Annotated in this window: 79 protein-coding genes and 26 pseudogenes (2 of these 105 running past the window's edge); 64 read left to right on the forward strand and 41 right to left on the reverse strand. The window is 60.1% G+C overall.

All coding sequences use genetic code 11. The annotated features are described in order from the left end of the window. The 10 genes and pseudogenes from LJU32_25855 to LJU32_25900 all read left to right on the forward strand — a co-directional run. A pseudogene (locus LJU32_25855) lies at positions 1-3,304 on the forward strand (toxin) (it extends 1,166 nt beyond the left edge of the window). Beyond that, positions 3,301-4,269, forward strand: a complete 969-nt coding sequence (locus LJU32_25860) for a hypothetical protein (GenBank protein WKV88730.1) — start codon at positions 3,301-3,303, stop codon at positions 4,267-4,269. Before LJU32_25855 ends, LJU32_25860 begins: the two are co-directional and overlap by 4 nt. A gap of 47 nt (positions 4,270-4,316) precedes the next feature. Then, on the forward strand, positions 4,317-4,871 hold the full coding sequence (locus LJU32_25865; protein WKV88731.1) for a hypothetical protein: 555 nt from the start codon (positions 4,317-4,319) through the stop codon (positions 4,869-4,871). Between the two features lie 17 nt (positions 4,872-4,888). Further along, positions 4,889-5,188, forward strand: a complete 300-nt coding sequence (locus LJU32_25870; GenBank protein WKV88732.1) for an RHS repeat-associated core domain-containing protein — start codon at positions 4,889-4,891, stop codon at positions 5,186-5,188. Continuing rightward, positions 5,185-6,024 carry a hypothetical protein gene (locus tag LJU32_25875; protein ID WKV88733.1) on the forward strand — a complete coding sequence of 280 codons (840 nt, stop codon included), beginning with the start codon at positions 5,185-5,187 and terminating at the stop codon, positions 6,022-6,024. Before LJU32_25870 ends, LJU32_25875 begins: the two co-directional genes overlap by 4 nt. 69 nt (positions 6,025-6,093) lie before the next feature. Next, on the forward strand, positions 6,094-8,124 hold the full coding sequence (locus tag LJU32_25880; protein ID WKV88734.1) for an RHS repeat-associated core domain-containing protein: 2,031 nt from the start codon (positions 6,094-6,096) through the stop codon (positions 8,122-8,124). Between the two features lie 130 nt (positions 8,125-8,254). After that, complete coding sequence (locus LJU32_25885; GenBank protein WKV88735.1) at positions 8,255-8,788, forward strand: hypothetical protein; 534 nt, start codon at positions 8,255-8,257, stop codon at positions 8,786-8,788. Between the two features lie 84 nt (positions 8,789-8,872). Continuing rightward, a complete protein-coding gene (locus LJU32_25890) occupies positions 8,873-10,633 on the forward strand; it encodes a sensor histidine kinase (GenBank protein ID WKV88736.1) in 1,761 nt (586 codons plus the stop codon). Continuing rightward, a complete protein-coding gene (locus tag LJU32_25895; protein WKV88737.1) occupies positions 10,633-11,964 on the forward strand; it encodes a sigma-54 dependent transcriptional regulator in 1,332 nt (443 codons plus the stop codon). Before LJU32_25890 ends, LJU32_25895 begins: the two co-directional genes overlap by 1 nt. Before the next feature lie 319 nt (positions 11,965-12,283). Then, positions 12,284-13,602: pseudogene (locus tag LJU32_25900) on the forward strand (MFS transporter). A gap of 146 nt (positions 13,603-13,748) precedes the next feature. Here the strand turns inward: LJU32_25900 and LJU32_25905 are convergent. Beyond that, complete coding sequence (locus tag LJU32_25905) at positions 13,749-14,504, reverse strand: hypothetical protein (GenBank protein WKV88738.1); 756 nt, start codon at positions 14,502-14,504, stop codon at positions 13,749-13,751. A 274-nt stretch (positions 14,505-14,778) separates the two neighbouring features. On the opposite strand from LJU32_25905, the pseudogene LJU32_25910 reads away from it, so the two are divergent. Continuing rightward, a pseudogene (locus LJU32_25910) lies at positions 14,779-15,408 on the forward strand (flavin reductase family protein). On the opposite strand, the gene LJU32_25915 reads toward LJU32_25910, so the two are convergent. Together LJU32_25915 and LJU32_25920 are read right to left on the reverse strand one after the other, a co-directional pair. Then, positions 15,409-15,651: a hypothetical protein gene (locus tag LJU32_25915; GenBank protein WKV88739.1), complete on the reverse strand. Its 243-nt coding sequence runs from the start codon at positions 15,649-15,651 to the stop codon at positions 15,409-15,411. It lies immediately after the preceding pseudogene. 43 nt (positions 15,652-15,694) lie between these two features. After that, positions 15,695-16,048: an antibiotic biosynthesis monooxygenase gene (locus LJU32_25920; protein WKV88740.1), complete on the reverse strand. Its 354-nt coding sequence runs from the start codon at positions 16,046-16,048 to the stop codon at positions 15,695-15,697. A 367-nt stretch (positions 16,049-16,415) separates the two neighbouring features. On the opposite strand from LJU32_25920, the gene LJU32_25925 reads away from it, so the two are divergent. Then, positions 16,416-17,345: an AraC family transcriptional regulator gene (locus LJU32_25925; protein ID WKV88741.1), complete on the forward strand. Its 930-nt coding sequence runs from the start codon at positions 16,416-16,418 to the stop codon at positions 17,343-17,345. 123 nt (positions 17,346-17,468) lie between these two features. On the opposite strand, the pseudogene LJU32_25930 reads toward LJU32_25925, so the two are convergent. Next, positions 17,469-18,916 (reverse strand): annotated as a pseudogene (locus LJU32_25930) (aldehyde dehydrogenase family protein). Next, positions 18,916-20,552, reverse strand: a pseudogene (locus tag LJU32_25935) (5-guanidino-2-oxopentanoate decarboxylase). The pseudogenes LJU32_25930 and LJU32_25935 overlap by 1 nt, the downstream one beginning before the upstream one ends. Before the next feature lie 224 nt (positions 20,553-20,776). Here LJU32_25935 and LJU32_25940 point away from each other — a divergent pair. Further along, positions 20,777-21,657: pseudogene (locus LJU32_25940) on the forward strand (LysR family transcriptional regulator). Between the two features lie 165 nt (positions 21,658-21,822). On the opposite strand, the gene LJU32_25945 reads toward LJU32_25940, so the two are convergent. After that, positions 21,823-22,437, reverse strand: coding sequence for an NAD(P)-dependent oxidoreductase (locus LJU32_25945; protein WKV88742.1), 615 nt, complete (start codon positions 22,435-22,437; stop codon positions 21,823-21,825). A 45-nt stretch (positions 22,438-22,482) separates the two neighbouring features. Further along, on the reverse strand, positions 22,483-23,331 hold the full coding sequence (locus tag LJU32_25950; GenBank protein ID WKV91203.1) for an MBL fold metallo-hydrolase: 849 nt from the start codon (positions 23,329-23,331) through the stop codon (positions 22,483-22,485). A gap of 142 nt (positions 23,332-23,473) precedes the next feature. On the opposite strand from LJU32_25950, the gene LJU32_25955 reads away from it, so the two are divergent. The 3 genes and pseudogenes from LJU32_25955 (at position 23,474) to LJU32_25965 (ending at position 24,809) form a co-directional block, all read left to right on the forward strand. After that, the gene (locus tag LJU32_25955) at positions 23,474-24,403 is read left to right on the forward strand and encodes a LysR family transcriptional regulator (protein WKV88743.1); all 930 of its coding nucleotides are present in this window, start codon (positions 23,474-23,476) and stop codon (positions 24,401-24,403) included. Positions 24,404-24,508: 105 nt separating this feature from the next. Beyond that, positions 24,509-24,685, forward strand: coding sequence for a hypothetical protein (locus LJU32_25960; protein ID WKV88744.1), 177 nt, complete (start codon positions 24,509-24,511; stop codon positions 24,683-24,685). Between the two features lie 10 nt (positions 24,686-24,695). After that, positions 24,696-24,809: pseudogene (locus tag LJU32_25965) on the forward strand (metal ABC transporter ATP-binding protein). A 12-nt stretch (positions 24,810-24,821) separates the two neighbouring features. On the opposite strand, the gene LJU32_25970 reads toward LJU32_25965, so the two are convergent. Beyond that, positions 24,822-25,706 (reverse strand): helix-turn-helix domain-containing protein, encoded by an 885-nt coding sequence (locus tag LJU32_25970; GenBank protein ID WKV88745.1) that lies wholly within the window; start codon positions 25,704-25,706, stop codon positions 24,822-24,824. A gap of 174 nt (positions 25,707-25,880) precedes the next feature. Between LJU32_25970 and pobA the strand changes: the two are divergent. Together pobA and LJU32_25980 are read left to right on the forward strand one after the other, a co-directional pair. After that, a pseudogene (pobA, locus tag LJU32_25975) lies at positions 25,881-27,073 on the forward strand (4-hydroxybenzoate 3-monooxygenase). Between the two features lie 77 nt (positions 27,074-27,150). Beyond that, on the forward strand, positions 27,151-28,668 hold the full coding sequence (locus LJU32_25980; GenBank protein ID WKV88746.1) for an MFS transporter: 1,518 nt from the start codon (positions 27,151-27,153) through the stop codon (positions 28,666-28,668). Between the two features lie 132 nt (positions 28,669-28,800). Here the strand turns inward: LJU32_25980 and LJU32_25985 are convergent, their stop codons facing one another. The 4 genes and pseudogenes from LJU32_25985 to LJU32_26000 form a co-directional block, all read right to left on the reverse strand. Continuing rightward, positions 28,801-29,649, reverse strand: coding sequence for a cache domain-containing protein (locus LJU32_25985; GenBank protein WKV88747.1), 849 nt, complete (start codon positions 29,647-29,649; stop codon positions 28,801-28,803). A gap of 129 nt (positions 29,650-29,778) precedes the next feature. Then, on the reverse strand, positions 29,779-30,636 hold the full coding sequence (locus LJU32_25990; GenBank protein ID WKV88748.1) for an ATPase: 858 nt from the start codon (positions 30,634-30,636) through the stop codon (positions 29,779-29,781). A gap of 116 nt (positions 30,637-30,752) precedes the next feature. After that, positions 30,753-31,743, reverse strand: a pseudogene (locus LJU32_25995) (NAD-dependent epimerase/dehydratase family protein). Positions 31,744-31,849: 106 nt separating this feature from the next. Then, positions 31,850-32,737: a LysR family transcriptional regulator ArgP gene (locus LJU32_26000; protein WKV88749.1), complete on the reverse strand. Its 888-nt coding sequence runs from the start codon at positions 32,735-32,737 to the stop codon at positions 31,850-31,852. Between the two features lie 96 nt (positions 32,738-32,833). On the opposite strand from LJU32_26000, the gene LJU32_26005 reads away from it, so the two are divergent. The 9 genes and pseudogenes from LJU32_26005 to LJU32_26045 all read left to right on the forward strand — a co-directional run bounded on the left by LJU32_26005 (position 32,834) and on the right by LJU32_26045 (position 46,504). Next, positions 32,834-33,436 carry a LysE/ArgO family amino acid transporter gene (locus LJU32_26005; GenBank protein ID WKV88750.1) on the forward strand — a complete coding sequence of 201 codons (603 nt, stop codon included), beginning with the start codon at positions 32,834-32,836 and terminating at the stop codon, positions 33,434-33,436. Positions 33,437-33,612: 176 nt separating this feature from the next. Next, positions 33,613-34,209: a superoxide dismutase [Fe] gene (locus LJU32_26010; GenBank protein WKV88751.1), complete on the forward strand. Its 597-nt coding sequence runs from the start codon at positions 33,613-33,615 to the stop codon at positions 34,207-34,209. A gap of 327 nt (positions 34,210-34,536) precedes the next feature. After that, a pseudogene (locus tag LJU32_26015) lies at positions 34,537-36,587 on the forward strand (EAL domain-containing protein). Between the two features lie 195 nt (positions 36,588-36,782). Continuing rightward, a pseudogene (locus tag LJU32_26020) lies at positions 36,783-38,140 on the forward strand (peptidase). Between the two features lie 276 nt (positions 38,141-38,416). Beyond that, the gene (locus tag LJU32_26025; protein WKV88752.1) at positions 38,417-39,844 is read left to right on the forward strand and encodes a c-type cytochrome; all 1,428 of its coding nucleotides are present in this window, start codon (positions 38,417-38,419) and stop codon (positions 39,842-39,844) included. Between the two features lie 27 nt (positions 39,845-39,871). Beyond that, a complete protein-coding gene (locus tag LJU32_26030; protein ID WKV88753.1) occupies positions 39,872-40,936 on the forward strand; it encodes an imelysin in 1,065 nt (354 codons plus the stop codon). 14 nt (positions 40,937-40,950) lie between these two features. Continuing rightward, entirely contained in the window at positions 40,951-42,051 is a 1,101-nt protein-coding gene (locus LJU32_26035; GenBank protein ID WKV88754.1) for a DUF1513 domain-containing protein, read from the forward strand. A 265-nt stretch (positions 42,052-42,316) separates the two neighbouring features. Then, positions 42,317-43,465, forward strand: coding sequence for an efflux RND transporter periplasmic adaptor subunit (locus tag LJU32_26040; GenBank protein WKV88755.1), 1,149 nt, complete (start codon positions 42,317-42,319; stop codon positions 43,463-43,465). 13 nt (positions 43,466-43,478) lie between these two features. Then, positions 43,479-46,504: pseudogene (locus LJU32_26045) on the forward strand (multidrug efflux RND transporter permease subunit). 195 nt (positions 46,505-46,699) lie between these two features. Here LJU32_26045 and LJU32_26050 read toward each other — a convergent pair. The 5 genes and pseudogenes from LJU32_26050 to colR form a co-directional block, all read right to left on the reverse strand. Continuing rightward, entirely contained in the window at positions 46,700-46,912 is a 213-nt protein-coding gene (locus LJU32_26050; protein WKV88756.1) for a hypothetical protein, read from the reverse strand. 2 nt (positions 46,913-46,914) lie between these two features. Continuing rightward, a pseudogene (locus LJU32_26055) lies at positions 46,915-47,630 on the reverse strand (InaA protein). Positions 47,631-47,633: 3 nt separating this feature from the next. After that, positions 47,634-48,302, reverse strand: coding sequence for a class I SAM-dependent methyltransferase (locus tag LJU32_26060; GenBank protein WKV91204.1), 669 nt, complete (start codon positions 48,300-48,302; stop codon positions 47,634-47,636). Between the two features lie 151 nt (positions 48,303-48,453). Beyond that, a pseudogene (locus tag LJU32_26065) lies at positions 48,454-49,736 on the reverse strand (HAMP domain-containing histidine kinase). Further along, complete coding sequence (gene colR, locus LJU32_26070; GenBank protein WKV88757.1) at positions 49,726-50,409, reverse strand: two-component system response regulator ColR; 684 nt, start codon at positions 50,407-50,409, stop codon at positions 49,726-49,728. Before colR ends, LJU32_26065 begins: the two are co-directional and overlap by 11 nt. Positions 50,410-50,620: 211 nt before the next feature. Here colR and LJU32_26075 point away from each other — a divergent pair, with 211 nt between their 5' ends. Beyond that, positions 50,621-51,364, forward strand: coding sequence for a phosphatase PAP2 family protein (locus tag LJU32_26075; protein ID WKV88758.1), 744 nt, complete (start codon positions 50,621-50,623; stop codon positions 51,362-51,364). Between the two features lie 199 nt (positions 51,365-51,563). Here the strand turns inward: LJU32_26075 and groL are convergent, their stop codons facing one another. The 4 genes from groL to LJU32_26095 form a co-directional block, all read right to left on the reverse strand. Next, the gene (gene groL, locus LJU32_26080) at positions 51,564-53,210 is read right to left on the reverse strand and encodes a chaperonin GroEL (GenBank protein ID WKV88759.1); all 1,647 of its coding nucleotides are present in this window, start codon (positions 53,208-53,210) and stop codon (positions 51,564-51,566) included. Between the two features lie 50 nt (positions 53,211-53,260). Beyond that, on the reverse strand, positions 53,261-53,554 hold the full coding sequence (locus LJU32_26085; protein WKV88760.1) for a co-chaperone GroES: 294 nt from the start codon (positions 53,552-53,554) through the stop codon (positions 53,261-53,263). 257 nt (positions 53,555-53,811) lie between these two features. Continuing rightward, complete coding sequence (gene fxsA, locus LJU32_26090; GenBank protein ID WKV88761.1) at positions 53,812-54,288, reverse strand: membrane protein FxsA; 477 nt, start codon at positions 54,286-54,288, stop codon at positions 53,812-53,814. 10 nt (positions 54,289-54,298) lie between these two features. Continuing rightward, on the reverse strand, positions 54,299-55,084 hold the full coding sequence (locus tag LJU32_26095) for a DUF2470 domain-containing protein (protein WKV88762.1): 786 nt from the start codon (positions 55,082-55,084) through the stop codon (positions 54,299-54,301). A 162-nt stretch (positions 55,085-55,246) separates the two neighbouring features. Between LJU32_26095 and LJU32_26100 the strand changes: the two genes are divergently transcribed. Further along, positions 55,247-56,005 (forward strand): SDR family oxidoreductase, encoded by a 759-nt coding sequence (locus LJU32_26100; protein ID WKV88763.1) that lies wholly within the window; start codon positions 55,247-55,249, stop codon positions 56,003-56,005. A gap of 129 nt (positions 56,006-56,134) precedes the next feature. On the opposite strand, the pseudogene apbC reads toward LJU32_26100, so the two are convergent. After that, positions 56,135-57,228: pseudogene (apbC, locus tag LJU32_26105) on the reverse strand (iron-sulfur cluster carrier protein ApbC). A 151-nt stretch (positions 57,229-57,379) separates the two neighbouring features. Between apbC and metG the strand changes: the two are divergent. The 8 genes and pseudogenes from metG (at position 57,380) to LJU32_26145 (ending at position 64,173) form a co-directional block, all read left to right on the forward strand. Next, positions 57,380-59,430, forward strand: a pseudogene (gene metG / locus LJU32_26110) (methionine--tRNA ligase). A 114-nt stretch (positions 59,431-59,544) separates the two neighbouring features. Beyond that, on the forward strand, positions 59,545-60,114 hold the full coding sequence (locus LJU32_26115; GenBank protein WKV88764.1) for an NADH:quinone oxidoreductase: 570 nt from the start codon (positions 59,545-59,547) through the stop codon (positions 60,112-60,114). Further along, a pseudogene (gene rsxB / locus LJU32_26120) lies at positions 60,111-61,114 on the forward strand (electron transport complex subunit RsxB). The gene LJU32_26115 and the pseudogene rsxB overlap by 4 nt, the downstream one beginning before the upstream one ends. Then, positions 61,101-62,082, forward strand: a pseudogene (locus LJU32_26125) (RnfABCDGE type electron transport complex subunit D). The pseudogenes rsxB and LJU32_26125 overlap by 14 nt, the downstream one beginning before the upstream one ends. After that, entirely contained in the window at positions 62,079-62,684 is a 606-nt protein-coding gene (locus LJU32_26130) for an RnfABCDGE type electron transport complex subunit G (GenBank protein ID WKV88765.1), read from the forward strand. Before LJU32_26125 ends, LJU32_26130 begins: the two are co-directional and overlap by 4 nt. Further along, positions 62,681-63,253: an NADH:quinone oxidoreductase gene (locus LJU32_26135; GenBank protein WKV88766.1), complete on the forward strand. Its 573-nt coding sequence runs from the start codon at positions 62,681-62,683 to the stop codon at positions 63,251-63,253. The genes LJU32_26130 and LJU32_26135 overlap by 4 nt, the downstream gene beginning before the upstream one ends. Next, a pseudogene (nth, locus tag LJU32_26140) lies at positions 63,250-63,887 on the forward strand (endonuclease III). Before LJU32_26135 ends, nth begins: the two are co-directional and overlap by 4 nt. Positions 63,888-63,993: 106 nt before the next feature. Further along, the gene (locus LJU32_26145; GenBank protein ID WKV88767.1) at positions 63,994-64,173 is read left to right on the forward strand and encodes a hypothetical protein; all 180 of its coding nucleotides are present in this window, start codon (positions 63,994-63,996) and stop codon (positions 64,171-64,173) included. A gap of 88 nt (positions 64,174-64,261) precedes the next feature. On the opposite strand, the gene LJU32_26150 is transcribed toward LJU32_26145, so the two are convergent. Next, positions 64,262-64,888 (reverse strand): response regulator transcription factor, encoded by a 627-nt coding sequence (locus tag LJU32_26150; GenBank protein ID WKV88768.1) that lies wholly within the window; start codon positions 64,886-64,888, stop codon positions 64,262-64,264. A gap of 429 nt (positions 64,889-65,317) precedes the next feature. Between LJU32_26150 and LJU32_26155 the strand changes: the two are divergent. Further along, positions 65,318-65,559: pseudogene (locus tag LJU32_26155) on the forward strand (hypothetical protein). A 584-nt stretch (positions 65,560-66,143) separates the two neighbouring features. On the opposite strand, the gene LJU32_26160 reads toward LJU32_26155, so the two are convergent. Next, on the reverse strand, positions 66,144-67,361 hold the full coding sequence (locus tag LJU32_26160) for an argininosuccinate synthase (GenBank protein WKV88769.1): 1,218 nt from the start codon (positions 67,359-67,361) through the stop codon (positions 66,144-66,146). A gap of 129 nt (positions 67,362-67,490) precedes the next feature. Further along, positions 67,491-68,405, reverse strand: a complete 915-nt coding sequence (locus LJU32_26165) for an OmpA family protein (GenBank protein ID WKV88770.1) — start codon at positions 68,403-68,405, stop codon at positions 67,491-67,493. A 159-nt stretch (positions 68,406-68,564) separates the two neighbouring features. Here LJU32_26165 and pyrC point away from each other — a divergent pair, with 159 nt between their 5' ends. Together pyrC and rnt are read left to right on the forward strand one after the other, a co-directional pair. Then, positions 68,565-69,611, forward strand: coding sequence for a dihydroorotase (gene pyrC, locus LJU32_26170; GenBank protein ID WKV88771.1), 1,047 nt, complete (start codon positions 68,565-68,567; stop codon positions 69,609-69,611). After that, complete coding sequence (gene rnt / locus LJU32_26175) at positions 69,608-70,285, forward strand: ribonuclease T (GenBank protein WKV88772.1); 678 nt, start codon at positions 69,608-69,610, stop codon at positions 70,283-70,285. The genes pyrC and rnt overlap by 4 nt, the downstream gene beginning before the upstream one ends. Before the next feature lie 72 nt (positions 70,286-70,357). Here the strand turns inward: rnt and LJU32_26180 are convergent, their stop codons facing one another. Further along, the gene (locus LJU32_26180; GenBank protein WKV88773.1) at positions 70,358-70,960 is read right to left on the reverse strand and encodes a peroxiredoxin; all 603 of its coding nucleotides are present in this window, start codon (positions 70,958-70,960) and stop codon (positions 70,358-70,360) included. Between the two features lie 312 nt (positions 70,961-71,272). Here LJU32_26180 and LJU32_26185 point away from each other — a divergent pair, with 312 nt between their 5' ends. Continuing rightward, positions 71,273-71,491, forward strand: a complete 219-nt coding sequence (locus tag LJU32_26185) for a bacterioferritin-associated ferredoxin (GenBank protein WKV88774.1) — start codon at positions 71,273-71,275, stop codon at positions 71,489-71,491. A 200-nt stretch (positions 71,492-71,691) separates the two neighbouring features. Continuing rightward, complete coding sequence (gene bfr, locus LJU32_26190; protein WKV88775.1) at positions 71,692-72,165, forward strand: bacterioferritin; 474 nt, start codon at positions 71,692-71,694, stop codon at positions 72,163-72,165. A 254-nt stretch (positions 72,166-72,419) separates the two neighbouring features. Here the strand turns inward: bfr and grxD are convergent, their stop codons facing one another. From grxD to LJU32_26205, 3 genes are all read right to left on the reverse strand, one after another. Continuing rightward, the gene (gene grxD / locus LJU32_26195) at positions 72,420-72,761 is read right to left on the reverse strand and encodes a Grx4 family monothiol glutaredoxin (protein ID WKV88776.1); all 342 of its coding nucleotides are present in this window, start codon (positions 72,759-72,761) and stop codon (positions 72,420-72,422) included. Between the two features lie 97 nt (positions 72,762-72,858). Beyond that, complete coding sequence (locus LJU32_26200) at positions 72,859-74,964, reverse strand: molybdopterin oxidoreductase family protein (protein ID WKV88777.1); 2,106 nt, start codon at positions 74,962-74,964, stop codon at positions 72,859-72,861. 135 nt (positions 74,965-75,099) lie between these two features. Then, positions 75,100-75,390, reverse strand: a complete 291-nt coding sequence (locus tag LJU32_26205; GenBank protein ID WKV88778.1) for a hypothetical protein — start codon at positions 75,388-75,390, stop codon at positions 75,100-75,102. 402 nt (positions 75,391-75,792) lie between these two features. Here LJU32_26205 and argF point away from each other — a divergent pair, with 402 nt between their 5' ends. Next, positions 75,793-76,713, forward strand: coding sequence for an ornithine carbamoyltransferase (gene argF, locus LJU32_26210; GenBank protein ID WKV88779.1), 921 nt, complete (start codon positions 75,793-75,795; stop codon positions 76,711-76,713). After that, positions 76,710-77,818 (forward strand): annotated as a pseudogene (locus LJU32_26215) (ABC transporter ATP-binding protein). The gene argF and the pseudogene LJU32_26215 overlap by 4 nt, the downstream one beginning before the upstream one ends. Positions 77,819-77,937: 119 nt before the next feature. Here LJU32_26215 and LJU32_26220 read toward each other — a convergent pair. Together LJU32_26220 and ybaK are read right to left on the reverse strand one after the other, a co-directional pair. Further along, positions 77,938-78,720: a PhzF family phenazine biosynthesis protein gene (locus tag LJU32_26220; protein WKV88780.1), complete on the reverse strand. Its 783-nt coding sequence runs from the start codon at positions 78,718-78,720 to the stop codon at positions 77,938-77,940. Positions 78,721-78,818: 98 nt separating this feature from the next. Continuing rightward, complete coding sequence (gene ybaK / locus LJU32_26225; GenBank protein WKV91205.1) at positions 78,819-79,289, reverse strand: Cys-tRNA(Pro) deacylase; 471 nt, start codon at positions 79,287-79,289, stop codon at positions 78,819-78,821. Between the two features lie 350 nt (positions 79,290-79,639). Between ybaK and LJU32_26230 the strand changes: the two genes are divergently transcribed. From LJU32_26230 to glpD, 4 genes and pseudogenes are all read left to right on the forward strand, one after another. Continuing rightward, entirely contained in the window at positions 79,640-80,491 is an 852-nt protein-coding gene (locus tag LJU32_26230; GenBank protein ID WKV88781.1) for an aquaporin, read from the forward strand. A gap of 77 nt (positions 80,492-80,568) precedes the next feature. Next, positions 80,569-82,070 (forward strand): annotated as a pseudogene (gene glpK, locus LJU32_26235) (glycerol kinase GlpK). 95 nt (positions 82,071-82,165) lie between these two features. Further along, on the forward strand, positions 82,166-82,921 hold the full coding sequence (locus tag LJU32_26240; GenBank protein WKV88782.1) for a DeoR/GlpR family transcriptional regulator: 756 nt from the start codon (positions 82,166-82,168) through the stop codon (positions 82,919-82,921). 246 nt (positions 82,922-83,167) lie between these two features. Continuing rightward, a complete protein-coding gene (gene glpD, locus LJU32_26245; protein ID WKV88783.1) occupies positions 83,168-84,748 on the forward strand; it encodes a glycerol-3-phosphate dehydrogenase in 1,581 nt (526 codons plus the stop codon). Between the two features lie 77 nt (positions 84,749-84,825). Here the strand turns inward: glpD and LJU32_26250 are convergent, their stop codons facing one another. Beyond that, positions 84,826-85,713: a LysR family transcriptional regulator gene (locus LJU32_26250; GenBank protein ID WKV91206.1), complete on the reverse strand. Its 888-nt coding sequence runs from the start codon at positions 85,711-85,713 to the stop codon at positions 84,826-84,828. A gap of 105 nt (positions 85,714-85,818) precedes the next feature. On the opposite strand from LJU32_26250, the gene LJU32_26255 reads away from it, so the two are divergent. The 9 genes and pseudogenes from LJU32_26255 (at position 85,819) to LJU32_26295 (ending at position 94,837) form a co-directional block, all read left to right on the forward strand. Then, positions 85,819-87,171, forward strand: a complete 1,353-nt coding sequence (locus LJU32_26255) for an MFS transporter (GenBank protein WKV88784.1) — start codon at positions 85,819-85,821, stop codon at positions 87,169-87,171. Further along, positions 87,168-87,578, forward strand: a complete 411-nt coding sequence (locus LJU32_26260; GenBank protein WKV88785.1) for a DUF4440 domain-containing protein — start codon at positions 87,168-87,170, stop codon at positions 87,576-87,578. Before LJU32_26255 ends, LJU32_26260 begins: the two co-directional genes overlap by 4 nt. Before the next feature lie 272 nt (positions 87,579-87,850). After that, positions 87,851-88,777, forward strand: a complete 927-nt coding sequence (locus LJU32_26265; protein ID WKV88786.1) for a glutamate/aspartate ABC transporter substrate-binding protein — start codon at positions 87,851-87,853, stop codon at positions 88,775-88,777. Positions 88,778-88,969: 192 nt separating this feature from the next. Beyond that, positions 88,970-89,707, forward strand: a pseudogene (locus LJU32_26270) (amino acid ABC transporter permease). 7 nt (positions 89,708-89,714) lie between these two features. Continuing rightward, entirely contained in the window at positions 89,715-90,437 is a 723-nt protein-coding gene (locus LJU32_26275; protein WKV88787.1) for an ABC transporter permease subunit, read from the forward strand. After that, positions 90,382-91,116, forward strand: a complete 735-nt coding sequence (locus tag LJU32_26280; protein ID WKV88788.1) for an amino acid ABC transporter ATP-binding protein — start codon at positions 90,382-90,384, stop codon at positions 91,114-91,116. Before LJU32_26275 ends, LJU32_26280 begins: the two co-directional genes overlap by 56 nt. Before the next feature lie 159 nt (positions 91,117-91,275). Further along, positions 91,276-93,177 (forward strand): sensor histidine kinase, encoded by a 1,902-nt coding sequence (locus LJU32_26285; GenBank protein WKV88789.1) that lies wholly within the window; start codon positions 91,276-91,278, stop codon positions 93,175-93,177. After that, complete coding sequence (locus tag LJU32_26290) at positions 93,174-94,499, forward strand: sigma-54 dependent transcriptional regulator (GenBank protein ID WKV88790.1); 1,326 nt, start codon at positions 93,174-93,176, stop codon at positions 94,497-94,499. Before LJU32_26285 ends, LJU32_26290 begins: the two co-directional genes overlap by 4 nt. Before the next feature lie 8 nt (positions 94,500-94,507). Next, a complete protein-coding gene (locus LJU32_26295) occupies positions 94,508-94,837 on the forward strand; it encodes a GlpM family protein (GenBank protein WKV91207.1) in 330 nt (109 codons plus the stop codon). An 18-nt stretch (positions 94,838-94,855) separates the two neighbouring features. Here the strand turns inward: LJU32_26295 and LJU32_26300 are convergent, their stop codons facing one another. The 3 genes from LJU32_26300 to LJU32_26310 all read right to left on the reverse strand — a co-directional run bounded on the left by LJU32_26300 (position 94,856) and on the right by LJU32_26310 (position 97,595). After that, positions 94,856-95,764 carry a hypothetical protein gene (locus LJU32_26300; GenBank protein WKV88791.1) on the reverse strand — a complete coding sequence of 303 codons (909 nt, stop codon included), beginning with the start codon at positions 95,762-95,764 and terminating at the stop codon, positions 94,856-94,858. Then, complete coding sequence (locus tag LJU32_26305) at positions 95,761-96,456, reverse strand: hypothetical protein (protein ID WKV88792.1); 696 nt, start codon at positions 96,454-96,456, stop codon at positions 95,761-95,763. Before LJU32_26305 ends, LJU32_26300 begins: the two co-directional genes overlap by 4 nt. Before the next feature lie 104 nt (positions 96,457-96,560). Beyond that, positions 96,561-97,595 carry an alpha/beta fold hydrolase gene (locus LJU32_26310; GenBank protein WKV88793.1) on the reverse strand — a complete coding sequence of 345 codons (1,035 nt, stop codon included), beginning with the start codon at positions 97,593-97,595 and terminating at the stop codon, positions 96,561-96,563. A 215-nt stretch (positions 97,596-97,810) separates the two neighbouring features. On the opposite strand from LJU32_26310, the gene metR reads away from it, so the two are divergent. Continuing rightward, a complete protein-coding gene (gene metR, locus LJU32_26315; GenBank protein ID WKV88794.1) occupies positions 97,811-98,728 on the forward strand; it encodes a transcriptional regulator MetR in 918 nt (305 codons plus the stop codon). Positions 98,729-98,879: 151 nt separating this feature from the next. Here metR and LJU32_26320 read toward each other — a convergent pair whose 3' ends face one another. The 5 genes and pseudogenes from LJU32_26320 to LJU32_26340 form a co-directional block, all read right to left on the reverse strand. Further along, positions 98,880-99,377 carry a GNAT family N-acetyltransferase gene (locus LJU32_26320; protein ID WKV88795.1) on the reverse strand — a complete coding sequence of 166 codons (498 nt, stop codon included), beginning with the start codon at positions 99,375-99,377 and terminating at the stop codon, positions 98,880-98,882. Between the two features lies 1 nt (position 99,378). Then, positions 99,379-100,017, reverse strand: coding sequence for a LysE family translocator (locus LJU32_26325; GenBank protein WKV88796.1), 639 nt, complete (start codon positions 100,015-100,017; stop codon positions 99,379-99,381). A 23-nt stretch (positions 100,018-100,040) separates the two neighbouring features. Next, positions 100,041-100,451, reverse strand: a complete 411-nt coding sequence (locus LJU32_26330) for an NUDIX domain-containing protein (GenBank protein WKV88797.1) — start codon at positions 100,449-100,451, stop codon at positions 100,041-100,043. A 68-nt stretch (positions 100,452-100,519) separates the two neighbouring features. Further along, positions 100,520-101,844: pseudogene (locus LJU32_26335) on the reverse strand (APC family permease). Between the two features lie 219 nt (positions 101,845-102,063). Next, a pseudogene (locus tag LJU32_26340) lies at positions 102,064-102,887 on the reverse strand (carbon-nitrogen hydrolase family protein). A 125-nt stretch (positions 102,888-103,012) separates the two neighbouring features. Between LJU32_26340 and LJU32_26345 the strand changes: the two are divergent. Continuing rightward, complete coding sequence (locus LJU32_26345; GenBank protein ID WKV88798.1) at positions 103,013-103,813, forward strand: LuxR C-terminal-related transcriptional regulator; 801 nt, start codon at positions 103,013-103,015, stop codon at positions 103,811-103,813. 157 nt (positions 103,814-103,970) lie between these two features. Beyond that, entirely contained in the window at positions 103,971-105,590 is a 1,620-nt protein-coding gene (locus LJU32_26350; protein ID WKV88799.1) for an FMN-binding glutamate synthase family protein, read from the forward strand. A gap of 76 nt (positions 105,591-105,666) precedes the next feature. Here the strand turns inward: LJU32_26350 and LJU32_26355 are convergent, their stop codons facing one another. After that, a complete protein-coding gene (locus tag LJU32_26355; protein WKV88800.1) occupies positions 105,667-107,088 on the reverse strand; it encodes an amino acid permease in 1,422 nt (473 codons plus the stop codon). A gap of 471 nt (positions 107,089-107,559) precedes the next feature. Here LJU32_26355 and LJU32_26360 point away from each other — a divergent pair, with 471 nt between their 5' ends. The 4 genes and pseudogenes from LJU32_26360 to LJU32_26375 form a co-directional block, all read left to right on the forward strand. Next, complete coding sequence (locus LJU32_26360; GenBank protein ID WKV91208.1) at positions 107,560-108,018, forward strand: transposase; 459 nt, start codon at positions 107,560-107,562, stop codon at positions 108,016-108,018. Positions 108,019-109,011: 993 nt separating this feature from the next. Beyond that, positions 109,012-112,148 (forward strand): annotated as a pseudogene (locus LJU32_26365) (penicillin-binding protein). Positions 112,149-112,353: 205 nt separating this feature from the next. Continuing rightward, on the forward strand, positions 112,354-113,163 hold the full coding sequence (locus tag LJU32_26370) for a hypothetical protein (GenBank protein WKV88801.1): 810 nt from the start codon (positions 112,354-112,356) through the stop codon (positions 113,161-113,163). Continuing rightward, positions 113,073-115,343, forward strand: partial view of a hypothetical protein gene (locus LJU32_26375; GenBank protein WKV88802.1) — the 5' portion only. 1,197 nt of this gene lie beyond the right edge of the window; only the first 2,271 of its 3,468 coding nucleotides appear in the window; the start codon lies at positions 113,073-113,075; its stop codon lies beyond the right edge, outside the window. Before LJU32_26370 ends, LJU32_26375 begins: the two co-directional genes overlap by 91 nt.

Genomic DNA, 115,343 nt, shown 5'->3' on the forward strand with positions numbered 1-115,343 from the left:
GAAGACGGCGGGTTTTACCAATGCGTCGATCTGTATGGCGAAGGGGTGCCGGGGTTTCTCTGCCGCTACGACAACGCCTGGTATTACCGTGAACCGCTGCGCGCGGCGCCCGGTACCGAGCTGATCGGATACGGCCCGTGGACCTTGCTGGACAGAATTCCGCTCGCGAATCGAAACCGCGCCGTGGCGCAACTGCTCGACCTGACCGGTGACGGCCGTCTGGACCTGATCATCGCACGGTTGGGTTACTGCGGGTTTCATGCGCTGAATGCGCAGCGGCAATTCGAACTGTTCAGCGCGTTCGACAAGTTTCCCAGAGAGCACCAGGATCTGTCTTTGACCATGGGGATTTCAGCGGGGACGGGCTGATGTCAGCGGCGAGCATCAGCCCCGACCGCGTGCGCCTCTATGCCAGCCTGCGGGAAAAAGGCTTCGCCGCCGCACAGGAAATACCCCATGAATATGATGACGACCGTTTGCCGGTCTTCAGCAACTCGCCCACAGAGCTGGTGTTGCTGGGCAACCTGCTCGGCAGCGATATGCCGGAACTGTGCCGTATCCGCCATGACGAGGTCCGCTGCTGGTCGAATTTCGGCCACGGCAAATTCGGCAAAGGACGCAAGATCAGCGCCCTGCCCTTCACCTACGAAGAATTCGACGCTTCGCGAGTGCGCCTCGCCGACCTCGACGGTTCTGGCGCGCCGGCGCTGATCTATCTGAAATCCGACACATTCGAGATCTATCTCAACCGTGGCGGCAACGGTCTGGAGCAAATTCCTGTCAGCGTGCCGTGGCCGGAAGGGGTGCGTTACGACCGTTTGTGCCAGGTCAGCTTTGCCGATCTGCAGGGGCTGGGTTGCGCCAGCCTGATTCTGACGGTACCGCATATGAAGCCGAGGCACTGGCGCTACGATTTCGTTGCGAACAAACCTTATCTGTTGGCCAGCAGCAATAACAATATGGGCTGTTGCTCCAGCGTGACTTATCGCAGCTCGGCACAGGAGTGGCTGGATGAAAAGGCCCGTCTCCTGACACTGGGGCGCGCCCCGGTGTGTCATTTGCCGTTTCCGCTGGCCGTGGTGAAAAAGCAGGAGCAGCACGATGAGATCACCAACGTCCGGTTGACCCAGTTATTTGAATGGCGAGAGGGATTTTACGACGGCAGGGAACGCGAATTTCGCGGTTTCGGCTACTTGCAACAACTCGATTGCGAAAGGGCCACGGGGCCTTCAGAGCCTGGCTTCAGCGAGCCGGCGCAGACCCGCATCTGGTTTCACAACGGGCAAGACATGAATCGCCCACGCGACGATTACTTCAGCGCGGATGTGGACGCTTACCCATTGGGCGAAACCCTGTTCAGTCGTTACCACCCCAAAGGTGAAATCGATGAACCCATTACCCCGGAGGATGCCTATAGTCGCTATCGCATCGCCCAGGCACTGGTCGGCTCGGTGGCCCGTACGGAAACCTATGCCTACCAGGCCGATGCCCGGCCACCCGACGAACCCCAACTGTACTCGGTTCAAGAGACACGCTATCTGGTGCGCGAAGTGCAGCCGCAGGGGCAATATGCCGCGGCCGTTCTGCTGCCGCTGCAGGTGGAAACCATCAGTTATCAGTACGATGGTTTTATCAATGACCCGCTATGCCGCCACGATGTGACTCTGCGCTGGGACGCTTTTGCTGCCGTGACCCATGCACTCTCGGTGAGCTACGCGCGACGGCTGACGGCCGACAGTCCGCCCCCTTCACCGAGGACCACCTGAATCAATGGTGGTGCGACGCCCATGACGACGCGCAGCAATGGTTTTACATCAGTGAAACCCGTGCGCGCCTGATCAACCTGACCGGGCCGCAGCAGTGGCGATTGGGCCTGCCTTATCAGGAACGGAGCAATGCGCTGAAATTGCGCAAAGGTACCTTGCCCACAGGGCTGAACCCCGCTCAGGTGTCTTTCGAAACGCTGCGAGCGCATCAGGATTCAACACAGTGGAATAACGAACGGGTCCTGACGTCGCAATCTGTCCAGCGCTATGTGGATATAGAAGGCCTGGAGCTGGAGGACGGCGTCGCCGGTTTCGAAGCCTTGCGATTTTCTTTGGAGCTGGCGCTGCTGGACAAGACCGCGCTGGACGCTTACAGCATGGTGCCGGAGTTCGATATCACTAAAGCCCTGGAGGACATTGGCTACAAAGACATGCAGCCGATGTTCGAGGCAATGCCCAACGCAGACAAAAACCTCTGGTCGGCGCGGTTCAACTTCGCGCGATACGGCAACCTTCAGGCGTTCTACAAAGTCCTTGAGTTCAACGAAACGCAAAGCCATGGCGTGACCAAAGCCGAATACGATCAACACTACCTGACGGTCGTTCGCATGGAGCTGCCTGACGGTTGTATTACTCGCGTGGCGGAGTTCGATTACCACGCACTCAAACCCAAGCGACTCATCGACGCCAATGAAAATATCGAAGAAGTCATCTACGAGCCGTCAGGTCAGCCGTTGGTCACCAGCTTCTACGGTACGGAAAACGGTAAAGACGCCGGATTCCATGAGCTGACCGGCTGGACAAAACCGGACACCAGTGCGGAATACGCCATCGAGAATCCATATTTAACCGTACAAAAAGCAGCGAGTACCCTGCACAAGAACCTGTTCAGCTGGATGGGCCGGATCCCCGCCTCCACCCTGCAAACCCGATCGATCAGGCAAGGCGACCTGTTGCCCGGCGGACACATACGCGCCAGCGCACGGCAGCGCCTGGCCGAAGGCAAAGACCTGACACCCGACGATCAACTGTTGCTCAACGCTATCGATGCTGCTTATCGCGAGCCCGTGCACACCGTGATGCTCAGCGCTGACCGCTACCCCGACGACCCCGACGTGCAGATCCAGATTGTCAAAACCTGCGTCGACGGCTTCGGTCGTATTCTGCAAACCCTGCAAGAGGTCGACCCGGGGCTGGCCTACACCGTAGACGAAAACGGTGAGTTGCTTATCGAGGAGGGCGAGCAACTGGCGCAAAGGCGCTGGCGCATCAGCGAACGCGTCGAGTACAACAACAAGGGTTTGCCGATACGCCAGTACCGGCCGTTCTTCGCCAATACGCACCGGTACGTCAATCAATCAGTGCGCAAACTCGGACTGTTCGACCAACTGTTTTATGACGCGCTGGGGCGTCTGATCAAACTGATCAACGCCAAAGAAGACTTCGCCAGAACGACTTGCCATCCCTGGTTCACCATCAGCGAGGACTTCAACGACACTGCCGAAGAGGTGGTGCATTCGAGAGAGTCAGGCGCATGACCGCCTCGTTGCATTGGCGCACGCCGGCCCTGGCGGTGATTGACGGCCGAGGCTTGCCGATCCGTCAGGTCGCTTATTTGCGCTCGGCCGCAAATGGCGCAGCCAGCGCTATCGTGACCGCTCAGGAGCACGATGTGGCCGGGCGTCTGGTGGCGCAGCACGATCCGCGCTTGCCGGTTGCCAACGCCACCACCGTCTACACGCTTAACGGCGATGCGCTATTCACCGACAGCGTTGATGGCGGATGGCGCCTGATATTGCCGGGGCTGGCCAGTGAACCACGACAGCGTTGGGACGCACGCGGCCATCACTGGCAATCGACCTTCGACAATCAAATGCGCGTGGTCAGATTGCAGGTCACTGGAAACGGTGAGGACCAGACCGACACCTTCACCTATGCCGGTGGTGAGGTCAGCGCCAGCCACAACCTGCGCGGCCAGTTGATCGAGCAAACCGACAGTTCAGGGTCGCTGGGAATATCCAGCCATGCCCTCGTCGGCCCGTCATTGATCGAAACCCGCACATTTCATGACGACGCAGCATTCACCAGCCGGCAGGTATTCAGCCCGCTGGGCGCCCTGCTGGAGCAGATCGATGCCGGCGGACATCGCCGACATTTTTGCTATGGCCTTGCGGGACAGCTGCGGCGGGTGGATCTGTGGATCGATGGCCAAGTGCGCAAACCGGTATTGCTGGACACACACTACAACGCCAGTGACCAGATCATCGAGCAAGTGGCCGGCAACGGGGTACGCAGCCATTGGACCTACGACCGCGCCGATGGACGCTTGCGTACCCTGACCAGTCAGCCCCGGAGAAGTCCCGCCTGCAGGAGCTGGAATATTTCTACGACCGTGTCGGCAATGTCACCCGCATCGAGGATCACGCCTTCACGCCGTCGTGGTTCGCCAACCAGCGGGTCGACGGCCATCGCGAATTCGGCTACGACACGCTGTACCGCCTGATTCGCGCCACCGGCTACGACGATGCGCCGCCTTCGCAAATTCCTGGCTTGCCGGCTCCGAGCGATCCGAAAAACCGCCTCAATTACAGCCAGACCTACAGCTACGACAACGGCGGTAACCTGCTCAAGTTGACCCATGTACGTGAGGGCAACACCTATACGCGGCAAATGTTCGTCGATTCCCACAGCAATCGTGCTGCGCGCTGGAAACCGGGTGATGCGGATCCGGACTTCGACGCCTTGTTTGACCTTCACGGCAATCAGCGGAATCTCCAGCATGGGCCGGCGTTGCAGTGGAATGCCCGGGACGAGTTGCAAAGGGTAAACCTGCTTTCCCACGAAAACGGCGATAGCGACGCCGAGTACTATCGCTACAGCCAAGGTCAGCGGGTCTTCAAGTGTCACGAGTGGTTTACTCAAAACAGGCGACATTTCCATCAGGTCCGCTACCTGCCGGGCCTTGAAATTCGCAGCAAAGACAATGGCGAAGAACTGCACATCGTCAGCGCGGGCGATGCACGTTGCCTGCATTGGGTAACAACGCCCCCACTACTAACGACCAACTGCGCTACAGCCTGCAAGATCATCTGGGTTCGTGCGTGATGGAGCTGGATGAAGACGTGACAGTCACCAGCGAAGAAGGCTATTACCCGTTCGGCGAAACCGCCTGGATGAAGCCGGAATCGGAAACCGAGTACCGCTTCATTCGTTACTCCGGCAAGGAAATGGATGTCAGCGGTTTGTATTATTACGGCGCCCGCTATTACGCGCCGTGGCTGCAACGCTGGGTCAGCGCAGATCCGGCGGGGGATGTGGATGGACTCAATCTGTATGGTTTCGTCGGCAACAATCCGATCCTGTTCATCGATAACGACGGTAATAAAAAGACCTACCGCAAGATGTCAGGGAGGACATCGTGACCTACACGAAAGTCCTGGACAACTTGGGCAAGGAGTTACAAATGCTCAATCGTCAACTGAACGGAATGTTCAGCGCTGCCGACATTTCCAAACGCATGGCCATAAACACAACCTTCAACATCAGTAAAGGTGCTGCCACCACGGCAGCAGGAAAAGCAGGCGGTGCAATCGGGACGGCAATACTGCCCATAGGCGGGACAATAATCGGTGGGATTATCGCCTCAAAAGTCGCCGGCGCGGCAATGGACAAATTTGGCGAACTTACCACCGCTTCTACTCCTGTCCTGCCCGCTGTCGGAAAACTGAACCCGAACAGCATTCACAGCAACGCCACTACAGGCTTTTTACCCCCTGAAATATTTGAAAAAACACTCAGATCATATGATCCGAGGACTTCCGAGGGACAAAACAAACTGATCGAAACAGCCACTGAGAAAACGCTCAGTCAAATTGCAGGGGTACCTGCTGCAAGCGACATGATGGCCATTGTTCACTCAGGGCTGGACACAGCGACAGCGCTGGCCGGTTTGAGAGATATCGAAATTGATAACCTCGAAACAGCGCTGGTTTCAATTACCGACATGCTTGAACAGGACCAGAGCGACATCAATGCAGCTTTCAGCGAAATCGGCGTCAACGAATTTTATGACCAAGGTGTAGCGGGCTCATTCGGTTTTGTCCTGGATCTTGCAAAAGGTAGCGTCGGAACCCAGGACTCCAACGCAATCAGTCGCAATCGGATCGAGAAGGAGATCGCCGTACGGATGGCTGAAGCAAGGCGCGGTATCGAGCTGCTTGGCAGATATCGCCAATATACCGGCCAAAAGGCGGCATAAAAAAGTTTGCATACTTTCTGGCACGTTTATCTTCGCTCTGCGGCTGGATAAATCCTGAGCACATTGGCCATGAACAGATCAACGCATTTCCATACCCCCAGTGTGCAGGTCAGAGATCCTCGGACGTTGATTGTCAGGCAGGTTGACTATCTGCGTGCAACGACGAGTGGAAAGGTTGAACGCCTGATCACCTGCCAGACTCATGACGCTGCCGCACGCCTGGTCGCGAAACGGGATCCGCGCTTATCTGAACCCAATCTCACCACCCTCTACTCGCTTAACGGCGATCCGTTGAAAATCGACAGTGTCGATAGTGGCTGGCGCCTGGTACTGCCGGGACTGGCCGGGGAGCCTCGGCAGCGCTGGGACGAGCGCGGCCACTGCTGGCAATCGACCTTTGACGAGCAACTGCGCGTGGTGCAGCTGGAGCTCACCGGAAACGGCGATAGTCAGCTCGATACTTTCACCTATGCCCCTGGCTCGGCTAAACCAGACTCCAACCTGCGCGGGCAGTTGATCCGACAGACAGATTCTTCAGGTTCGCTGGACATCACCAGTTATGCCCTCACCGGGCAACTGCTGGTGGAAAAGCGGACCTTTCATGATGACGCAGCGTTCACCAGCCATCAGGTGTTCAGCCCACTCGGCGCTGTGCTGGAACAGATCGATGCCGGCGGACACCGCAGAGCATCTCGTTACGGACTTGCCGGGCAGCTCAAACAAGTGGAGCTGGAGGTCAAGACGAAAGTCATGCAGGTGTTGCTGGACGTGCAGTACAACGCCAACGATCAGATCATCTCGCAGCTGGACGGTAACGAAGTGCTCAGCCAGTGGACGTATGACCCGGCAGATGGTCGCCTGCGCACACGGACAAGTCAGAAACCCGATCAGCCGAGGTTGCAGGATCTGGAATATTTCTACGACCGCGTCGGCAATATCACCCGGATCGAAGACCACGCCTTCGAGCCCGTCTGGTTCGCCAATCAGCGGGTCGACGGGCACCGTGAATTCAGCTACGACTCCTTGTACCGGTTGATCCGCGCCACCGGCCATGACGATGCCCTGGCCCCAGACATCCCCGGCCTGCCGCAACCGCCAGACGAACGAAACCGCCTCAACTACACCCAGACGTATACCTATGACGATGGCGGCAACCTGACCGAGTTGCGTCATCAGCGCGACGGCAATAGTCGTACCCGAACGCTGTGCATCGACGACAAAAGCAACCGCGGCGTGCGCTGGGAAACAGGCGACGAGCCGCCGGACTTCGGCGCCTGGTTCGACCCGCACGGCAATCAACGCAGGCTGCACCACGGTCCGTCATTGCACTGGAACGGCCGCGACGAGCTTGAACATATCGATCTGGTCCTGCGCAAAGACAGCGCCAACGACGCTGAACACTACCGATACAGCCAAGGCGTGCGGGTGTTCAAGCGTCACGAAACCTTCGCTCCCGGTGCCAATCACTTCCATCAGGTGCGTTATCTGCCCGGCCTGGAAATCCGCACCAGAGACAACGGCGAAGAACTGCATGTCATCAGCCTCGGCAACGCGCGCTGTCTGCATTGGGTAACGACTCCACCTGTCGCCAACAACCAACTGCGCTACACCCTCCAGGATCATCTCGGCTCTTGCGTGATGGAGCTGGATGAAAAGGCTGACGTCACCAGCGCAGAAGGCTATTACCCGTTCGGCGAAACCGCATGGATGAAGCCGGAATCGGAAACCGTGTATCGCTTCATCCGTTACTCCGGCAAGGAGATGGATGCCAGCGGTCTGTATTATTACGGCGCACGTTATTACGCGCCGTGGTTACAGCGCTGGGTCAGCGCCGATCCGGCCGGGGATGTGGATGGGTTGAATCTCTATGCGATGGTGTCGAACAATCCGCTGCTCTACGTCGACACGTCAGGCTACATGAAATCTTTGGCAAACAGCCTGCGCGGACTGGTAGGCATGACGAAAAACGTCAGCGATTCGATCAGTCAACTGCATGAGTTCGCCACCAAGTTCGACGCACTCATCCCTGAAGGCGCAGCGATCGACGATGCGCGTGAAAACCTGACATTTGGAAAATTCATTTTTCCCGCTATGGGCTGAGATCGATTTACAAAGGCGGCAGATTTGGCGCAACGGTCGGCACGCCAGTGGGTGGCGTTATCGGTGGTCTGCTCGGCTTGCCGGCTGGCGCGGCGGCCGGTGCTCTGGGTGGCGGTTTTATAGGGGCCTCGTGGGCGGCGTGATAGGCGCCATCGCCATTCCGGTCATGCGGTATTACTTTTTCAAAAAGGGTCTGAAGCTCACTGAAGTCATGCATACCGAAGAACTGAACGATGGCGCCCAAGCGATCAGCGACGCCGTGCAGTCCGGAGCAGACCTTGCGCAGAAGGTGATGGATGGAGCGAGCGATCTGGCGGATGACGCCAGCACACTGCTCAACGGTATCAAACGCTTCACCGAAACCCTCAGCAGCTATCCGCAACGTCTTCAGGACATGTTCTACAACCAGTTGGACGTACTGTCCGGCGAAAAACAACGGGAAATCATGAAGCTGGTGAGGAGCGGTATTGATCCGTTCGAGGCGATCGACCAGGCATTGGAAACGGCAAAGCAGCTGGTTGAAGAGCCCAGCGAAGCCGACGGCGTAACCGACCGCTTGCAACAATTGGAACAGTCGATCGCTGCCGAACCGAGAACCAGGCCCGTTGCCAAACCGCGGTCGAACCTTGTGCATCGACGTCAGGTACGGGAGACAGCTGTTTAGCAGACACGGCCGGCGTGTACAGCACGCCGGGCCACCTCGGCCCATGCTATCGTGCCCGCCCGTTCTGCCGACCCAGCACTGAGCATGTTGCCGACTTCCCGTACCCTGCGTCTGTCGTTGTACACCCTGCTGATCATCGCCGGCACGGTCGTGGCCGCGACGCTCGCCATGCGCCATGCCGAACGTCAGGCGCTGGAAGAAGACGCCGCCCGCGCCAATCAGCAACTGGGGCTGTACGCCAACTCATTGCACACCCTGATCGATCGCTATCGCGCGCTGCCCGCCGTGCTGGCGCTGGACCCGCAATTGCGTTCGGCGCTGACCGGGCCGGTCGATACTGCGCAGCAAGCGGCATTGAATCTGAAGCTGGAAAAGATCAACGGTGCGGCGCAGTCCTCGACCCTTGAACTGCTCGATCGCACCGGTCTGGCCGTGGCCGCCAGCAACTGGCGCTTGCCCAGCAGTTACGTCGGGCACAATTACGGTTTTCGTCCTTACTTCAGCCAGACCCGCACCCAAGGCACCGGGCGTTTTTACGCGGTAGGCGTGACCAGTGGGATTCCCGGTTATTTCCTTTCCAGCGCAGTGCTCGGGGACAACGACGAGTTCCTCGGTGCAATGGTGGTCAAACTGGAATTCCCGGAGCTGGAACGCGAATGGAGCCAGGGCAGCGATACGCTGCTGGTCAGTGATGCGCGCGGGATCATCTTCATCGCCAATCAACCGGGCTGGCGTTATCGCGCCTTGCGACCGTTGAGCGCCAGCGATCTGGCCGAAATCAAAACCACCCGTCAGTACGACAAGCAATCACTAGTGCCGCTGACCCATTTGCCGCTACGGCGCTTCGATGACAACAGCGACTTGCGCCGGGTCGAAGGCCCGGACGGCACTGCCGACTATCTTTGGGAGTCGCTACCACTGACCACCGAAGGCTGGACCCTGCATCTGCTGCGCCGCCCGCAAGTCGCCTTCGAAGATTTGCGCAACGCCGCGCTGGCCGCCGCCGGTGTATGGCTGGCGCTGGTGTTCCTGTTGCTGTTTCTCAATCAGCGCTGGCGGCTGGCCAAGGTCCGCCAGCGCAATCGCGAAGAACTCGAGCGTCTGGTCGAGGAGCGCACCCGCGACTTGCGCACCGCGCAGGAAGGTCTGGTGCAGTCGGCCAAACTCGCCGCGCTGGGGCAGATGTCCGCCGCACTGGCCCACGAAATCAATCAACCGCTGACCGCCCAGCGCATGCAACTGGCAACCTTGCGCCTGCTGCTCGAACATGGCCGCGTCGAAGACGCCTACAAAGCGCTGAAACCGGTAGACGACATGCTCACGCGCATGGCTGCCCTCACCGGCCACCTCAAGACGTTCGCCCGCAAAAGCCCGAGCGGCCTGCGCGAACGTCTGGATCTGGCGACGGTGGTCGATCAGTCGCTGCAACTGCTCGATGCGCGCCTGCGTGACGAACAAGTCAGCCTTGTGTTGCATCTGACCCGTCCGGCGTGGGTGCGCGGTGATGCGATTCGTCTGGAACAGGTGTTGATCAATCTGCTGCGCAATGCGCTGGACGCGATGCAGGGCAAAGCCTGCAAGCGCCTGGAAATTCGTCTCGAGGCGGACGAGCAATTGTGGCGGCTCAGCGTCAGCGACAACGGCGGCGGCATTGCCGAGGAACATCTGGGTCAGGTGTTCGATCCGTTCTTCACCACCAAACCGGTGGGCGATGGTCTGGGCCTGGGGCTGGCAGTATCCTTCGCCATCGTGCATGAATCCGGCGGCCGCCTGAGCGCCGAGAATGGCGACCACGGCGCGGTGTTCAGCCTGACCTTGCCAATCGATCTGGAGGCACACATCTGATGCTCAATTCGGTAATGGTGGTCGACGACGAAAGCAGCATTCGCGACGCCGTCGAACAGTGGCTGAGCCTGTCGGGGTTCGAAGTGCAGCTGTTCAGCCGCGCCGAAGAATGCCTCGCCGCGCTCCCGGAACATTTTGCCGGGGTGATCCTCAGCGACGTGCGCATGCCCGGCATGGACGGCTTGCAACTGCTCGCCGAAGTGCAAAAGCGCGACGCCGATCTGCCGGTGATTCTGCTCACCGGCCATGGCGACGTGCCGATGGCGGTCGAAGCCATGCGCGACGGCGCCTACGACTTTCTGGAAAAACCGTTCAGCCCGGAAACCCTGCTCGGCAGCCTGCGCCGGGCGCTGGACAAACGCCGCCTGGTCCTGGAAAACCGCGCCCTGCACGAACTGGCCGACAACCGCGCGAAGCTCGATGCGACGTTGCTGGGCGTATCTCGGGGCTTGCAGACGTTGCGTCGGCAGGTGCTGGATCTGGCGACGTTGCCGGTCAACGTGCTGATCCGTGGCGAAACCGGCAGTGGCAAGGAGCTGGTCGCGCGTTGCCTGCATGATTTCGGCCCGCGCGCCGGCAAACCGTTCGTGGCGCTGAACTGCGCGGCGATTCCGGAGCAACTGTTCGAGGCCGAGCTGTTCGGCCATGAGAGCGGTGCGTTTACCGGCGCTTCCGGCAAGCGCATCGGCAAGCTGGAATACGCCGATGGCGGCACGCTGTTTCTCGACGAGATTGAAAGCATGCCGCTGGCCCAGCAGGTGAAACTGCTGCGGGTCTTGCAGGAGCAAAAGCTTGAACGGCTGGGTTCGAACCAGAGCATACGGGTCGACTTGCGTATCGTCGCGGCGACCAAACCGGACCTGCTCGACGAAGCCCGCGCCGGGCGCTTTCGTGAAGACCTGGCGTATCGCCTGAACGTCGCCGAACTGCGCCTGCCGCCGCTGCGCGATCGCCGGGAAGACATTCCGTTGCTGTTCGAAACCTTTGCCCAGAACGCCGCGCAACGTTTGGGCCGAACGTTTCCACCGCTGACAGGCGCGCAATTAAGCCATCTGCTCAGCCATGACTGGCCGGGCAATGTGCGCGAACTGGCCAACGTCGCCGAACGTCAGGTGTTGGGCCTGGATGAGCCGGTGGCGGCGATTGATCCGGGCCAGTCGCTGGCGGCGCAGCAGGAAGCCTTCGAAGCACAATGCCTGCGCGCGGCGCTGACCCGGCACAAAGGCGATGTCAAAGCCGTGCTCGAAGAACTGCAACTGCCGCGCCGTACGTTCAATGAAAAGATGCAGCGGCATGGGTTGAGTCGGGAGATATTTGTTCAAGGCAGCTGACTTTTCATTGTTTGATCGGGCCTCTTCGCGGGCAAGCCCGCTCCCACAATGGAAGGTGGAGGTCACAAATTCAGGGTTCAGCACAAAACCCTGTGGGAGCGGGCTTGCCCGCGAAGGACCCAGCACAGGCAACAATGGCCGATCAACCTAATGAGCAATTTTCCGCTCACCACAATCCAGCCATAAGCGGATTTCCGCTCATTCGATCTCACCGGCCCCTCTAAACCGGCCCCTCACCCCTTGGCACACCTCCTGCTATAGCCCTGGCAGGCTGCGTTCCGACGCGCTCCACAAAAACAATTAAACGAAGGATCCTTCAATGGATAACTCCAACGCCCTGCCCCTTGGGTCGGCTGCCGTGCCGGCCAAACCGAGAACCACCGCCAGCCGGATCAAATCGATCTTCAGCGGCTCTGTCGGCAACATGGTCGAGTGGTACGACTGGTATGTCTACGCCGCCTTCTCCTGTACTTCGCCAAGACCTTCTTCCCCGCCGGTTCCACCACTGCGCAACTGATGAACACCGCAGCGATCTTCGCCGTGGGCTTCCTGATGCGCCCGATCGGTGGCTGGTTGATGGGCATGTACGCCGACAAGGTCGGGCGCAAGAAAGCGCTGATGGCCTCGGTGTACCTGATGTGCTTCGGCTCGCTGCTGATCGCCCTGAGCCCGAACTATGAAACCATCGGCATCGGCGCGCCGATCCTGCTGGTGTTCGCCCGCCTGCTGCAAGGCCTGTCGGTTGGCGGCGAATACGGCACCTCGGCGACTTATCTGTCGGAGATGGCGACCAAGGAGCGTCGCGGCTTCTTCTCCAGCTTCCAGTACGTGACGCTGATCTCCGGCCAGCTCATCGCCCTCGGCGTATTGATCGTGCTGCAAAACATGCTGACCACCGAACAGCTGTACGCGTGGGGCTGGCGTATCCCGTTTGCCATCGGCGCGCTGTGTGCAGTGGTGGCGCTGTATCTGCGTCGCGGCATGGAAGAAACCGAGTCGTTCACCAAGAAAGAGAAGTCCAAGGAAAGCGCGATGCGCACCTTGATGCGCCATCCGAAAGAGCTGTTGACCGTGGTCGGCCTGACCATGGGCGGCACCCTGGCGTTCTACACGTACACCACCTACATGCAGAAATACCTGGTGAACACGGTCGGCATGAGCATCTCCGACTCGACCACCATTTCCGCCGCCACGCTGTTCCTGTTCATGTGCCTGCAACCGATCATCGGTGGCCTGTCGGACAAGATCGGCCGGCGCCCGATCCTGATCGCGTTTGGCGTGCTCGGTACGATCTTCACCGTGCCGATCCTGATGACCCTGCACACCATCCAGACCTGGTGGGGCGCGTTCTTCCTGATCATGGCGGCGTTGATCATCGTCAGCGGCTACACCTCGATCAACGCGGTGGTCAAAGCCGAACTGTTCCCGACCGAAATCCGCGCCCTGGGCGTCGGCCTGCCGTACGCACTGACCGTGTCGATCTTCGGCGGCACCGCCGAATACATCGCGCTGTGGTTCAAGAGCATCGGCATGGAAACGGGTTACTACTGGTACGTCACTGCGTGCATTGCCGTGTCGCTGCTGGTGTACATCACCATGAAAGACACCCAGAAGCATTCGCGGATCGTGACTGACTGATCGGTTTTTTCAGCCACTGCAACGGTGGCTGTGAGGCCCTTCGCGAGCAAGCTCGCTCCCACAATGGTCGGTGGTGCTCACATATTCTGTGGGCACCCCATTGCCCTGTGGGAGCGAGCTTGCTCGCGAATGAGGGCGACGCGGAATCAAGTCAACTCGGCAACCTGCGGCTTGCCAAAGCGCTTCTGCGCATACGAAGCGCCAACGATCATCACCAGCAGAATCCCCGCCAGCACCGCCGACGAGCCAATGGTGCCGAAATCCAGCCCGCCCTTTTCGTGGGGCTTGGTCATCAAATCGCCCAACGTCGCGCCGAAGGGCCGGGTCAGCACAAACGCCACCCAGAACAGCAGCACTGGCGAAATCTTCGTGAAGTATTTGAGCAGCACGACCGCCGCAATCGTCGAGCCGATCAGCAACGCGCCGCCGGCAAAACCCAGACCCGAATCATCGGCCAGGTAATCACCCAGAGCGGTACCCAAAGTGTTGGAAAACAGAATCGCCATCCAGTAGAACATCTCACCACGGAACGTTTGCACCTTGCTGACATTGAGCGAATCGCCGCTCAGACGCCACGCGACAAAGATCGCCAGGAGAATCGCGATGAGGATCGTCGAACCGGTGGCATAACCCAGCCCGAGGGTGCGATCCATGAAGTCCGACATCGTCGTGCCGGCGGTGCTGGTCGACAGAATTACCAGCCAGTACAGCAGCGGTTTGTAAGTCCTGGCCATCAACTGAGTGATTAACGTCATCACGAACACACTGATCAGAATCAGCGAACTCATCGCGTAACCGACGTTGAGGGTCATCGACAGCAAATCGCCTGCGGTCTCCCCCAGGGTTGTCGCGCAGATTTTCATGACCCAGAAGGCCAGGGTGATTTGAGGCAATTTATTCATCGCGGGAACGCTCCAGTTTGTGACGGCCGGTTATTGATTTTCTGGCCGTGTGCAGACTGGCGTTACGCGGGTGAAAAAGCGGTCGGAGAAGGATGAAAAAATTGTCACCCGGAAAAAGGTCATTCATAACTGATGAATGCTGCCCGTTCATGGTCAAAATCAAAAGATCGCAGCCTCGGCAGTTTCTACAGGGGTGATTTGCGTCCGGCTGGAAATATGCGCGGTGTCCTTGCACTATGGCTGCATCCGAATGCAGCCCAGGAATCCGCTCCCCATGTCCGATGACATCCATTTCTACGAACCCGCCAACGGCCACGGCCTGCCTCACGATCCGTTCAACGCCATCGTCGGCCCGCGGCCCATCGGCTGGATTTCCTCGCAGGATGCCGAAGGCCGACTCAATCTCGCGCCGTACAGTTTCTTCAACGCCTTCAACTAAGTGCCGCCGATCATTGGTTTTTCCAGCGTCGGGCGCAAAGACAGTCTGAACAACATCGAACAGACCGGCGAATTCGTCTGGAACCTCGCCACACGCCCGTTGGCCGAGCAGATGAACCAGAGCTGCGCGATGGTCGCGCCTGAGGTCAACGAGTTTGAACTGGCGGGGCTGACCACCGTGGCATCAAAGGTGATTTCTGTACCTCGGGTCGCCGAAAGCCCGGTGTCCTTCGAGTGCAAAATCACGCAGATCATCCAGCTGCAACGCGCCGATGGCGAAACCGTACCGAGCTGGCTGATCCTCGGTGAGGTGGTTGCGGTGCACATCGCCAAATGGCTGCTCAAGGATGGCATCTACGACACCGCCGCCGCACAACCGATTCTGCGCGGCGGCGGTCCGGCGGATTATTTCCAGCTGGGGCCTGAGGCTCTGTTCAAGATGTGGCGCCCCGGGGCGCAGAAATAATTACCAGATCAGCTCGGCGTCATCAGTGACGCCCTTGAGCTTGTCCAGCTCATTGATTGCCGCTTCATCGGCAGCGATGGCGCCGGGAAACACCTGCTCATCGAGCAATTTGTGAAAGCGTGGTGCGCCGCCATCGACCAGGGCCTTGACCGCGATGGCCGCGTAATAACCCTTGTTACCGCCCAGCTCAACGGGGACGACTGCGGAGACTGCTTCGAAGCGTTCAAACTCTTTACGTGCCATGTCGCGGATCCTGGCTCAATCAAATAAGCCGGACATTAAACCCTCAACCGGCGAGTTTGTGTATCGGCGCCGAACATTGACCGAGGGCCTGCGCGGCAGATACGTCCCTGAAAGTGTGGAAGTCGAGGCTGTTGACCACCAGGTCCTGGACCAGCTCGGCGAAGACTTCCATCGATGGACTGTTGAAATACGCAGTCATCATTTGCTGACTGCTCCAGTAGCCGCTGACCAGCCACAGGTCGGCGTCGCACTGCGATTGTTGCAACGAGAAACTCAGGCAACCGGGCGCCGCGCGCGAGACTTCGATCAATGCGCTCAGGCGCACGCCGAGTTCCGCTGAACGCCCGGCCTGGGCGCGAACGAAGGCCATATGACTGACAGGCATCTGCTTGGACATGATCAACCCTCCATGAAATCGCGTGGCAGCCGGGGGACGGGCTGCGACTGGAGCAAAGATTAAGGGCCGGGGCCGCCGCGCCGTTAGTCGATTCCTGCCTTCGCGTTGCACAATCCTGCGAGACTTGCCAAAACCCCAGCCGCCACCGCTGCCCTGTAGGAGCTGCCGAAGGCTGCGATCTTTTGATCTGAAAAACAAAAATCAAAGATCGCAGCCTTCGGCAGCTCCTACGGTCGGGCGTCTCGGCGACGTTCGGGAACGGCGCGGTGCAGAATCAGGCAAGCATTTGGCAGAATGTGTCTACCGCCGCTGCTTGCACAAACATATGCTCTGCTGCATTCCCCCTCACTTGCCGAGGATGCCGTGCATGACGTCATTTGATCGTTTTCAAGCCGAACCCAGCGCCGACATGGAAAAGCAGCGTGCGGAGCTGGCGGCGATCATCCGCCGCAACACCAGCGACGATGGCAGCTACCAGACCGCCATCGGTTCGCTGGTGATGTCGCGCCACACCAAATCCCATGACTTTGCCCCGGTGCTCGCGCAGCCGGCGCTGTGCATCATGGCGCAGGGGCGCAAAGAGGTGCGCCTGGCCGACGAGTTTTTCAACTACGACCCGCTGAATTATCTGGTGGTGTCGGTTTCGATGCCGCTCAGCGGGCGCGTGGTCAACGTCTCGCCAGAGGAACCGATCCTCGCCGTGCGCCTCGACATTGACCCGACCGAAATCACCGCGCTGATCGCCGACGCCGGCCCGATGGGCGTACCGACACGGCCGACCGGACGTGGGCTGTACGTGGAAAAAATCGACAGCGCCATGCTTGACGCGGTGCTGCGTCTGGCGCGGCTGCTCGACGCGCCGAAAGACATCGCCATGCTTGCGCCGCTGATTCGCCGGGAGATTCTCTACCGCTTGCTGCGCAGCCCGCAGGGTCATCGTTTGTATGAGATTGCGATTGCCAACAGCCAGAGCCATCGCATCAGCCAGGCGATCAAATGGCTCAACGGCAATTTCGAACAGCCGCTGCGCATCGATGATCTGGCCCGGGAAGTGAACCTTAGCGTGTCGACGCTGCATCATCGTTTCAAGGCGATGACGGCGATGAGTCCGTTGCAGTACCAGAAGCAACTGCGCCTGCAGGAAGCGCGGCGCCTGATGCTGACCGAAGGGCTGGAAGCCTCGGCTGCGGGGTATCGCGTGGGGTATGAAAGTCCGTCGCAATTCAGCCGTGAGTACAGCCGCCTGTTTGGCGCGCCGCCATTGCGGGATCTGGCGCGGTTGCGGCTTTCTGTCTGATCCGGAATCTGACGTGGGGCTTATGGCGCTTTCGCGAGCAGGCTCGCTCCCACAGGGAAATGCATTCCAATGTGGGAGCGAGCCTGCTCGCGAAGGGTCAGTCCAGGCGCTACATATCTATGATCAGACCGCGCGGATCACATGCTTGATCTCCTGAAACGCCGCCAACCCCCAAGGCCCCAGCTCACGACCGACACTGCTCTGCTTGTAACCACCCCACGCCGCCTGCGGGAAAATCACCTGCGGAGCATTGATCCACACCAGCCCCGCCTGCAACGCATTGGCCACGCGATCCGCCGTTGCAGCATCGCGTGTCACCACACTCGCGACCAGGCCGAACTGCGTGTCGTTGGCCAGCGCAATCGCCTCGCTCTCACTGGCGAAACCGCGCACACACACCACCGGGCCGAAAATCTCTTCACGCCATAACGCGCTGTCCAGCGGCACATCAGTGAACACCGTCGGTTGCAGAAAATAACCGCGCGGCAAATGCGCCGGACGATTGCCGCCACAGAGCAAACGCGCCCCCGCACTCAGGCCGCGATCGATATGCCCAAGCACCCGCTGGTACTGTGCCTGATTGACCAGCGCGCCCATCTCCACATCCGCATCAAACGGATCAGCGACTCGGATCGCCTCTGCGCGTGTTTGCAGACGTTGGAGAAACTCATCCATCAATTCCTCAGCGACGAGCACCCGACTGGTGGCCGAGCACATCTGCCCGGCGTTGAAGAACGCGCCGCCACAGGCCAGTTCCACCGCCAGTTGCAGATCGGCATCCGCCAGCACCAGCAAAGACGATTTGCCACCCAGCTCCAGGCTCACACCCTTCACGGTTTCGGCAGCGCGTTGCATCACCTGCACGCCAACCGCATTGCTGCCAGTAAAGGAGATCTTGGCGATGCGCGGATCGGCCGACAACGGCGCGCCCACCGCCAGACCGGTGCCGCAGACCAGATTGAACACGCCGTCGGGCAACCCGGATTCAGCGATGATCGCCGCCAGTTCCAGCTCCGGCAGCGGTGTCACTTCAGAAGGTTTCAGCACCACGCAGCAACCGGCGGCGAGCGCTGGCGCCAGTTTCCACGCGGTGGTGACCATGGGGAAATTCCACGGCACGATCAGCCCGACCACGCCGCACGGCTCACGTCGCAAGCGTGCGCTGAAATCTTCGCTGGGCAGCGGCACATTACTGTCCTGACCGACGTCGAGGCCTTCGGCGAGCTCGGCGTAATAGTCGAAAGTAGCGATCACGTCATCGACATCGATGGCCGCTTCGAACTGCGGTTTGCCATTGTTGCTCGACTGCAGGTTCATCAAGTGATCGCGACCGTTGCGCACGCCGTTTGCGATGTTGCGCAGGATCACAGCGCGCTCGGCGCCGGTGGTTTTCGACCAGTGTTTGAACGCCTCGGTCGCCGCGCTGATCGCTTGATCGACGGCGTGTTCGTCACCGCCGTTGACGGTGGTCAGCAGCGCTTCGGTAGCGGGGTTGATCACCCGTAGATGTTCGCCCCCGCCGACCACTGACCGTTGATGTAGAGCCCGTCGAGTGTGGTTGGAAAACTGATCATTGGGCCACCGCCTGCATCCACTGGTTCTGGTCGATTTCAATCAGCGTCGGGCCTTGCCGGTCCGTCGCTTTACGTAGCGCTGCGCGCAAATCGTCGATGCTGCTGATGGCTTGCGCGGCGCAACCGAGGCCCTTGGCCACGGCGACGAAGTCCGGGGTGTAGATGTCCACGCCGACCGGTTCGATGGCGCGGTTGACCATGTACTTTTGATCTCCTCGTAACCCTGGTTATTCCACAGCAGCACGATCACCGGCACCCGTGCTTCAACGGCGCTGGCCAGTTCCGGCAGGGTGAATTGCAAGCCGCCGTCGCCGATCAGGCACACCACGGGCGGGCGCGCGCCGTTATCGAGCTGTCCGCCGAGCCACGCACCAATCGCCGCTGGCAACGCATAGCCGAGGGTGCCGTAACCGGTGGATGCGTTGAACCAGCGACGTGGACGCTCGGGGTTGAAGGTGAGGTTGCCGGTGTACACCGGTTGCGTGGAATCGCCGACGAACATCGCGTTAGGCAGCTCGTGCAGCACGGTTTCGAGGAAACGCGTCTGCGCCAGCGTCGGCGCGTCCCAGCTCGCGGCCAGTTCATTGCGCAAACGCGCGGCCCGTACCTGGCCCCAATCATTGCGGCGTTCGGCCAGCGGTTTCTGCGTCAGGGTGCTGAGCAAGGCTTGCGCGGCGTTGCGCGAATCAGCGACCAGTGCGACGTGCGGCGGGTAGTTGCGCACGGTCTGATCGGCATCGATGTCGATGCGCAGCAGCTTGCCGGGAATCTCGAAGCCGCCGGCGAAAGTGACGTCGTAATCGGTCTCGGCCAGCTCGGTGCCAATCGCCAGCACCACGTCGGCTTCAGCGACCAGTGCGCGGGTGGCGACCAGACTTTGCGTCGAACCGATCAACAGCGGATGGCTGGTCGGCAGCATGCCTTTGGCGTTGATGGTCAGCGCCACTGGAGCGTCGAGCAATTCGGCGATCCGCGTCAGCTCCGGCGCCGCGTCGATAGCACCGCCGCCGGCGAGAATCAATGGGCGTCGCGCCGTGGCGAGCAGTCCGCCCATGCGGGCCACGGCAGCCGGTGCGGCGCCGGCGCGGTCGATATTCACCGGCACGCTGGCGAGTAACTCATCGGCCTCTTCCACCAGTACGTCCAGCGGAATTTCGATGTGCACCGGACGCGGTCGCCCGGCCTGGAACAGCGCGAAGGCGCGAGCAAGCACCACCGGCAGTTCGGCAGCGGACATCAGCGTGTGCGAGAACGCTGCGACGCCGCCGACCAGTGCGCTCTGGTTCGGCAGCTCATGCAACTTGCCGCGCCCACCACCCAACTGACTCCGCGACTGCACGCTGGAGATCACCAGCATCGGAATCGAATCGGCGTAAGCCTGGCCCATGGCCGTGGTGATATTGGTCATGCCCGGGCCGGTGATGATGAAGCACACACCGGGTTTGCCGCTGGTGCGCGCGTAGCCATCGGCCATGAACCCGGCGCCCTGTTCGTGGCGAGGCGTGACGTGCTTGATGCTCGAACGGGCGAGGCCTCGGTACAGCTCTACGGTGTGCACACCGGGAATGCCGAACACCTGCTCGACCCCGTAATTCTCCAACAGCTTGACCAGTACTTCGCCGCACGTTGCCATGTTGATTGCCCTTTTCGTTCGGTGAAACGCAGATCCCCTGTGGGAGCGGACTTGCTCGCGAGAGCGGTGTGTCAAACAGCGACGAGATAACTGACCCACCGCATTCGCGAGCAAGCCCGCTCCCACAAGGTCTGCACATGGGGCCATTGAACGGCGCACACCTAGCGGCAACAATCGATTAATAGTCATACTAGCCATGTCCTCACGTCATACCTCGGATCGCCATGAAACGCCTGCCTCCCTGCCCGCTCTGCATACGTTCTGGATCACCGCGCAATGCTGCAATTTCACTCGCGCCGCCGAGCAGTTGCACATCACTCAGGGCGCGGTGAGCCGGCAGATCGCCGGGTTGGAAGAACAGCTCGGCTATCCGTTGTTCATTCGTTTGGCACGAGGGCTGGCGCTGACGGCCGAAGGACGCGAATGGCTACCGCAGGTGGAGAAGGTCTTCGGGCTGATCAGCGAGGCGACCGAGCAGATCGGCCGGACGCGGCAAACCTTGCAACTCAAGGCCCCGAGCTGCGTGATGCGCTGGCTGCTGCCGCGTCTGCTGCAATGGCAGAAGGAACGCCCGGACGTGCCGGTGAAGTTGACGGCCTCGCTGCAACACGGCGTGGATTTTCAGCGCGAGCCATTCGATGCCGCGGTGATCTACGGCCCGCCGCCGGACCATTCGCCAGGCGCGCTGCATCTGTTCGACGAGCAACTGACACCGGTCTGCTCGCCGCAATTGCTCAAAGGCTCCCCGGCGCTCAATTCACTCAGGGACTTGCAGAATCATCTGTTATTGCACCCGACCCACGACATCCAGGACTGGTCGGTGTGGCTCGATGCGGCGGGTTTGCAACTGGCTAATCTGAACAGCGGCCAGCATTTCGAAACGCTGGATCAGGCGATGTCGATGGCCTCCCATGGCACGGGCGTGGCAATTGGGGACTGGTCGCTGATTGGCGATGATCTGGACGCAGGACGGCTGGTGATGCCGTTTGCGTTGAAGGTGAAGACGGGGTTGGCGTATTACGTGGTGGTGCCTGCTGGAGCCGAACCCTCGCCGCAACTTGAGGAGCTGATGCTCTGGCTGGTTGAGCAGGCACATACCCGCTGAACACCGCTATACCCCTGTAGATACAAGGAGCTGCCGAAGGCTGCGATCTTTTGATCTTGATCTTGATCTTGATCTTGATCTTGATCTTGATCTTGATCTTGATCTTGAAAAGCAAAATCAAAAGATCGCAGCCTTCGGCTGCTCCTACAGGGACAGCATTTCAGATCAGTAACCGACGGTATAACGCTGGCGCGAATGCTTCGGCGTTTCCACTTCGTCAATCAGCGCAATCGCGTAATCGGCAAAGGTGATCCAGCTGCGTCCTTCGGCACTGACCAACAGATGATCCTTGCCGACGCGATACTGGCCGCTGCGTTCACCCTCGACAAACTCCGCCGACGGCGACAGGAAAGTCCAGTCCAGTTCCTGCTCCTGACGCAACGCATCAAGAAACGCCGCCCCCGCGCTCGCCTCGGCTTTGTATTCGGCCGGGAAACCGGCACTGTCGATCACCCGCGTGTCATCCGGCAGCAACAGCGAACCGGCGCCGCCGACTACCAGCAAGCGCTTCACGCCCGCCTGTTTTACCGGTCCGACAATCGCCGAGGCCGGGACGGTGGCGAAATGCGCTGCGCTGATCACTGCGTCGTGACCGGCCACCGCCGCTTGCAGCGCCGCCGAATCCAGCACGTCGAGGCTCTTGCTGACGACACCGGCGCGATCACCGACCTTTGAGGTATCGCGGGCAATGGCGGTGACGCTGTGGCCGCGACGCAGGGCTTCTTCCAGCAGTTGGCTACCGGCACGGCCGGTGGCACCAATGATTGCGATCTTGCTCATGACATTCTCCAGTTGGCTTGAAAATGCTGCGTGTTCAGGTTCGGCTTACCACTTCATCTCGCCCTTGGCGACTTTTGCGCTGAGCTCCAGCGAACTTTCTTCGCCGAGTTGCGGGTAGCGCTTTTTCATCGCCGCGATCAGTGCAGCGGAGTCTTTGGCCTTGGCGGTTTCGGCATCGAAGGCCTTGATGTAATCAGCGGTGAATTTCACGCTGGCCAGCGAGCGGCTGCTGTCGCCCAGGTAATGGCCGGGCACCACGGTTTGCGGTTTCAGGCTTTCGATGGTGTGCAGAGTGTGCAGCCAATCGGCGTGGGATTGCGCGGTCTGGGTGTCGGCCATCCACACATGAATGTTCTCGGCCACCACTACGCCACCGACCACTGCTTTGAGCGACGGGATCCATACGAAGCTGCGATCCGGCTGCTTGCCATCGAGGCCGATCACCTGCAACTGCTTGCCTTCGAGGGTCAGGCTGTCGCCCTTGAGCACTTCAGGGACAATGGTTTTCGCCGGAACGTCGGCGCCCATTTTCGGCCCCCAGTAGGCCAGTTTGCCGTCGACGGTGTGCTTGATGTGATCGACGGTCGGCTGCGAAGCCAGCACTTTCGCCTGCGGGAATGCTTGGGTCAGGGTGTCGAGGCCGAAGTAGTAATCCGGGTCACCGTGGCTGATGTAGATGGTGGTCAACTGCTTGCCGCTGGCGCGGATCTTCTCCACCACCTGCTCGGCCTGGGATTTGCCGAATTGCGCGTCGACCAGAATCGCTTCTTTCTCACCGCTGACCAGCACCGAGCTGACCGGGAAAATCGCCTGAGTGCCCGGATTGTAGACATCGAGGCTCAGCTCGGCAGCGGATGCATGGGCGGCAAAGCCGAAAAATGTTGCGGCGAGCAGAACGCGTTTGAAAGGGTGAAGCCGATCATTTGTTGCTCCGAGTTTCGAATGCCAGTCTGGCGATGCAACAGAGCTTAGTTGCCAGACTCAGTACAAAAAATGCGATGCTTGGACATAGTTTGTTTCTGAAAGCGGGCAAATCATGGATCGGCTTCAAGCAATGCGGGTATTTGTCACGGTGGTCGATTTGGGCAGTCAGTCGGCAGCGGCCGATCACCTCGACCTGTCGCGGCCGGTGGTGTCGCGCTATCTGGCGGAGCTGGAAGACTGGGTCGGCGCGCGGCTGATGCACCGCACCACGCGCAAATTGAGCCTGACCGCCGCTGGCAGTGAAATCCTCCCGCGCTGTCGGCAGATGATCGACCTGTCGCAGGACATGCAGGCCGCCGTCAGCGAACCCGATGACGCGCCGCGCGGACTGCTGCGGATCAGCGTAAGCACCTCGTTTGGCCAGGCGCAACTGGCCGATGCGGTCGCGGCGTACGTCAGGCTTTACCCCGGCGTGAGTATCGATCTGCAGATGCTCGACCGCACGGTGAATCTGGTCGATGAGCGCATCGATCTGGCGATTCGCACCAGCAATGATCTTGATCCGAATCTGATCGCCCGGCGCCTGACCGTGTGCCGCTCGGTGGTCTGCGCAGCGCCGGCTTATCTGCTTGAGCATCCGGCGCCGCAGACGGTTGAGGATTTGAGCCGACATAACTGCCTGACCCATTCCTATTTCGGCAAAAGCCTGTGGCATTTCGAGGAGGATGGCGAACCGGTTTCGGTACCGGTGCAGGGCAATATCAGCGCCAATGAGGCCAGCACCCTCCTGCGCGCAACTCTGGCCGGCGCGGGCGTGGCGATGCTGCCGACCTACCAGGCTGGCGTGCATATTCACAACGGCGAACTGCTGCGTTTGCTGCCACACGCAGAACCGCGCCAGATGAATATCTACGCGGTGTACGCCTCTCGCAAACACATGCCGGCGGCGTTGCGCAGCATGCTCGACTTTCTGGTTCGACGGTTTCCCGAAAATCCCGCGTGGGATGAAGCTGCGAGCCTCAAGCCACAAGCGCCAAGCTGACCGCGTCGTGACCGCTTGCCGCTTGCCGCTTGAAGCTTGCAGCTGCGCCTGCCTGACCTATGCTCAAAGTAATACCGCAAGGTAGACGTTCAGAGGTCGAACACCATGAACATCAAAACAAAAAGATACGCCGCAATCTTCATCACTTGCGCCGCCACGCTGGCGCTGTACGGCACCGCTGCCTGGCGGGTCGAGCAGTTGCGCCAGCTGCCGCGCGAGTATGCGAGCTGCAACTATGAGCGGTGCATACCGCACAATGCCACGCTGAACGCATTGCGCTGATAGACCTGCGCTGGAATGCAACCCTGTGGGAGCGAGCTTGCTCGCGAAAGCGGTGGGTCAGTCAGCCTGTTTGTTGGATGACACTCCGCCTTCGCGAGCAAGCTCGCTCCCAAAGGTGTTGGGTGGTGCTTTAAGGTTATTGCTCGGCCTTCAAACGGTCGCGGAATGCCTTTGGCGAAATTCCCACGCGGCGACGGAACAGGCGCGTGAAGTTGGTCGGATCGGAAAATCCCAACAACTCCGACATCTCGTAAATCGTCATGCTGGTGTAGGTCAGCAGCCGCTTGGCTTCCAGCAATTGGCGCTCGTGCATGATCTGCAACGCCGGTTGCCCGGCCAGTTCACGGCAGGTGCCGTTGAGGTGCGACACGGAGATGCCCAGTCGATGGGCGAGGTCTTCGACCTTGACGTGCTGGCGGTAAGTCTCTTCCACCAATTGAATGAAACCGTTGAGGTATTCGCGCTGGCGTTGCGGCCGTTGGCTGGCCTTGTGGCGGACGATTGCCTGGCGGCTGACCCAGACCATGATCACACTGACCAGCGAATGCATGAGCATTTCCCGCGCCGGTTGATGGCCGTTGTACTCGGCCTGCAACGCTGAAAACAGGCTGTTCAGATAATCGCCATCCTTGCCGGCCGGGTAGTTTTCCGCGCGGGCCAAGGCGTGTACCGAGTCGCCCAGCTGCGCCTGCAAATGGTTGATCAGCGGCGTGGCCAAAGTAACGATGAAGCCTTCAACATCCTCGGAAAAGCGAAACCCGTGCACCGATAACGGTGGCAGCACCTGAATCGCTGGCGTCTCGAGCTGCGTGCGCTGGCCTTCGATTTCAAGCTCTGCCTGACCTTTGTAAACAAACAGCAGCTGGCACAGATCCGCGTGGCGGTGGGGTTTGATTTCCCAATGGTGTTCGCGACTGCGCGAGGAAATGGTTTCACAGTGCAGCAAGTCCGGGGTCGGCCAGTCCAGGCTTTCACCGTAGAGCTTGAACACCGGAATCGAAGGCAGGGCAGGCTTGTTCATACTTCAATCCAGGCCTCGGGTTTATGGGCGATAATCGCACCGATTGGCAGAATGTACAGGTATCGGCTCAGTTTTCACCTTCAATTGACAGACCCGCAAGGGAAAAATGCAAGCACTCGATCCATAAAATCATTCACGGCATTTGCTGCGTGAAGCTTGCGAGTCATAAAAACAATGAAAACCCTGAAAACCCAAGTCGCCATTATCGGCGCCGGTCCTTCTGGACTGCTCCTCGGCCAGTTGCTGCACAACGCTGGCATCGACACGCTTATCCTCGAACGCCAGACGCCCGATTATATTCTCGGGCGTATCCGCGCCGGCGTGCTTGAACAAGGCATGGTAGAGCTGCTGCGTCAGGCCGGCGTCGGCCAGCGAATGGACGCTGAAGGCCTAGTTCATGGCGGCTTCGATCTGGCGCTGGATGGGCGTCAGGTGCACATCGACCTGCACGCACTGACCGGCGGCAAAACCGTAATGGTCTACGGCCAGACCGAAGTCACCCGCGACCTGATGGCCGCTCGTCGGGAGGCCGGCGCGCCAACAATTTATCAAGCGAGCAATGTCGTTCCCCACGGCGTGAAAAGCGACGAAGCGTTTGTCACCTTCGAAAAGGACGGTGAAAGCTGGCGCGTCGATTGCGATTACATCGCCGGTTGCGATGGTTTCCATGGCGTCGCTCGGCAGTCGATTCCTGCCGATTGCCTGAAGATCTTCGAGCGGGTCTACCCGTTCGGTTGGCTGGGCATTCTCGCCGACACGCCGCCGGTCCACGACGAACTGGTCTACGCCCGCCACGAACGCGGCTTCGCCTTGTGCAGCATGCGTTCGGCCACGCGCACCCGCTATTACCTGCAAGTGCCGGCGGATGAAAACGTCGATGACTGGAGCGATCAGCGTTTCTGGGATGAGCTGAAAAAACGCCTGCCGATTGCTCTAGCGGAAAAACTGGTGACCGGCCCATCGATCGAAAAAGCATCGCGCCGCTGCGCAGTTTTGTCGTCGAGCCGATGCAGTACGGGCGCATGTTTCTCGTCGGCGATGCCGCCCATATCGTCCCGCCCACTGGCGCCAAAGGCTTGAACCTGGCCGCCAGCGATGTCAGCACGCTATTCAATATCCTGCTCAAGGTCTATCGCGAAGATCGCACCGATCTGCTGGAAAAATACTCGGAGATCTGCCTGCGCCGGGTGTGGAAAGCCGAACGATTTTCTTGGTGGATGACGTCGATGCTGCATCGCTTTGACGAGCACGATGAGTTCAGCCAACGCATCAGCGCCTCGGAACTGGACTACTTCGTCAGCTCGCAAGCCGGGCAAAAAACCATTGCAGAAAATTACGTCGGGCTTCCGTACGAGGCTATCGAATAGCTTCCTACCGACTTACACTGCGAGCATCCACCCGCGCGCGATGGCCGCGCGGGTCCATCACTGCCCGCAGGTTTTCCGTGACCACTCTCAATCAGCCTGAAACGCCCAAACCGGCCATTCGCAGCGTGCTGGTCGCCTTGATGATGGCGATCTTCCTCGGTGCACTGGACCAGACCATCGTCGCCGTGTCGATGCCGGCGATCTCCGCGCAATTCAAGGATGTCAGCCTGCTGGCCTGGGTGATTTCCGGTTACATGGTGGCGATGACCGTGGCGGTGCCGATCTACGGCAAGCTCGGCGACCTGTACGGGCGACGCAAACTGATGCTGTTCGGCATGGGCCTGTTCACCCTCGCCTCGCTGTTCTGCGGGATGGCGCAAAGCATGGAACAACTGGTGCTGGCACGGATCCTTCAGGGCATCGGCGCCGGCGGCATGATCTCGGTGAGCCAGGCGATCATCGGCGACATCGTCCCGCCACGTGAACGCGGGCGCTATCAGGGTTACTTCAGCAGCATGTACGCGGTGGCCAGCGTCGCCGGCCCGGTGCTTGGCGGCTACATGACCGAATACCTGTCGTGGCGCTGGGTGTTTCTGATCAACCTGCCGCTGGGGCTTGGCGCCTGGTGGGTGGCACGGCGCAACCTGCGCGGCTTGCCGATTCCGCAGCGCAAACCGGTGATCGATTACCTTGGCACGGTGCTGATGATCATCGGCCTCACGGCGTTGCTGCTCGGCATCACTGAAGTCGGCCAGGGCCATTCATGGCGCAGCAGGGAAGTGCTCGCCCTGTTCGCCTGCGCCGTGGTGGTATTGGCGCTGTTTGTCTGGCACGAGCGCCGGGCACGCGAGCCATTGTTGCCGATGCACCTGTTCGCCAACCGCAATGCCCTGCTGTGCTGGTGCACGATTTTCTTCACCAGTTTCCAGGCCATCTCGCTGATCGTGTTGATGCCGCTGCGCTTCCAAAGCGTCACCGGCGCGGGCGCCGACAGCGCCGCGTTGCACTTGCTGCCTCTGGCCATGGGCTTGCCGATCGGCGCCTATTTCGCCGGCCGTCGCACCTCGATCACCGGACGCTACAAACCGCAGATTCTCACCGGCGCGATTCTGATGCCGATTTCGATTCTCGGCATGGCCTTCAGTCCACCACAAGCGACGCTGCTCAGCGGTTTGTTCATGTTGCTCAGCGGCATCGCTGGCGGCATGCAGTTCCCGACCTCGCTGGTCGGCACGCAAAACTCGGTGGAACAACGCGACATCGGCGTCGCCACCAGCACCACGAATCTGTTCCGCTCACTGGGCGGCGCGGTGGGCGTGGCGTTGATGTCGGCGCTGTTGCTGGCGTTGTTGCACGATTCCAGTTTCGCCCACTTGGCGAGCAACTCGCTGATCAGCGAGGGGCATTCGGGCAACGTCCTGCTCGATGGCCTGAACGCAGCCCCCGGAGAAGCGCAGAACGCCTTGCGCGCGGAGCTGCTGGTGACCTTCCGCCATTTGCTCTGGGTCAGCACGGCAGTGTCGTTGCTCGGGCTGGCAGCGGCGATTGCCATGCCGAACAACCTGCTGCGCGGACGGGAGCACGGCGCGAAATGAGCCTTTTGCGCTGATCGTTCCCACGCTCTGCGTGGGAATGCCTCAACGGACGCTCTGCGTTCTGCCTTGGATGGGACGCAGAGCGTCCCGGGCTGCATTCCCACGCGGAGCGTGGGAACGATCGTCGCGCGCTCAAGGGCTGTAGTAACCCACCGCGACGAGGAAATGCCCGACCTTTTTCAGGTACGCATGCTTGTCTTCGATCTTGCCGGTCACCGGGTTTTTCCAGCGGTATTCATATTCGCCTTCATCCTGCTTGCCGATCAGCGCCAGAATCGGCTCGCCCACCGGTTTGCCTTCCGGGTCCTTGACCTTGCCGAAATCAGTGTTGATCAAGCGCAGGTTGGTGCCGTGGGCGACATACCGCTGATTGTTCAGATCGACCACAAATACATACAGGTCATCCTGCAGATATCCACCCTTGAGCGAGTTGATCGCTACCAGCGTGCCCTTCTCGTCCTTGGTCAGATCCGTCGCGGCTTTGTCGAGCAAGGCCTTGGCCTGCTCCGCCGAGGCCCGTGGCAGGTAGTAACCCACGGCAAGAATGCGCTGGCCGACACGCTGATAGAACACATGCTTGCGCTCGACCTTGCCGTCGGCCCAGTTCTGCCAGCGGTATTCGGCCTGCTGGATGCCGTTGCCTTCCGGCACTTTCAGCGCATCCTTGAACGCCTTCTGCAGATCCGGGCCGAGCACTTCGCTGACATCACGGCCGATCAGCGCCGATGACGGCCCGCCACTGGCAAGCATCACGCCTTTGGTGTCGAGGACAAACACGTAGCGATCCTTGTCGACGAACTCACCCTGGCGGCTGAATGCGGCAAACGCCTTATCGCCATTGTCGTGGTAATAGGCCAAGGCTTTTTCCAGCAGGGCGATTGCGGCCTGGCTGTCATCCTTGGCGGCGGTGGCGGCGCTGGCCTGGCCGAAGCCGGCCAACAGGATCAGGCCGAGCCAGGCCACTTTATGCAAAAACCCCATAGCGCATCCCTCGTTCTTTTTGGTGTTTCAAGAGCGTAGACGGCTTGTGGTCATGTAGAGATATTCAGAGCGTTTCTGAACATTGCGCCGTGAGGCTGACAAGCAATGCTCGCCAGCCTCGCTCAGCGCTTACGGGCGGGAATTGATTTGTTGTTGCAGGTTCTGGATCTGCGCCTGCAAGGTATTGAGGTTGCGGGTCATCTGCGCGCGAAACGCATCGAACTCGGCAGTATTGCCGCCACCCTGTGGCGCTGCCGGGCGGTTGTCCTGCTGACTTTTCAGCACGACGATGTCCTGCTCCAGACGATCGATCGCCGCGCTCGGGTTGCCCTGCTTCTTCAGCGCGGCGATATCGGCGCCGAGGCTTTTGAACTGGGCGTCGAAGGCTTTCAACTGGGCATCGACCTTGCTGGTATCGGCCGGCGTGCTTTTGATTGTCGCCAGTTCAGCGCTCAGGGCTTTGACCTGCGCCTGCAATTGGGTATTGGCATTCTGTTGTTCGGTGGTCTGCGCGGTCATCTGCGCCAGCCGCTTGTCCAGCTCGCTGGCCTGCCCGGCCACGCCTTGCTGCTGCTTGCTCTGGTCGAGCAGCTTGCCTTCGAGTTGTTTGATCTGCAGCTTCAGTGCTTCGCTGTCGCTGCTGACGTTGCTCTGACTGGCGACAACTTTGCCGGAAATATCCTGCAGACGCCCCGCCGCTTCTTCGCTGATCCGCGCGAAGCTTTCCTGGGTAGCGACCAGTTGCTGCTCCATCAACGAAATCTGCTGGAAGCTCCACCAGGCCAGACCGATGAAGGCGAAAAACAACGCGCCAACCAGTGCCCACAGCGGCCCGGTGCTGGCGGCCTTGACCTTGACCACTGGCGCCGTGCGCGAATGCACGGAGGTACGAGGGCTGAGCGCGATGTCATCGTCATCGAACGGATCGGCGCGCAGGCTTGGCACGTTGTCGAAATCGTCGTCGTGGGCATCGTTTCGCATGGACATTGAGGCAACCTTTGGCAAACGCGGTGATGGCTAAATGCTGCGAAGTATAACCGCCGCAGCCGCAGGCATTGACCCTCAACCCGCAAGGCGGTTCATTGCCGCCCGGCCGAATCGTTTCAACGGATGTCCTGAGCTTTCCACCACGCACAGAACTCATCGAGGGCAGCCCACACGCTGACTTGCGGATCGTAGTCGAGATAATGCCGGGCGCGGCTGATGTCGAGGGTGAAATTTTTTCATGACCTGCATGCCCAGGCGCGACAGGGTCGGCTCCGGACGTCCGGGCCAGAGCATGCACGCGCCCTCGTTAAGCGCCGCGACGCTGTAGGCCAGACCGTACGATCGGTATTTACGCACCTGATCGACGTCCATCCGGCGCATCACGTAATTGACCACGTCCCACAGCGGCACCGGCGCACCGTTGCTGATGTTGTAGGCCTTGCCCAGCGCCGAACCTTGGGCCAACAAACTGCTGAGCAAGGCTTCGTTGAGGTTCTGCACGCTGGTGAAATCGACCTTGTTCAAGCCATTGCCGATGATCGCCAGACGCCCCTTGCGCTGCATCTTCAACAGGCGCGGGAAGATGCTCATGTCGCCGGCACCGGTGACGAAGCGCGGGCGCAGGGCGATGGTTTCGAGACCGAATTCCTGGGCGCCGAAAACTTTCTGTTCGGCCAGATATTTGGTCGCGGCGTAGGGATGCTTGAAGCGTTTGGGCACTTGCTCTTCGGTCAGACCGAGATGGTCGCGGCCATCGAAATAGATCGACGGCGACGACAGATGCACCAGCCGCCGCACCCGCTGCTTGAGGCACGCTTCGACGACGTTCTCGGTGACTTCGACGTTGCCCTGATGAAAGTCCTGATAACGCCCCCACACGCCGACCGCACCAGCACAATGCACCACCGCTTCGACGTCACGGCACAGATCGCGCACCAGATCGGCGTCGGTCAGATCGCCCGGCACAAACTCGGCACCGCGGCGCACCAGATGCTCGACACTCTCGGCCCGGCGACCGTTGACCCGCACTTCAAGGCCCTGCTCCAGAGCGAAACGCGCAAAGCGCCCGCCAATAAAGCCGCTGGCGCCGGTAACCAAAATCTTCATCAAAAACTCCACGAATACAGCTGCAAGCTACAGGCCATCAGCTGCAAGTAAAAACGGTGCGCAAACGCTCTGCTTGCCGCTTGCAGCTTGACGCTCGCAGCTGCCTCTAAGCCACTAGCCATTGCTTTGAGGAGCGCAGCAGTTGTTCGGTCAGTAGATTGAGCAACTGGCCGCCATTGCGCCAATGATGCCAGTACAGCGGCACGTCGATCGGTTTATCTGGCAGCAATTCGCGCAGCTCGCCGCGTTGCAACTGCTCGCGCACCTGCAGTTCCGGCACCAGGCCCCAGCCGAGGCCGGCTTCGGTCAGGCGAATGAAGCCTTCAGAAGACGGACATAAGTGATGTTCAAACGCGCCGTCGACGCCCAACAGCGCCAGGTAGCGATGCTGGAGGAAATCGTCCGGGCCGAACACCAGCGCCGGGGTGCGCGGCAACTGTTCGGCGCGCACGCCATCGGGAAAATGCCGAGCGATGAATGCGGGGCTGGCCAAGGCGCGATAGCGCATGGCGCCGAGCATTACGCTGCGTGCGCCAGCCACCGGGCGCTCGCTGGCGCACAGGCACGCGGCCACTTCACCGGCACGCATGCGCTTGAGGCCGACGGTCTGGTCTTCGACGATCAGGTCGAGCAACAAATGCTGCTCGGCGCAGAAATCGCCGACGGCCTCGGCCCACCACGTGGCGAGGCTATCGGCGTTAAGGGCGATGCGCAGGCGATCAGGCAGGCCTTCTTCGTCCAGCGCTGGCACCGCCGACTGCAAGTCGCGCTCGAGCAAACGCACCTGCTGCACATGGTTGAGCAAACGTCGGCCGATTTCCGTCGGCGCTGGCGGTGTCTCACGCACCAGCACGGGTTGGCCGATCCGCGCCTCGAGCAATTTGATGCGTTGGGAGATCGCCGACTGCGACAGACCAAGGATCTGTGCAGCGCGATCAAATCCGGCCTGTTCGACCACAGCAGCCAGCGCGGAAAGCAATTTATAGTCGAACATCAGTTTTCCTAATGGGCGATCAGCACTATTGGTTTTTCTTATACAGCGTCACACCGGAGAATAGCCAGCAAGCACTCTCTTTCAAGGACATCTCCCATGTGGCAAAGCTATGTAAACGGCCTGCTGGTGGCGTTCGGCCTGATCATGGCGATCGGCACGCAGAACGCTTTTGTATTGGCCCAGAGCCTGCGCCGTGAACACCATTTGCCGGTGGCGGCATTGTGCGTGGTGTGTGACGCGATTCTGGTCGCGGCAGGAGTGTTCGGCCTGGCGACGATTCTGGCGCAGAACCCGACCCTGTTGGCGATCGCCCGTTGGGGCGGCGCGACGTTTCTGATCTGGTACGGCAGCCAGGCGCTGCGCCGGGCCTGTTCGAAGCAGAGCCTTGAGCAAGGCGAGAACCAGACCGTGCGCTCGCTGCGCGCAGTGATGCTCAGCGCTCTGGCGGTGACCTTGCTCAACCCCCACGTTTATCTCGATACGGTACTGCTGATCGGCTCGCTGGGCGCGCAGCAATCAGTGCCAGGCGCTTACGTGGTCGGCGCGGCGAGTGCCTCGCTGCTGTGGTTTTTCACCCTGGCCCTCGGCGCCGCATGGCTGGCGCCGTGGCTGGCCCGCCCGAGTACCTGGCGCATTCTCGATCTGGTCGTAGCGTTGATGATGTTTGCGGTCGCCGCACAACTGATCATCGCCGGGTGATTAATTGCCAAAGGCTCTGGAACCTCTATCCCACACAGTTGTTGCGTGGTTAAGGCGCGACCCCGGTGCTATGATCCGAACCCTGCGCCGCAAAGAGTAAAAACTCGCCGGTGCATTTCCGGCCGCCCGTGATCGGCCTTGCGCTCACCGCAACAGACCTGATTAGGAGAATCATCATGGCTTTCGAATTGCCGCCGCTGCCTTACGCACACGATGCCCTGCAGCCGCACATCTCCAAGGAAACCCTGGAGTTCCACCACGACAAGCACCACAACACCTACGTCGTGAACCTGAACAACCTGGTGCCAGGCACCGAGTTTGAAGGCAAGACCCTGGAAGAAATCGTCAAGACTTCTTCGGGCGGCATCTTCAACAACGCCGCTCAGGTCTGGAACCACACCTTCTACTGGAACTGCCTGGCGCCAAACGCCGGCGGTCAGCCAACCGGCGCACTGGCAGATGCCATCAACGCCGCGTTCGGTTCGTTCGACAAATTCAAGGAAGAATTCAGCAAAACCTCGATCGGCACCTTCGGTTCCGGCTGGGGCTGGCTGGTGAAAAAGGCTGACGGTTCCCTGGCCCTGGCCAGCACCATCGGCGCCGGCAACCCGCTGACCAGCGGCGACACCCCGCTGCTGACCTGCGACGTCTGGGAACACGCTTACTACATCGACTACCGCAACCTGCGTCCGAAGTACGTTGAAGCGTTCTGGAACCTGGTCAACTGGAAGTTCGTGGCCGAGCAGTTCGAAGGCAAGACCTTCACTGCTTAAGCTGCACGTCAGTCAAGAAACCCGGCTTCGGCCGGGTTTTTTATGCCCGGCGCATGGCGTTTGTCGCACGGCAAAAGCAGCTTCGCGCCGTTTGCCGCCGGCCTGCAGCCGACTACCATCAGAGACAGGAAAAAATCTTTGACCCGGTGCTCAAGTTGCGGGCGACTGCAACCGACACAGTAATTCAGAGCTATTACTCAAATGACCACATGGCGGCCAGGATACCGGCGAATTTTCCCGTGCCTGATTGTCCCTTTGACGGCCAACCCGGGATTGCCAATACTCATGGCAACTTGACGCTATCCGCACGGAACAAGGAATACCTCTTTGAAGCTGGAACTCAAGAACAGCTTGTCGGTGAAGTTGCTCCGGGTCGTGCTCCTGTCGGCATTGATCGTAGGCGTAGTCTTGAGCTGCGCGCAGATTGTCTTCGATGCCTACAAGACCCGTCAGGCGGTTGCCGGCGATGCCGAGCGCATCCTCGACATGTTCCGCGATCCGTCGACCCAGGCTGTCTACAGTCTGGATCGGGAAATGGGCATGCAGGTGATCGAAGGGCTGTTCCAGGACGACGCCGTGCGCCAGGCCTCCATTGGCCACCCCAACGAAGCGATGCTGGCGCAGAAATCCCGCGAGTTGCAGCACTCCAACAGCCGTTGGCTGACCGATCTGATTCTCGGTCAGGAACGCACCTTCACCACGCAACTGGTCGGTCGCGGGCCCTACAGCGAATACTACGGCGACCTGAGCATCACCCTCGACACCGCCACTTATGGCGAAGGTTTCATCGTCAGCTCGGTGATCATTTTCATCTCCGGCGTGCTGCGCGCGCTGGCGTTGGGGCTGGTGCTGTACCTGGTCTATCACTGGTTGCTGACCAAGCCGCTGTCGCGAATCATCGAGCACCTCACCGAGATCAATCCGGATCGTCCCAGCGAGCACAAGATCCCGCAGATCAAGGGCCACGAAAAAACGAACTGGGCCTGTGGATCAACACCGCCAACCAGTTGCTCGAGTCCATCGAACGCAATACCCATCTGCGCCACGAAGCGGAAAACAGCCTGCTGCGCATGGCGCAGTACGACTTCCTCACCGGGCTGCCGAACCGCCAGCAATTGCAGCAGCAACTGGACAAGATTCTTGTCGATGCCGGCAAGTTGCAGCGCCGCGTCGCCGTGTTGTGCGTCGGCCTGGATGATTTCAAAGGCATCAACGAACAATTCAGCTACCAGACCGGCGATCAACTGCTGCTGGCCCTGGCCGATCGTTTACGTGCCCACAGCGGCCGCCTCGGCGCCCTCGCCCGCCTCGGCGGCGACCAGTTCGCGCTGGTGCAGGCCGACATTGAACAGCCTTACGAAGCCGCGGAACTGGCGCAGAGCATACTTGATGATCTGGAGGCGCCCTTCGCCCTCGACGATCAGGAAATCCGCCTGCGCGCGACCATCGGCATTACCCTGTTTCCGGAGGACGGCGACAGTACCGAGAAGCTGTTGCAGAAAGCCGAGCAGACCATGACCCTGGCCAAGACCCGCTCGCGCAATCGCTATCAGTTCTATATCGCCAGCGTCGACAGCGAGATGCGCCGTCGTCGCGAGCTGGAAAAAGACCTGCGTGACGCGCTGATCCGCGACCAGTTCTACCTGGTCTACCAGCCGCAGATCAGCTATCGCGACCACCGCGTGGTCGGCGTCGAAGCGCTGATCCGCTGGCAGCATCCTGAGCATGGACTGGTGCCGCCGGACCTGTTCATCCCGCTAGCCGAACAGAACGGCACGATCATCGCCATCGGCGAGTGGGTGCTCGATCAGGCCTGCAAGCAACTGCGCGAGTGGCACGATCAGGGTTTCGTCGATCTGCGCATGGCGGTCAATCTGTCTACCGTGCAACTGCACCACGCCGAGCTGCCACGGGTGGTCAACAACCTGCTGCAGATGTACCGTCTGCCGCCGCGCAGTCTGGAACTGGAAGTCACCGAAACCGGCCTGATGGAAGACATCACCACCGCCGCCCAGCATCTGCTCAGCCTGCGCCGCTCCGGTGCGCTGATTGCGATCGACGACTTCGGCACCGGCTATTCATCCCTCAGTTATTTGAAAAGCCTGCCGCTGGACAAGATCAAGATCGACAAGAGCTTCGTTCAGGACCTGCTCGATGACGACGACGACGCGACCATCGTTCGCGCGATCATTCAACTGGGCAAAAGCCTGGGCATGCAGGTGATTGCCGAGGGCGTGGAAACCGCCGAGCAGGAAACCTACATCATTTCCGAGGGTTGCCACGAAGGTCAGGGCTACCACTACAGCAAACCGCTGCCGGCGCGGGAGCTGGGGATTTACCTCAAGCAGGCGCAGCGCAGTAATGCGGCGATTATTTAAAGATCAAAAGATCGCAGCCTCGTTGCACTCGTCAGCTCCTACCGTGAAACGAGGCTGCGATCTTTTGATCGTGATGCGCAAATAAGAAATATTTCCAGCCACGCCTTTACACATAATGCGAAAGATTTGCATTATGTCGCAGTTTTGCGCGCCCCCGGCGCCAGTCCACTCAACTACCGAAGCAGGATGTTCGCCATGATTCGTATGCCTCTGGCTACCGCCAGTCTGCTGGCCATCGCTATTTCCCTCGCCGGTTGCGGCGAAGGCAAGGACAAAGAAAAAGCCTCCGAGATGACTCCGGCGTCCAGCAGCGCTGCTCCAGCCCCGGCGCCTGCCGCTGCACCTGCGCCTGCTGCCGGTAAAGTTGACGATGCCGCCGCCAAGGCTGTGGTCGCGCACTATGCTGACATGGTCTTCGCCGTTTACAGCGATGCCGAATCCACCGCGAAAACCCTGCAAACCGCCGTCGACGCGTTCCTCGCCAAGCCGAACGCCGACACCCTGAAAGCCGCCAAGGCTGCTTGGGTCGCCGCACGCGTGCCATACCTGCAGAGCGAAGTGTTCCGCTTCGGCAACACCATCATTGATGACTGGGAAGGTCAGGTTAACGCCTGGCCGCTGGACGAAGGCCTGATCGACTACGTCGACAAATCCTACGAGCACGCACTGGGTAACCCGGGCGCCACCGCCAACATCATCGCCAACACCGAAGTGCAGGTCGGCGAAGACAAGGTCGACGTAAAAGAGATCACCCCGGAAAAACTTGCCAGCCTCAACGAGCTGGGCGGTTCCGAGGCGAACGTTGCCACCGGCTACCACGCGATCGAATTCCTGCTCTGGGGCCAGGATCTGAACGGCACCGGCCCTGGCGCCGGCAACCGTCCGGCCTCGGACTACCTGGAAGGCGCCGGCGCCACCGGTGGTCACAACGAGCGTCGTCGTGCCTACCTGAAAGCCGTGACCCAACTGCTGGTCAGCGATCTGGAAGAAATGGTCGGCAACTGGAAGCCGAACGTGGCCGACAACTACCGCGCCACCCTGGAAGCCGAGCCAGGCGAAACCGGCCTGCGCAAAATGCTCTTCGGCATGGGCAGCCTGTCCCTGGGTGAACTGGCGGGCGAGCGCATGAAGGTTTCCCTGGAAGCCAACTCCCCGAAGACGAGCAGGATTGCTTCAGCGACAACACCCACTACTCGCACTTCTACGACGCCAAAGGCGTGCGTAACGTTTACCTGGGCGAGTACACCCGCGTTGACGGCACCAAGCTGACCGGCGCCAGCCTGTCGTCGCTGGTAGCCAAGGCCGACCCGGCTGCCGATACCGCGCTGAAAGCCGATCTGGCCGCGACCGAAGCGAAGATTCAGGTCATGGTCGATCACGCCAACAAGGGTGAGCACTACGATCAACTGATCGCCGCCGGCAACACCGCTGGCAACCAGGTGGTTCGCGACGCCATCGCCGCGCTGGTCAAACAGACCGGTTCGATCGAAGCCGCTGCGGGCAAACTGGGCATCAGCGACCTGAACCCGGACAACGCCGATCACGAGTTCTGATCACCGCGTCCGCGGCAAAAAGAGGCGGCCTTCGGGTCGCCTTTTTCATTATTGGCACACCATTATCCCTTTGGGAGCGAGCCTGCTCGCGAAGGCTTGATCCGGCGCAGCATTTTCAGCGCGTCGGGCGCCGCTTTCGCGAGCAGGCTCGCTCCCACAGGGTTGGCATACGCGTTAAGGCTTGCGCGATATCAAGCAAACGATAATTCCTCTTATTCAAACTCCCCGCCCTGTTAGACTTTGCGCCTTTGTTTTCGCCCGTTTGCAGGATGTCTGATGCCGTCGTTGCCGCTTCGCTTGTCCGCACTGTTGCTGGCCCTGGGCCTGAGTGCCTGCGATGACGCCCCGCGTTTCACCAAGGCCGAGCCGGGTGAAGCGCGTTCGGGCGGTGCGGCGACTGTGCGCAAGAGCGATCAGAACGCCTTCTCCCTGCCATCGGCCAATCTGCCGCCCTCGCGGCGCGTGGATTTCAGTGTCGGCAACAGTTTCTTTCGCAGCCCGTGGGTGATCGCGCCCTCGACCACCACGGCGCGTGACGGCCTCGGACCGTTGTTCAATACCAACGCCTGCCAGAACTGCCACATCAAGGACGGTCGCGGTCATCCGCCGGCAGCTGATGCGAGCAATGCGGTGTCGATGCTGGTGCGCCTGTCGATTCCCGATGCGCCGCCCTACGCTAAAATCGTCGAACAGCTCGGCGTGGTGCCGGAGCCGGTGTATGGCGGGCAGTTCCAGGACATGGCCGTGCCCGGCGTCGCCCCGGAAGGCAAGGTGCGCGTCGACTACACCCCGGTGCCGGTACGGTTCAAGGACGGCACCGAGGTCGAGTTACGCAAACCGACCCTGCAGATCACTCAACTCGGCTACGGCCCGATGCACCCGGACACGCGGTTTTCCGCGCGGGTGGCGCCGCCGATGATTGGCTTGGGCTTGCTCGAAGCGATCCCTGAAGAAGCGATCCTCGCCAACGCCGCCGCCCAGGCGAAAGAGAACAATGGCATCAACGGCCGGCCCAACCAGGTCTGGGATGACCAGTTGCAGAAGACCGTCATCGGCCGGTTCGGCTGGAAAGCCGGGCAGCCGAATCTCAATCAACAGAATGTTCATGCGTTCTCGGGTGACATGGGCCTGACCACCAGCCTGCGGCCGTTCGACGATTGCACCGAGGCGCAAACCGCCTGCAAACAGGCGCCGAACGGCAATGGCCCGGACGGCGAGCCGGAAGTCAGCGACAACATTCTGCGTCTGGTGCTGTTCTACAGCCGCAACCTGGCAGTGCCGGCGCGCCGTGGCGTCAACGAACCACAGGTGCTGGCCGGCAAGAATCTGTTTTTCCAGGCTGGATGCCAGTCGTGCCACACACCGAAATACACCACCGCCGCCGATGCCGCCGAACCGGAATTGGCCAATCAGGTGATTCGTCCGTACAGCGACTTGCTGCTGCATGACATGGGCGAAGGCCTGGCGGACAACCGCACGGAATTCCAGGCCTCCGGCCGCGACTGGCGCACGCCGCCGCTGTGGGGGATCGGCCTGACGCAAGCGGTCAGTGGCCACACGCAGTTTTTGCACGACGGCCGCGCACGCAACCTGCTCGAAGCGGTGCTCTGGCATGGCGGCGAAGCGACGGCGGCGCAGCAACAGGTTCTGTCTTTCAATGCCGAGCAGCGCGCTGCGTTGCTGGCGTTTCTGAACTCACTTTAAATACTGAAAAAACATCGGGAGCCCGACATGTTCCGTCCCAAGTTACTGTTCACCAGCCTTGCCGCGCTCGCCCTCGGCGCCTGTTCGCCGCAGGATCCGCAAGCGGTCACCTCGGCGGCGATCGCCAAATCGGTGATCCTGCCGACCTACACCCGTTGGGTCGAAGCCGACCGGCAACTGGCGGTCAGCGCCCTCGCCTACTGCCAGGGCAAGGAAAGCCTGGAAACCGCCCGTGCCGATTTTCTCCACGCGCAGAAAGCCTGGGCCGAACTGCAACCACTGCTGATCGGTCCGCTGGCCGAGGGCAACCGTTCGTGGCAAGTGCAATTCTGGCCGGACAAGAAAAATCTGGTTGGCCGTCAGGTCGAGCAACTGGTCGTCGCCCAGCCGCAGATCGATGCCGCTGCCCTGGCCAAATCCAGCGTCGTGGTGCAGGGCCTGTCGGCTTACGAATACATCCTCTTCGACGCCAAGCCTGACGTCGCCAACGATGCGCAAAAAGCCAAATACTGCCCGCTGCTGATCGCCATCGGCGAACGCCAGAAGCAACTGGCCGAGGAAATCCTGCAGGGCTGGAACAACACCGACGGCATGCTCGCGCAAATGAGCAAGTTCCCCAACCAGCGCTACGCCGATTCCCACGAAGCGATCGCCGATCTGCTGCGCGTCCAAGTGACGGCACTGGATACTCTGAAGAAAAAACTCGGCACGCCAATGGGCCGTCAGAGCAAAGGCGTGCCGCAGCCGTTCCAGGCTGATGCATGGCGCAGCCAGTCGTCGCTGACGGCGCTGGAAGCCAGCCTCGCGGCGGCGAAAACCGTCTGGGAAGGCGTCGACAACAAAGGCCTGCGCGGTCTGCTGCCGGCCGAGCAGAAACCCTTGGCGGACAAGATCGATGGCGCCTATGCCGCTTCGCTCAAACTGTTCGACAGCACCCAGCGCTCGCTGGGCGAAATGCTCGAAGACGACGCCGGTCGCCAGCAACTCAACGATATCTACGACAGCCTCAACGTCGTCCATCGCCTGCATGAAGGCGAACTGGCCAAGGCGCTGGGCATCCAACTGGGCTTCAATGCCAACGACGGTGACTGATGAGGGCGAGTGCCATGCTGCGACGTCAGGTTCTGACTTTAGGTAGTGCACTGCTGGGAGCAGTGTCGCTGGGCGGCTGGACGCTGTTCAAACGCAAGGATCAGAGCCCGCTGCTACTGTCGGCGCGCGACGATACTGACGGCAAGCATTACGCCGTCGGTTATCGGCTCGACGGTACGCGGCTATTCGCCACTCACGTCGGCCAGCGTTGTCACGACATCATCAACCACCCCACGCAGCCGCTGGCGTTGTTCGTTGCACGGCGTCCGGGTACCGAGAGTTACCTGATCGACCTGCGCGACGGCAAGCTGCTGCAGACCGTGACCTCGCAGCCGAACCGGCACTTCTACGGCCATGCCGTGGTGCACAAGGACGGCGAATACCTGTATGCGACCGAGAACGACACGAGCGATCCCGGCCGTGGCCTGCTCGGTGTGTACAAGTTCGAGGGCGAACGGCTGGTGCACACGGGCGAGATTTCCACCCATGGCCTCGGCCCGCATCAGGTGTCGTGGATGCCCGACGGCGAGACGCTGGTGGTGGCCAACGGCGGGATTCGTACCGAGGCGGAAAGCCGCGTCGACATGAACCTCAACGCCATGGAGCCGAGTCTGGTGCTGATGCAGCGTGACGGCACATTGCTGAGCAAGGAAACCCTCGCCCAGCAGATGAACAGCGTGCGCCACCTGGGCATCGCCAGCGACGGCACCATCGTTGCCGGCCAGCAATTCATGGGCCCGTCTCACGAGCGCTCGGAGCTGTTGGCGATCAAGCGGCCGGGGCAAGCATTCGTGGCGTTCCCGGTGGCGGAGGATCAGTTGCAGGCGATGGGGCACTACACTGCCAGCGTCGCGTTGCACAGCGATCTGCGTCTGGTCGCGTTGACGGCGCCGCGTGGCAACCGCTTCTTTATCTGGGATCTGGACAGTGGTGAACTGCGCCTCGATGCGCCTTTGCCGGATTGCGCTGGCGTCGGAGCGGTGAAGGATGGCTTTGTCGTGACCTCGGGTCAGGGCCGTTGCCGCTATTACGATTGCCGTCAGGAACCGTTGCTGGCCAAGCCGCTGGAATTGCCGGCGGGGCTCTGGGACAACCATCTGCACTTGATGGCCTGATACCCCCATTTTTGAGATGGCCCCCATCCTGTGGCGAGGGGATTTATCCCCGTTGGGTGGCGCAGCCGCCCTTAAAACTGCAATTGCGGTATGACTGAAGGATTCAGGGGCCGCTTCGCAGCCCAACGGGGATAAATCCCCTCGCCACAGGACTGGTGTTCCGATCGCCCTCCTCTTCTACCCTGTAATAACTGCCAGTTGGAATCCCCCTGTACTCGGAGTAATGTGCCCGCCTGTCTCATGATTTATCCAAGGAACTGGACTTATGCTGCGTCGCCGCATGCTGATCATGTTGGGTGTTGTCTTGCTGCTCGTCCTGGTGCTGGGCGGATACAAAGCCTTTTCGATCTACACGATGATCCAGGGCTTTTCCAAACCGAAACCACCCATCAGCGTCGCCGTAGCCACCGCCGGCGAACAGCCATGGCAGATGCGCCTGCCCACTGTCGGTTCGCTCAAGGCGCTGCAAGGCGTCGACCTGAGTCTGGAAGTTGCCGGCACCGTCACTGAACTCAAATTCGAATCCGGACAGAAGGTCAAGGCCGGCCAGCCATTGCTGCAACTCGACAGCGCCGTGGAAACCGCCCTGCTGGAAACCGCCCGCGCCGATCTCGGCCTGGCGCAGCTTGATTTCGGCCGTGGCGCGCAGCTGGTCGACAGCCGCGCGATCTCCAAAGGCGAGTACGACCGCCTCTCCGCCGTGTTGCAAAAGAACAAGGCCACGGTCAATCAGCTCAACGCGTCGTTGGCGAAAAAGCGCATCCTCGCGCCGTTCAGCGGCACCATCGGCATCCGCCAGGTCGACGTCGGCGACTACCTCGCCAGCGGTAGCAAAATCGCCACGTTGCAAGACTTGAGCAGCCTCTACGCCGACTTCTTCGTGCCGGAACAAGCGGTGCCGAAACTCGCCATCGGCCAGCCCGTGCAGTTCACCGTCGCCGCGTATCCGGGACAGAACTTTACCGGCAAGATCAGCGCGATCAACCCGATCGTCGAAAGCACCACGCGCAACATCCTTGTCCGCGCCACCCTGGCCAACCCCGACGGCAAGCTGTTGCCGGGGATGTTCGCCAGCCTTGAGGTGCTGCTGCCCGATCCGCAGAAGCACATCGTGGTGCCGGAAAGCGCGATCACCTACACGCTGTACGGCAACTCGGTGTATGTGGTCGGGCAGAAGAAGGCCGAGGACGGCAGCGTCACCAAGGATGATAAAGGCCAACCGCTGCTGATCGCCGAACGTCGTTTTGTCGAGACCGGTGAGCGCCGCGATGGCCTGGTGATGATCAACAAGGGCGTGCAGAGCGGCGAACAAGTGGTGACGGCGGGCCAGATCAAACTGGACAACGGTGCCCACATCGCCATCAGCGACGACAAGACCCTCGGCGAGCAGAACAGTCCGCCTCGCGCCGACTGATCAAGGAATCCCCATGGCTTTTACCGATCCGTTCATCCGCCGCCCGGTGCTCGCCACCGTGGTCAGCCTGCTGATAGTGCTGCTGGGCTTCCAGGCTTGGAGCAAGCTGCCGCTGCGCCAGTACCCGCAAATGGAAAACGCCCTGATCACGGTGACCACGGCTTATCCCGGGGCCAACGCCGAAACCATTCAGGGCTACATCACCCAACCGATGCAACAAAGCCTGGCCAGTGCCGAGGGCATCGACTACATGACTTCGGTCAGCCGGCAGAACTTCTCGGTGATCTCGATTTACGCGCGCATTGGCGCCAACACCGACCGCTTGTTCACCGAGCTGCTGGCCAAGGCCAACGAAGTCAAGAACAAGCTGCCGCAGGATGCCGAAGACCCGGTGCTGAGCAAGGAATCCGCCGACGCTTCGGCGCTGATGTACATCAGTTTCTTCAGCAAGGACCTGAGCAACCCGCAGATCACCGACTACCTGTCGCGGGTCATCCAGCCAAAACTGGCGACGCTGCCGGGCATGGCCGAAGCGGAGATCCTCGGCAACCAGGTGTTCGCCATGCGCCTGTGGCTCGACCCGGTGAAACTCGCCGGCTTCGGCCTCAGCGCCGCCGACGTGACCGCTGCGGTGCGCCAGTACAACTTCCTCTCCGCCGCGGGCGAAGTAAAGGGCGAGTACACCGTCACCAGCATCAACGCCAACACCGAACTGAAATCCGCCGAGGCCTTCGCGGCGATTCCGCTCAAGGTCGACGGTGACAGCCGCGTGCTGCTGCGCGACGTCGCGCGGGTGGAAATGGGCGCGGAAAATTACAACTCGATCAGCTCGTTCGGCGGCACGCCATCGGTGTACATCGGCGTCAAGGCCACCCCGGCGCCAACCCGCTGGACGTGATCAGGGAAGTGCGCAAGCTGATGCCCGAGCTGGAAGCGCAACTGCCGCCGAACCTGAAAAGCGAAATCGCCTACGACGCCACGCTGTTCATTCAGGCCTCGATTGACGAGGTGGTGAAAACCCTGTTCGAAGCGGTGTTGATCGTTATCGTCGTGGTGTTCCTGTTCCTCGGCGCGCTGCGTTCGGTGGTAATCCCGGTGGTGACCATTCCGCTGTCGATGATCGGCGTGATGTTCTTCATGCAGATGATGGGTTACTCGATGAACCTGCTGACGCTGCTGGCGATGGTGCTGGCCATCGGTCTGGTGGTGGACGATGCGATCGTCGTGGTGGAAAACATTCACCGGCACATCGAGGAAGGCAAGACGCCGTTCGACGCAGCGCTGGAAGGCGCGCGGGAAATTGCCATGCCGGTGGTGTCGATGACCATCACCCTGGCGGCGGTGTATGCTCCGATCGGTTTTCTCACCGGGCTGACCGGGGCGTTGTTCAAGGAGTTTGCGCTGACCCTGGCCGGGGCGGTGGTGATTTCCGGCGTCGTTGCCCTGACCTTGTCGCCGATGATGTGCGCGTTTCTGCTGCGCCACGAAGAGAATCCCAGCGGCCTGGCCCATCGTCTCGACCGAGTCTTTGAAGGCCTCAAACGCCGTTATCAAAGCATGTTGCACGGCACGCTCAATACCCGGCCGGTGGTGCTGGTGTTTGCAGTGATCGTGCTGTGCCTGATTCCGGTGTTTCTCAAGTTCACCAAGTCGGAACTGGCACCGGACGAGGATCAGGGCATCATTTTCATGATGGCCAGCGCGCCGCAGCCGACCAACCTCGACTACCTGAGCACCTACACCGACGAATTCATCACCGTCTTCAAAGAGTTCCCGGAGTACTACTCATCGTTCCAGATCAACGGCTACAACGGCGTACAGGCCGGTATCGGCGGCTTCCTGCTCAAACCATGGAACGAGCGCGACCGCACGCAGATGGAAATCCTCCCCGAGGTGCAGAGCAAGCTGGAGAGCATTCCGGGCTTGCAGATCTTCGGTTTTAATCTACCCTCCCTGCCCGGTACCGGTGAAGGTCTGCCCTTCGAATTCGTGATCAATACGGCCAATGATTACGAGCTGCTGCTGCAAGTCGCCGAGCGCATCGAGAAACGCGCCATGGAGTCGGGCAAATTCGCTTTTGTCGATCTCGATCTGGCGTTCGACAAGCCGGAAGTGGTGGTCGATATCGACCGCGACAAGGCCGCGCAAATGGGCGTTTCGATGCTTGATCTTGGCGGCACGCTGGCGACCTTGCTCGGCGAGGCGGAAATCAACCGCTTCACCATCGACGGCCGCAGCTACAAGGTCATCGCCCAGGTCGAACGGGCCTACCGCGACAACCCGGACTGGCTGAACAACTACTACGTGAAAAATACTCAGGGCGAATTGCTGCCACTGTCGACGCTGATCAAGGTCAGTGACCGCGCGCGACCACGACAGCTCAATCAGTTCCAGCAACTCAATGCGGCGAAGATTTCCGGATTCCCGCTGGTGAGCATGGGCGAAGCCATCGACACCGTGCTGCAGATTGCCCGCGAAGAAGCCCCGGCCGGGTTTGCCTTCGACTACGGCGGTGCCTCGCGGCAGTACGTGCAGGAAGGCAGCGCGCTGTGGGTAACTTTTGCCCTGGCGCTGGCGATCATCTTTCTGGTGCTGGCCGCGCAGTTCGAGAGCTTCCGCGATCCGCTGGTGATTCTCGTGACGGTGCCGCTGTCGATCTGCGGCGCGCTGATTCCGTTGTTTCTCGGCTGGTCGAGCATGAACATTTACACCCAGGTCGGGCTGGTGACGCTGATCGGCCTGATCAGCAAGCACGGCATCCTGATCGTCGAGTTCGCCAACCAGTTGCGCAAGGACAAGGGCCTGAGCGCCCGTGAAGCGGTGGAGGAAGCGGCAGCAATTCGCTTGCGCCCGGTGCTGATGACCACGGCGGCGATGGTGTTCGGCATGGTGCCGCTGATTCTGGCGACGGGCGCGGGAGCGGTGAGTCGCTTTGACATCGGCCTGGTGATTGCCACAGGGATGTCGATTGGCACGTTGTTTACATTGTTCGTGCTGCCGTGCGTTTACACCTTTCTGGCGAAACCGGATCCCACGTAATAAAGAGATCCAATGTGGGAGCGAGCTTGCTCGCGAAAGCGGTATGTCAGTTGGAAAAGATGTTGTATGACACGACGCCTTCGCGAGCAAGCTCGCTCCCACAGGTAAGGTGTGAACCGATAAAGCCGGGTGCAAAAAAGGCCTCGCAACTGCGAGGCCTTTTATTTGGGCTTGAATCGTGTCAACTGGCTGGCCTCATTCCTGGGACAGCCCGAACATGAACAACAGCAAATCATGATCGGGCTGGGTCGCCACGGAGGCTTTCGCCACCCGTGGAACCGAACAATGAGCGTCGTTCCCGGACGCCCCTATGACCTGCATGCGCGGCTGCTCCCAGGCAGCCACCGCCAGTGAAGCAACTGCCAAGGCCCCGACCAGGAACAAACCTCGTGCAATTTCGAGTTTCATCGCTATAAACCTTTGATAGCGCTGCCAAACGCCGTCTCATAAAAGTAGACGAGTTTTTCCAGTCGGCATCGCGGAACGACGAATGGCGACGCAGTTGCTTCATGTCATGCTGCGCAGCGCGATAGGCGGTCAGGCGCTGGCGGCATTTCTCCAGATCGATCAACGCCACTTCAACCTGCGCCGCTTCGCCTTCACCGGTCACGCGCACGAAAACGTGCTTGATGTAAATGCAGCTGTGCTGCCAGCGGCCCTTGTGCATGCGCGCGAGGTTTTCGGCGAGGTCCTTGAGCACGCGCTCGTAAACCACATCGCCACATTGATCGCGACCACCAGCAGCGGCCAGCCAGTGCTCCAGTTCCTGAAAGCCATCGAGTGATTTGGTGACGAGCAGTGCGCGCCACTTGTATTGCGGATCCGGTTGCGCGCCGCAAAAGACGATCTGCGGAACCCGCACACCGAGTTTGCTCACGCCGGTCAGCGCATCGAGTTCACGCAATACGGTCGGGCGACCGAACGGGTGCAACCAGCTGCGATAGATGTGCCCGGTCTGGCGCTTGGCGTACAGCAACTGGCCGTCACGGCCGACGATGCGCTGTACCCCGCTTTCACCACCGCGGCGCACGTTGGGTTCTTCCACCCATTCGCCACGCTGGGCCCAGTAATAATCGAAACCATCTTGCGAAGCGAGATCCGCTCCAACCGCTGCTTGCACTGCCATCCTCTACCTCTTGCGTAATACGTAAACCCGCCACATCGCATAGAGCGGTATAAAGTCCAGTTGTTCCTGAATGCGGAAACCCGCCTGTTCAAATTCTTTTTCGATCGTCGCCGCCGGAATCAGAAAGCGATTCTGGTAATCACGATTCGGCCGGTCCAGTTCGGCGCGCTTACGCTTCCACGCCTTGAAGTTGCCATCGACCCACAATGAAACAATCACGCTGTCGCGGGTGACCCGCTCGAATTCGCGCAGGATCACCTTACGGTGCTCTGCTTCACCGATATGGTGAAGCAGACGCATGCAGAAGATGCTATCGACCGCGTTATCCGGCAAGGCAATATCGAACGCCGAGGTGTGCAGCGGTTGTACGCGCTTGACCACATCGGCCGGCTGGCCTTGCAGCGCGGTCTTGATCATCGACTCGGAGTTGTCCGCACCGATGATCACCCGATTGGGCTTTTCCGCGAGCATGGGCCAGAAACGCCCTGCGCCGCAGGGCAGATCCAGCACCAGTCCGGGATCCCCCGCCAGCGCCAGGGCCTTGCGCCCCAGTTGCTCGTCGCGCCAGTGCGACAGGCGGCGGCCAAGGCTCTCCTGGTGCTTGCGCAGGTAGCGTTGTGCGTGTTGGTCGTCGTACTTTTCGGAAAAATCGAGCTTGATCGGGCCGGCCATCATCTGGACTCCTGAGTTCTGATGACGTCACCTTAGGCAGCGACGTGTCAGCGTCAGGTCATCCAATTGTGAAAATTCTGTCAGGTAAATCGGCAAAGTATTACAACGTTATACAGGATTTAGACAGGTGGGCGGGAGTAGCCTCGAGCCACTATTTGCCGGCATTCACGCCAAGATCTACCTCGAATCGGCAGCCATTGGGGTCCATTGTGCTCAGGCTGACCGTCCAGCCCTGGTTTTCACAGATGCGCTGCACCAGCGATAAACCGAGGCCGAGACCCTCGCCACGTTTTTCGCTGCCGCGCACAAAGGGCTCGAACATCGCCTCGCGTTTTTCCTCGGGAATACCCACCCCGAATCCTCGACGACAAATCCGTTGGCAGTGAGGGTCAGGCGAATGAAGCCCTGCTCGGTGTAATGCAGAGCATTGCGCAGCAAGTTGCCCATCACCGCGTTCAGCAAGGTCGCGTTGAAACGCGTGTCAGGTGGGTTACCCGTCTCGAACAACAGCGTCAGGCCCTTGCGCTCGATCGGTTCGCGCCACAGGCACAGCAGGCTGTCGGCTACTTGCGTCAGGTTCTGCTGCGGCGCCGCCCCGGCTTCTTCGTTCTGTGCGCGCGCCAGCATCAGGAAGGTCTGCACCAGTTCGCGCATCTCTTCGCTGGCCCGGGCAATGCGCTGGACCTGGGCGCGGCCACGCTGATCGATCCCGGGGTTTTCCAGCAGCAATTCGCAGGAACTGGCCAAGACCATCAGCGGCGTGCGCAACTCGTGGCTGACATCGCTGGTGAACAGCCTTTCGCGGGTCAGCGCCTGACACAGACGCCCCAGCGTGGCGTCGAATGCCACCGCCAGTTCACCGACTTCATCCGCCGCGTAATCCGGCGCCAGGGGTGGCGCCAAGCCGAGCAACTGGTCGCGATGGCGAACCTGCCGGGCCAGGCGAACCACCGGCGCCATCACTTTGCGCGCGAGCACCCAGCCAAGAAACACCGCCAGCGCCAGACTGAGCACGAAGCCCACCAGCACCACGGCAAACAGCACGCGCTCGCGCTCTTCGAAATCGCTTTGATCCTGCAGCAAGACATAACGCCGGCCATCTACCACTTCAACCATGGCGTGATAGGACAGCTGCTCGCGAAACACTTCATGGAAACCGGCATCGAGGTGACGCAGATCCTTGGGCAGTTCGAAGTCTCCCGGCCCACCGCTGAAATAGAACAGCTGGTCAGGCTCGGGGCGATGGCTCCAGTCGGAGACGTTGTCCATCAACAGCAAACGTTGCAGGTCGCCGCCCAGCCCTGCGGAAATCAGCTTCTCCTCCACCAGGTGCACCGTGGCGACGATGCCCATGGCGAAGGCGCCGGCCACCAGCGCACTCATCAGCGCAAAGGCGATGATGATCCGCTGGGAAAGACTCTGCTTAAACTCCATCTCGCCCCTCAGCCAAGCGATAACCGACACCGTGCACGGTGTGCAGCAGTGGCTTGGCGAATGGCTTGTCGATCACCTGGCGCAACTGGTGAACATGGCTGCGCAGGCTGTCGCTGTCGGGGCAGTCGTCGCCCCACAGTGCTTCTTCGAGAATCTCCCGGCGCAGCACGTGCGGGCTCTTCTGCATCAACACCGCGAGCAGCTTGAGGCCGACCGGGTTGAGCTTGAGCAACTTGCCTTCGCGGGTGACTTCCAGGGTATCGAGGTCGTAACTCAGGTCGCCGACCTGCAAAGCACGGCGGCCGCCGCCCTGGGCACGGCGCATGACCGCTTCGACGCGCGCGGCCAGTTCGGACAAAGCGAACGGTTTGATCAGGTAATCGTCGGCGCCGGACTTGAAGCCCTGCAGGCGGTCGTCGAGTTGATCACGGGCGGTGAGCATGATCACCGGCGTGTCACGCCGGGCGTCTTCACGCAGGCGTTTGCACAAGGTGTAGCCGTCGATGCCAGGCAACATGATGTCGAGCACGATCAGGTCGTAATGCTCGGTCGCCGCCAGATGCAGACCGGACAGACCATCCTGGGCGCAATCGACGGTATAGCCTTTCATGCCCAGGTAATCGGCCAGATTGGCCAGGATGTCACGGTTGTCTTCGACCAGCAGAATTCGCATGGACATCTCCTCCGAACGGGGTAACGGCCGTCTTGGCCCGCGCAGCTTACGGCCAAGTGTGGCTCAGGGCTAGGGGCGTTTTTCGATAAATCTGCGCCGTGCGCGCTGCGACGATTTTTTCACTTTCGGTTAACAAATCGCCGACGCCTGCGCGCGCAGACTCCGCGCGATTGCGCTCTCCCTTTCTTTTCATCGACCAAGGAATCTGCCCATGGTGTCGACCTCTGCCCTTCCCGCTTCGAGGCCACTGAACTGGTGGCTGTGTCTGGGCATCCCAGCGGTGGCGGCGATCATTCTGCTGTTGCTGGAACTGACCGATCTGGACATGGTTCTGGCGCAAATGTTCTACGACCCGGTCGCCGGCGATTTCATCGGGCGCCACAGCTATTTCCTTGAAGACATCCTGCATGACCGGGCGAAACAGGTGGTCATCGGCTTTTCGGTGTTCGCCATTCTCGGTTTCATCGGTGCGTTTTTCATCGAACGGCTGAAACCGTTCAAGCGCGAACTGGGCTGTCTGGTGCTGTCGCTGGGGCTGGCGACTTCGTTTGTTACGCCAGTCAAAGCCGTCACCGCCGTGCAATGCCCGTGGAGCCTGGAGCAATTCGGCGGCCACGAGACCTACAGCAAACTGATGGAGCATCGCCCCGCCACTGACAAGCCGGGACGTTGCTGGCCGGGTGGCCATGCGGCGACCGGGTTTACCCTGTTTGCGTTGTTCTTCGTGTTGCGCGACCGTCGTCCGCGACTCGCACGACAGGCGTTTGTGTTTGCCTTTGCGCTGGGCTCGGTGTTCTCGATCAGCCGCATGATGCAGGGCGCGCACTTCTTTTCGCACAACGTGTGGACGGCTATTTTCTGCTGGCTGATTTGTCTGGGGGCTTATTACTGGGTGCTGTATCGCCCGGCGAGCAAGGCTGCAACGGTTGTCAAAGCACGCCCCGTCAGCGCTTGATCGAACGCCATCGCTGGCAAGCCAGCTCCCACAGGGACTGAAAGTGTTCAGACACTCTGTGCCTGACCTTGGATTCCTGTGGGAGCTGGCTTGCCAGCGATGGCCACACCTCGGTCTGTAGCCCGCCCAGAATTCGGGCAATAAAAAACCCCGCCTGCTTTCACAGGCGGGGTTTTTTCGTTACAGGGATAAGGCTGGCTTACATCATGCCGCCCATGCCACCCATGCCGCCCATGTCTGGCATACCGCCGCCAGCCGAGCCTTCTTTCTTCGGTGCGTCAGCAACAGCTGCTTCGGTGGTCAGGATCAGACCGCCGATGGAGGCTGCAGCTTGCAGAGCCGAACGGGTTACCTTGGTAGGGTCCAGGATGCCCATTTCGATCATGTCGCCGTATTCGCCGGAAGCAGCGTTGTAACCGAAGTTACCCTTGCCGTTCTTCACTTCGTTGACGACTACGCTTGGCTCGTCACCGGAGTTGGCAGCGATCTGACGCAGCGGCGCTTCAACAGCGCGACGCAGCACAGCGATACCGACGTTCTGGTCAGCGTTGTCGCCGGTCAGCTCGGTCAGTGCTTCCAGAGCACGGATCAGCGCCACGCCACCGCCAGGTACCACGCCTTCTTCAACGGCTGCGCGGGTTGCGTGCAGGGCGTCTTCAACGCGGGCTTTCTTCTCTTTCATTTCAACTTCGGAACCAGCGCCAACCTTGATCACTGCAACGCCGCCGGACAGCTTGGCCAGACGCTCTTGCAGTTTTTCACGGTCGTAGTCCGAGGAAGTTTCGGCAACCTGGGCACGGATCTGAGCGATACGGCCTTCGATGTCAGCCTGTACGCCAGCACCGTCAACGATGATGGTGTTTTCCTTGGACAGGGTCACGCGCTTGGCGTTACCCAGGTGCTCCAGGGTGGTGCTTTCCAGGCTCAGACCGATCTCTTCGGAGATAACGGTACCGCCGGTCAGAACAGCGATGTCCTGCAGCATGGCCTTGCGACGGTCGCCGAAGCCCGGTGCCTTGACGGCAGCGACTTTGACGATGCCACGCATGTTGTTCACAACCAGAGTCGCCAGGGCTTCGCCTTCAACGTCTTCGGCCACGATCAGCAGTGGGCGGCCGGCTTTGGCAACGGCTTCCAGCACTGGCAGCATTTCGCGGATGTTCGAGATCTTCTTGTCGACCAGCAGGATCAGCGGGCCGTCGAGCTCGGCAACCATGGTGTCCGGCTTGTTGACGAAGTATGGCGACAGGTAGCCACGGTCGAACTGCATGCCTTCTACAACCGACAGTTCGTTTTCCAGGCCCGAGCCTTCTTCAACGGTGATCACGCCTTCTTTACCGACTTTTTCCATGGCTTCGGCAATGATGTCGCCGATGGAGTTGTCGGAGTTGGCCGAGATAGTGCCGACCTGAGCGATGGCTTTGAAATCAGCGCATGGCTTGGACAGGGCTTTGAGCTCTTTGACAATGGCGATGGTCGCCTTGTCGATGCCGCGCTTCAGGTCCATCGGGTTCATGCCGGCAGCGACGGCTTTCAGGCCTTCGTTGACGATCGATTGAGCCAGAACGGTAGCGGTGGTAGTACCGTCACCAGCATCGTCGTTGGCACGGGAGGCAACGTCTTTGACCAGCTGCGCGCCCATGTTTTCGAAGCGATCTTCGAGTTCGATTTCTTTGGCGACGGAAACGCCGTCCTTGGTGATGGTCGGAGCGCCGAAGCTCTTCTCGAGGATCACGTTACGGCCTTTCGGGCCCAAGGTCGCTTTTACCGCGTCAGCCAGAACGTTGACGCCTTTGAGCATCTTGGAGCGGGCGGCATCGCCGAACTTAACTTCTTTAGCAGCCATGATCGATATTCCTTAAATACTTTGTAGTAACGGGAAAATGAACGGGGATATCAGCCTTCGATAACCGCGAGAATTTCGTTCTCGCTCATTACCAGCAGGTCTTCGCCATCGACTTTCACAGTGTTGCTGCCGGAGTAAGGACCGAACACAACCTTGTCGCCTTCCTTCACGGACAGTGCACGCACTTCACCGTTTTCCAGAGCTTTGCCCGGGCCTACAGCGAGAATCACACCGTGGTTGGCCTTTTCAGCAGCCGAACCTGGCAGGACGATACCGCCAGCGGTTTTCTTTTCTTCTTCGCTGCGACGGATGACGACGCGGTCATGCAGAGGACGAAGCTTCATTGTCGATCTCTCCTAATTGTGGTTTTCATCGGCCGGTGTAGTCCCGGCGGGTTTAACGAATCCGGCCTGCGCCGGTTGCGGTCCGTCGAGCGAACCGCGCAAGTCTGTCCGGTTTGAATACCGGAAACCTTTCGGTGACCGATACATAGGGGCGCACAAGCCGATTACAAGGGCTGGCGGAAAAAATTTTTCATCGCCACGCAGTAAAAAACGCCATAAACGAGCACGGCACCCGCAGGTGCCGTGTCGATGCTGTGTTACTTGTTGTCGCGGTGTTCGAACTCGCCTTCGATCACATTCGGCTCTCGACCGAGCGGCTCGCGTGGGGCCGGGCCGCCACGCGGTTGCAGGTCGTCGGCGAAGGCGCGCTGGCGCATGGCCTGGTCTTCGGCGCGCTGGCGCATCTTGTTCGCCAGCAGACGACGGGTCACCGGCAACAGCATCACCAGACCGACCACGTCACTGATGAAGCCGGGAATGATCAACAGGCCTCCGGCCAGCGCCAGCATCAGGCCTTCGAGCATGGTCTGTGCGGGCAATTCGCCGCGGTTCAGGCTTTCCCGGGCACGCAATGCGGTGGCCAGACCGGCGACGCGCAGGACGAACACACCGAACATCGAGCCGAGAATGATCAGCAGCAGGGCCGGGAAGAACCCGATAGAGCCTGCCACTTTGACGAATACGAACAGCTCCAGCACTGGAAACAGCAGAAAGAGCAACAGAAAAGGGCGCATCAAAGTTTCCTCAACGCAAGAAATGCCTTGCAGTAAGCCTTAGATGACGTCGCCCTTGCGTGAATTCAAGCTTAACTTTGCGCTTTTTCGGCCAGGACTGGGCTTGAGCCAGAGAAACCAAGGCCTCGCGCACTTGTGTCGGCGTGTTACATGACGCTGCAAAGGGAAGCCAATAGACCGCCTGACCGATGCGCAGGTGCATGCCTTCGCTATCAATCCCGGCCAGTTGCGCCGGCACGCTGTTGGGCAGCCCGGCGAGCTCGACGTAATGGGCGATGGCCTTGGCGTGGTCGCTGTTCATGTGCTCGACCATGTTGATTTCCGCCTTGCCGGCGAACGGGTTGGCCAGGATCAGATCGTCGATCCAGTGGATCGCACCAAAGCCGCCGATGTAGCGATGGCGCACCGGATTGAGCACCCAGAAATCGAAATCGTGGGCCTGGTGATAATTCTGCGAATCCGGAAAGTAGCGGTAATAACGCTCGGCGGCGGCCTCGATGGCTGCCGGGTCTTCGAGCTTCTGCGCTTCGGCCAGATACGTCAGGCGCCCGACCGCCTGCACATCGTCGGCCTCGCGCTCGCCCACCAGCATCGAGCACTTCGGATCTTTCTGCAGGTTATGCGTGTGCTGGGCGATGCGGCTGATCAGGATCAGCGGCCGGCCCTGCTCGTCCAGGCAATACGGCACCACGGAGCCGAACGGAAAACCGGGCATCGATTTCGAGTGGGTCGACAGCACTCCACGGTATTCCTTGAGAAGCAATTCTCGGGCATTCTTCGCCACTTCAGCGCTCAATTTGTGACTCCTTAAATGGGTTCCGTCTAGAAAACGGACAGGCGCAGCGAAAAGTAACCGGCACGCACCGGGCAAATGTTGCTCTGCAATCTGGCCCGGGCCGGTGCCGATCGAGCGTTGCCGACAACAAAAACAACTCAGACCTGCCAGCGGGACATGCGAATGCAACTCAACGACAAAGTAATCATTATCACCGGCGGTTGCCAGGGTTTGGGCCGTTCCATGGCCGAGTATTTCGCCGGCAAGGGCGCCAAGCTGGCCCTGGTTGATCTGAATCAGGAAAAACTCGACGACGCCGTGGCCGCCTGCAAAGCCAAAGGCGTCGAAGCCCGCAGCTACCTGTGCAACGTCGCCAATGAAGAACAGGTCGAGCACATGGTCGCCCAGGTTGCCGCTGACTTCGGCGCGATTCACGGCCTGATCAACAACGCCGGAATCCTGCGCGATGGTCTGCTGCTGAAGGTCAAGGACGGCGAAATGACCAAGATGAGCCTGGCCCAGTGGCAGGCGGTGATCGACGTCAACCTGACCGGCGTGTTCCTCTGCACCCGTGAGGTGGCGGCGAAGATGGTCGAGCTGAAGAACAACGGCGCGATCATCAACATTTCGTCGATCTCCCGCGCGGGCAACGTCGGCCAGACCAACTATTCCGCAGCCAAGGCTGGCGTCGCAGCCGCAACTGTGACCTGGGCGAAGGAACTGGCGCGTTACGGCATTCGCGTCGCGGGCATTGCGCCGGGCTTCATCGAAACCGAAATGACCCTGGGCATGAAACCGGAAGCGCTGGAGAAGATGACGTCAGGGATACCGCTCAAGCGCATGGGCAAGCCGGAGGAGATCGCCCATTCGGCGGCGTATATCTTCGAGAACGACTACTACACCGGACGGATTCTGGAGATGGATGGCGGCTTGCGCATCTGACTGTCACCCTGAAACAAATGTGGGAGCGAGCCTGCTCGCGAATGCGGTGTGTCATTCAACCCATTGGTTGTCTGATCTACCGCTTTCGCGAGCAGGCTCGCTCCACAGGTTTTCAGCGCCGCTGATGGATCAATCGTCGCTGATGGTGATATTCGGCATCGCCGGTGTCGCCGCTTCCTGCAGCATAATACGAGCGCCGACGTGGCGGGCCAGTTCCTGGTAGACCATGGCGATCTGGCTGTCCGGTTCGGCAATCACGGTCGGCTTGCCGCCATCGGCCTGTTCGCGGATCAGCATCGACAGCGGCAGCGAGGCCAGCAGTTCCACGCCATATTGAGTGGCAAGCTTCTCGCCACCGCCCTCACCGAACAGATGCTCGGCATGCCCGCAGTTCGAGCAGATGTGCACGGCCATGTTTTCCACCACGCCCAGCACCGGAATGTTGACCTTGCGGAACATTTCCACGCCTTTGCGTGCGTCGAGCAATGCCAGATCCTGCGGCGTAGTGACGATCACTGCGCCTGCCACCGGGACCTTCTGTGCCAGGGTCAGCTGGATGTCGCCGGTGCCCGGCGGCATGTCGATGACCAGATAATCCAGATCGCCCCAGGCGGTTTGCGTGACCAGTTGCAGCAGCGCCCCGGAAACCATCGGCCCGCGCCAGACCATCGGCGTGTTGTCGTCGGTCAGGAACGCCATCGACATGACTTCCACACCGTGGGCCTTGAGCGGGACGAACCACTTCTGATCCTTGACCTCAGGGCGGGTGCGCTCGGGGATGCCGAACATGATGCCCTGGCTCGGGCCATAGATGTCGGCGTCGAGAATGCCGACTTTGGCGCCTTCGCGGGCCAGCGCCAGCGCGAGGTTGGCAGCGGTTGTGGATTTGCCCACGCCACCCTTGCCGGACGCGACGGCGACGACGTTCTTGACGTTGGCCAGCCCGGAATCTGCGCCTGGGACTTGTGCGCGGCGATCACGCTGGCGATCTCGACTTTAGCCGCAGTGACACCTTCGAGGTTTTCGATAGCCAGTTGCAGCATTTGCGCCCAACCGCTCTTGAACAGGCCGGCGGCGTAGCCGATTTCCAGCTGCACATTGACGCGGTCATCGATGATCTCGATGTTTTTCACGCAACCGGCGCTGACCGGGTCCTGGTTCAGGTAAGGGTCGGTGTATTGGCTGAGGACGGCTTCCACCGCTGCGCGAGTGACGGCGCTCATGGGCAACTCCGATAACAAGACTGGAAAAGATGGCGGCTATCGTACCCCTTCTGTCATCCGGACGGCATGCCCGGCAACGATTTGCAGGGTGAAATATCTTGCCCGGCGCTTTATAGTGGCCGACCTCCGTTTCATCAAGTAGCGAAGCCCCATGTCCGAGCCACGCAAGATCCTCGTCACCAGCGCCCTGCCCTACGCCAACGGTTCGATCCACCTTGGCCATATGCTGGAATACATCCAGACCGATATGTGGGTGCGCTTCCAGAAGCATCGCGGCAACCAATGCATCTATGTCTGCGCCGACGACGCCCACGGTTCGGCGATCATGCTGCGCGCGGAAAAGGAAGGCATCACCCCAGAGCAACTGATCGCCAACGTACAGGCTGAACACAGCGCCGACTTTGCCGACTTCCTGGTTGATTTCGACAACTTCCACTCCACTCACGCCGAAGAAAACCGTGAGCTGTCGAGCCAGATCTACCTCAAGCTGCGTGACGCCGGGCACATCGCCCAGCGTTCAATCACGCAGTATTTCGACCCGGAAAAGAAAATGTTCCTGGCCGACCGCTTCATCAAGGGCACCTGCCCGAAATGCGGCACCGAAGACCAGTACGGCGACAACTGCGAAAAATGCGGCGCGACCTACGCCCCGACTGACCTGAAGGATCCGAAGTCGGCGATCTCCGGCGCCACTCCGGTGCTCAAGGATTCCCAGCACTTCTTCTTCAAGCTGCCGGACTTCCAGGACATGCTTCAGGCCTGGACACGCAGCGGCACCCTGCAAGACGCCGTGGCCAACAAGATCGCCGAATGGCTGGACGCCGGCCTGCAGCAGTGGGACATCTCCCGCGATGCGCCGTACTTCGGCTTCGAGATTCCGGGCGAGCCGGGCAAGTACTTCTACGTGTGGCTGGATGCGCCGATCGGCTACATGGCCAGCTTCAAGAACCTCTGCAACCGCACGCCGGAGCTGGATTTCGATGCGTTCTGGGGCAAGGACTCCACTGCTGAGCTTTACCACTTCATCGGCAAGGACATCGTCAACTTCCACGCGCTGTTCTGGCCAGCCATGCTCGAAGGCGCCGGCTACCGCAAGCCGACCGGCATCAACGTGCACGGCTACCTGACGGTTAACGGTCAGAAGATGTCGAAGTCGCGCGGCACCTTCATCAAGGCCCGCACTTATCTCGATCACCTGTCACCGGAATACCTGCGCTACTACTACGCGGCCAAGCTCGGCCGTGGCGTCGATGACCTCGACTTGAACCTCGAAGACTTCGTACAGAAGGTCAACTCTGACCTGGTCGGCAAAGTGGTCAACATCGCCAGCCGTTGCGCCGGATTTATCCACAAGGGTAACGGCGGCCTGCTGGTCGACAACAATGCCGCGCCGGAGCTGACCGAGGCCTTCCTCGCCGCCGCGCCGAGCATTGCCGACGCTTATGAAGCCCGCGACTTCGCCCGCGCCATGCGTGAAACCATGGCCCTGGCTGACCGCGCCAACGCGTGGATTGCCGACAAGGCCCCGTGGTCGTTGAACAAGCAGGAAGGCAAGCAGGATGAAGTCCAGGCGATCTGCGCCACCGGCATCAACCTGTTCCGCCAGTTGGTGATCTTCCTCAAACCGGTGCTGCCGCTGCTGGCCGCCGATGCCGAGGCGTTCCTCAACGTCGCGCCGCTGACCTGGAATGACCACACCACGTTGCTGGCCAACCATCAGTTGAACGAATTCAAACCGTTGATGACCCGCATCGACCCGGTAAAAGTCCAAGCCATGACCGACGCCTCGAAAGAAGACCTGACCGCCAGCCAGACCGACACTGGCGCCGCCGCCCTGCGGGCAACGGCGAACTGGCGAAGGATCCGCTGTCGCCGGAAATCGACTTCGACGCCTTTGCTGCCATCGACCTGCGCGTCGCCTTGATCGTCAAGGCCGAACACGTCGAAGGCGCGGACAAGCTGCTGCGCCTGACGCTCGACATCGGTGACGAGCAACGCAACGTGTTCTCCGGGATCAAAAGTGCGTATCCGGACCCGTCCAAGCTCGACGGTCGCCTGACCATGATGATCGCCAACCTCAAGCCACGGAAAATGAAGTTCGGTATCTCCGAAGGCATGGTGATGGCAGCCGGTCCCGGCGGTGAAGAGATTTACCTGCTGAGCCCTGACAGCGGCGCCAAGCCGGGTCAGCGCATCAAGTAAGACGTTGCCGTAAAACGATCCCACCGACGTGCTCTGCATGCCGGTGGGATTTTTCATATCTGGCCCGATAGTGCCTACCCTTGAGAGACACCCGCCCGTTTCGCTGGCAGAACCATGACCGAACTCGTGTTAACGCTGATCAGTGCTGCGCTGCTCAACAACTTCGTGTTGCACTGGCCGCTGGGCGTCGCTCCGCTGCTGGCGGGTAGCCGACGCCAGGTGCATGCGCTGGGATTGGCGACGCTGTGCCTGATGGTGCTTGTTGGCGTCATTGGTCAGGCGATCTGGCATGGGTTGCTGGTGCCGTTGCAGCTTGAAGCGCTGCGCCTGTTTGTGTTTTTGCCGCTGAGCGTGTTGCTGATCACGCCGCTGCTGAAACTGCTGGCGCGCGGGCTGCCAGACTGGCCGTTCGATGGATTGTGGCCGCTGCTGCTCGGCAATGCCGGCGTACTCGGACTGGCGTTGATCAACGCACAAAACGATCAAGGCCTGCTGCATGCGACAGCCTTGAGCGTTGGCGCAGGGTTGGGCTTCTGGCTGGTGCTGAGCGTATTCTGCGATCTGCGCCAGCGCACGGCCGACAACGATATTCCTCTGCCCTTTCGCGGCTTGCCGGTCGATCTGATCAGCGCCGGACTGATTGCAGTGATTTTTCTCGGATTCAGTGGATTGATCAAAACATGAGTCTGCTTCAACGCATCGATGCCCTGCTGCCGCAGACCCAGTGCGGCAAGTGCGGCCATCCCGGATGCAAACCGTATGCACAAGGCATCGTTGACGGCGAGCCGATCAACAAGTGCCCGCCCGGCGGCGAGGAAACCATCGCTGCCCTGGCCGAGCTGTTGAAAATACCGTTGCTGGAACTGGACATCAGCCGTGGCCCGGCACCACCGCAGGTCGCCTTCATCCGCGAAGCCGAATGCATCGGTTGCACCAAGTGCATCCAGGCCTGCCCGGTTGATGCCATTGTTGGCGCGGCAAAGCTGATGCACACCGTGCTGATCGACGAATGCACCGGTTGTGATCTGTGCGTCGCGCCGTGCCCGGTCGACTGCATTGAAATGCATCCGCTGCCTGCTGAAACCATTCCAGTGGTTGGTGGTCTCGCATTCAATCTCGAAGAACAGCGTGCCCGCGCCGAAAAGCGTGACCACGCGCGCCAGCGTTTCGAGCGTCGCAACCAGCGCTTGCTGCGCGAAGAACAGCAAAAGCAGGCCGAACGCGAGGCGCGAGCCCAGCGTGCGGCACAACCGCAAGTGTCGACCGCCGACCCGGTGCAGGCTGCACTTGAGCGGGTGCGCGCACAAAAGCCGCTAACGCCGATGCGGCGCTGAAGAAGGCCAAGGTCGATGTGGCGATGAGTCGGGCTCAGTTGCATAAATCGCTGAAAGCTTTCGGCCATCCGCCGACGTTCGAGCAGCAGTCGCAACTGATCGTCCTGCAGCAACAATTCGAAGCCGCCGAGCAAGCGCTGGCGAAGCTGGAAAGCAGCCAACCGGTGATTCCCGCCGTCCCTGCTCCGAGCAACGACGCGGAGTTGAAACGGGCGAAGATTCAACTGGCCATGCGCCGCGCCGAGCTGAAAAAGGCTCAGGCGGCAGAGGCTGCGCCGGAGCAGATCGCAACACTGGAGCAAGCCGTGGCTGACGCCGAGCGCCAGGTGCAAGACCATGCCACCCCTTGAGGCAGCGGACGATCGCCTGCAACAGGCGATGAATACTGTGCTGCTCGCTGCACTGCCGGGGCTGCTGGCAATGTTCTGGTTTTTGGCTGGGGCGTGTTGATCAACCTGTTGCTGGCGGTTGCCAGCGCTTTGCTCGTCGAAGCTGGCGTTGCCTGTCTGCGTCGGCAAGGCGTGCAACCGGCCTTGCGCGATGGCAGTGCGCTGGTCAGTGCGATGTTGCTGGCCGTTGCGCTACCGGCTTATTGCCCTTGGTGGCTGACGGTGATCGCGACCGCCTCGGGCTTGTTGTTCGGCAAGCACCTGTATGGTGGCGTCGGCAAAAACCCTTTCAATCCGGCGATGCTGGGCTTTGTCCTGAGCATGGTGCTGTTCCCGCAAGCGATGACGCACTGGCCCGGTCGTGGCCTCGACTTCCTCTCTGCGTTGCAACAGGTTTTCGACCCGGCTCAAGCGCCGGACGCTTGGGTGCAAGCCACGGCACTGGACAGTCTGCGCATCAATAAAAGCCTGACCATCGATGAGCTGTTCGCCAGCAACTCGGCCTTCGGCCGTTTCGGCGGGCGCGGTGTGGAATGGGTGAATCTGGCGTTTCTGCTCGGCGGCCTGTTGCTGTTGCAGCGGCGGATTTTTCCTGGCACGCACCGGTGGGGATGCTCGCCAGCCTGTTCGTCATCAGCCTCTTGTGCTGGAACGGATCGGGTTCGGATTCCCATGGTTCGCCGCTGTTTCATCTGCTCAGCGGCGCAACCATGCTCGCTGCATTTTTTATCGTGACAGAACCGGTGTCCGGCGCGAAAAGCGCCCTCGCCCGCCTGTTGTTCGGCATTGGCGTCGGCTTGCTCACATATCTGATTCGCACTTGGGGTGGTTACCCGGACGGCGTCGCGTTTGCGGTGTTGCTGATGAATCTGCTGGTGCCGACGCTGGAGCGCTTCGCCGCCCGCCGCCAGCCTGCGGTGAACGCGTGAACCGCTCAGCCAGTGTCATGGCGGTTGTGCTGCTGGCGCTCGGCGGCGTCAGCGCGACGTACCTGCTGCAGCGCAGCAGCGCACTGCAAATTGCCGCCGAACAGCACTTGCTCGACAGCCGCAACGTGCTCGATGTGATTCCTGCCAATTACTACGACAATCAGCCGCTGAAGCAACCGCTGACGCTCGCCGCCACAGCACGGCCCCATAGCACGCTGTCGGGCGGCTACCGCGCGACCCGCTCCGGGCAAACCGTGGCGGTGCTGTTGCGCAGTCGCAGCGAAGGTTACGCGGGGACTCTGGAACTGCTGATTGCCATTGATGCAAATGGCAAACTTCTGGGCGTAAAAACCCTTGAGCAGCGCGAAACGCCGGGATTGGGTGGTCACATCGGTGAATGGCCGAACGCCTGGTTGCAGGCCTTCATCGGCAAATCCCGTACTGAGCCGACGGACGCCGGTTGGGCGCTGAAAAAGGATCAGGGGCAGTTTGATCAAATCGCTGGCGCGACCATAACCTCCCGTGCCGCCATCAACGCGATCCATGACGCACTGCGTTACTTCGATGAGCATCGGGCGCTGCTGTTGGGGACTGACCCATGAAACGCACGGTGAGTTTACTGATGCTGGTGCCGCTACTGGGCGCCACCCAAACATTGAACGCTGCGTTGGGCATGATCTTGATGCTCAGCGTGGTAATCGGCCTGTTTGCCGTGTGTATGGCGTCGCTGCGCAATCACCTGGCGAGCACAAGCGTTTTGCTGGCCAGCCTGGTAGTCGCAGCAACCTTGACCAGTTGCGCGGATCTTTCGGCGCAACGCTGGTTTCTACCGTGGCGCCAGACCTCGGAGGTTTATATAGGGCTCATTGCCTTGCAATGCGTAGCGCTCGAATGCAGTGGTTTCCTTCGCGCGCCGATGACCAAGTGCCTCAAACGCTGCGTGACGTTCGGTACGCTCATGCTGGTGATCGGCGGGCTGCGCGAAATCATCGGCCATGGCACCCTTGGCCGAGGATTATCGACGCATTGGCCAGGTCTGGTTTTATTCCCCGAGGGATTGCATCTGTTTACGCTGGTTCCCGGCGCTTTGGTTTTATCGGGTTTGCTTCTCGCCGTACATCAGGCGTGGACACGCCGTCACTCTGTCATCAAGGAAACGCATCGCCCATGAATGCTGCAAAACGTCTTGAGATATTTCGCCGACTGCACGAAGACAATCCCGAGCCGAAAACCGAACTGGCCTACTCTTCGCCGTTCGAGCTGCTGATTGCGGTGATTCTTTCGGCGCAGTCCACCGATGTCGGCGTCAACAAGGCCACCGCCAGACTCTTTCCCGTCGCCAACACCCCCGCCGCGATTCATGCGCTGGGCGTCGAAGGGCTGTCCGAGTACATCAAGACCATCGGCCTGTACAACAGCAAGGCGAAAAACGTCATCGAAACCTGCCGTTTGCTGGTTGAACGCCACGGCGGCGAAGTTCCGCAGACCCGGGAAGAGCTGGAAGCATTGCCCGGCGTCGGACGCAAGACCGCGAACGTGGTGCTCAATACCGCTTTCCGTCAATTGACCATGGCCGTTGACACGCACATTTTTCGCGTCAGCAATCGCACCGGCATCGCGCCGGGAAAAATGTGGTGGAGGTTGAAATGAAACTGATGAAGTTTGTACCGAAAGAATTCCTGCTCGACTCCCATCACTGGCTGATTTTGCATGGCCGCTATGTTTGCCTGGCGCGCAAACCGCGCTGCGGTAGCTGCCGCATCGAAGATCTGTGCGAATACAAACATAAAACTTCTGACGATTGAGACGTCATCGGTTTTTCGTATCCATCGATTGAAAAAATCTTTTTACCCGCCGCAGTAATGTCGATATAAGGAGCGCCAAAGGCAGTCTTAGCCGGGAGTTGACTTCATGAGTACCGACAAAGAGCAACTGGATGTAGAAGAAGATTTTATTGCCGTCGAGGCCGATGAGGTCGAACCGGTGGTTGAGGTGGCGAAGACCAACCTCAGCAAGCGTCGCACAATCGACAACCTGCTTGAGGAGCGCCGACTGCAAAGGCAATTGGCCGATTACGACTTTGATCTGTGATACCTGAAGGCCTCCCGAAGCGGAGGCTTTTCATTTTCTGCGACAACCAAGCTTGATCGGCCCATGACGGTCTCAGTTGTCGAATCGTTCAAACCAGGCCATTGCGCTGCGCCAACTCGATCAGATCAACCAGAGACCGCGCATTGAGTTTCAGCAACAGACGAGTCTTGTAAGTGCTCACGGTCTTGTTGCTCAAGAACATGCCATCAGCGATTTCCTTGTTGGTCTTGCCGCGCGCCAGCTGCTGCAACACCATCATTTCCCGCCCGGACAGACGATCGACCATGTCCGCTTCACTCGCATTGCCCAGACTAGTTCGCACGGTATGCAGGGCCTGATTGGGGAAATAGCTGTAGCCGGATAGAACTGCCTTGATCGCACTCAGCAATTCGGTCAGATCTTGCTGTTTGCATACATATCCCGCAGCGCCTGACTGCATGCAGCGCATGGAAAAATGTCCGGGAGCCTGGGAGGTCAGCACCAGAACTTTGACCGGCATGGCGGTGGACGTCAGGCGCGCAATAACTTCCAGCCCGTCGAGTTTGGGTATCCCGATATCCAGAATGACAAGATCCGGCATTTGTTCGCGAGCAATTTGTAGTGCATCAACGCCATTATCCGTTTCTGCAATGACTTCGTAGCCATGCCGTTCCATCAGCATACGTACCGCAAGTCGAATGACGGGATGGTCATCCACGATCAGCACTTTATTCATGGGCAAGTCCAGTTTTCGCTGTTCGAATTTTTAGAACACGCACGATATCCCAGTCACTTGCTGTAGCGCATAGCAACTTTTACACGCACTTGCATCGAGAGACATTCCCTACAGGTATTGAGGATAATTCCCACAAATAGACCCCGCCATACCCAGCGTAATCGTACTGCTTGCTTCAAGACCGCATCGATTTTGCGGATAAACGCCTACGCGTCCTACGCCGCGCCGAAGTCATACGTAATGCCATCTTCCCCCGAATTGTCGTGCTGATTGCCGATTAGACATATGACGTTACGAAGCGACAGCATCGCAAGTTCGACACACCCTCAGCCAGTCTATAAAACTTGAAACAACACCCAGAAACTTTAATGATCGCTTTTGCTATATATAGAAACAGTCAATACCCAACACACAACATAGAACTTAATCATGCTCAAGATAAAGAACAAGATAACCAACCCAATGACAGTTATCGCCATATTTGCCATTCTTTCGGAAACATCCGCGGCGGTCTCGCTGCCGTTTCTGGATAATAAGGATCGGGAAATCTATGTGTGGTTTCTGATCAGTTTTCCCTTTTACTTGTTATTTCTTTTTTCATCACGCTCAACTTCAATCACCGATCCCTCTACTCACCCTCGGATTTCGGCAAAGACAAAAGCTTCCTCAAGGCGACTGGACATCCGGAACGCGAGAGCGAACGAAAAGAACCGTTGCGTAAAACCGATGAACCGTGCGCTTTCGAGATAACCAGCTGTGTGGTATCCAGCAACACTGCGGGGGCGGATTTCAGCGTCCCTGCAGGATCCATAACGCGCCCGACCCTCCGCTCGACATGGCAAGCCAGGCCAGCCCGGTGGTCCAGACCATCAAGCTGTCACCACTGATAAGCGAACTGAACATTATCGACGCCAGAGATGTTGACGCGTCCAGAGAATTCGATGCGATTCTCGAAACTCTCCGGAGCGGTGGGAAAAAAACCGCGTGTTCTGGTTTTCCTGTCGAATCATGTTTCGGACTCTCCGGCACATACCGCGCTGCAACAGCTCAAACAGGCGAAGAAAAGCTCAGGCACAACGCTGTGTGTCGTTTACAACCTGTGCACGCGGACAGTCACCTTGCTGGGGCGAACAAGCTGACGGGACGACCCGCCAACAGGCAGACAAGAGAAACGGCTTGATGAACCACACAAAATTCCGAAAAAAAGGCGGCCCTGAACAGGCCGCCTTTTTTATTGCGCGTCGATCTGAACCGCTCAGAACAACTTGCGACCCTTGTTGGCAGCAATCCGCATGCGCAGCGCGTTGAGCTTGATGAAGCCCGCCGCGTCCGCCTGGTTGTAAGCACCGCCGTCTTCTTCAAAAGTGGCGATGTTGGCGTCGAACAGCGAATCGTCGGACTTGCGGCCGGTGACGATGACGTTGCCCTTGTACAGTTTCAGGCGCACAACACCGTTCACGTTGACCTGCGAAGCGTCGATCATCTGTTGCAGCATCAGACGCTCAGGGCTCCACCAGTAACCGGTGTAGATCAGGCTGGCGTACTTGGGCATCAGCTCGTCTTTGAGGTGAGCGACTTCGCGATCCAGAGTGATCGACTCGATGGCGCGGTGAGCGCGCAGCATGATGGTGCCGCCCGGGGTCTCGTAGCAGCCACGGGACTTCATGCCTACATAACGGTTTTCGACGATGTCGAGACGACCGATACCGTGCTCGCCGCCGATCTTGTTCAGCGTCGCCAGAACGGTGGCCGGAGTCATCTCGACGCCGTCCAGCGCGACGATGTCGCCGTTGCGGTAAGTCAGTTCCAGGTATTGCGGGGTGTCGGGAGCCTTCTCCGGGGAGACGGTCCAGCGCCACATGTCTTCTTCGTGCTCGGTCCAGGTGTCTTCCAGCACACCGCCCTCATAGGAGATGTGCAGCAGGTTGGCGTCCATCGAGTACGGGGATTTTTTCTTGCCGTGGCGTTCGATCGGGATCGCGTGCTTCTCGGCGTAGTCCATCAGCTTCTCGCGGGACAGCAGGTCCCACTCGCGCCAAGGGGCAATAACTTTTACGCCTGGCTTGAGCGCGTAGGCGCCCAGTTCGAAACGCACCTGGTCGTTGCCCTTGCCGGTGGCGCCGTGGGAAATGGCGTCGGCGCCGGTTTCGTTGGCGATTTCGATCAAACGCTTGGCGATCAGCGGACGGGCGATGGAAGTACCCAGCAGGTACTCGCCTTCGTAAACGGTGTTGGCGCGGAACATCGGGAACACGAAATCACGCACGAATTCTTCGCGCAGGTCGTCGATGTAGATTTCTTTGACGCCCATGGCCTGAGCCTTGGCGCGGGCCGGCTCGACCTCTTCGCCTTGACCGAGATCGGCGGTGAAGGTCACCACTTCACAGTTATAAGTATCCTGCAGCCACTTGAGGATCACCGAAGTGTCCAGGCCGCCGGAATACGCCAGAACGACCTTGTTTACGTCCGCCATGCCATCACTCCACGGGGTTCTACGGAAAGCCGGGGAGTCTACCGCTCAAACGCGATAATTTACAGAGGCGCGACAGCTTAAGACGACAAAGCGACAGAATCTGTCGAGAGCGCGACGATGACCGGCGAGTCAGGAAGTCGCTGCGGCCGTGGCCGGCGTACTCGCTTGCGGCGCCGGAGCCGGGGCGGTAATCGGTGCGACGCGCGCAAGTTTTACGTTGACCCGCCGGTTCTTCGCACGATTGGCCTTGCTGGTGTTCGGCACGATCGGATACTGCTCGCCGTGGAAACGCACGGTGATCTGCGACTCCTGGATGCCGTTGGCCTTGAAGAAATCGACCACCGCCAGCGCCCGGCGCCGCGACAGTTCGCGGTTGGTCAGGCGATTGCCACTATTGTCGGAGTGGCCATCGAGTTCGATGTGGTTCACCGTCGGATCGGCCTTCATGTACTCGAGCATCACTTGCAGCTTGGCCTTGGCGGCCGGGTCCAGCTCAACGCCCTCGCCGGGAAAGCCGATCTGCGATTGCTTGATCTGGTCGAAATTTTGCGGCAGCAATTTCGCCACACAGCTTTGATAATCGTTGAACGCTTTGCTGAACTTGACCGGCAACAGACGCACTTCCGAGACCCGGCCATCGCCAGACGCGCGGCGCACTACCGGGCTGCGTCCGTCCAGCAGACCGCTCATCAATCCACCAGCCTGCGATTGCGAGCTGTTGAACAACACATTGCCGCTGCCCAGCCGCACAGAGCCCAGATTGATATCGCCACGCCCCGGCTGCCATGGTGCAGCGGCGGCGAGCAAGGTCGCCGAACCGCCGCCGAGCATGGCGTTGTAGGCGTTCAGCCGAAAGATCGCCTGCTCTCCGGCCTTGCGCACGAACTCGCCCGAGCCGAAATCGGTGATCGGTTGCGTCAGGCGGCACTCGAACTGGTCGCCGGCGACCGTCCACTCAATGTTCTCCAGACGGGTCTGGTAGGTCAGCGCCATCGCGGGAAGGCTGGCAAACACACTGAGCAGGGCTAAATAACGCTGGCGCACGGCAGGCTCCATTGGCTTGTGAAACACAAACACCGATTCACACAATGTTTACGGCATACCTTCGGGATATCGGACGCTTGTGGCAAAACTTGATAGCGGGTGCCTGCAAGAGTCTTTTCCGGTAGCATTCGCCTCAGTTTGACCCGCCTGGAATCCCTCATGTCCGACCGCCTGACCCTGCTGCGTCCCGACGACTGGCACATTCATCTTCGCGATGGTGCCGTGTTGACCAATACCGTTGCCGATGTGGCCCGCACCTTCGGGCGCGCGATCATCATGCCGAACCTGGTACCGCCGGTGCGCAACGCCGCTGAAGCCGACGGCTATCGTCAGCGCATTCTCGCTGCCCGCCCGGCCGGCAGTCAGTTCGAGCCGTTGATGGTGCTGTACCTCACCGACCGCACCCAACCGGAAGAAATTCGTCAGGCCAAGGCCAGCGGTTTCGTCTACGCCGCCAAGCTGTATCCGGCCGGCGCGACCACCAACTCCGATTCCGGCGTGACCAGCATCGACAAGATCTTTCCGGCGCTCGAGGCCATGGCCGACGTCGGCATGCCGCTGTTGATCCACGGTGAAGTTACCCGTGGCGACGTCGATGTGTTCGACCGCGAAAAGATTTTCATCGATGAACACATGCGTCGCGTGGTCGAGCGTTTCCCGACGCTGAAAGTGGTGTTCGAACACATCACCACTGGCGACGCCGTGCAGTTCGTCAACGAGGCTTCGGCCAACGTCGGCGCGACCATCACTGCGCATCACCTGCTGTACAACCGCAACCACATGCTGGTCGGCGGGATTCGGCCGCACTTCTATTGCCTGCCGATCCTCAAGCGCAACACCCATCAGGAAGCGTTGCTCGATGCCGCTACCAGTGGCAGCGCCAAATTCTTCCTCGGCACCGACTCGGCGCCTCACGCCCAGCACGCCAAGGAAGCCGCCTGCGGTTGCGCCGGTTGCTACACCGCTTACGCGGCCATCGAGATGTATGCCGAAGCGTTCGAACAGCGTAACGCGCTGGACAAGCTCGAAGCCTTCGCCAGCCTCAATGGCCCGCGTTTCTACGGCCTGCCGGCTAACACCGATCGCATCACCCTGGTCCGTGAAGAATGGACCGCCCCGACCAGTCTGCCATTTGGCGAGCTGACCGTTATCCCGCTGCGCGCCGGTGAAAAACTGCGCTGGCGCCTGCTGGAGGAACACGCGTGAGTGAAGAGCATTTCGACGACGAACTGGACGGTCAAAATGGCGGCGGCGGTTCCCGGCATCCGATGGCAGCACGTTTTCGCGGCTACCTGCCGGTTGTCGTCGACGTAGAAACCGGTGGCTTCAACGCGGCCACCGACGCCCTGCTGGAGATTGCCGCGACCACCATCGCCATGGATGAAAAGGGTTTCGTCTACCCGGATCACACCTACTTCTTCCGCGTCGAGCCATTTGAAGGTGCCAACGTCGAAGCGGCAGCCCTGGAATTTACCGGGATCAAGCTCGATCACCCGCTGCGCATGGCCGTCAGCGAAGAAACCGCGCTGACCGACATCTTCCGTGGCATCCGCAAGGCGCTGAAAGCCAACGGCTGCAAACGGGCGATTCTGGTCGGGCACAACAGCAGTTTCGACCTGGGTTTCCTCAACGCAGCCGTCGCGCGGCTGGACATGAAGCGCAACCCGTTCCACCCGTTCTCCAGCTTCGACACCGCGACGCTGGCCGGTCTGGCGTACGGTCAGACCGTGCTGGCGAAAGCCTGTCAGGCCGCCGGCATCGATTTCGACGGTCGTGAAGCGCACTCGGCGCGTTACGACACCGAAAAGACCGCTGAGCTGTTCTGCGGCATCGTCAATCGCTGGAAGCAGATGGGCGGCTGGGAAGACTTCGACGACTGATCCTTGGCGAGCAAATCCTGCGCATGAAAAAACCGGCCACGTGGGCCGGTTTTTGTACCTCGACGTTGCGCCTTACAGGGCTGCAGCGTTCTCGGTCAGGTAAGCCGCAACGCCTTCTGGCGAAGCGTTCATGCCTTTGTCGCCTTTCTTCCAGTTGGCCGGGCAGACTTCGCCGTGCTCTTCGTGGAATTGCAGTGCGTCGACCAGACGGATCAGCTCTTCCATGTTACGGCCCAGCGGCAGGTCGTTGATGATCTGCGAGCGAACCACGCCTTTGTCGTCGATCAGGAACGCGCCACGGAAAGCCACGCCGCCTTCGGATTCAACGTCGTACGCCTTGGCGATGTCGTGCTTCATGTCGGCAGCCATGGTGTATTTCACCTGGCCGATGCCGCCATTGTTGACCGGGGTGTTGCGCCAAGCGTTGTGGGTGAAATGCGAGTCGATCGACACAGCGATCACTTCAACGTTGCGTGCCTTGAAGTCAGCCATGCGGTTGTCCAGAGCGATCAGCTCGGACGGGCAGACGAAGGTGAAGTCCAGCGGGTAGAAGAACACCAGGCCGTATTTGCCTTTGATGGCCGAGGACAGGGTGAAGCTGTCAACGATCTCGCCATTGCCGAGTACGGCCGGGACGGTGAAGTCTGGGGCTTGTTTGCCTACGAGTACGCTCATTGATATCTCCTGGTGTAAAAACTTGAAGTTCAGAGTCCGCGCCAGCCTGTCACCCTCAGGCGACAGCCCTGTGACACGAACCCTCTTCGCAAGGGAGGACCATCATACACTGCGTGTTTGGCCTGTCCGTAGCGGATTTTCCCTGTTCGGTTGTCCACTGCGTATTCATGGGGTCAGACGAGCATTTGAAAAATACCGTTCGTCAGTCGTTGGGAAATTGGCTGCGAAGCGTTCCGAAAGCACTTTGACAATCATTCTCGTTAACATTAAGATCCATCGCAATTGAGTCACAACCAGCGACGGTTCTTACTTATGTATGTTTGCCTCTGCACTGGCGTCACCGACGGACAGATCCGCGAAGCGATCTATGAAGGTTGCTGCAGCTACAAAGAAGTTCGCCAGGCCACCGGCGTCGCCAGCCAGTGCGGCAAATGCGCCTGCCTTGCCAAGGAAGTGGTTCGCGAAACCCTGACCAAGCTGCAAACCGCCCAGGCCGCGATCCCCTACCCGGTAGAATTTACTGCCGCTTGATGCCCCCATTTCAAAGAACCGGACTTCGCGTCCGGTTTTTTTATGCCTGAAAATCAATTGCTTAGCGTCCAGACGCGGAACACAAACATTCTTATTCCGATTAATTTTCATTTATTATTCAATAACTTAGGTTTGACACTTATAACTGCCAAGCTCAAACTCCGCCTTATATACAGTTAATACAGGGCAGGACTCCGATCATGAAAGGCGACATTACAGTCATCCAGCATCTCAACAAGATCCTCGCCAATGAGCTGGTCGCGATCAATCAGTACTTTCTGCATGCGCGCATGTACGAAGATTGGGGTCTGAACAAGCTCGGCAAGCACGAATACAAAGAATCCATCGACGAGATGAAACACGCGGACAAGCTGATCAAGCGCATCCTGTTCCTTGAAGGCCTGCCGAACGTGCAGGACCTGGGCAAGCTGCACATCGGCGAGCACACCCGCGAAATGCTCGAGTGCGACCTGCGCATCGAAAAGACCGGCCATGCCGATCTGAAAGCCGCCATCGCTCATTGCGAGACCGTTGCCGACTTTGGCAGCCGTGAACTGCTCGAAGACATTCTCGAATCGGAAGAAGAACACATCGACTGGCTGGAAACCCAGCTCGGCCTGATCGACAAGATCGGCCTGGAAAACTATCTGCAATCGCAGATGGGCGAAGAGTAGGAGCTGTCGAGTGAAACGAGGCTGCGATCTTTATCGATTTCAGCCTTAATACTCAGTCAACTCGTATAACCAACAAAAAGCCCCGCCCTCTTTCGAGGTGCGGGGCTTTTTGCTGGCCAAAGATCAAAAGATCGCAGAAGTCGCATGAAACCAATGTGGGAGCGGGCTTGCTCGCGAAGACGTCGTGTCAGTCACCATCACAGCAAACTGAGAGACTGCTCTCGCGAGCAAGCTCACTCCCACATAAAGCCTGATCAGGCTTCGGACTTGTTCGCCGCTGCCGCTTCGACAGCCGCCTTGATGGTGCTTTGCAGCGAACCGTCTGCAGCCATCTCGGTCATGATGTCGCTGCCGCCGACCAGTTCACCGCCGACCCACAGTTGCGGGAAAGTCGGCCAGTTGGCGTACTTCGGCAGGTTGGCGCGAATTTCCGGGTTCTGCAGGATGTCCACGTACGCGAACTTTTCACCACAGGCCATCACAGCCTGCGCAGCTTTTGCGGAGAAGCCGCACTGCGGGGCATTCGGCGAGCCTTTCATGTAAAGCAGAATGGTGTTGTTGGCAATCTGCTCTTTAATCGTTTCGATGATATCCATGGAGCACCTCGGCTGAACTTTCCGACTCAGAGGTCGGCACGGTGGCGCATTGTAACGGAATCCCGAGCGCCATGCTCGGTCTCCCCGACAGACCCGCTCAAGCCGCCGCCACCGTCACCGGCACGCCATTCAACGCCGCGTTGCCCGACAGTTCGTCGAGCTGGCACTCGTCGGTCAGGTCGTTGGCGCTCGACCCCGGCTGGCCGCTGGCAATCGCCATCTGCACGCCCGGGCGCGCGTGGCCCCACCCGTGGGGCAGGCTGACCACGCCTTTCATCATGTCGAGGCTGGCGAGCACTTCCACCTCAATCTGCCCGACCCGCGAGCTCACCCGAACCCGTTGCCCGTCGGCCAGACCACGGCTGGCCAGGTCATCCGGGTGCATCAGCAACTGATGCCGCGGCTTGCCCTTCACCAGTCGATGAAAATTGTGCATCCACGAATTGTTGCTGCGTACATGGCGACGGCCGATCATCAACAATTCATCAGCAGCCGGCGCCTGCAATGCGGCAAAGCGCGCGAGGTCGGCGAGGATCTCCGGCGGTGCAGCCTGGATACGCTGATTCGACGTTTTCAGACGTGACACCAGGTTCGGTTTCAACGCACCCAGATCGATGCCGTGGGGATGATCGTACAGGGTCGCCAGCGACAGCTTGTGCTCGGACGCATCGCCGTAGCGGCCCATGCGCAGGCCCATTTCGATCATCTTCGCCGGCGGCATCGTCGGTTTCAGTTCCTTGGCGGTTTTCTCGGCGAAGGCCTTGGCCAGCCCGACGAAGATTTCCCAGTCGTGCAGCGCACCCTCGGGCTTGGCGAGGATGGCGCGATTGAAGCGGGTCACGTTACGCACGGCGAACAGGTTGAACGTGGTGTCGTAGTGATCGTTTTCCAGCGCCGAGGTCGACGGCAGGATCAGATCGGCATAGCGCGTGGTTTCGTTGATGTACAGGTCGATGCTGAGCATGAAGTCGAGGCCGTCCAGCGCCTGCTCCAGTTGCCGGCCGTTGGGTGTCGACAACACCGGGTTGCCGGCCACGGTGATCAGCGCGCGGATCTGCCCCTCGCCTTCCGTGAGCATTTCTTCGGCCAGCGCCGAAACCGGCAACTCGCCGCCGTATTCAGGACGCCCGGAAACCCGGCTCTGCCATTTGTTGAAATGCCCGCCCGAGGTCGACGCCACCAGATCTACAGCGGGTTCGGTGCACAAAGCACCGCCGACGCGGTCGAGGTTGCCGGTGACCAAATTGATCAACTGCACCACCCAGTGACAGAGGGTGCCGAAGGCCTGCGTCGAAACGCCCATGCGCCCGTAGCAGACCGCACTCGGCGCAGCAGCGAAGTCGCGCGCCAGTTGGCGGATCTGCTCGGCCGGCACCGCGCACAACGGGCTCATGGCTTCGGCACTGAACGATGCCACGGCGTTGCGCACCTCATCCAGGCCATCGACCGGCAAATGACTGTCGCGGGTCAGGCCTTCGCTGAACAGCGTATTGAGCATGCCGAACAACAGCGCCGCATCGCCACCGGGGCGAACGAACACATGCTGATCGGCCATCGCTGCGGTTTCGCTGCGGCGCGGATCGACCACCACCACTTTGCCGCCGCGCGCCTGAATCGCCTTCAGACGCTTCTCGACATCCGGCACGGTCATGATGCTGCCGTTCGACGCCAACGGATTGCCACCGAGGATCAGCATGAAATCGGTGTGATCAATGTCCGGAATCGGCAGCAGCAAACCGTGGCCATACATCAGATAGCTGCTGAGGTGGTGCGGCAGTTGATCGACCGACGTTGCCGAGTAGCGATTGCGGGTTTTCAGCAACCCCAGGAAGTAATTGCTGTGGGTCATCAGGCCGTAGTTGTGCACGCTCGGATTGCCCTGATACACCGCAACGGCGTTCTGCCCGTGACGTTCCTGAATCGTCGCCAGTTTCTCGGCCGCCAGCGCGAACGCCTCGTCCCATTCGATCGGCAGCCATTCGCTACCGACGCGGCGCATTGGCTGGCGCAGGCGGTCGGGATCGTTCTGAATATCTTGCAGGGCCACGGCTTTTGGGCAGATATGACCACGACTGAAAGTGTCGAGGGCATCACCCTTGATCGAAGTGATCGCAACGTTGCCATCGGTTTCCGTGGTTTCGATGGTCAGGCCGCAGATGGCTTCGCACAGGTGGCATGCACGGTGGTGAAGAGTCTTGGTCATGGCCAGTCTCTATCTTGTTCGGAGGCAGGCAATCACGCCCGCGGGAACAAAACTATGGCCCGTGCGCGGAGACGGCGCCAGCGACGTTCGTCTTGTGAATCGACGGTTATCAGGACAGCCGATAAACCGCCCGCATCAATTCGGCGGCAACTGCGGCGGCGCAGCCAGCTGGATTTCCTGGATGGTTTCGATCTGCTCATGGGCGACGTGCACGCCGGTGAGTTCGCCGATCAGACGCCAATGCTCATCAAGCCCGGCGCTGATAGTGGCCATGCGATCGATCATGTGTCGACCGGCGGATTTGACCACTTCGTCGTCACTGCGCAGCAACTCGAAAGACATCGACGTAACTGACGCGGTGAGATGGGTCAGGGAGCGAGCCGTGTGGCCCAGCAGTTCCATTAACAGTTGTTCTTTCGATTCCATGCGGAGGCTTCCTGCGTCGCTCGAAACTTATTTATAACCCAGCACTTTGCTTTAGCAAATGTTTCAGTCTGATCATCCGACCAAGCGAAACCTTGGCGCAGCGGTCGTAACCCGAGCAAGCCGAACTGATGCCGTCGCGGCGCATTGCCAAGCGCGGCGGGGCCAGTGTACAAAGAGGCTCGCTGCTGCAATCAACTCGGCTTCAACAGGCGCGATCGAATTATTCGGTCCGCTGTCCGATCCCGCAGAAACCGTAGCCTATTGGCGTAACGCGACATTTAGTGTCAATATCGCGCCTCCCCTATTTCGTCGCCCCGTGCGGCTTACGCCGCAGGTCTCGCCCGTTGTTCCGTTAAACAAGGCTTTGAGCATCTGCGGTCTGTAGCAAAAAGGTAGTCAATGATGAGCGCAAGGCACTTTCTCTCCCTGATGGATTGCACGCCCGAAGAGCTGGTCAGCGTGATCCGTCGAGGCGTTGAGCTCAAGGACCTGCGTAACCGCGGCGTACTGTTCGAGCCATTGAAAAACCGCGTGCTGGGGATGATCTTCGAGAAATCCTCGACCCGTACCCGGATCTCTTTCGAGGCCGGCATGATCCAGCTCGGCGGCCAGGCGATCTTCCTGTCCCCGCGCGACACGCAACTGGGCCGTGGCGAGCCGATCAGCGACTGCGCCATCGTCATGTCGAGCATGCTCGATGCGGTGATGATCCGCACCTTCGCCCACAGCACCCTCACCGAATTCGCCGCCAACTCACGCGTGCCGGTGATCAACGGCCTGTCCGATGATCTGCACCCGTGCCAGTTGCTCGCCGACATGCAGACCTTTCTTGAACACCGTGGCTCGATCCAGGGCAAGACCGTGGCCTGGATCGGCGACGGCAACAACATGTGCAACAGCTATATAGAAGCGGCGATTCAGTTCGACTTCCAGCTGCGCGTGGCCTGCCCGGAAGGTTACGAGCCGAATCCCGAGTTTGTCGCCAGAGCTGGCGATCGCGTGACCATCGTCCGCGATCCGCAGGATGCCGTGCGTGGCGCGCATCTGGTCGGCACCGACGTCTGGACTTCGATGGGCCAGGAAGAGGAAACTGCCAAGCGCCTCAAGCTGTTCGCGCCGTTCCAGGTCAACCGTGCCCTGCTCGACCTCGCTGCCGAGGACGTGCTGTTCATGCACTGCCTGCCGGCGCACCGTGGCGAAGAAATCAGTCTCGACCTGCTCGATGACCCGCGCTCCGTCGCCTGGGATCAGGCAGAAAACCGTCTCCACGCACAGAAGGCCCTGCTCGAGTTCCTCGTCGAACCGGCATATCACCACGCATGAGCCATGAATTACTGCTGAACCTGCGCAACCTCGCTTGCGGCTATCAAGATCAACGCGTGGTGCAGAACCTCAATCTGCACCTCAATGCTGGCGACATCGGCTGCCTGCTCGGCTCGTCGGGCTGCGGCAAGACCACCACCCTGCGCGCCATCGCCGGTTTCGAACCGGTGCACGAAGGCGAAATCACCCTCGGTGGCGAAACCCTCTCCAGCGCCGGTTTCACCCTGGCGCCGGAGAAACGCCGGATCGGCATGGTGTTCCAGGACTACGCGCTATTCCCGCACCTGAGCGTGGCCGACAACATCGCCTTCGGCATCCGCAAGCACCCGAACATGGCGCGCGTGGTCGAGGAACTGCTGGAACTGGTCAACCTGAAAAACCTCGGCAAGCGCTTCCCCACGAGTTGTCCGGTGGTCAGCAACAGCGCGTCGCCCTCGCCCGTGCCCTGGCGCCGGAGCCGCAATTGCTGCTGCTCGACGAGCCGTTCTCCAACCTCGATGGCGAGCTGCGCCGCAAGCTCAGCCATGAGGTGCGCGACATTCTCGAGGCCCGTGGCACCAGTGCGATTCTGGTCACCCACGATCAGGAAGAAGCTTTCGCCGTCAGCGATCACGTTGGCGTGTTCAAGGAAGGTCGGCTGGAACAGTGGGACACGCCCTACAACCTCTACCACGAACCGGCAACGCCTTATGTCGCCAGTTTCATCGGTCAGGGTTACTTCATTCGCGGCCAGCTCGTCAGTCCGGAGTCGGTGCAGACTGAGTTGGGTGAACTGCGCGGTAATCGCGCCTATACCTGGCCGATTGGCGGTGCGGTGGATGTGCTGCTGCGTCCGGATGACATTGTTTACGCGCCGGACAGCGCATTGCAGGCGCAGATTGTCGGCAAGACATTCCTCGGCGCGGCGACCTTGTATCGCCTGCAACTGCCGACTGGCGCGCAGCTGGAATCGATCTTCCCCAGCCATGCCGATCATCTGGTCGGCGCGCAGGTCGGGATTCGCGTAGCGGCGGATCACCTGGTGTTGTTCCAGGCTTCGGGGAGCACTGCGGCACAGATTCCGGCGGTGGAAAACGGCGTCCGTCGATTCAGCACCAGCCTCTGATCCGCACTGGATAAAAATTGTGGAGCGAGCCTGCTCGCGAATGCGGTGTTTCAGTCGCCGAAGATGTTGACTGAAAGAGCGCTTTCGCGAGCAGGCTCGCTCCTACAGTTGGTATTGCCTCAGCCTAAAAACAGGGTGCCGCTGGCCACCAGCGTCGCATTGCCGCCAATCTTCACTCGCTCCCCTTCCAACCGACAGAACAACTCCCCGCCCCGCGCCGAGCGCTGGCACGCGGTCAGGTTCGATTTGCCCAGACGCTTGGCCCAGTACGGAATCAGGCTGCAATGGGTTGAACCGGTCACCGGGTCTTCATCGATGCCGATCGCCGGGGCGAAATAGCGCGAGACGAAGTCATGCTGATTGCCACGCGCAGTGACAATCGCCCCCAGCCACGGCAGTTTCGCCAGCGCCGCCATGTCGGGTTTGCAGTCGAGTACGGCCTGTTCCGAATCCAGCACCACGAACAGCTCGTTGGAGCCGAGTACATCAACCGCCTCGACACCGAGCGCCCGCTCGACATCCAGCGTCACGCCGATTTCCGACGGCACGATGGTTGGAAAATCCAGCCACAACCGGTCGCCTTCACGGCTGACACTCAGCGGGCCGGACTTGCAGGTGAAGTCGATACGCTCGGCACTTTCCTTATGGATTTCGAACAGTACGAACGCGCTGGCCAACGTCGCATGCCCGCACAGCGGCACTTCAGTGGTCGGGGTGAACCAGCGGATATGCCAGGCCTGGCCTTCGCGCACCAGAAACGCGGTTTCCGCCAGGTTGTGCTCGGCGGCGATTTTCTGCATCAAGTCATCGGCCAGCCAGCTGTCGAGCCGATAGACCATCGCCGGATTGCCACTGAACGGCCGATCACTGAACGCGTCGACCTGATGAAACGCAAGCTGCATGATTTTCTCCCTGAATTGGTCAACCGAGCATGCATTGGCGGGCCGGATCAGTGCCAGTGACAGAATCTGATTTTTTCTTCATACAGCCGATTTTGAAACTACGCGCGGCCGATATCAGCAAACTTCGCCTGGGTGTACTCGGCCAGAACCGCCGGTGCCAATTCCACTTCCAGTCCTCGCCGCCCGGCACTTACATAAATAGTGGCGAACCCCTGAGCGGAATTGTCGATGAAGGTGCGCAGGCGTTTCTTCTGCCCGAGCGGGCTGATGCCGCCCAACAAGTAACCGGTTGAACGTTGCGCGGCAGCCGGGTCGGCCATTTCGGCTTTCTTCACTCCGGCGGCATGGGCCAGCCCTTTGAGGTCGAGCGTTCCGACGACCGGCACCACGGCCACCAGCAGTTCGCCTTTTTCAGTGGCGGCCAGCAAGGTTTTGAACACTTGCGCTGGTTCGAGCCCGAGCTTCTCCGCTGCCTCCAGCCCGTAGGACGCGGCCTTCGGATCATGTTCGTAACTGTGCACGCGATGTTCGGCACGAACTTTTTTCAACAAGTCCAACGCTGGGGTCATGGCAGCTCCGGGTTCGGCAATCTTTGAAAAAGCTGCGGCCGATTCTAGGTCATCGTTGGGCAAAAGGCTCTATTCCAAGCCGCAAATCCCGTGGCTTTGCGCTGTATTCAAGCTGATCGCCGCGCTGATCATTCACACGGCGAATAGTTTTATTGTGACCGACGGTTCACTTTCGACCTTTGACAGCTTTGTTTCTTGTCTATATTTTTTCGAATCTGAATAATGTAAGAATCATGCTCCGCGCAGTACCCAGCAGTAACCCGGGAACCGAATGGGGATTCCGACCCGGTGAAGATCGCGCCCTGCTCCGTTGGCAAGGCGCTACACAAGAAAAAGAACCGAGGTTTTCAATGACAGCTGCTTTACCGCAACCATCGCTTTCCGGCCAATGCATGGCCGAATTCCTGGGCACTGCCCTTTTGATCTTCTTCGGCACCGGTTGTGTCGCCGCGCTCAAAGTCGCGGGCGCCAGCTTCGGCCTGTGGGAAATCAGCATCATCTGGGGCGTCGGCGTGAGCATGGCGATCTACCTCACCGCCGGGGTTTCCGGCGCGCACCTGAACCCGGCCGTGAGCATCGCTCTGGCAATCTTCGCTGACTTCGAAAAGCGCAAATTGCCGTTCTACATCCTTGCGCAGATCGCCGGCGCCTTCTGCGGCGCGTTGCTGGTCTACACGCTCTACAGCAATCTGTTCTTCGATTACGAACAAACCCACCAGATGGTTCGCGGCTCGGCTGCCAGCCTCGAACTGGCGTCGGTGTTCTCGACCTACCCGAACCCGGTGCTGTCGACGGCCCAGGCATTTCTGGTCGAGATGATCATCACCGCGATCCTGATGGGCGTGATCATGGCCCTGACCGATGACAACAACGGCCTGCCACGCGGCCCGATGGCGCCGCTGCTGATTGGTCTGCTTATTGCCGTGATCGGCAGTGCGATGGGTCCGCTGACCGGTTTCGCGATGAACCCGGCGCGTGACTTCGGTCCGAAACTGATGACTTTCTTTACCGGTTGGGGTGAAATTTCCTTCACTGGCGGTCGAGATATTCCGTATTTCCTGATTCCGATTTTTGCACCGATTGTCGGTGCCTGCCTCGGCGCTGCCGGGTATCGCGGGCTTATCGCCCGTCACCTGACCGGCGCCACACCTGCTACAAAGGATGCAGAACCGGCCATTGACGGCAAACCAAGAACTTCTTGAAACAGTCGGCGCCGGCTCCTGCCCATCCGAGCCGGCGCCACGGCCCACTCTCCCTTATTTCGTCCAAGGCAATCGACATGACCGACATTCAGAACAAGAACTACATCATTGCCCTTGATCAGGGTACGACCAGCTCCCGCGCGATCATTTTCGACCGCGATGCGAACGTGGTCTGCACCGCGCAGCGCGAATTCGTTCAGCATTACCCGCAGGCCGGTTGGGTCGAGCACGACCCGATGGAAATCTTCGCCACCCAGAGCGCGGTGATGGTGGAAGCGCTGGCCCAGGCCGGCCTGCATCATGACCAAGTGGCCGCGATCGGTATCACCAACCAGCGTGAAACCACCGTGGTCTGGGACAAGACCACCGGCCGCCCGGTGTACAACGCGATCGTCTGGCAGTGCCGCCGCAGCACCGAAATCTGCCAGCAGCTCAAGCGTGATGGTCACGAAGACTACATCCGCGACACCACCGGCCTGGTCACCGACCCGTACTTTTCCGGAACCAAACTGAAGTGGATTCTCGACAACGTCGAAGGCAGCCGCGAGCGCGCGCGCAACGGCGAACTGCTGTTCGGCACCGTCGATAGCTGGCTGATCTGGAAATTCACTGGCGGCAAGGTGCACGTCACCGACTACACCAATGCCTCGCGCACCATGCTCTTCAACATCCATTCGCTGGAGTGGGATTCGAAGATGCTGGAAATCCTCGACATCCCGCGCGAGATGCTCCCGGAAGTCAAAGCCTCCTCGGAAATCTACGGTCGCACCAAGAGCGGCATCGCCATCGGCGGTATCGCCGGCGACCAGCAGGCAGCACTGTTCGGCCAGATGTGTGTCGAGCCAGGCCAGGCGAAAAACACTTACGGCACCGGTTGCTTCCTGCTGATGAACACCGGCGACAAAGCGGTGAAATCCCAGCACGGCATGCTCACCACCATCGCTTGCGGCCCACGCGGCGAAGTTGCCTATGCACTCGAAGGTGCAGTATTCAACGGCGGCTCTACCGTGCAATGGCTGCGCGATGAACTGAAAATCGTCAACGACGCCCACGACACCGAATACTTCGCCAACAAGGTCAAGGACAGCAACGGCGTGTACCTGGTGCCGGCGTTCACCGGCCTCGGCGCACCGTACTGGGACCCGTATGCCCGTGGCGCGCTGTTCGGCCTGACGCGCGGCGTGCGCGTCGATCACATCATCCGCGCCGCGCTGGAATCGATCGCCTACCAGACCCGCGACGTGCTTGACGCCATGCAGCAGGACTCCGGCGAACGCCTCAAGGCTCTGCGTGTGGACGGCGGTGCGGTGGCGAACAACTTCCTCATGCAATTCCAGGCCGACATCCTCGGCACCCAGGTCGAGCGCCCGCAAATGCGCGAAACCACTGCACTGGGCGCGGCTTATCTGGCCGGTCTGGCCTGCGGTTTCTGGGGTAGCCTGGAAGAACTGCGCGGCAAAGCAGTGATCGAGCGCGAGTTCGAACCGAGCCTTGACGAAACCGAGAAAGAGAAACTCTACAAAGGCTGGAAAAAGCCGTCAGCCGCACCCGTGACTGGGCGCGTGAGGACGCTGAATAAGCCAGCCTTGAGTTACACATAGGTATCTAACTGGTCGGGAGCGGATTCCTGCGGCATCATGGGCAAATTTTGCACGGCAGCCCAAAGGAAGCCCCATGAATCTGCCTCCCCGTCAGCAGCAAATCCTCGAGCTGGTCCGCGAACGCGGCTATGTGAGCATCGAGGAAATGGCCACGCTGTTCGTTGTCACCCCGCAAACCATCCGCCGTGACATCAACCAGCTCGCGGAAGCCAATCTGCTGCGTCGCTACCACGGCGGCGCCGCGTACGATTCCAGTGTCGAAAACACCGCGTATGCGATGCGCGCCGATCAGATGCGCGACGAAAAGCAACGCATCGGCGAAGCCATCGCCGCGCAGATCCCCGATCACGCCTCGCTGTTCATCAATATCGGTACCACCACCGAATCGATCGCTCGCGCCCTGCTCAATCACAGCCACTTGAAAATCATCACCAACAACCTGCACGTCGCCTCGATGCTCAGCGCCAAGGATGATTTCGATGTGCTGCTGACCGGCGGTAACGTGCGCCGTGACGGCGGTGTGGTGGGTCAGGCAAGTGTGGATTTCATCAATCAGTTCAAGGTCGATTTCGCCCTGGTCGGGATCAGCGGGATTGATGAGGACGGCAGCCTGCTCGACTTCGATTATCAGGAAGTTCGCGTTTCCCAAGCGATCATTGCCAACGCGCGGCAGGTGATTCTGGCGGCGGACTCAAGCAAGTTCGGGCGTAACGCGATGATTCGACTGGGGCCGATCAGCCTGATCGATTGCCTGGTCACCGATCAGCAGCCGGTACCGGCGCTGGCGCAGTTGCTGAGCCAGCACAAGATTCGTCTGGAAGTCGTCTGATCCCTCTCCCTCACTGACCGAACCGACGCCTTCGCGAGCAGGCTCGCTCCCACACTTGGAATGCATTGCAAAATGTGGGAGCGAGCCTGCTCGCGAAAACAATCGATCAAGCAACACATCTTCTGCGTCCTTGCGCGCATTCATGTTCGAAAATTTTCTTTTAATCGCCCTTCGATGAGTTTTTTCAATCGAACGCGACTGGCTGCGCGCGTGTTTATGGGCTACCATTTTCGCAAATGAACATTAATGTTCGATTTCCAAGACATAAAACCAAAAGAACCGAGGCCAGCCGATGTCCACCTCTACCTTGCGTACGCCCCTCTCTCCGAGATCTATGACGTTGCCGTGATTGGCGGCGGGATCAATGGCGTGGGGATCGCAGCGGATGCCGCCGGTCGCGGTCTTTCGGTGTTCCTTTGCGAAAAAGATGACCTGGCCAGCCACACCTCGTCGGCCAGCAGCAAGCTGATCCACGGTGGCCTGCGCTATCTGGAACATTACGAATTCCGTCTGGTGCGTGAAGCACTGGCCGAGCGCGAAGTGCTGCTGGCCAAGGCGCCGCACATCGTCAAGCCGATGCGTTTCGTGCTGCCGCACCGCCCGCACCTGCGTCCAGCGTGGATGATTCGTGCCGGCCTGTTCCTTTATGACAACCTCGGCAAGCGCGAAAAACTGCCGGGTTCGAAAAGCCTGAAGTTCGGCGCCGACAGCGCGCTGAAAAGCGAAATCAAGAAAGGCTTCGAATACTCCGACTGCTGGGTCGATGACGCCCGCCTTGTGGTGCTGAACGCCATGGCTGCCCGCGAAAAAGGCGCGCATGTGCACACCCAGACCCGTTGCGTCAGCGCACGTCGCACCAAAGGCCTGTGGCATCTGCATCTGGAGCGTGCCGACGGCAGCCTGTTTTCGATCACCGCCAAAGCACTGGTCAACGCCGCCGGCCCATGGGTGGCCAAGTTCATCCGTGACGACCTGAAGATGGAATCGCCGTATGGCATTCGCCTGATTCAGGGCAGCCACATCATCGTGCCGAAACTGTACGAAGGCGAGCACGCGCACATTCTGCAAAACGAAGATCAGCGCATCGTTTTCACTATTCCGTACCTGAACCACTTCACGCTGATCGGTACCACCGACCGTGAGTACACCGGCGACCCGGCGAAAGTGGCGATTACCGAAGGCGAAACCGATTACCTGCTGAAAGTCGTCAACGCCCACTTCAAGAAGCAAGTCAGCCGCGAAGACATCCTGCACAGCTACTCGGGTGTTAGGCCGCTGTGCAACGACGAATCCGACAACCCGTCCGCCGTCACCCGCGATTACACCCTGGCGCTGTCGGGCAACGCTGAAGAAGCACCGCTGCTGTCGGTGTTCGGCGGCAAGCTGACTACCTATCGCAAACTCGCCGAGTCGGCGATGGCGCAATTGATGCCGTTCTTCACCCAGATGCGCCCGAGCTGGACGGCCACTGCCACCCTGCCCGGCGGCGAAGACATGACCACGCCCGAAGCCCTGAGCGCGCGGATCCGCGACAAGTTCGATTTTGTCCCGACGGAAATCGCCCGGCGCTGGGCCGTCACCTACGGCAGCCGCACCTGGCGCATGCTCGAAGGCGTGGAATCCCTGGCCGACATGGGTGAGCACATCGGCGGCGGGCTCTACACCCGCGAAGTCGACTACCTGTGCAGCGAAGAGTGGGCGACCACGGCGCACGATATTCTGTGGCGTCGCACCAAGCTTGGCCTGTTCACCACGGCGGAGGAGCAGCAGAAGCTCGCGACGTACTTGGGCAAGGTTGAGCTGAATCGGAAGATCGAGGCGGCTTGATCTCAACGTTCAAATGAAAGCCCCTGAATCGAGAGATTCAGGGGCTTTTTGTTGCGTCCAGTGAGGGGCTTTTGATTTCAACGCCCCAAATGTGCAAGCAGGAAATCGATAAACACCCGGGATTTGTGCGGCAGGTGCGGCGTATCAGGAAATACCAGACTGATCGGCTGCAAGGGCAGCGAGTATCCAGGCAATACGCGGACTAGACGCCCACTGACAATATCGGCCTCTATCATCCACGCTGGCAGCACCGACACGCCCATCGACGACAAGGTCATAGCACGAATCGCCGTCGAGGAGTTTGACTGGAAATGACCGGCGCCATTGATTTCGGCCGCCTCCCCCACACCATCGCGTAAAACCCACTGCGTCGGCGTTAGCAAATTGCTGTTGGCGATCCACGGCGCAGCACTGAGATCCAGCGGTGTTTTTACCGGATAGCGGGCCAGAAATCCTTCAGTGGCCACCAGTACGATTTCATAGTCCGCCAGCTTCCGGCTCTTGAAAGCCGAGTCCGCCAGGTTGCCCAGGCGAATCACCAGATCCAACCGTTCGGCGAGCAGATCATTCAGCGAAGAGTTGAAGTCGTAGCACAGGCGGATGTCCGGATAGCGCTCGGCGAACAGCGGAATCAGCGGCAGGATGAATCGCTCGCCGTATTCACTGGTGGAACTGATCCGCAACGTTCCCGATACGCGGTTCGTGCCGTGCATAACCCGGTCAAAAGCTGTGTCGATATCGGCCACGATGGCTTTGAATTCGTTGTAAAAGCTTTGCCCGGCCTCGGTAAGAGCCACAGTACGACTGTTGCGCAACAACAGAGTCGTCGACAGCGCCGCTTCCAAGGCTTTGATGTGCAGACTGACCATGGCCCGGCTGAGGTTCAGATGGTTCGCAGCCTTGGTGAATGAACCCAGTTCGACGATCGCCAGAAACGTCTGCACCCGATTCAAGTGAGTGTGCAGAGCGCCCTGAATCACCGTTCAATCCCTTCAAACATTGTGTTCAGCCCCATTGCATCGACGCGCGGAGTCTATCGTCCCTATGCTCGACGACAAAGGGGAAACAGCATGAGTTACCGCTACAAAGTCGCGTCGGTGTTTCTGCTCGGCTTCTTCATCGACTGCATCAACATTTTCATGTCGGCCGTGGCTCTGCCCAGTCTGTCGGCAACCTTGCACGTCAGCAGCTCAGCGGTGGCGTGGGTCGGCAATGCTTACATTCTCGGTCTTACGCTGATCGTTCCTGTGAGCACCTGGCTGGCCGCACGCTTCGGCAGCCGGGAAATCCTTACGGCCTCGATGTTGCTGTTCGCAGCAGCGGTATGTCTGTGCGGCCAGGCCGACAGTTTCCATGAACTGGTGCTCTGGCGCTTCGTCCAGGGCATCGGTGGCGGCTTGTTGATCCCGGTCGGTCAGGCGCTGACGTTCAATCTTTTTCATGGCGAGCAACGGGCGAAAATATCCACGCTGATAATGGCCGTCGCTCTGATCGCACCAGCGATCTCACCCACCGTCGGCGGGCTCATTGTCGACAGCAGTTCGTGGCGTTGGGTGTTTTACAGCAACATCCCGTTTTCGCTGATCGCCGCCGGGCTGTCCTGGTTATGGATCAGGGAAAGCAAACCCGCCGAGCTTCAGCGTCCGGACATCAAAGGCCTGCTGCTAATCAGCGCAGCACTCGCGAGCCTGTTGATGGGCATGTCGCTGTACGGTGGCGATTATCCTCCGCTGGCAGCGCTGGGTTTTCCCATGGCCGGCCTGATATTCGTCGCCTTTTATCTGCTGCACTACCGCCGTTGCACCAACGCAATCATCGAGTTGAGTTTGCTCAGAAGCAAAAGACTCAGCACCTCGATTTTCATTTATTACGCGATTCCCGGTGTGTTCACCGGGGTCAATCTGATGAGCATTTTCTTTCTGCAGAACACGCTGCACTTCAGCGCCCGGCTGACCGGAATGTTCATGATCCTCTACGCCACCGGGGCATTCATCGCGATGACTATTGGCGGCCGGGTCTACAACCGGGTCGGCGCCAAGCGCCTGTTTACCCTCGGCATGCTGTTGCACAGCGCCGGCATCGCCACGCTGGTGCTGGTCGATGTGCCAGGTGATCTGTGGCTCATCGTCAGCGCCTACAGCCTGATGGGCATCGGCGGCGGTATCGGGGCGAATACCGCGCAAACCACCTCACTGATGGACTTTGCTGGTGGCGATACACACAAGGCCAGTGTCATCTGGAACATCAATCGCCAAGTGTCCTTCAGCCTCGGCGCCGCACTGTTTCTGATGATTTTCAATGTACTGCTCGAGCCATTCGGCCCTCCGCATGCCTATCACGCAACTTTCGCTATTGCAGCGTTGGTCGGCCTGTTGCCGCTGTTGCTGATGAATCAACTGAACCCCGCAAAGGAATGTCCATGACGTACGACCCGATCGACCAAGCCGAACACAGCGTTCACCACGTCCACGAGCTGATCCTTCAGGTATTCAACAATGCCGACGGCAACGGTGCCGCGAGCATCGAGCCGTTAATGCAGGCATTCGCCGACAACTTCAGCATGATCGGCATTTCGGCGATTCCTTTGAATCGCTCCGAGGTCGAGCAACTGTTCAGGGAGGCGGTCGGCGCCAGGGCCGGACTGGAGATTGAAATCAGCGATCTGCATACGGTCTGGCAGCAGAACGAGACACTTGCCTTGAGCTACGTCGAAACCCATCGGTTGAACGGCACGGAACATCAACGCGTGTCGGTGGCGATCCTGCGCACACAGACAGATGGGGTGAAGTGGCTGTATTTGCACGAAACGCCCTTGAGTCGCGAAACCTGAAATAGCCCTCACAACGCGTTCGGTTTTCCGAACGAGACTCTATGGTCGATTCGGTAAACCGGATCAGCCGTCCACAAAAATACCATCACAAAAGTTTAATAACGTTATAAATCAATTAGTTAACCATCGCCGCCTGCTCTGGCACGACTCATGCTCTACACTCTCTCGACGAATGCCTGCTGTGCCAACACTTCAGGAGCCGTCAGGCATTCGAAGCACAAAAAGGGCCGACAAACTGGCTCCATAAAAAAAACAATGTCGAGGAAAATTTGATGCGCATCGTTCCCCATATCCTGGGCGCAGCCATTGCTGCCGCTCTGATCAGCACGCCAGTTTTCGCCGCCGAACTCACCGGCACCCTGAAGAAAATCAACGATTCGGGCACCATCACGCTCGCTCACCGCGACAGCTCAATTCCGTTTTCCTACATTGCAGATGCTTCTGGCAAACCAGTGGGCTATTCCCACGACATTCAGGTGGCGATCGTTGAAGCCCTGAAAAAAGACCTGAACAAGCCAGACCTGCAGGTCAAGTACAACCTGGTGACCTCGCAAACCCGTATTCCGCTGATCCAGAACGGCACCGCGGATATCGAGTGTGGTTCGACCACCAACAACACCGAACGCGCCCAGCAGGTCGACTTCACCGTCAACATCTTCGAAATCGGCACCCGTCTGCTGGTCAAGAAAGACAAGGAAGGCAAGCCGTCCTATAACGACTTCGCCGACCTCAAAGGCAAGAACGTCGTGACCACCGCCGGCACCACGTCCGAGCGCATCATCAAAGCGATGAACGCCGACAAGCAGATGGGCATGAACATCATCTCCGCCAAAGACCACGGCGAATCCTTCAACATGCTCGAAAGCGGCCGCGCCGTGGCCTTCATGATGGACGACGCCCTGCTGGCCGGTGAAGAAGCCAAGGCCAAGAAGCCGACTGACTGGGTCATCACCGGCACGCCGCAGTCCTTCGAAGCCTATGCCTGCATGGTTCGCAAAGGCGACGCGCCGTTCAAGAAGGCGGTCGATGACGCCATTGTCGGCCTGTACAAGTCGGGCGAGATCAACAAGATCTACGCCAAGTGGTTCGAAAGCCCGATCCCGCCAAAAGGCCTGAACCTGAACTTCCCGATGAGCGACAAGGTGAAGGAGCTGATCGCCAATCCAAGCGACAAGCCGGCGCCTGACGTAAAAATCTGATTCCTGACTAACCTTATCGTCTGAGGGAGCGACCTCCCTCAGACGTCTGTTACTGCCTGCTGGCTTTGCTGTGGAACACTCGACCTGGCGGTTTTCGAGCCGATCGCGTGTGTCCGGCGTTCCGCGTCGGACGGGAAAGGAACTTCCCCAAGCGGGTGCTTGTACATCGATCGATTTCGAGGGGAGACCCTAATGAATTACAACTGGGACTGGGGCGTGTTCTTCAAGTCCACTGGCGTTGGCAGCGAGACTTATCTCGACTGGTACATCGCCGGCCTGGGCTGGACCATCGGCATCGCTGTCGTGGCGTGGATCATCGCTTTGCTGCTGGGCTCCATTCTGGGGGTCATGCGCACTGTGCCAAACCGCATCGTAGCCGGCATCGCCACCTGCTACGTGGAACTGTTTCGCAACGTGCCGCTGCTGGTTCAGCTGTTCATCTGGTACTTCCTGGTACCCGACCTGCTGCCGCAGAACCTGCAGGACTGGTACAAGCAAGACCTCAACCCGACCACCTCGGCATACCTGAGCGTCGTCGTGTGCCTGGGTCTGTTCACCGCTGCCCGTGTTTGCGAACAGGTGCGCACCGGTATCCAGGCGCTGCCACGCGGCCAGGAATCCGCTGCCCGCGCGATGGGTTTCAAGCTGCCGCAGATCTACTGGAACGTGCTGCTGCCGCAGGCGTGCCGGATCATCATTCCGCCGCTCACCTCGGAATTCCTCAACGTCTTCAAGAACTCCTCCGTGGCGTCCCTGATCGGCTTGATGGAACTGCTGGCACAAACCAAACAGACCGCCGAGTTCTCGGCCAACCTGTTTGAAGCCTTCACCTTGGCCACGCTGATCTACTTCACCCTGAACATGAGCCTGATGTTGCTGATGCGCATGGTCGAGAAGAAAGTCGCGGTGCCCGGCCTGATCTCCGTGGGGGTAAATAATGGACTTCGATTTCAGCGGCATCATCCCCGCGATCCCGGGCCTGTGGAACGGCATGGTCATGACCTTGCAGTTGATGGTCATGGGCGTGATCGGCGGCATCGTGCTCGGCACGATCCTGGCGCTGATGCGCCTGTCGTCAAGCAAACTGCTGTCGAACATTGCCGGCGCGTACGTCAACTATTTCCGTTCGATCCCGCTGCTGCTGGTGATCACCTGGTTCTACCTCGCGGTGCCGTTCGTGTTGCGCTGGATCACCGGCGAAGACACGCCGATCGGTGCATTCACCTCGTGCGTCGTGGCTTTCATGATGTTCGAAGCGGCGTATTTCTGTGAAATCGTCCGGGCCGGCGTGCAGTCGATTCCCAAAGGCCAGATGGCCGCCGCGCAAGCGATGGGCATGACCTACGGCCAGACCATGCGTCTGATCATCCTGCCCCAGGCGTTCCGCAAGATGACGCCGTTGCTGCTGCAACAGAGCATCATCCTGTTCCAGGACACTTCGCTGGTCTACACCGTGGGCCTGGTCGACTTCCTCAACTCCGCGCGCTCGAACGGCGACATTATCGGCCGTTCCAACGAGTTCCTGATCTTCGCCGGTGTCGTCTACTTCATCATCAGCTTTTCCGCCTCGCTGCTGGTCAAGCGTCTGCAAAAAGGTTCGCCGTATGATCTCTATCAAGAACATCAACAAGTGGTATGGGGACTTCCAGGTGCTGACTGATTGCAGCACCGAGGTCAAGAAAGGCGAAGTGATCGTGGTCTGCGGCCCGTCGGGCTCGGGCAAGTCGACGCTGATCAAGTGCGTCAACGCGCTGGAGCCGTTCCAGAAAGGCGACATCGTCGTCGACGGCACCTCGATTGCCGACCCGAAGACCAACCTGCCGAAACTGCGCTCGCGCGTCGGCATGGTGTTCCAGCACTTCGAACTGTTCCCGCACCTGACCATCACCGAAAACCTGACCATCGCGCAGATCAAGGTGTTGGGCCGCAGCAAGGAAGAGGCGACCAAAAAAGGTCTGCAACTGCTGGAGCGCGTCGGCCTCTCGGCACACGCTCACAAGCATCCGGGGCAATTGTCCGGCGGTCAGCAACAGCGTGTGGCGATTGCCCGTGCGCTGGCGATGGACCCGATCGTCATGCTGTTCGACGAACCGACCTCGGCGCTCGACCCGGAAATGGTCAACGAAGTGCTCGACGTGATGGTGCAACTGGCCCACGAAGGCATGACCATGATGTGCGTGACCCACGAAATGGGCTTCGCCCGCAAAGTGGCAGACCGGGTGATCTTCATGGACGCGGGCAAGATCATCGAAGACTGCCCGAAAGAGGAATTCTTCGGCGACATCAGCGCCCGCTCCGAACGCGCGCAGCACTTCCTTGAGAAAATCCTGCAGCACTAAAAAACCGCTCCCCAACTGTGGGAGCGGGCTTGCTCGCGAAGAGGCCGGCACTTCAACCTCATCATCGACTGATGCACCGCTTTCGCGAGCAAGCCCGCTCCCACACTGGATCAATGCTGATCCTGAGATTTGTGTTGTGGTTGACCCAAGGCATCTGTGATGAAATGCGACCCCACTCTTTATCGCGCTGCAGAGCCATCACTTGCCGTGAAGCCCCGTCTGATCCGTCATCTGTTCCTGCCGCCGCTGATCATCGCCCTGATGGTCGGACTGGGTTTCATCGGCTTCTGGACCAGTGAACACTTCGGCATCCGCAGCCTCGGCGAGAACGGCCAGCGTCAGCTGGAACTGCACGCCCGCGCGGTCGAAAGCGAAATCAGCAAATACACCTACCTGCCCAGCCTGCTGGAACTCGAAACGAGTGTGCCGCAGCTGCTGGCCGACCCGACCCCGGAGCACCGGCAGACGGTCAACGATTACCTTGAAGGCCTGAACCGCCGCAGCCGCAGCCGCGCCATCTACGTGATGGACACCACCGGGCGGGTCATGGCCACCAGCAACTGGCGCGATGTCGACAGTTATCTGGGTGAAGACCTGTCCTTCCGCGCCTATTTCCAGGACGCCGTGCGCGGCCAGCCCGGACGCTTTTACGGCATCGGCAGCACCAATGGCGAACCCGGTTACTACCTGGCCCACGGCCTCGAAGAGCACGGCAAGATCATCGGTGTCGCGGTGGTGAAAGTGCGTCTGGAAGCCATGGAAGAACGTTGGCAGCGGGCGCGTCTGGAAGCGTTCGTCAGCGATGAGAACGGCATCATCATTCTCTCCAGCGATCCGGCAAGGCGGCTGAAATCGGTGATTCCGCTCAGCGACGAGGTCAAGGAAAAACTTGCCCGCAGCCTGCAGTACTACTGGTTCCCGCTCAACGAACTGCAACCGCTGGCCCGTGAGACCCTGGCCGAGGGCGTGGAGAAACTGACCTTCCCGGCCAACAGCGAATTGCAGCCCGACGAAGACGACATCAGTTATCTGGCGCAAACACGGCTCCTGAGCGACACGCCGTGGAATTTCACCCTGCTCACACCATTGCAGGACCTGCGCCGCGAAGCGATCAACCAAGGCATTCTGGTCGCCGTGGCGTTTGCCCTGTTCGCCTTCCTGCTGATCGCCTGGAATGAACGGCGCAAAGTCCTCGCCACCCGCCTCGCCGCCCGCGAAGCGTTGCAGGAAGCCAACAGCCAACTGGAGCGTCGGATTACCGAACGCACCGCCGATTTGCGCGCCAGCAACGAACGGTTGAAGAGTCAGATCCGCGAGCGCCGCCAGGCCGAGGAGACCTTGCGCCGCGCCCAGGACGAACTGGTACAGGCCGGCAAACTCGCCGCCATCGGCCAGATGTCGACCAGCATCGCCCACGAATTGAACCAGCCGCTGGCGGCCATGCGCACGCTGTCGGGCAACACCGTGCGTTTTCTCGAGCGCGGCCAGCTCGACGTCGCCAGCACCAATCTCAAAACCATCAATGATCTGATCGACCGCATGGGCCGGATCACCGCCAGCCTGCGTTCGTTTGCCCGACGTGGCGATAACAAGGGCCAGGCCAGTCTCGGCAAAGCCGTCGACGCCGCCTTGCAAGTGCTCGGCGCGCGCGTGGAAAACGCCGCGCTGCAGATCCACCGGCAGTTTGCCGATGTGCAGTTGCTGATCGACCAGACCCGTCTCGAACAGATCCTCGTCAACCTGATCGGCAACGCACTCGACGCCATGCACGCGCAACCGCAGCCGCAACTGTGGCTGGAGGGTGAAGAATTCAACGGCAAGTATCGCTTGCGGGTGCGTGACAACGGCCACGGCATCGACGCCGAAGCGCGCAAGCATCTGTTCGAACCGTTCTTCACCACCAAACCCGGCGAGCAAGGCCTGGGCCTGGGCCTGACCCTGTCCGCCAGCCTCGCCGCGGCCACCGGCGGCCATCTGGGTGTCGAACACCCGGCCGGCGGTGGCACCACTTTTGTCCTCAGTTTACCGTTGGTAAGCCCTCTTTCTGCCGAGCCAATATGAACCCTGAACTCAGTGTGCTGATTGTCGAAGACGACCCCCATGTGCTGCTCGGCTGCCAACAGGCGCTGACTCTCGAAGACATCCCCTGCATCGGTGTCGGCAGTGCCGAAGAAGCGCTGGCGCAGGTTGGCGACAACTTTGCCGGCATCGTCATCAGCGACATCCGCCTGCCGGGCATCGATGGCCTGGAATTGCTCACCCGCCTCAAGCAGCGCGATCGCAGCCTGCCGGTGGTGCTGATCACCGGCCACGGCGATATCTCCATGGCCGTCGGCGCGATGCAGAAAGGCGCCTACGATTTCATGGAAAAACCGTTCTCGCCGGAGCGTCTGGTGGACGTCGCGCGGCGTGCGCTGGAGCAACGCAGCCTCGCCCGCGAAGTGTCATCGTTGCGTCGGCAACTGGCTGAACGCGATTCCCTTGAAGGGCGGATCATCGGTCGCTCGCCGGCGATGCAGAACCTGCGCGAACTGATTGCCAACGTCGCCGACACGTCAGCCAACGTCTTGATCGAAGGCGAGACCGGCACCGGCAAGGAACTGGTCGCCCGTTGCCTGCACGATTTCAGTCGGCGCCACAGCAAACAGTTCGTCGCGCTGAACTGCGGCGGCCTGCCGGAAAATCTGTTTGAAAGTGAAATCTTCGGCCACGAAGCCAACGCCTTCACCGGCGCCGGCAAACGGCGGATCGGCAAGATCGAACACGCCGACGGCGGCACGCTGTTCCTCGACGAAGTGGAAAGCATGCCGCTGCCGTTGCAGATCAAATTGCTGCGCGTGTTGCAGGAACGCACCCTCGAACGACTCGGCTCGAACCAGAGCGTGGCAGTGGATTGCCGGGTGATCGCGGCGACCAAATCCGACCTTGACGAAGCGAGCAAGGCCGGCGAGTTTCGCAGCGACTTGTACTACCGCCTCAACGTCGTGACCCTGGAATTGCCACCGCTGCGCGAACGCCGCGAAGACATCCTGCAACTGTTCGAACACTTCACCCAGCAGTCGGCGCTGCGCTTTGATCGCGCACTGCCGGAGCTGGATAACCAGACCCTGTCGAACCTGATGAGCCACGACTGGCCGGGCAACGTGCGCGAACTGCGCAACGTTGCCGAACGCTTCGCCCTCGGCCTGCCGGCCTTCAAAAAGTCGGGGGCCAGCGCCGGCCAGGGTCTGGCGTTTGCCGAAGCGGTGGAAGCGTTCGAGCGCAATTTGCTGGTCGACGCCTTGCAACGCAGCGGCGGCAACCTGACCCAGGCCAGCCAGGAACTGGGCATGGCCAAGACCACGCTGTTCGACAAAGTCAAAAAGTACGGGCTGAGCCACTGATGGATCTGATTCTCAAAGCCGCGATAGGCGCGGCAGTGGTGCTGATCCTCGCGGCACTGTCGAAGACCAGAAACTATTACATCGCCGGCTTGGTGCCGCTGTTTCCGACCTTTGCCCTGATTGCGCACTACATCGTTGGCAAGGGCCGTTCGGTCGACGACCTGAAGACCACAATCGTGTTCGGCATGTGGTCGATCATTCCCTACTTCGTGTATCTGGCGACGTTGTACGTGATGGTCGACCGCATGCGCCTGGAAGCGTCACTGGCGGTGGCGGCGGTGGCCTGGTTGATAGCGGCGACTGTGCTGGTCAGCGTGTGGGTCCGGCTGCATGCCTGAACCCACGGGCATCAACCTCTAGCGGCCGTAGACCTTAGCCAGTTGCGCGGACGACAAGGCGTCCTCGAACGGCACCGGCACTGACTTCACCGCACCGTAAAGGTTGCGGTAGCGCCAGTAGCTGCCGTTCTGCGCCAGTTGATAACCACGCTCGACCACGCGCTGGCCGTCGAGCACGTAACGCAGGGTTTCCTGCGCGGCGGGCGGTGGCGTCGGTTGCATCAGGTCGGCGCTCAACACGCGCATGGATTCGTCAATGCATTCATCCAGCACAGCGGTGACCTGGGCCAGGTCGAGGCCGCCGTCATCAATGCATTGCTTGCCGCAGCGACGAATCGGCTGACTGGCCACTTCGATGCGCATGCGGTAAAGCGGCGAGCCGGCGATATCCTGTAATTGCACCTGATTGACCAGCACGAAACTGCCGCGATCAGGCGTTAGCATCAGCTTCGGTTCGATCAGCAACCGTGCCGTGACCGCACCTGTCCCCTGCTTGAATCCGGACACCTGCGACGCCGCCTGAAAGCGCTGTTGCAAGCGCTCCTGCAAGGGCACGCCGGCAAGCAGGTCGGCCAGCGGCCGCGATTCGTTCAGCGCCGCTTTTTCGGCATCGCGCTGCAACGTACCGGAGCCCATCTGCGTATTGATCAGGCTGGCCACCAGCACGCCCGCCAGCCCGGCGCCTGCGCCAGAGCTGGAGACCAGTGTGTGGCTGGAATTCGCCGCGTTCAGCGCCGCCTTGCTGTCGATCACCGTGCTGGCGCCGACAAACTCCGCCGGCAGTTGCACGTCCACCTTCAGCCCGTGCGCCTGCACATAGCTCATGGCGGCCTGATCTTTGAAACCGGCCTCGGGTGCCGGTTTCTGCGCACAGCCAGGCAACGCCAGCAGCGAGATCGCCGCGATGGTCAGCGCCAGACGTTTCATTGCGCGAACGGGGCGATCATTTGCTGACGGCTGTTATCCATCGCTTGATAGAACGCGTTGGACAGGTTGGTGTAGGACGGCTCGTCCCATTCACCCTGCGCGGCTTGAACTGCAGCGAATGGCTGGTACCACAGGAGTTTGTTGTCCGACAGGTCGATCACCATGCCCTGGCCGCCAACCTGGGCCATCGGCACGCTGGTGGGCACGATGCTGTAGTAGCTGCGCGTGGCACCGGTGGCATAAATCGACACCAGCAACAGGCGATCGATGCCGTGGGCGACCTTCATCGGCGTCATGTCCTTGGTCATGTAGCCCTCGCGGAAATCGACTTCCTTGAAGGTCTTCAGATCGACCTTCTCATCGATGCGCTTGGCCTTGTAGCCCTTGGCCTGCAACTTGGCGACGATGGCGTCGGGCAAGGTTTCCAGGTCGCGCACCTGCCAGGTCTCGACGTTGGCGCTGAGCTTGCTGTTGACGCCGGCATTGATGGCGTAATCGAGGATGCCCTGATTGCCGGTCAGTGCCAGCACTGGCGACGGTACGACGGTAATGGCTACACCGATGGTCGGCTCTTTGGCGTCCCAGAATTGTTTGTCCAGCGGCACCGGCGGTTGCACATGGGCACAGCCGGTGAGGGTCAGTACGGCGAGCAGGGCCAGTGCGGCCCATTGACGTGTAGCGCGAAAAATCATGGATCAAGTCCCTATGTCTGAAAACGTTCCTGCGCCTTATCGGCAACAACGCGGCAAACAATAGTGGCACATTGATATTTTTTGGCGACAGGATGCTGGCGCTCTTACAGCAAATTGTTCCGCACGGCTGGATCAACCTGCGCCCAATGCGAAGTGTCCTCGCGATGCGCCTGCAAATACGGGAGCACCGCCGCCAGCAACGGCTCCTTGAACGCCTCCTGAAAGCGATGCGCCAGTCCCGGAATCAGTTTCAACTGACTGCCCTGAATGTGCGCCGCCAGATGTACGCCGTGCATCACCGGCAACAGCGGATCGGCCGTGCCATGCACCACCAGCGTCGGTACGCGCAACTGATTGAGCAACGCCACCCGACTTGGCTCGGCGAGGATCGCCATGATCTGGCGCTTGACGCCTTCGGGGTTGAACGCGCGATCGTAGGACGCCGCCGCCTGTTGCAGCAAGACCTGACGATCATCGGTCACCGCCGGGCTGCCCAGTGCCGCGAGCAGATCGGCCTGTTGCTCCAGCGCCACTTCGCGGTTCGGCGCGCCACGGCGCGAGAGCAATTGCACCAAGGCCGCACTTGGTGCCGGCAGGCCTTCAGCACCGGAAGTGGTCATGATCAACGTCAGGCTTTCCACCCGCTGCGGCGCCATCGCCGCCATGTGCTGGGCGATCATCCCGCCCATGCTCGCGCCGAGCACGTGGAATTGCTCAACCCTCAGCGCCGTCATCAAACCCAGCGCATCGTCGGCCATGTCAGTCAGGCTGTACGGTGCCGAAACCGGCAGACCGAGCTTGTAACGCAGCACTTCGAAAGTCAGATTGGCTTCGACCGGCGCCTGCCGCCAAGTGGACAGGCCGACGTCGCGGTTGTCATAGCGGATCACCCGGAAACCCTGCTGGCACAGCGCGACCACCACTTCGTCCGGCCAGTGAATGAGCTGCCCACCCAGGCCCATGACCAGCAACAGCGCCGGATCCGACGCGCGGCCGATACTCTGATAGGCAAGACTGACCTGCGCAAGCTCGGCGTGCTCGGTCGGCACGTTGACATCACAGCGCCCGGCTGCCCACGAGCCGGCCCCTAACAAAAGCGCGGCCAACGCGGCCGCGACTGAAAACAATCTCTTGAACATGAAAAACACCAAAACGCAGCACCCCAGTAGAGCGCGAGTCTGATGAAGTTCGTGCGAGCGCGCTGCCACACTTCGATGACAGTTTGATGAAGAGTGCCGAGCGGTCGGCTGTGGACTGTCCTGCCCGACCTGGACCGACAGATCGACAAAGCTCGCCTCATGAGACAGACTCACCTTCCACGCATTCGTCACAAGTTTTTTCATGGAGCCCGCCGGTGCTTGAAATCCGACATCTGAAAACCCTGCATGCCCTGCGCGAGGCCGACAGCCTGGTGGACGCCGCTGACCGCCTGCATCTGACGCAATCCGCTCTGTCGCATCAATTCAAGGAGCTGGAAGAGCGCATGGGCATGCAGTTGTTCGTGCGCAAGACCAAACCGGTGCGCTTCACCAGCGCCGGTCTGCGTCTGCTGCAACTGGCCGACGCCACCCTGCCGCTGTTGCGCGCCGCTGAACGGGACATCGGTCGTCTGGCCGGTGGCACCGCCGGGCGTCTGCACATGGCGATCGAATGCCACAGCTGCTTCCAGTGGTTGATGCCGACCATTGACCAGTTCCGCGATGCCTGGCCGGAAGTCGAGCTGGACCTGGCTTCGGGTTTCGCTTTCGCCCCGCTGCCAGCACTGGCCCGTGGTGATCTGGATCTGGTGGTGACTTCCGATCCGCTGGACATCGCCGGCATCACTTACGTGCCGCTGTTCACTTACGAAGCCATGCTCGCGGTGGCCAACCAGCATGCACTGGCGAGCAAGCCGTATATCGTTCCTGAAGACTTGTTGACGGAAACGCTGATCACCTACCCGGTAGAGCGCGATCGCCTGGACATTTTTACCCGCTTTCTCGAGCCCGCGGACATTGAACCGGCGCAGGTGCGCACTTCCGAGCTGACGGTGATGATGATGCAGTTGGTCGCCAGCGGCCGTGGCGTCTGCGGCATGCCGCACTGGGCGCTGCATGAGTACAGCTCGCGCGGCTATGTGAAGGGCAAACGGCTGGGGGAGAAAGGCTTGTTCGCGACGCTGTATGCGGCAATTCGCACCGACATGCTCGATGCGCCGTACATGCGCGATTTCCTCCTGACGGCGAAGGACACATCGTTCTCGACCCTCGATGGGGTCAGTGCCGTACGCTGATTTCCTGTGCAGGAGATGATCGTTCCCACGCTCTGCGTGGGAATGCCTCAACGGACGCTCTGCGTTCGGCTTTGGATGGGACGCAGAGCGTCCCGGGCTGCATTCCCACGCAGAGCGTGGGAACGATCAGCAGGCGGAAATTATCGCTGGGTCAGAGTTCGCGCCACATGTGGATCTTGTCGAAGTAGTCTTCGCCCACCCGCACGGCGAGCGGTTCGAGGCCGTACTGAATGAAGCCGCAACGCTGGTACAACTGAAAAGCCGCGCCATTGCCGGCGGTGACGGTGAGCTGCAGCAGTTTCAGCGCCGGATGCTTTTGCGCTTCGGCCAATGCCGCCTGCACCAGATCAAAGCCCAGCCCCCGGCGACGAAAATCCGCAGAGACATACATGCCGAACAGCGTGGCCTTGTGTCGTGCCTTCTCGCGCGGTTCGAAAGCCAGGCCGACAATCCCGGCCAATGCCGCGGCATCGAATGCTCCCAACACCACATCGAGTTTGCTGGTCAGCCGCGCCTCCCACCAGCTCAACGGCATCACCGCGCGTTCGCGCACGCTGGAAGTGAAGGCCTGCGGATGCCGGTCATAGGCTTCAAGCATGAGTTCTCGGTAAGCCAGGGCGTGGCTGGCATCCAGCCGTTCGATCCACATGTCAGGCGGTCCGCCGCTGTTCGAGCATCAACCGCACTGCGAGGCCGCCGAGGACCAGGCCCATGAAATACCGTTGCAGCGCCAGCCAGGTCGGGTTGCGCACAAACCACGAGGCGATGCCTGCGGCGAACAGCGCGATCAACAGATTGACGCTGAAACTGACGCTGATCTGCGTCAGGCCGAGAATGATGCTCTGGGTGAAAACCGAGCCATGTTCCGGGCTGATGAATTGCGGAAAAACCGACAGATAGAACACGGCGATTTTCGGGTTCAGCGCACTGGTGAGAAAGCCCATGGTGATCAGTTTGCGCGACGAGTCCGGCGGCAATTGCTGAGCTTCGAACGGCGAACGTGCGCCGGGTTTCAGCGCTTGCCAGGCCAGCCACAGCAGGTACAACGCGCCGGCCCATTTCAACACTTCATAAGCCATCGGCACGGCGAGAAACACCGCCGTCAGACCGGCCGCTGCCGCGAACATATGCACGAAGAACCCGCCGACCACGCCAAGCAACGAAGTCACCCCCGCGCGACGTCCCTGACAGATCGAACGCGAGATCAGGTAAATCATGTTCGGCCCCGGCGTCAGCACCATAAGCAATGCGGCGGCGGCGAATATCAGCAAGTCTTGCAGCGGGATCATGGCAAAGTCCTTTGCGGGAATGATCAGGCGAGTGCAGTCAGTGAACGGCGATAAAACGGCAGGATGTGCTCGCGTGTCAATGGCGCCAGCTCGAGCGCCGGGTCAGTGGCCGGATCGACCCAGATGACCTCTTCGATTTCCGCCGCCGGGCAGACGTCAGTGTCGATGGTCAGTTGAAAGATTTCCGCATGGACGATGAAGCCTGGCTCGTTCGCGGCGGGGGCGGAAAAGCTGTTGAGGAAAATCGCCTGCGCCGGGTCGATCTGCAGCCCCAACTCTTCTTCCAGCTCACGGGCCAACGCGCGCACTGGCAATTCGTGGGCTTCGATCTTGCCACCCGGTTGCATGAAGGCGGTGGTGCCGCGCTTGCGCACCAGGAGGGTCTGGCCTTGGGCGTTGAGCAGCAGCGCGGCGGCGATATGAATGGTCGACATAAAGGAATCCCCTGGCGCAAAAGCGCCAAGGATCCCATGCCCGTCAGAGGGAAGCCAAGCCGCGAGGCTCAGGTCGCTTCCTGAAAATCCAGTTCCGGCGGCTGACGGCGGAAACCGCCCGTCAACACGGCAAGGTAAACCACGCCAATCGCCAACCAGCTCAGCCCCAGCCACACCGCCAGATGATCAAGGCTGACCATCAGCCACAGGTCGGCCACCAGACCGATCAGCGGGCAGAGCAAAAACAGCAGCAACTCGCGCGGGCCTTTTTCTCGCCGCCGATCCAGTAGTGAAAGATCACCGACAGGTTGACCAGGCTGAATGCCAGGAACGCGCCGAAGTTGATGAACGAGGTCGAGGTGGTGACGTCGAGTTTCAGCGCCAGCAAGGCCACCGCCGCGCACAGCAGAATGCTGTTGACCGGCGTGCCGAAGCGCACGTGCAAGGTGCCGAAAAACGACTTCGGCAAGACGCCGTCGCGGCCCATGGCAAACAGCAGGCGCGAACCGCTGGCCTGGGCCGACAGCCCCGAGGCGAACTGACCGACGATCAGGCCGATGAGAAAGATCGAGACGAACAGATCGCCGCCAATGTTGCGCGCGATTTCATAGGCAGCCGAATCGACGCTGTCGAACTGGAACGACGGATGGGCGATCTGCACAAAGTACGAAACGCCGACGAAGATCAGGCCGCCGATCAAAGTGATCAGCATGATCGCCCGGGGAATGGTCCGGCGTGGATCGCGGGTTTCTTCGGTCAGGGTGCTGACCGCGTCAAAGCCGAGGAAGGAATAGCAGGCGATCGCGGCGCCGCTCATGATCAGCGGCATCTGCATATCGCCGTTGAAGAACGGTTTGATCGACCACAGCGGCGTACTCCCATCGCCGCCGATGTAGTGCACGCATAGCGCAACGAAGGCGATCAACACGAGGAACTGCACCAGCATCAGCAAGGCGTTGATACCGTTAGCCAGTTTCAGCCCGACGATGTTGATCGCACTGGTGATGCCGATGAACGCCAGCACCCAGATCCACTGCGGGATCGACGGGAACGCCGAGGCCAGATAAGCCGCGCCGATCAACCAGATCGCCATCGGCAGAAACAGGTAATCGAGCAACACCGCCCAGCCGGCAATGAAACCGAGTTTCGGGCTGATTGCCTTGCGCACGTAGCTGTAGGCCGAGCCCGCCACCGGGAAAGCGGCGGCCATGCGTCCGTAACTCATCGCGGTGAAGAACATTGCCACCAGCGCCGCCAGGTAGGCCGCCGGCACCATGCCGGCGGTGGACTGGGCGAGGATGCCGAAAGTGCCGAGGACAATGATCGGCGTCATGTAGGCGATGCCGAACAGCACCACCGACCCTAGCGAAAGGGTGCGTTGCAAACGAGCCATGGGCGACTTACTCCGAATGTTATTGGATTTATGGCAGAGCCGGGTTCGGCGAAAATTTCGGGTGTGGCTTAGTAGTTTTTTGTTGTTTGAGCGGGCCTCTTCGCGGGCAAGCCCGCTCCCACAGTGTCGGTGGTGAACACAGATTTTTTGCTCGTAGCAAACCCCTGTGGGAGCGAGCCTGCTCGCGAAAGCGTCAGCCCGAGCGGCACAGCATTCGGATCACCGCACAGGAATCAGCAGCTCTCGCAATCCACAAGCCTGCTGCTCCACCACCTCCCCGGCAACTTCAAACGCTGATCATCCAGATAGCGATAATCCTTGCGCGCGATTTCCAGTTGCGCGAAATCCAGCTCGACCCTGAACTGCTCTTCTTCGCGCCCAGCCTCGAACAGCAGCGTCCCCAGCGGATCGACCAGCGCGCTGCCGCCGGCAAACACCAGGCCGTCATCCCCTGCATCAACGCGATTGACCATCAGCGCAAACGCCTGGTTTTCCTGGGCGCGGGCCATGATCGCGGTGCGGTGGGTCGGGCCGTACGGGTCCATATTGCCGTTGGTGACGATGAGCAATTCCACGCCAAGTTGCGCCAGGGCACGGGCGGTTTCCGGGAACTCGATGTCGTAGCAGATCAACAGGCCGACGCGTACGCCGTTCCATACGCAGGTGGCGTAGCGGTCGCCGGCTTCGAACACGCCGCGATCCGAAGCCCACAGGTGGGTCTTGCGGTACTTCAGAGCGATGCCTTCGGGGGTAATCAGCAGCGTCGTGTTGTAGAAGCGCCCGTTGTCGTTCTCGGCAATGCCGATCACCACGGCGATGTTCTTCTCACGCGCTGCAGCGAGCACCGTGCTGACGGTCGGGCCGTCTAGCGGTTCGGCGACCTGGGTCACGGTTTTGGCGTTGGGGAAGCCCATCAGGTGGGTTTCCGGGAACACGATCATCTGCGTGTCGGCCGCGCAGGCAGCAATCGCCGCCAGTGCGCGTTCCAGGTTGTAAGCCGTGTCGTTGTCACGGCCCGCCAATTGGGCGAGTTCTACTTTCATGGGTATCCCTTGTTCTCTGCGCCGGGCCTTGAAGGATTGCCCGGTGCCTGTCTGTGGGCCAGTATGCGCAGCAAGCAACCGGCCAGGGAATCACGCGGCCGGGGTAACCCGATAGGGGTAGATCGATGACACTTTCGTTGAATGACATCACTTGGCACCGCGCCGTCGGGCAACTGATCGACGCGCTCGACAAGCCGAATTTCTGGGCGCAACTGCTGCGTTTGCTCGAGCAGTACGTAGCGTTCGATAGCTGGGTGGTGCTGCTGTTCAGCGCCGATCAGCACCCGCAGGTCTTCGCCGAATGCCCCGGCGAGGACGGCAGCCCGGACCCGCTGTTCCAGGATTATCTACGCGGTCTGTACCTGCTTGACCCGTTTTACATCGCCTGCCGCGAGCAGTCGCGCACCGGCCTGTATCGCCTCTCGGAAGTCGCGCCGGAGCATTTCGAGCTGACCGAGTACTACCAGCGATACTTTCGTCTGAATGTGGTGGCCGACGAAATCCAGTTCAATTGCCAGCTCGAAGGCGAGCGCACGCTGTGCCTGTCGCTGGGCAGTGAAAAACGTTTCACTGGAGAGCAGATCGCTTTGCTGTCTTTGATTCAACCATGGGTGCTCGGCCTGTTGCGCCAACGTCTGCCGTACGAAATCAACGAAACCGTGGCCCTCGCCGTCGCACCTGCGCAGGCAGACTGGCGGGTGCAACTGGAAGCGTCGGTGCAACAGCTCAAAGGCGCACAACTGACCGCGCGGGAACTGGATGTGGGGCGCTTGATGCTCAGCGGTTGTTCGAGCAAAGAAATCGCCCGTAAGCTGGAAATCTCCGTGGAAACCGTGAAAGTCCATAAGAAACACATGTACAGCAAGCTGGGGATCAAATCCCAGTCCGAGCTGTTTTCGATTTTTCTACAGGCGCAGAACGCCTGAAACAGTGTGATTCACGCTTTTTGTGGGAGCGAGCCTGCTCGCGAATGCGTCGGGTCAGAAAATAATTTTTCTACTGACAGGTCGCTTTCGCGAGCCGGCTCGCTCCCACAGGGATGTGTGCCGTTGCACAAAATTGAGTCCGAACCAAGGAAACCGTATGAGCCTGTCGCTGCTGAGCCGCTACGCCTTCTTTGCCGTCTGTGTGATTTTCACTCTCGCCAGCCTGCCCTTCCTCGAACATGACTGGCTGTGGCCGATCACCGCCGTCACCGCGGTGCTGAGCCTGCTCGGCGTGTTTGACCTGCTGCAGACGCGCCATGCAGTGCGCCGCAATTATCCGATTCTGGGCAATATCCGTTATCTGGTCGAAGGTATCCGCCCGGAGATTCGCCAGTACCTGCTCGAATCCGACAGTGATGCCCTGCCCTTCTCCCGCGCCCAGCGTTCGCTGGTGTACTCGCGCGCGAAAAACGAAACCGCCGACAAACCGTTTGGCACGCTGATCGACGTCTATCAGTCCGGCTTCGAATTCATCGGCCACTCGATGCGCCCGGCGCCGTTGAGTGACCCGACCGGTTTCCGTGTCACTGTCGGCGGGCCGCAGTGCACGCAGCCATACTCGGCGTCGATCTTCAATATCTCGGCGATGAGCTTCGGCTCACTCAGCGCCAATGCCATCCGCGCCTTGAATCAGGGTGCCAAGCTTGGCAACTTCGCCCACGACACCGGTGAAGGCAGCATCAGCCCGTATCACCGCGAGCACGGCGGCGACCTGACCTGGGAACTGGGCAGCGGCTACTTCGGCTGTCGCACCAGCGACGGCCGTTTCGACCCGGAGCGCTTCGCCGTGCAGGCACAGAACCCGCAAGTGCGCATGATCGAAATCAAGATGAGCCAGGGCGCCAAACCCGGCCACGGCGGTATCCTGCCCAAGCACAAGGTCACCAAAGAAATCGCAGAGACCCGCGGCATCCTGATGGGCGAGGACTGCGTTTCGCCGTCGCGCCACAGTGCGTTTTCCACGCCGATCGAAATGATGCAGTTCATCCAGCAACTGCGTGAGCTGTCCGGTGGCAAACCGGTGGGCTTCAAGTTCTGCCTCGGCCATCCGTGGGAATTCATGGGGATCGCCAAGGCCATGCTGGAAACCGGCATTCTTCCGGACTTCATCGTCGTTGATGGCAAGGAAGGCGGCACTGGCGCGGCGCCGGTCGAGTTCACCGACCACATCGGTGTACCGATGCGCGAGGGCCTGCTGTTCGTCCATAACACGCTGGTCGGCCTCAACCTGCGCGACAAGATCAAACTCGGCGCCAGCGGCAAGATCGTCAGCGCCTTCGACATCGCCAGCGTGTTGGCCATCGGCGCTGACTGGGCCAACTCCGCACGCGGCTTCATGTTCGCCATTGGCTGCATCCAATCGCAAAGCTGCCACACCAACAAATGCCCGACCGGCGTCGCCACTCAGGACGCCCTGCGCCAACGCGCCTTGGTGGTGCCGGACAAAGCCCAGCGCGTCTACAACTTCCATCGCAGCACACTCAAAGCGCTGGCAGAAATGCTCGCTGCCGCCGGGCTTGATCATCCTTCGCAACTGTCGGCCAAGCATCTGGTTCGTCGCATGTCGGCGACCGAGATCAAGTTGTTCTCGCAGCTGCATGTGTTTCTGAAACCGGGGGAACTGCTTACCGGCGAAGTGAATGGCGAGTTCTATTCGCGGATGTGGCAGATGGCGCGGGCGGACAGTTTTGAGCCGCAGGAAGTGGTAGCGGCGTAAGACTGGCGATCAGCTCGCGTGAACCAAAAAGCCCCGATCTTGCGACCGGGGCTTTGTGGTTTTCAGGCGTCAGGATTCAAGAAACCGAACGCACCGAACCTTGCGACACTTGCGTCGGCTGCAACTTGAACACGTAAAACAACACCGTCAGCAACACCAGAAACGCCGGCCCGACATACAGTGCCACGCGGGTGTCGGGGAAGTACGCCATCAGGCCGACCACCAACACCAGAAACGCCAGGGCGAAATACGAACTGACCGGGTACAGCCACATCTTGTACTTGAGGCCGGCACGTTCGCTGGCGCTCAGGCCTTTGCGAAATTTCAGTTGCGCCAGCAGGATCATCACCCAGGTCCAGATCGCACCGAAGGTCGCGATCGAGGTGACCCAGACGAAGACTTTTTCCGGCACCAGATAGTTGAGCACTACACCCAACAGCAACACCGCAATCGACAGCAACAACGCGCGGCGCGGCACGCCGTTGTTCGAGGTCTTGGCGAAACCGGCCGGGGCCTGGCCGTTCTGCGCCAGGCTGTAGAGCATGCGGCCGGTGCTGAAGATGCCGCCATTGCATGACGACAGCGCCGCCGTAATCACCACGAAGTTGATGATGCCAGCCGCGGTCTTGATGCCCAGACGCTCGAAGGTCATCACGAACGGGCTGCCCTGGGTGCCGATTTCATTCCACGGGTAGATCGACAGGATGACGAACAGCGCACCGACGTAGAACAGCAGGATCCGCCAGAACACCGAGCCGATCGCGTCGGGAATGGTCTTTTGCGGATTCTTCGCTTCACCGGCGGTCAGGCCGATCATTTCCACGCCGAGGTAGGCGAACATGACCATTTGCAGCGACATCAGCACGCCGGTTACGCCGTTGGGCATGAAACCGCCGTGGGCCCACAGGTTGGAGATGCCCAGTGCCACACCGTCGTTGCCGAAACCGAAGGCGATGATGCCGACGCCGCCGATGACCATGGCGATGATGGTGACGATCTTGATCAGGGCGAACCAGAATTCGAATTCGCCGAAGGCTTTCACCGCGATCAGGTTGATCGAGCCCATGCTGATCAGCGCCGCCAGGGCCCAGATCCAGCGCGGCACATCCGGGAACCAGATGCCCATGTAGACCGCCACCGCAGTGATTTCCGCGACACACGTCACCAGCCACAGGAACCAGTAGTTCCAGCCGGTGAGAAAGCCGGCCAGCGGCCCGAGGTAATCCTGCGCGTAGCGGCTGAACGAGCCGGCCACCGGGTTATGCACGGCCATTTCGCCGAGCGCGCGCATGATCACCAGGATCGCCAGACCGCCAAGAATGTAAGACAGCATGATCGCCGGGCCGGCCATTTCGATGGCTTTGGCCGAACCGAGAAACAGACCGACGCCGATACAGGCACCGAGCGCCATCAGGCGGATATGCCGTTCGCCGAGTTCACGTTTGAGCGGACCGCCCGAAGCGGTGTCGCCGTACGGCTGAGGATTGCCAACTGGCATAGGGGTACAACCTCGTCTTGTTATTGGATATGACCACCGGGTTTCGAAGCGTCGGCCGATAGGCCTTGGCTGGGCAGGAAACCGCGTCGGCTTCGTGGGCAGACGCGTCTCGCAGGGCGGGCCTGAAAGATCAGCGGGGCGTGCAGTATAAAAAGCTCAGGGCAGGATTTTTCACTCTAAAAGTCACAACATTCAGCGACAACTCTCGGCAATTGTGGGTTCCGCGGAGAGGCATTACCTGCATTACGTAGGAAAAGTCGCCACTGAAAAAGCCGCGAAGTATTGCACAGCGATGGTGCAGCGTCATGTTTCAGCCCTAGGGCATTTGATCCACTGTGTGATGTCTCGCCTCGCTTGATCACGGATAAATCGCCGACGGATTCAGAAATTTCACTCAACAGTTGCAGCGCCGACCGGGGCGGCCAACCACTAACCTTTGAAAAAGCCAGGAGCACATGCAAGGAAGCTCACCTGCCAGTCCGTCCCAACTCCCACCGTCTGCGCCAAGGTCGTTTCTCGGAAAACGGTCGTGCCTACTTCATCACCTCAGTCATCCACGAACGCCAGCCCGTATTTGCAGATTGGCAGGCCGGCCGATTACTGGTTGCCGAACTGCGCCGGGCTCATGAGCAAGGAGTCGCGCAATCCATCGCCTGGGTTGTCATGCCTGACCACTTTCATTGGCTGATGCAATTGCAACGCGGCTCACTTGGTGAAGTCATTGGCGGTGTAAAGGCTCGCTGTACGCATGCGGTTAACAGAAAAACCGGACGTCACGGACCGCTGTGGCAAACCGGCTACCACGACCGTGCGATCCGTGACGGCGAGGACCTGGAGCCCTTCGCCCGCTACATCATCAATAATTCCTTGCGAGCCGGGCTGGTCGATAACCTCGGTGACTACCCGCTTTGGGATGCCTGCTGGCTCTGAGCGCAATAGTGCTATGGAATAGGTGGATTTCTTCCTCACACAGACAAACTCCCGGGATGTGAACAGCCTCTTTGTGGCGAGGGGATTTATCCCCCGCTCGACTGCGCAGCAGGCGCAACTTCCTTACACGCGGTGTGCCTGTAGAAACCGTGTTGGCAGGTTTTGGGGCTGCTTCGCAGCCCAACGGGGATGAATCCCCTCGCCACAGGGAATCCCTGCAAGACTGATAAATCTGCTAGCCACAGGGAGTCCATTGCTCGCACAGACACATCATGGGGATGTGAACAGTCTCTTTGTGGTGAGGGATTTATCCCCGCTCGGCTGCGCAGCAGTCGCCACTTCCTCACACGCGGTGTGCCTGTAGTAACCGTGGAGGCAGGTTTTGGGGCCGCTTCGCGGCCCAACGGGGATGAATCCCCTCGCCACAGGGAGTCCCTGCAAGACTGATAAATCTGCTAGCCACAGGGAGTCCATTGCTCGCACAGACACATCATGGGGATGTGAACAGTCTCTTTGTGGTGAGGGGATTTATCCCCGCTCGGCTGCGAAGCAGGCGCACCTTGCTCAAACGCGGTGTGCCTGTAGAAACCGTGTTGGCAGGTTTTGGGGCCGCTTCGCAGCCCAACGGGGATGAATCCCCTCGCCACAGGGAATCCCTGCATGACTGATAAATCTGCTAGCCACAGGGAGTCCATTGCTCGCACAGACACATCATGGGGATGTGAACAATCTCTCTGTGGTGAGGGGATTTATCCCCGCTCGGCTGCGCAGCAGGCGCAATTTCCTCACACGCGGTGGGCCTGTAGAAACCGTGTTGGCAGGTTTTGGTGCCGGTTCGCGGCCCAACGGGGATGAATCCCCTCGCCACAGTGTTTGTTCCAGTTTTATTCAGATAAAGCGCAGGCTCCGCTCTTCACATTTTTTTCACCGGCTCCAACCACCGTCTAAGCTTCAGACAAGTCCGATCAATCTGCGTGAATGGATCAGTCGACTATGGGCGCTTTGTGGCAAACCGATTCGAGTAAAACCGTGGTTCCGACTGAACGTGTGGATGAAGCGCCTGTCCCTGAAAAACCCCGCCGCAGCCGGCACGGGTGGAAGGCTTTCTGGTTGTTGCTGGTGATCATCGCGGTGGTGGTGGGACTTGCCGCATCCAAGGAAATGCGCACCTCGCGTTTTCAGGCGCGGGAGCTGAGTCAGTACGCCGCTTCGCTGACCTACAGGCTCGAGCCCGGCCCCAGCGAAGCGATCCACTATCCGGGCAACGGTCCTTTCGATCTGCGTCTGGGTTACAGCTCACTCGACGAATTCCTGCCGCGCCTGCTCAAGCGCAACTATGTGATCACCGAGCAGACGCGCTTCTCCCTGCCCTGCTCGGTTACACCGACAAAGGCCTGTTCGTGCCGTATTCGGAAAAGATTCAGGCCGGGCTGTCGATCGCCGATTGCCGAGGCGCGCCGCTGTATCGGTACAACTATCCGCAGCAACTGTATGCCGACTTCGCAGCGATTCCGCCGGTGGTGGTCAGCAGTCTGCTGTTCATCGAAAACCGTTTCCTTCTCGACCCGAAACAGCCGCTGGCCAACCCGGCGGTGGACTGGCCGCGCTTCGGCATGGCGGCGTGGTCGCAAGTGGCGAAGCTGCTGCACCTGCCCGGGCAATCGGCCGGTGGCAGCACCCTGGCGACGCAACTGGAAAAGTATCGCCATTCGCCCGACGGCCTGACCGTGTCCGGCGCGGAGAAGATCCGCCAGATGATTTCTGCCAGCGTGCGCGCTTATCAGGACGGCCCGGAGACGCTTGGCGCGCGGCAGAACATCGTCCGCGATTACCTCAACAGCGTGCCGCTCTCGGCAGTGCCCGGCCACGGCGAAGTGCACGGCATGGCTGAAGGCTTGCGCGTCTGGTACGGCAGCGATTTCAACAAGGCCAATGAACAGCTGAACAGCCCGGCGACCGACCCGCAGACCATGGCCGCCAAGGGGCTGGCCCTGCGTGAAATGCTCTCGCTGATGATCGCCCAGCGTCGTCCTTCTCACTACCTGACCAAGGGTCGCGACGAATTGGCCAACCTCACCGACAGCCATCTGCGTCTGCTCAAACAGAACGGCGTGATCGACAGTGCCTTGGCTGACGCCGCGCTGGCGAGTACCGTGTCGTATCGCGACTGGCAGACTCAGCCAACGATGCAGCCGATCGAAACCAACAAAGGCATCAGCGTCGCCCGCAGTCGCCTGGCGAGCATGCTCAACCGGCCGCTGTACGACCTCGATCGCCTCGACCTGTCGGCCACCAGCACCTTGCAGGGCGATCTGCAAACCCAGGCCACTGCCTATCTGAAAAAACTCGCCGACCCGGCCTACGCCGCCGAAATCGGCCTGCTTGGTGAACGCCTGCTGACGCCGACCAGCACCACGCAAGTGCGCTACAGCTTCACCCTGTTCGAACTGACGCCGGACGGCTCACGGGTGCGCGTGCAGACCGACAGCACCGATCAACCGTTCGACATCAACGAAGGCAGCAAACTCGAACTGGGTTCCACGGCAAAAATGCGCGTGCTGACCACCTATCTGCAGATCATCGCCGAGCTGCACGACAAGTACGGCGCGATGAGCGTGGCGCAATTGAAGAAGGTCGAAGTGCCGGAGCAGGACCGCCTCAGCCAGTGGGTCGTCGATTACCTGATCCAGAACAAGGATCACGACCTGTCGAAGCTGCTCAGCGCTGCGCTGGATCGCAAGTATTCGGCGAGCCCCGGCGAAGCGTTTTTTACCGGTGGCGGTCTGCACACCTTCCATAACTTCCGCAAAGAGGACAACGGGCGCCTGCCGACTTTGCGCGATTCGTTGCGCGAGTCGATCAACCTGCCGTTCATTCGCCTGATGCGTGACATCGTCCGTTACACAACCTACTCAGGGCCCAATGCCGAGTTGCTCAAGGATGATCGCGACCCGCGCCGTCAGGAATACCTGGCCAGTTTTGCCGACCGCGAAGGCACCTCGTTCCTGCTCAAGTTCTGGAAAAAGTACAAAAACAAGGACACCCAGGCACGTCTGGAAACTTTCCTCGACAGCATCCGGCCGACGCCGATTCGCATGGCGGCGGTGCACCGTTATCTGTTGCCCGACGCCAGCCAGGAAGATTTCAACAGCTTTGTTCGCGCACACCTCAAAGGCGCCAAGCTCAAGGAGAAGCTTACCGATGATCGCCTGATCCGCCTCTACGATGCCTACGGCCCCGGCAGTTACGATCTGCCTGACCAAGGCTTCATCGCCAAGGTGCATCCGCTGGACTTGTGGATGATGGGCTACCTGCTGCATCACCCGGAGGCGACTTTCAGTGAGATCGTCAAGGCCAGCCATTTCGAGCGTCAGGAAGTCTACAGCTGGCTGTTCAAGAGCCGGCACAAAGGCGCGCGCGACAGTCGCATTCGCACCATGCTCGAGATCGAAGCGTTCCTCGACATTCACCAGCGCTGGCAGAAAGTCGGCTACCCGTTCGATCACCTCGTGCCGTCGCTGGCCACCGCCATCGGCAGCTCCGGGGATCGCCCCGCCGCCCTCGCCGAGCTGATCGGCACCATCCTCAACGACGGCGTGCGCATGCCGACGCTGCGCATCGACAGCCTGCATTTCGCTGCCGGCACACCCTATGAAACGAAACTGGTCAACGATCCGCACGTCGGCAAACGGGTAATGCCGGTGGAGGTGGCCCGAGCCATGCGCGAGGCACTGTCGCAAGTGGTCGATGCCGGTACCGCAAAACGTGTGTCCGGCAGTTTCAAATTGCCCGACGGCACACCGCTGGCGATGGGTGGCAAAACCGGTACCGGCGACAACCGCATTGCCGCGATTGGCTCCGGTGGGCGGATCATCAGTTCGAAGTCGATCAACCGCACCGCGACGTTTGTGTTCTACATCGGCGATCACCATTTCGGCACCCTGACCGCGTTCGTTCCGGGGCGCTCGGCGGAAAACTTCAAGTTCACCTCGGCCCTGCCCACACAGGTGCTCAAGGGCATGGCGCCGATTCTCACGCCGCATTTGCAACCGGGCAGCGATTCGCAATGCCGCCCTGCGCAAAACACCGATGTGGCGCTGGTCGAGCACGGTCAGCGCAGCTTGAGGTAACAAAGCGTGTCGGGGTAAACGCTTCAGGGTGAGGTTTTTTTACTTTCGCAGGTGGTAACCCTGCATTTTTCCGATTCGAATTTTCGTCGGGTTACGGCGCTGGAACGCCGTTTGCCTCCCGTTCTTTGAACTTTTGTTTTGCCCCGTCGTGGGTAGGCTGATCATTCCTCAACCAATCAAGGATGATTGCCATGCCCTCTCTCCCGTGCCGGATGACAACCCAGACCAAGGGCGCCACTACGAATTCATCAAATCCGCCGTCAGTACTCCGTTCAAGACCGCAACCGTCAGTCGCGCCGAAGCGCTGGCCGCCACGCCTTTCAATATCGAGCCGTGGTACCAGACAGCCTCTGCCAAGGATCAGCAACGGCTCGCCGCCGCCAATCTCAAGGCGTGGGGCTCGCAGAACGCGGTTGATCACCTGCTGGCGAAAATCGACCTGTACACCTTCGCCGAACCCTTGCTCAAGGCAAAAATAAAAGCGGTGTACGGGATCGAACCGGATGTCAAAACCACCTGGCTGCGCCTGTACATTCCGGCAGCCACGCCCTGGTATGCGCTTGACCTTTCTGCTGGCGCCGTCACACGTACGGTATCGCTGCTGGACGCCGCGCTGCACAACTTTGCCAGCACGGAAATTGCCGGGCCCGACTCGCAATACATCAGCCAGCCCGACGCGCGTGATCTGTTCGATGTTTTGCCGCTCCGGCACAAGATGTCGATTCAACAGTTCCAGACGCTGTGTCGCGAGCTGGACCTGGGTGCGCAGTACCAAAAGCATCTGGAAGGCACGCTGTTGCCAGCCCAGCCGCTGGCCGAAAGTCTGCTGCGCTACCAGGTGTTGCAAAGCCAGAAGGACGCCCTTGTCGTCGCGGCGCACATGGCGCTGATCAGGGGCGACATCGAGGACGATGCACACAAAAGGTGCTGCGCCTGGCCACCAGCAAATTCTCGTCCCCTGGCACACAGCGGCCGGTTCGCTGGTATGACCTGTCGCTGCTCGACCAGCCGATGACCGGGATCATGCTGTTGCCACACGGTGCCAGCGACGCTGCCGGTGCAAGACCCGTGATCGCCTATGTGCCACACGATCCGGATCATCCGCTGAAGCAATACGACTCGCTCAAGGCATTCGGCAGCGAACTGCTCCGACAACTGCGCGAGGATCGCTTGTGCCCTGCGACGCGACAGACGTATCGCCAGTTCTTCAGTCAATTCATCGACCAGCAACAGCGCGGACATTTCTTTGCCGAGCTGGAACAACGCCTGTTCGTCGTCAGGTATCACCCGCCTGAAAGCTCGACCGACCAACGCCCGCCATGGCGCAAGGACCCGGTGGACAGCCCGAATCTGCGGCTCGCTGAGACCCGCCTGCTCGGTGATTACTGGCAACACGCTTATCTACGCAAACTCGACAAGATTCTCAATGACGGCCGCGAGATCGCCGTGTCCACCGCTGACACCGACAGCCAGGCGCGTTGGGCGTGGTGGGACAACTTCAAGAAAATCGTTTCGGACATTTTCAACGTCGCGCTGCTGATTGCCACACCGTTCGTGCCCGGTCTCGGCGAACTGATGCTCGCCTACAGCGCGTATCAACTGACTCGGGAAGTGGTCGAAGGCGTGGTCGATCTGGTACAGGGCCAGCAAATCGAGGCAGCCGAACACATCATCGGTGTGGTGAGCAGCGTGATTCAGCTGGCGGCATTCGGCGCCGGTGCGCAAATCGGCAGTGCCTTCAAACTCAAGCTGTCACCGTTGGTCGAGGCTATGAAGCCGGTGAAACTGCCCGATGGCAAAGCCTCGTTGTGGCACCCGGATCTTGCGCCTTACGAGCAAAACGACCTGCAACTGGCCGCTTCATCGAAACCCGACCCGCATGGCCTGCATCAGTTGGGCAGCCAAACCGTTCTGCCGCTGGAGGGCAAGCTCTACAGCGTCGAAAAAGCGCTCAGTCATCAATCTGCAAACGTTCACCGCATCAAGCATCCGCAGCGAGCCAACGCGTATAAACCGATCCTCGAACACAACGCACAGGGCGCCTGGCGGCACGAGGCGGAGAACCCGCTCGACTGGCACGACAGCGCCTTGATGCCGCGCCTGGGTCACAACGTCGAGCGTTTTTCCGCGACCGAACTGGAGCAGATCCGCGCCAGCAGCGGCACCGCTCACGATGAGCTGCGCGCCATGCATGACAGCAGCAGCGCGCCGCCGCCGTTGCTGACCGATTCGCTCAAGCGCTTCACCGCCCGCGCGGACGTGGGCCTCGCCAGCGCGGACATTCGCGCCGGGCGCCCGCTCAAACCACCCGCCGACTGGTTCGAACCGATCGCTACCAGCTTGCCGGGCTGGCCCGGTCGGCGCGCGATCAAAGTGACTTACGAGCAGGTGGAAGGCTACTCGCGCCAATACGGCGATCCCTCCGCAGGCGAAGCCGACACCCTGACCATCAGCCAGGCGGATCTCAATGCCGGCCGCTTGCCCGAACGTCTGAATGATTTCCTCAACGAGGGCGAAATGCGCGCGCTGCTCAAGCGCGACGTGCCGGCGATCGCCCGTCCGCAGGCCCTTCGCGACTTGCTCGCCGAGGCGGTAGAGTCCGGCCGCGATGACATTGCCAGACGCTTCTATCAGGCCGCCGACCGACCGCGAACACGCAAGGTTCGTATCATCAGGCAGCGTTTTCCCGAGTTGCCGCTGCCCTTGGCGGAAAAGCTGCTGAGCGATGCCAGCCCGGCTGAATTGCAGCGCATCGGCGACGAGCATCGCTTGCCGCTGCGCCTGAAACATCAGGCCCGCGAACTCGATTTCGAAGCCTCGGCCAGCCGCGCCTATGACGGTTTCTACCGCGACACCCCACCCACACCGATGACCGAACGGCTGGCGCTGAGCACTTTGCGCAAATACACGGACGCCTTCGGCCACCTGCGAATCGAAGTGCGCGACGGCACCCCTGCAGGACCGTTGCGTTGTGAGCTCGGCCCGGATGACGCGACCACCATCAGACGTTTGATCAGAGACGAGCATGGCCGTTACGAAGTGCTCGACGCCAACAATCTCAAGCTGCACGGCGCCGACGATTTCTACGAAGCGATTTTGCGCGCCTTGCCGGATGAAACACTGTCTGAGGTGGGCTACAGGCGCGGCCAGGGCCGGCCGTTCAAACTATGGTTGATGGAGCTGGCGCAAGCGCCA

Source organism: Pseudomonas sp. B21_DOA (genome assembly GCA_030544685.1).
GTDB classification, from domain to species: Bacteria; Pseudomonadota; Gammaproteobacteria; order Pseudomonadales; family Pseudomonadaceae; genus Aquipseudomonas; species Aquipseudomonas fluorescens_AO.

What these genes read in the sequence shown, in the direction of transcription:
- LJU32_25860 (WKV88730.1), top strand. Translation starts at nt 3,301, where the DNA reads ATGACCGCCTCGTTGCATTGGCGCACGCCGGCCCTGGCGGTGATTGAC.
- LJU32_25880 (WKV88734.1), top strand. Translation starts at nt 6,094, where the DNA reads ATGAACAGATCAACGCATTTCCATACCCCCAGTGTGCAGGTCAGAGAT.
- LJU32_25890 (WKV88736.1), top strand. Translation starts at nt 8,873, where the DNA reads ATGTTGCCGACTTCCCGTACCCTGCGTCTGTCGTTGTACACCCTGCTG.
- LJU32_25895 (WKV88737.1), top strand. Translation starts at nt 10,633, where the DNA reads ATGCTCAATTCGGTAATGGTGGTCGACGACGAAAGCAGCATTCGCGAC.
- LJU32_25905 (WKV88738.1), bottom strand. Translation starts at nt 14,504, where the DNA reads ATGAATAAATTGCCTCAAATCACCCTGGCCTTCTGGGTCATGAAAATC.
- LJU32_25915 (WKV88739.1), bottom strand. Translation starts at nt 15,651, where the DNA reads ATGGCACGTAAAGAGTTTGAACGCTTCGAAGCAGTCTCCGCAGTCGTC.
- LJU32_25920 (WKV88740.1), bottom strand. Translation starts at nt 16,048, where the DNA reads ATGTCCAAGCAGATGCCTGTCAGTCATATGGCCTTCGTTCGCGCCCAG.
- LJU32_25925 (WKV88741.1), top strand. Translation starts at nt 16,416, where the DNA reads ATGACGTCATTTGATCGTTTTCAAGCCGAACCCAGCGCCGACATGGAA.
- LJU32_25945 (WKV88742.1), bottom strand. Translation starts at nt 22,437, where the DNA reads ATGAGCAAGATCGCAATCATTGGTGCCACCGGCCGTGCCGGTAGCCAA.
- LJU32_25955 (WKV88743.1), top strand. Translation starts at nt 23,474, where the DNA reads ATGGATCGGCTTCAAGCAATGCGGGTATTTGTCACGGTGGTCGATTTG.
- LJU32_25960 (WKV88744.1), top strand. Translation starts at nt 24,509, where the DNA reads ATGAACATCAAAACAAAAAGATACGCCGCAATCTTCATCACTTGCGCC.
- LJU32_25970 (WKV88745.1), bottom strand. Translation starts at nt 25,706, where the DNA reads ATGAACAAGCCTGCCCTGCCTTCGATTCCGGTGTTCAAGCTCTACGGT.
- LJU32_25985 (WKV88747.1), bottom strand. Translation starts at nt 29,649, where the DNA reads ATGGGGTTTTTGCATAAAGTGGCCTGGCTCGGCCTGATCCTGTTGGCC.
- LJU32_25990 (WKV88748.1), bottom strand. Translation starts at nt 30,636, where the DNA reads ATGTCCATGCGAAACGATGCCCACGACGACGATTTCGACAACGTGCCA.
- LJU32_26000 (WKV88749.1), bottom strand. Translation starts at nt 32,737, where the DNA reads ATGTTCGACTATAAATTGCTTTCCGCGCTGGCTGCTGTGGTCGAACAG.
- LJU32_26005 (WKV88750.1), top strand. Translation starts at nt 32,834, where the DNA reads ATGTGGCAAAGCTATGTAAACGGCCTGCTGGTGGCGTTCGGCCTGATC.
- LJU32_26010 (WKV88751.1), top strand. Translation starts at nt 33,613, where the DNA reads ATGGCTTTCGAATTGCCGCCGCTGCCTTACGCACACGATGCCCTGCAG.
- LJU32_26025 (WKV88752.1), top strand. Translation starts at nt 38,417, where the DNA reads ATGCCGTCGTTGCCGCTTCGCTTGTCCGCACTGTTGCTGGCCCTGGGC.
- LJU32_26030 (WKV88753.1), top strand. Translation starts at nt 39,872, where the DNA reads ATGTTCCGTCCCAAGTTACTGTTCACCAGCCTTGCCGCGCTCGCCCTC.
- LJU32_26035 (WKV88754.1), top strand. Translation starts at nt 40,951, where the DNA reads ATGCTGCGACGTCAGGTTCTGACTTTAGGTAGTGCACTGCTGGGAGCA.
- LJU32_26040 (WKV88755.1), top strand. Translation starts at nt 42,317, where the DNA reads ATGCTGCGTCGCCGCATGCTGATCATGTTGGGTGTTGTCTTGCTGCTC.
- LJU32_26050 (WKV88756.1), bottom strand. Translation starts at nt 46,912, where the DNA reads ATGAAACTCGAAATTGCACGAGGTTTGTTCCTGGTCGGGGCCTTGGCA.
- LJU32_26060 (WKV91204.1), bottom strand. Translation starts at nt 48,302, where the DNA reads ATGGCCGGCCCGATCAAGCTCGATTTTTCCGAAAAGTACGACGACCAA.
- colR (WKV88757.1), bottom strand. Translation starts at nt 50,409, where the DNA reads ATGCGAATTCTGCTGGTCGAAGACAACCGTGACATCCTGGCCAATCTG.
- LJU32_26075 (WKV88758.1), top strand. Translation starts at nt 50,621, where the DNA reads ATGGTGTCGACCTCTGCCCTTCCCGCTTCGAGGCCACTGAACTGGTGG.
- groL (WKV88759.1), bottom strand. Translation starts at nt 53,210, where the DNA reads ATGGCTGCTAAAGAAGTTAAGTTCGGCGATGCCGCCCGCTCCAAGATG.
- LJU32_26085 (WKV88760.1), bottom strand. Translation starts at nt 53,554, where the DNA reads ATGAAGCTTCGTCCTCTGCATGACCGCGTCGTCATCCGTCGCAGCGAA.
- fxsA (WKV88761.1), bottom strand. Translation starts at nt 54,288, where the DNA reads ATGCGCCCTTTTCTGTTGCTCTTTCTGCTGTTTCCAGTGCTGGAGCTG.
- LJU32_26100 (WKV88763.1), top strand. Translation starts at nt 55,247, where the DNA reads ATGCAACTCAACGACAAAGTAATCATTATCACCGGCGGTTGCCAGGGT.
- LJU32_26115 (WKV88764.1), top strand. Translation starts at nt 59,545, where the DNA reads ATGACCGAACTCGTGTTAACGCTGATCAGTGCTGCGCTGCTCAACAAC.
- LJU32_26135 (WKV88766.1), top strand. Translation starts at nt 62,681, where the DNA reads ATGAAACGCACGGTGAGTTTACTGATGCTGGTGCCGCTACTGGGCGCC.
- LJU32_26145 (WKV88767.1), top strand. Translation starts at nt 63,994, where the DNA reads ATGAGTACCGACAAAGAGCAACTGGATGTAGAAGAAGATTTTATTGCC.
- LJU32_26150 (WKV88768.1), bottom strand. Translation starts at nt 64,888, where the DNA reads ATGAATAAAGTGCTGATCGTGGATGACCATCCCGTCATTCGACTTGCG.
- LJU32_26160 (WKV88769.1), bottom strand. Translation starts at nt 67,361, where the DNA reads ATGGCGGACGTAAACAAGGTCGTTCTGGCGTATTCCGGCGGCCTGGAC.
- pyrC (WKV88771.1), top strand. Translation starts at nt 68,565, where the DNA reads ATGTCCGACCGCCTGACCCTGCTGCGTCCCGACGACTGGCACATTCAT.
- LJU32_26180 (WKV88773.1), bottom strand. Translation starts at nt 70,960, where the DNA reads ATGAGCGTACTCGTAGGCAAACAAGCCCCAGACTTCACCGTCCCGGCC.
- LJU32_26185 (WKV88774.1), top strand. Translation starts at nt 71,273, where the DNA reads ATGTATGTTTGCCTCTGCACTGGCGTCACCGACGGACAGATCCGCGAA.
- bfr (WKV88775.1), top strand. Translation starts at nt 71,692, where the DNA reads ATGAAAGGCGACATTACAGTCATCCAGCATCTCAACAAGATCCTCGCC.
- grxD (WKV88776.1), bottom strand. Translation starts at nt 72,761, where the DNA reads ATGGATATCATCGAAACGATTAAAGAGCAGATTGCCAACAACACCATT.
- LJU32_26200 (WKV88777.1), bottom strand. Translation starts at nt 74,964, where the DNA reads ATGACCAAGACTCTTCACCACCGTGCATGCCACCTGTGCGAAGCCATC.
- LJU32_26205 (WKV88778.1), bottom strand. Translation starts at nt 75,390, where the DNA reads ATGGAATCGAAAGAACAACTGTTAATGGAACTGCTGGGCCACACGGCT.
- argF (WKV88779.1), top strand. Translation starts at nt 75,793, where the DNA reads ATGAGCGCAAGGCACTTTCTCTCCCTGATGGATTGCACGCCCGAAGAG.
- LJU32_26220 (WKV88780.1), bottom strand. Translation starts at nt 78,720, where the DNA reads ATGCAGCTTGCGTTTCATCAGGTCGACGCGTTCAGTGATCGGCCGTTC.
- ybaK (WKV91205.1), bottom strand. Translation starts at nt 79,289, where the DNA reads ATGACCCCAGCGTTGGACTTGTTGAAAAAAGTTCGTGCCGAACATCGC.
- LJU32_26230 (WKV88781.1), top strand. Translation starts at nt 79,640, where the DNA reads ATGACAGCTGCTTTACCGCAACCATCGCTTTCCGGCCAATGCATGGCC.
- LJU32_26240 (WKV88782.1), top strand. Translation starts at nt 82,166, where the DNA reads ATGAATCTGCCTCCCCGTCAGCAGCAAATCCTCGAGCTGGTCCGCGAA.
- glpD (WKV88783.1), top strand. Translation starts at nt 83,168, where the DNA reads ATGTTCGATTTCCAAGACATAAAACCAAAAGAACCGAGGCCAGCCGAT.
- LJU32_26255 (WKV88784.1), top strand. Translation starts at nt 85,819, where the DNA reads ATGAGTTACCGCTACAAAGTCGCGTCGGTGTTTCTGCTCGGCTTCTTC.
- LJU32_26260 (WKV88785.1), top strand. Translation starts at nt 87,168, where the DNA reads ATGACGTACGACCCGATCGACCAAGCCGAACACAGCGTTCACCACGTC.
- LJU32_26265 (WKV88786.1), top strand. Translation starts at nt 87,851, where the DNA reads ATGCGCATCGTTCCCCATATCCTGGGCGCAGCCATTGCTGCCGCTCTG.
- LJU32_26275 (WKV88787.1), top strand. Translation starts at nt 89,715, where the DNA reads ATGGACTTCGATTTCAGCGGCATCATCCCCGCGATCCCGGGCCTGTGG.
- LJU32_26280 (WKV88788.1), top strand. Translation starts at nt 90,382, where the DNA reads ATGATCTCTATCAAGAACATCAACAAGTGGTATGGGGACTTCCAGGTG.
- LJU32_26285 (WKV88789.1), top strand. Translation starts at nt 91,276, where the DNA reads ATGAAATGCGACCCCACTCTTTATCGCGCTGCAGAGCCATCACTTGCC.
- LJU32_26290 (WKV88790.1), top strand. Translation starts at nt 93,174, where the DNA reads ATGAACCCTGAACTCAGTGTGCTGATTGTCGAAGACGACCCCCATGTG.
- LJU32_26300 (WKV88791.1), bottom strand. Translation starts at nt 95,764, where the DNA reads ATGAAACGTCTGGCGCTGACCATCGCGGCGATCTCGCTGCTGGCGTTG.
- LJU32_26305 (WKV88792.1), bottom strand. Translation starts at nt 96,456, where the DNA reads ATGATTTTTCGCGCTACACGTCAATGGGCCGCACTGGCCCTGCTCGCC.
- LJU32_26310 (WKV88793.1), bottom strand. Translation starts at nt 97,595, where the DNA reads ATGTTCAAGAGATTGTTTTCAGTCGCGGCCGCGTTGGCCGCGCTTTTG.
- LJU32_26320 (WKV88795.1), bottom strand. Translation starts at nt 99,377, where the DNA reads ATGTGGATCGAACGGCTGGATGCCAGCCACGCCCTGGCTTACCGAGAA.
- LJU32_26325 (WKV88796.1), bottom strand. Translation starts at nt 100,017, where the DNA reads ATGATCCCGCTGCAAGACTTGCTGATATTCGCCGCCGCCGCATTGCTT.
- LJU32_26330 (WKV88797.1), bottom strand. Translation starts at nt 100,451, where the DNA reads ATGTCGACCATTCATATCGCCGCCGCGCTGCTGCTCAACGCCCAAGGC.
- LJU32_26345 (WKV88798.1), top strand. Translation starts at nt 103,013, where the DNA reads ATGACACTTTCGTTGAATGACATCACTTGGCACCGCGCCGTCGGGCAA.
- LJU32_26350 (WKV88799.1), top strand. Translation starts at nt 103,971, where the DNA reads ATGAGCCTGTCGCTGCTGAGCCGCTACGCCTTCTTTGCCGTCTGTGTG.
- LJU32_26355 (WKV88800.1), bottom strand. Translation starts at nt 107,088, where the DNA reads ATGCCAGTTGGCAATCCTCAGCCGTACGGCGACACCGCTTCGGGCGGT.